The following is a 114,483-nucleotide window of genomic DNA, read 5'->3' as shown; positions in this document are numbered from 1 at the left end:
AGCCCGGCGGGCAGCGACTCGTCGAGGAGCTCGCGCAGCTTGTCCGGGTCACGCGTCTCGGTGAGCGCGATCTCCAGGTACTCCGCCTCACTGCCCGTGCCGGTGGGTGCGGCATTGGCGTACGACACCTTCGGATGCGGCGTGAACCCCGCCGAGTACGCCATCGGCACCTCGGCACGGCGCAGCGCACGCTCGAAGGCGCGCTGGAAGTCACGGTGGCTGGTGAACCGGAGGCGGCCGCGCTTGGTGTAGCGCAGTCGGATGCGCTGCACCGCGGGTGCGGGCGGCGGGCCTTCGGGCTGTCGCTTGCCCAGTGTCGTTCAGTCCTTCGTGAGAGCTGTCGTACTGCTACCTAGAGTACGTGTCTCACCGGCTCCTGGTTCCCGCCGGGCCACGGGCTGCGGCTCGGGGGACGTCCCGAAGAGCATCCGCCGGAAGTCGGCGCGGGCCTGCCGGGCGGACTCCCGTGCGGCGGCCAGGGCCTGCCGCGTCGCCCGGCCCACACCGCGCGCGACCTCTGCCACGGGCCGCAGGATCGCGTCGCGGACGACGTGCCCGACGGGCGTCAGCACGGTCCGGTACACCCACCGCACCGGCTCCACGAAGATCCACCGGAAGAGTCGTCCGAGGAAACGCCCGACCGCGAGCGAGATGTGTCCGGCGACCCGCCAGGCATGACCCAGCGCCTCACCGATCTCCCTGCCGATGACGGCGAGCACGCGTCCGACCGGCACGAGCACCCATCGCCACAGGGCGAGCGCGGGCAGCACCAGCAGCACACGCGCCGTCCAGTAGGCCGCGGTACCGATCCCGGTGAAGATCATCCGTACGAGCCACCCGAGACCCCGCGCAGTCCAGGCGATCCCCCTCCCGACAGGTGCGAGGATCCACTGGTACAGCCACCCGGCCGGCACGACGACCAGGTACCGCACCAGCCAGGCCACAGCGGTGTACACCCCGAGCCCGACGGCCGCGAGCACCAGTCCCACGCCCTTGATCAGCCAGGCGATCGCATGGCCGACGGGCGTGAGGAGTCGTGCGTACACCCAGGCGAGCGCGATCCCGATCCCGCCGAACACCCAGGCCACCCCGGCCCCGACACCGCGCGCCACCCACGCGATCGCGTGCCCGAGGGGCGTCAGCACCGTGCGGTACAGCCACACCGCGGGGACCACGAGCAGCACATGCCCGAGCCACCCCAGCGCCTTGCCGACCGGCACGACGACATACCGCCACACCGCCACCCACGGCCAGACGAACACCGCCCACGCCACCCACGCCAGCGCCCGTCCCAGCGGCCGCAGCACGGTGTCCCTCAGGAACCGCCCGCCGACGACCAGCGCGTCCCACACCATCCGCACCGGCACGACCAGCACGAGCACCACGATCCGCACCGGGATGCGGATCGCGACGGTGAGACACCCCTCGGCACCCCGGGCATCTTCCGCGGGCTGCCGGTCCGACGGCTTTTCGAGCTCCATGCCTGCGTAGACGCGTCAGCCGCCGCCTTGGATGCGCCCGGTGGGCACCCAGTAACGCAACTTCCCGCCCCGCTCGTCCTCGAACTCCCCGCCGTTCGCCTCGATCACCTTGCGGGAGCCGGTGTTGGTGGTGTCGCAGGTGACCAGCACGCGCTCGAGCCCGAGGGCACGGGCGTACGGCAGCACCTCCCGGAGCATCGCCGTGGCGTGCCCCTTGCGACGGGCGCTCGGCCGGACGCCGTACCCGATGTGGCCCCCGAGTTCGCGCAGGGTGGGCGTCAGCCGGTGCCGTATCTGGATACGTCCGAGATACGTGTCCCCGTCCACGTACCAGTACCAGGTGGCGGGCACGAATCCCGCCGGGCGGCGGCCCTCCTCCAGTTCCTCCTCGCGGATCGCCGCGACATACCGCGCGAAGCCCTCCGGGTCGTGCCAGCTGTCCCCGTGGACCTCCAGCTCCCTGGTGAGGGAGTTGCCGAAGAACTCGCCCTCGGCGACGTTCTCCCGTACGGCCTCCAGGAAGGAGACCCGGTAACGGACATGAGGCGGAGTCAGCTGCGGCATCGTCTCAGTGTGCCGGGACGCGGAAGGGCCGGGCCACCGGAGCGGGCCACATCAGCGCCGGCCCAGCCACCCTGATCTACGACGAGGCGTGGACCCGGCTTCAGGACACGCCAACCCCATAGGTGCGCGCCGAACAAGTCGGGCCCTGTGTGCACGGCCCACTGCACACAGGCCCCGACCAGCTACCGCCGACTGCCTACGGCGCTGTTTGCTTGGACCGCTTTGCGGCATGAGAGGCATGCCGGGGGCCATTTTCGGGCGAGATCTGGCCGACGAGTTCCCGGAAGCAGACCAGGGCGGTGATCGGTGGAATTCCGACGACGACCATCGCGAGCAGAGAACGCGGTGAATGACCGACGCACAGAGCCACCGCCGTGGCGGAGGCGATCAGCAGCACAGCCCAGGACCGCCGAGCAGTTCGCTGCTGAACGGATGCCCGCAAGATGGACAGACCTGCCACAAGCCACGGCCCGTACACCATCAACGGCCACCATTTCGCCAGCCTCGCGGACACTACCAGCAGCGAAATGACACGCAGTTGATTGTACGAATAAGAGATGGACCAGCTCAGCATCATCACTGCACATACGGTGATCATTGCAACCAAGATCACAACAGTGATGATCTTTTGTCTTCCGGCAATGACATGAAGGAGTGGCCGGGGCCGCCGTCGATCGACCGAGCGGCGGGTCCGCCTACCGCCGTCCCCGGGGGTCGGATTGGAAGCCGCACTGGACGACGTGTACAGCATCTCGGCCAACTCTTCAGCCGGATCCCACCATGCGTCCGTCACGATCGCCGGATCGGGGTCGTGCCAGCCGTGATCCGTCCCGAGCCGATCCATGTTATTGAGGTGCTGGTTTACCGAATCATAGTCAGTTCTCAGATTGAACTGAATGTCACGGAGAGTTGATTCATCCTGATACCTGTCCATTTTTGCCCCCTCCACACTCTTCCAGCGCAGCGCACAGGTATTCACGTTCCATCCGACTGATGGATTTAAGGAAGTCCTCAAATAGGTCCGACGAGTGCTTGAGATGCACTCTCCCGTCGGCCATCTCAAGCCAGACGCTGCCACTTCCGGCAGTGTCCCGATCCGCTGAGGAGAAAATCCGCTGTTCCGGTTCGCTCACGACCACCTAACGAGCGTCACGGGGCGCAGGTTTGGGGCATTCGGGCGAATGCGCGCCAACAGGGATTATCTTGGTTATGGGATTACAGTGCATGGTTGATTAAATTCTGAACATGCGCTGCATAGGGTTATCGGAATGGTCATAAAAAAGTGGGCCTGAGGGCTCGTCGTCCCTCAGACCCACTCCGACCTCCGGCTTGCCCCTCGCGCGGCCGCCAAGGCATCAGCGATGCGTCACAGCGCATCGCTCACGATCAGTGGCTGTGCCCACTGCCCGCAGGCTGCTTCACCGTCAGCGGCAGCAGCTTCTTGCCCGTCGGGCCGATTTGGATGTGCGTGTCCATCTGCGGGCAGACGCCGCAGTCGAAGCACGGGGTCCAGCGGCAGTCCTCGACCTCGGTCTCGTCGAGGGAGTCCTGCCAGTCCTCCCAGAGCCATTCCTTGTCGAGGCCCGAGTCGAGGTGGTCCCAGGGGAGGACTTCCTCGTAGGTGCGCTCGCGGGTGGTGTACCAGTCGACGTCCACGCCGAAGGCGGGCAGCGTCTTCTCGGCGCAGGCCATCCAGCGGTCGTACGAGAAGTGCTCGCGCCAGCCGTCGAAGCGGCCGCCGTCCTCGTAGACGGCGCGGATGACCGAACCGATACGGCGGTCACCGCGGGAGAGCAGGCCCTCGACGATGCCGGGCTTGCCGTCGTGGTAGCGGAAGCCGATGGAGCGGCCGTACTTCTTGTCGCCGCGGATCTTGTCACGCAGCTTCGTGAGGCGCGCGTCCGTCTCCTCGGCGGAGAGCTGCGGGGCCCACTGGAACGGCGTGTGCGGCTTGGGGACGAAGCCGCCGATCGACACCGTGCAGCGGATGTCGTTCTGGCCGGAGACCTTGCGGCCCTCGGCGATCACGTTCATCGCCATGTCGGCGATCTGGAGGACGTCCTCGTCCGTCTCGGTCGGCAGGCCGCACATGAAGTACAGCTTCACCTGGCGCCAGCCGTTGCCGTACGCCGTCGAGACCGTGCGGATCAGGTCCTCTTCCGAGACCATCTTGTTGATGACCTTGCGCATGCGCTCGGAGCCGCCCTCGGGGGCGAAGGTCAGGCCCGAGCGGCGGCCGTTGCGGGTCAGCTCGTTCGCCAGGTCCACGTTGAAGGCGTCGACACGGGTGGAGGGGAGGGAGAGGCCGATCTTGTCTTCCTCGTACCGGTCCGCCAGGCCCTTGGCGATGTCGCCGATCTCCGAGTGGTCCGCGGAGGAGAGGGAGAGGAGGCCGACCTCCTCGAAGCCCGTCGCCTTCAGGCCCTTCTCGACCATGTCGCCGATGCCCGTGATGGAGCGCTCGCGCACCGGGCGGGTGATCATGCCCGCCTGGCAGAAGCGGCAGCCGCGCGTGCAGCCGCGGAAGATCTCCACCGACATGCGCTCGTGGACCGTCTCCGCGAGGGGGACGAGGGGCTGCTTCGGGTACGGCCACTCGTCGAGGTCCATGACGGTGTGCTTGCTGACCCGCCACGGGACGCCCGACTTGTTCGGTACGACACGGGCGATACGGCCGTCGGGGAGGTACTCGACGTCGTAGAACGCCGGGATGTACACCGATCCCGTCTTCGCGAGGCGGAAGAGGACCTCCTCGCGGCCGCCGGGGCGGCCCTCCGCCTTCCAGGCGCGGATGATCTCGGTCATGTCGAGCACGGCCTGCTCGCCGTCGCCGATGATCGCCGCGTCGATGAAGTCGGCGATCGGCTCCGGGTTGAAGGCGGCATGGCCGCCGGCCAGGACGATCGGGTCGTCGAGCGTGCGGTCCTTGGACTCGAGGGGGATCCCGGCCAGGTCAAGGGCCGTCAGCATGTTCGTGTAGCCCAGCTCCGTGGAGAAGGACAGGCCGAAGACGTCGAAGGCCTTGACCGGGCGGTGGCTGTCCACCGTGAACTGGGGGACCTGGTGCTCGCGCATCAGTTCCTCCAGGTCCGGCCACACGCTGTAGGTGCGCTCCGCGAGCACGCCCTCGCGCTCGTTCAGTACCTCGTAGAGGATCATGACGCCCTGGTTGGGCAACCCGACCTCGTACGCGTCGGGGTACATCAGCGCCCAGCGGACGTCACAGGCGTCCCAGGGCTTGACCGTGGAGTTGAGCTCGCCGCCGACGTACTGGATCGGCTTCTGCACATGCGGGAGCAGAGCTTCGAGCTGCGGGAACACCGATACAGCGGCTTCGGCAGGCATCTCGCGAACTTTCGTGAGGTGACAAGGGTGACCATCTAGCCTAACGCGGCCGAAGAGACCCACCGCACCGTCGGACCGCGACCCGGCCCTCGATACCGTCAGACCGCGACCCGGCCCACGATCGTCTCCCAGGCCTCCGGAAGCGCCGCCTCGGCCGCCGCCGCCCGCTGCTCCTCCCGCCCGTACAGCACCCCGTACGTGAACGAGCTCTCCCCCGCCGCATACGCCTGACCTGCGAGTTCACGCAGAGCCTCGCGGGTCATCACGCTGTCCTGGTGGTCGCCGAGCAGGCTCTGCAACGCCTTCATGTCCTTGACCAGGTCGGCGGCGGGCCTGCCCAGCGCCGGGGTGGCGGCCTCGGCCGCGTACCGGGTGCGCTTGGCCTTCTTGCGGGCCTCGTGCATCGCGAGGTCGCGGTCGGCGCCGGGCGGCCGGTCGAGGGCCTGCCCGATCAGGTCGGAGACCTTCTTGAAGTCCTTGCGCACGGCGTTCGCGATCACCTTCTCCGGATCCCGGGAGGCCGCCTTGAGCAGCGGCGGGTCGGCGACGACCGCGTCGAGCGCGGCCAGCAGGTCCAGGTAGCGCCTGCCGTCCAGTACGGCGATCAGATGGCGTCGGGAGCCGCCGCGGCGGGCGTGCGACCAGGTGCGCAGGCGGGTGCGTACGGGGCCGGAGAGCAGGGTGCGCGGCAGGTTGTCGAGCGCCACCGTCAGCCGCTCGGTGAGTACCTCCTGGTCGCGGTCGATGCCCAGCTCACCGGCCAGCCACTTCAGTTCGTCGCCGATCGGGTCGGTGACGGCGCGGTCCAGGACCTTGCCGTACGAGCGGAACACGCTGCGCATCCGGCGGGTGGCGACGCGCATGCTGTGCACGGCGTCGTACACATCGCGGCGGACGGCCGGGTCCAGCTCGACGATCGCGTCGCGCTGGACCCGGAGGTAGGCGAGGACGTGGTCGCCCGCGGTCACCGGGTCCTTCTCGACAGCGGCGCCGGCGGTCGCGGCGGTCTTCTTGCGCTTGCCGGTCTCCCCCAGTGCCTTCGCCAGCTTGGAGGCCGAGGACGAGCGGCTCAGGCCCGCCTTGCGGAGCTTCTTCTCGACCTTGTCGAGGAAGGCCGGGTCGCCGTCGTCGGCCAGTTCCACCTCGATCTCGGTCCACTCCGCGGTGCCCGCACCGCCGCTGAGGCGCTCCGCGCGGACGCGGTCGAGGCTGACCTCGGCGAGCAGGGCGCCGTCGGCGTCGACGAGGTGGCGGATGTCGCGGGCCGACAACAGGCGTACAAGGGGGACGAGTTCGGCGTCGCGCACCCGGGAGCGTACGAGGCCGGACAGGGACCGGGGGACGGTGTCGGAGAGCGGGGCGCGGATCTCGTCGCGTACGCCCTCGGAGACGGGGAGTTTGAGGTGCCAGCCCGCGTCGTCGCCGCCAGTGCGGCGGCGGAGGGTGAGGGAGGCTGCGGCGAGCCGCTGGTCGGCCGTGTCGTAGTACGTGGCGTCGAGTTCGGCGACGCCCTTGTCGATGACGCCCGAGACTCCGGAGACGCCGGTCAGGTCCGGTAGTCCCGCGTCTTCGCCGGTTGCGGGACCCTCGTACTTCCGCTCGATCTCGCGCTTGGTGTCCGCCATGACCTGAATCTAGTGCCAGCGCGGCCGTGGCGGGAGTGGGTGAGCTCTCCGGGTGGGAGAGGGGCGGTTTTTCGCCCCCGCCGCCCCTACCCTTCCCGTACCTGGGGGCCGCGCCCCCAGACTCCCGCTGTCGGCCTGACGGCCTCGTCCTCAAACGCCGGACGGGCCGAAACGACCGTGCCTACGCCGACATGGGGCGCTGCACCCGGATCGACTGCAACAGCCCCACCGCCACCCACACCGCGAACATCGACGAGCCGCCGTACGACACGAAGGGCAGTGGCAGGCCGGCGACCGGCATGATGCCGAGGGTCATGCCGATGTTCTCGAAGGCCTGGAAGGCGAACCAGGCGATGATGCCGGCGGCGACGATCGTGCCGTACAGCTCGGTCGTCTCGCGGGCGATGCGGCAGGCCCGCCACAGGACGATGCCCAGCAGGAGCAGTATCAGCCCGGCGCCCACGAAGCCCAGTTCCTCGCCCGCGACGGTGAAGACGAAGTCCGTCTGCTGCTCGGGGACGAACTGGCCGGTGGTCTGCGAGCCGTGTCCGAGGCCGGTGCCGAAGAGGCCGCCCGAACCGATGGCGATGCGCGCCTGGTTGGTGTTGTAGCCGACGCCGGCCGGGTCGAGGTCGGGGTTGGCGAAGGCCGCGAAGCGGTTGATCTGGTACGTGTCGAGGATGTGCAGCTGCCAGACGGCGACCGCGCCCAGCGCGCCCGCGCCGAGCAGCCCGAACACCCAGCGGTTGGAGGCGCCGGAGGCGAGCAGCACACCAAGGATGATGATCACCATGACCATGACCGAGCCGAGGTCGGGCATCAGCATGACGATCATGATCGGGACGGCGGAGAGGCCGAGGGCCTGCAGGACCGTGCGGTGGTCGGGGTAGGGCGTGTCGCCCGCGTCGACACGGGCCGCCAGCAGCATCGCCATGCCCAGGATGATCGTGATCTTCACGAACTCGGAGGGCTGGAGGGAGAAGCCGCCGCCGATCACGATCCAGGCGTGTGCGCCATTGACCGTCGCGCCGAGCGGGGTCAGCACCGCGAGGATCAGGAAGACCGAGAGGCCGTACAGGATCGGCACGGCCGTGCGCAGGGTGCGGTGGCCGAGCCAGATCGTGCCGATCATCAGGCCGAAGCCGATGCCGGTGTTCATGAGGTGGCGGATCAGGAAGTAGTACGGGTCGCCCTGGTTGATCTCGGTGCGGTTGCGGGTCGCCGAGTAGACGAGGGCCGAGCCGATCAGCGAGAGCGCGATGGCCGAGAACAGTATCGGCCAGTCGAGACGGCGGGCCAGCGAGTCGCGGGCGAAGAGCCGCGCCAGACCGCCGCGCTCGGGGCCGTACCCGGAGACGGAGAAGTTGTTCGCTCCGGTCATGTCAGGTTCCTCCGCCGCTTCTTCGGCGTGCCGGTCATGTGAGCAGCCTCCGCCGCTTCTTCGGGCGGGTCGCGCGCCTGCGTGTGTTGCGGTTGCTCGCGGTGGGCGAGGGCGTGGTGCCCGCGATCTGCTGCTGGTCGGTGGTCCCGGACGTGTCGGTCTCGCTGGCCTGCAGGTCCTTGACCGGATCCTTGGAGATCGCCGGGGCGTCGATCGAGCCGTCGGACTGGATCTTCGGCAGGCTCTTCACCGGGGTGGGCAGGAAGGCCTTCGACTTGTCGATGGAGCCGTCGGCCTGGACGCCGTACATCGCGTTGTAGATGTTGCGCACGGCCTCACCGGAGGCGCCGGAGCCCGTACCGGCCTGGGCGATCGTCATGACGACCGTGTAGTCCTTGGTGTACGTGGCGAACCACGACGTGGTCTGCTTGCCGTAGACCTCGGCGGTACCGGTCTTGGCGTGCAGCGGAATCTCGTCCTGCGGCCAGCCGCCGAACTTCCAGGCGGCGGTACCACGGGTGACGACGCCCGCGAGGGCCGAGTCCATGCCCTTGAGCGTGGCCTGGCTGATCGGCAGCTTGCCGCTGACCTGGGGCTTGATCTCCTTGACGGTCTTGCCGTCGGCGCTGACGATCGCCTTGCCGATGGTCGGCGTGTGGATGGTGCCGCCGTTGGCGATCGCCCCGTAGATCATGGCCTCCTGGATCGGGGTGACGAGGGTGTCGCCCTGTCCGATGGAGTAGTTGATCTCGTCGCCCTCGCGCATCTTGTTGCCTTCGAGGCAGTTCTCGTAGGCGATCTTCTCGACGTATGTGCCGTTCTTCTTGCCGGTCTTGCACCAGGCGTCCTTGTTGGCCTTCCAGTAGCTCTCCTTCCACTGGCGGTCCGGGACGCGGCCGGTGACCTCGTTGGGCAGGTCGACGCCGGTGGCCTTGCCGAGGCCGAACTGGTGGGCGGCCTTGAAGAAGTAGTCCTTGGGCTGGCCCTTCTTCGGGTTGATGCCGCCGTCCTTCTTCCACTCGTTGTCGGCGAGGCCGTAGAAGACGGTGTCGCAGGAGACCTCAAGGGCCCGGCCGAGCGAGATGGGGCCGAAGTTCTCCCCCTCGAAGTTCTTGAAGACCTGGCCGCCGACGGAGTACGAACTCGTGCACGGGTAGTTGCCGTTGAAGTCGTTGCCGGCCTCGACAGCAGCGGCCGTGGAGACCACCTTGAAGGTCGAACCGGGCGCGGACTGACCCTGTATGGCCCGGTTGAGCAGCGGGTAGTCGGAGTTCTTGCCGGTCAGCGCGGCGTAGTCCTTGGCGGAGATGCCGCCGACCCAGGCGTTCGGGTCGTACGTCGGGGCGGACGCCATGGCGACGACCCGGCCGGTCTTGGCCTCCATCACGACGACGGCGCCCGAGTCGGCCTTGTAGTTCTCGCCGGTGATCTTGTCGTACTGCTGGCGGGCGGCCTTCATCGCCTCGTCCAGCTCGTACTCGGCGACGCGCTGGACGCGGGAGTCGATGCTGGTGACGAGGTTGGATCCGGGCTCGGCGGCGTCGGACTTGGCCTTGCCGATGACGCGGCCGAGGTTGTCGACCTCGTAGCGGGTGACGCCCGCCTTACCGCGCAGCTCCTTGTCGTACTCGCGCTCCAGGCCGCTGCGTCCGACCTGGTCGGAGCGGAGGTAGGGCGAATCGGTGTCCTTGGCCTTGGTGATCTCGTCGTCGGTGACGGGCGAGAGATAACCGAGCACCTGCGCGGTGTTGGCCTTGCCGGGGCTGGCGTAGCGGCGCACGGCCTCGGGCTCGGCGGTGATGCCGGGGAAGTCCTCGGAGCGCTCGCGGATCTGCAGGGCCTGCCGGGCGGTGGCCTCGTCGGTGATCGGGATCGGCTGGTAGGGCGAGCCGTTCCAGCACGGCTGCGGCGTCTTGGCGTCGCACAGCCGGACCTTCTGGATGACGTCCTCGGGCTTCATGCCCAGCACGCCGGCGAGCTTGGTCAGCACCGCCTTGCCGTCGTCCTTCATCTTCAGCAGGTCGGTGCGGGAGGCGGAGACGACGAGCCGGGTCTCGTTGTCGGCGATCGGCACGCCGCGCGCGTCCAGGATCGAGCCGCGCACGGCGGGCTGCACGACCTGCTGGACGTGGTTCCCGGAGGCTTCCTTGGCGTACTCGTCGCCGTTGCGGATCTGGAGATACCAGAGGCGTCCGCCAAGGGTGCCGAGGAGGGAGAGTACGAGAATCTGGATGACGACGAGTCGGATCTGGACCCGTGGGGTCCGACCGGTCTCGGGGATGTTGGTCACTGCTGCTGCCTCCCCCACTCAGTACATGTACGAGTCATACGAGTACACGGCCAACCTGTGTGCGCCTGCCCCCAACTGCCTGGACTTCACAGCCGCTTGACCCCCTTGATGCGCCCCGCCCGTGCGACGCGCGCCTTGGCCGCCTTCACGCGGAGTCCGCCGCGCTGGCTGCCGATGCGCAGACCGGTGCCGGAGGACAGCCAGCCCGAGGAGACGTCGGCCGTCTTGCCGGACGGACTGCTCTCGGCGAGCGGGTTGTTCTCGGAGCGCCGGGCCAGTGCCATCAGCCCCGGGACGACGAACGGCGCGAGCAGCAGGTCGTACAGGGCGGCCGTGAACAGCAGGCTACTGAGGCCCACATGGCGGGCGGCGGTGTCGCCGACGAGGGCGCCGACGAGGGCGTACAGCAGGGTCGAGCCGACCGCGGCGACGACGACCACGGCCATCGGTCCGGTCGCGGACTTGAGCTGGCCGTTCTCCGGTTTCACCAGTCCGGCGAGGTAGCCGATGACACACAGCACCAGGGCGTAGCGCCCGGCGGCATGGTCGGCGGGCGGGACGAGGTCGGCGAGCAGGCCCGCGCCGAAGCCGATGAGGGCGCCGCTGACATGGCCGTAGACCATGGCGAGGGCGAGCACGGTGAGGAGCACCAGGTCCGGGACGGCGCCCGGGAGATGGAGCCGGGCGAGGACGCTCACCTGGATCACCAGGGCGACGACCACCAGGGTGGCGGAGAGCAGCATCCGGTTGAAACGCATGGGATTCAGCTCCTCCTACTGCTGCTGGCCGTCGACGGGCACGGACTCCGAGGGGGTGACGGTCACGGTCACCGTCGGCGTGGGCGTCGGCTCGGGTTTCGGCGGCAGCACGGTGTCGCGGGGGTCCTTGTCTGGGGCTTCGATGACGACGCCGACGATGTCGAGTTTCGTGAACGAGACGTACGGCTTGACGTAGATCGTGCGGGTCAGGTCGCCGCCGGACGGGTCGACGCGGGAGACCACACCGACCGGGACGCCGGGCACGAACGGCTTGTCGGCCTGCGAGCCGAAGGTGACGAGCCGGTCACCCTTGTTGATCTTGGCCTTGCCGTTGAGCAGCTCGACGCGCAGCGGGCGGTCACCCTGGCCGGAGGCGAAGCCGAGCTCGTCGGTCGACTCCATCCGCGTACCGACCGTGAAGTCGGGGTCGTTGGCGAGCAGCACGGTGGCGGTGTTGGGCCCGACGGTCGTGACGCGCCCGACCAGCCCGTCCCCGTTCAGCACGGTCATGTCGCGCTTGATGCCGTCACTGGCGCCGACGTCGATGGTGACGGTCCAGGAGAACCCCTGGGCCGCGCCTATGGCGATGACCTCGGCGCCCTTGATGCCGTACTGGCCCTCAGCGGCCACGTTGATCATCTTGTCGAGCTGTTTGAGGCGGCTGCGGTTGCGGTCGTTGCTGCCGAGTTTCGCCTTGAGCGCCGCGTTGTCGTGCTCGAGTTGGGCGATGCGGTCGTGCCGGCCGCCCGAGTCGCGTACCGCCGCGATCGCGTTGCCGACGGGGTTGACCGCGGAGGACACCCCGTTCTCGATCGGGCCGAAGACCGTGGCGGCGGCCTGGCGGGCACCGTCGACCGGTGAGTCCTGTCCACCGCGGATGTCCACCGTGATCAACGCGAACGCGATGGCGATCAGCAGCACCAGGAGCAGCCGGCTCTCTCGTGTGTCCCTCACGTGCGGCGGCCGTGCCTTCCTCGTCGAAATGAGTCAACAGGAGTGCACCCCGGGCACGGAATGCCCGCGGGTGTTATGGGGGAGCTTATGCCTCAATATCAACGATCCGCCGTACGAGGAGGGGTCATCCCGTACGGCGGAATCGAAGAGTTACCTCATCTGCGGGGCTGGGCGTCCAGCACCTGCTGGAGCGCCTCGAACTCCTCGACGCACTTGCCGGAGCCGAGCGCCACGCTGTCCAGCGGGTCCTCGGCGATATGGATCGGCATGCCGGTCTCGCGGCGCAGCCGCTCGTCGAGGCCGCGCAACAGGGCGCCGCCGCCGGTCAGTACGATTCCGCGGTCCATCACGTCACCGGACAGCTCCGGCGGGCACTTGTCGAGGGTCGTCTTCACGGCATCAATGATCGCGTTGACCGGCTCTTCGATGGCCTTGCGCACTTCGGCCGCGGAGATGACGACGGTCTTGGGCAGACCGGAAACCAGGTCCCGGCCGCGGATTTCGGTGTGCTCGTCAGCATCGAGGTCGTACGCCGAACCGATCGTGATCTTGATCTGCTCGGCCGTCCGCTCACCAAGAAGCAGCGAGTACTCCTTCTTGATGTGCTGGATGATCGCGTTGTCCAGCTCGTCGCCCGCGACGCGGATGGACTGGGCGGTGACGATGCCGCCGAGCGAGATGACCGCGACCTCCGTGGTGCCGCCGCCGATGTCCACCACCATGTTGCCCGTGGCCTCGTGGACCGGCAGGCCGGAACCGATGGCCGCGGCCATGGGCTCCTCGATGATGTGCACCTGGCGGGCGCCGGCCTGGGACGACGCCTCGATCACGGCACGGCGCTCGACGCCCGTGATGCCGGAGGGCACACAGACGACGACACGGGGACGGGCGAGGTAACGCCGCTTGTGAACCTTCAGAATGAAGTAGCGGAGCATACGCTCGGTGATCTCGAAGTCGGCGATGACACCGTCCCGCAGCGGACGCACGGCAACGATGTTGCCCGGCGTTCGCCCGATCATCTTCTTCGCTTCCGCGCCGACCGCGAGGATCCCACCGGTGTTGGTGTTGATCGCGACGACGGACGGCTCGTTGAGTACGATCCCGCGACCCCTGACGTACACCAGCGTGTTGGCGGTCCCGAGGTCGACAGCCATGTCACGGCCGATGAACGACATTGAGTTCCCCATCAGGATTCGTCTGGCCTTCCCAAGTGGAGCTTTGATGGCTTGTTAGGTAGGCGAGGTGGGTGCGGTGGCGTGAAGGCTTCCATCGTAGACGCGCCTGCACGAACACTGCGCGAGGGTCTTCGCCATTGTCAGCAGATGAGGCGCCGCCTCGCTTGTGGAGACGGGCCATCGGAGGCACTCGTTCCCCCAATCGGCACGCATATGCCACGGGACGGCCGGAAATCCACGGCCGTCCCAGGTCAGGTGTCCGAGTGGAGCTGACGCCCCCTCAGAAAAAATTGCAGAAAATTCTCGAAGACCGATGTCGGTCCGTCTGCCGCAGGCGCTCAGACGCGGCCGGGAAAGAAGATCTTCAGCTCGCGCTCGGCGGACTCCTCGGAGTCGGAGGCGTGGATCAGGTTCTCCCGGACGATCACACCGAAGTCGCCGCGGATGGAGCCCGGGGCGGCGGCGATCGGGTCGGTCGGACCGGCCAGCGCGCGCAGGCCCTCGATGACCCGCTCACCCTCGACGACGAGAACCACGACGGGACCGGACGCCATGAACTCGACCAGCGGCTCGTAGAACGGCTTGCCCTTGTGCTCACCGTAGTGCTGCTCCAGCGTGTCCTGGTCCAGCGTCCGCAGCTCCAGCGCGGTGATCTGCCAGCCGGCCTTGCGCTCGATACGGCTGATGATCTCGCCGGTCAGGCCGCGACGGACGGCGTCGGGCTTGAGAAGGACGAGGGTGCGCTGGCTCACGGTGGTGGCTCCTTCAGGTCACAAGTGTGCGGGTCACCGAGGCTACAGGGCGTGTCTGGGTGGTTGTTACGCAGAGTCAGATGGTGCGGATCTTCGGGCCCGGGCCCTACGCCGCGCCACCTCGGGTCTGGGCCCCTACGCCGCGCAGCCCCCGGCAGGGACCCCTACGCCGCGCGGCCCCGGCCCGGGCGCTACGCCGCGCCGCCCCCGGCCGCCTCGGCCTGCGCGGCGAACCGGGCCTTGGCCTCGTCGATCTTCCGTCCGTAGTGGACCGACGCCCACCACAGCGCGGCGAAGATCGCACCCAGGAAGAACATGGACGTCACCACGAACCCACTGGCGATCAGCGCGATCTGGAGGGCCCAGCCGAGCTGGATCCCACCGGGCCGGGTGATCATGCCGCAGAGCAGGATACTCAGCGCCATGACGATCCCACTGACCGTCCAGACCGTGGCCGTGGACAGATCGGGATCCTTCATGGCGACGAGCCCGGCGAAGCCGATGACGAAGAACTCGCCGATCAGAGTCGAAGCACAGAGCGTACGCACAGCGGTCAGCCCCTCCCCAGGAGCAGTCGGGCCTCGCCGACGGTGATGACGGAGCCGGTGACGAGGACGCCGCCGCCCGTGTACTCGCCCTCCTCCTCGGCCAGCGTGATCGCGGCCTCGATCGCGTCGTCGAGCCGCGGTTCGACCTGCACCCGGTCCTCACCGAAGATCTCGACGGCGATCCCGGCCAGCTCGTCGGCGTCCATCGCGCGATGACTGGAGTTCTGCGTGACGACGACCTCGGCGAAGATCGGCTCGAAGGCTTCCAGCAGCCCCCGTACGTTCTTGTCACCGCTCGCGCCGACGACCCCGATCAGCCGGCTGAAGTCGAAGGCCTCGCTGACGGCCTCGGCGGTCGCGCGGGCGCCCGCCGGGTTGTGCGCGGCGTCCAGGACGACGGTCGGCGAGCGGCGTACGATCTCCAGGCGGCCCGGCGAGGTCACCGAGGCGAAGGCCTTGCGGACGCCGTCGATGTCGAGCCGCTGGGCGTGCGCGGATCCGACGCCGAAGAACGCCTCGACCGCGGCGAGCGCCACCGCGGCGTTGTGCGCCTGGTACGCGCCGTGCAGCGGGAGGAAGATCTCCTCGTACTCCCCGCCGAGCCCGCGCAGCGTCAGCAGCTGCCCGTCGACGGCGACCTGCCGGGCGACGACACCGAACTCCAGCCCTTCCCTGGCCACCGTGGCGTCGACCTCGACGGCCTTCTTCAGCAGCACCTGGGCCGCGTCCACCGGCTGCTGCGCCAGGATGACGGTCGCGTCCTGCTTGACGATCCCGGCCTTCTCCGTGGCGATCTCGCCGGGCGTCTCGCCGAGCCGGTCGGTGTGGTCGAGATCGATGGGCGTGACGACGGCGATATCCCCGTCGATCACATTGGTGGCGTCCCAGCTGCCGCCCATGCCGACCTCGACGACGGCCACGTCGACCGGCGCGTCCGCGAAAGCGGCGTACGCCATGCCGGTCAGCACCTCGAAGAAGGAGAGCCGGTACTCCTGCTGGGCGTCGACCATCTCGATGTACGGCTTGATGTCGTTGTACGTCTCGATGAACCGCTCGGCGGAGATCGGAGCGCCGTCGAGGCTGATCCGCTCGGTGATCGACTGCACGTGGGGGCTGGTGTACCGCCCGGTGCGCAGGTCGAAGGCTCCCAGCAGGGCCTCGATCATGCGGGCCGTGGAGGTCTTGCCGTTCGTCCCTGTGATGTGGATCGAGGGGTACGAGCGCTGGGGCTCGCCCAGCACGTCCATCAGCGCGGCGATGCGGCTGACGGACGGCTCCAGCTTCGTCTCGCCCCAGCGGGTGGCGAGCTCGGCCTCCACCTCGCGCAGCGCCTTGTCGATCTCGGGGTCGGCCGGGCGTGCGGGCACGTCGGCCTGCCGGCCGCCGCCGCCCTGCGTGCGCAGGGTGCGGCTGCCGGCCTCGATCACCGCGAGGTCGGGGTCGCGGTCGGTCTCGGCCGCGACGATCTCGTCGAAGAGACCGTGTGGATCACGCGGTTCCGGCTCGTCTGACTCGCTGCTGTCGTGCGGGGGGAGGTCACTCACGAGGCCAGTCTACGGAGGGGGCGGGGGTTGTGTTCGTGTGGGGTTTTCGCCCCCTCCGCCCGTGCGTGAGGTGATGTGTGCCACCACGACGGGTGGGCGCAGACGAAGGCCCCCGGGACCTCGACGGTCCCGGGGGCCTTTCGTCTGCGTACAGCCGTCGGCTACGCCTCGGGCAGACGGTCCAGCTGCGCCTGGATGCGGGCGATGTCCTCGTCCGCCTTGGCGAGCCGCGTGCGGATCTTCTCCACCACGTGGTCCGGGGCCTTGGCGAGGAACGCCTCGTTGCCCAGCTTGGCGTTCGCCTGGGCCTTCTCCTTCTCGGCGGCGGCGAGGTCCTTGGCGAGGCGCTTGCGCTCGGCCGCGACGTCGATCGTGCCGGAGAGGTCGAGCGCGACCGTGGCGCCCGCGACCGGCAGGGTCGCCGTGGCCGAGAAGCCCTCGCCCTCCGGCTGGAGGCGCAGCAGCTGGCGGATGGCCGCCTCGTGCGGGGCGAGCGCCGTGCCGTCGAGGGTGAGGTGGGCCGGCACGCGCTGGCCGGGCTGGAGGCCCTGGTCGGCACGGAAGCGGCGGACCTCCGTGATGACCTGCTGGAGCGTCTCGATCTCGCGCTCGGCGGCGTCGTCGCGGAAGCCGCTGTCCTTGGGCCAGTCGGCGATGACGACCGACTCGCCACCGGTGAGGGTGGTCCAGAGGGTCTCCGTGACGAACGGGACGATCGGGTGGAGCAGGCGCAGCGTCACGTCCAGGACCTCACCGAGGACCCGGCCCGAGACCTTCGCGGGCTCGCCGCCCGCCATGAACGTCGTCTTGGACAGCTCGAGATACCAGTCGAAGACCTCGTCCCACGCGAAGTGGTAGAGCGCGTCGGAGAGCTTCGCGAACTGGAAGTCCTCGTAGAACGCGTCGACTTCGGCGACGGTCTTGTTGAGGCGGGAGAGGATCCACCGGTCGGTCGCCGACAGCTTCTCCGGCTCCGGCAGCGGGCCCTCGATGGTCGCGTCGCTCATCAGCGCGAAGCGCGTGGCGTTCCAGATCTTGTTGGCGAAGTTCCGGGAGGCCTGGACCCAGTCCTCGCCGATCGGCACGTCCGTACCGGGGTTGGCGCCGCGGACGAGGGTGAAGCGGACGGCGTCGGAGCCGTACTTGTCCATCCAGTCGAGCGGGTCGACGACGTTGCCGAAGGACTTCGACATCTTCTTGCCGCGCTCGTCGCGGACCAGACCGGTGAGGGCGATGGTCTTGAAGGGGACCTCGCCATCCATCGCGTACAGGCCGAACATCATCATTCGGGCGACCCAGAAGAAGATGATGTCGTGGCCGGTGAGCAGGACGTCGGTCGGATAGAACTTCTGCAGGTCGGGGGTGTTCTCCGGCCAGCCGAGCGTGGAGAACGGCCACAGGCCGGACGAGAACCAGGTGTCGAGGACGTCGGTGTCCTGTGTCCACCCCTCACCGGTCGGCGGCTCCTCGTCGGGACCGACGCAGATGATCTGCCCCTCCGGCCCGTACCAGACCGGGATCCGGTGGCCCCACCACAACTGCCGCGAGATGCACCAGTCGTGCATGTTGTCGACCCAGTCGAAGTAGCGCTTCGACATGTCGGCGGGGTGGATCGCGACCCGGCCGTCCCGGACGGCGTCGCCGGCGGCCTGGGCCAGCGGGCCGACCTTGACCCACCACTGCATGGAGAGGCGCGGCTCGACGGTCGTCTTGCAGCGCGAGCAGTGGCCCACGGAGTGGACGTACGGGCGCTTCTCGGCGACGATCCGGCCCTGCGAGCGCAGCGCGCCGACGATGGCGGAGCGGGCCTCGAAGCGGTCGAGTCCCTCGAACGGGCCGTGGACCGTGATGACCGCCCGCTCGTCCATGACCGTGATCGACTCCAGGCCGTGGCGCTGGCCGATGGCGAAGTCGTTCGGGTCGTGGGCGGGGGTGACCTTGACGGCACCGGTGCCGAACTCGGGGTCGACGTGCGTGTCCGCGACGACGGGAATGGTCCGGTTGGTGAGAGGCAGCTTGATCCTCTTCCCGACCAGGTGCTTGTACCGCTCGTCGTCGGGGTGAACGGCGACGGCCGTGTCACCGAGCATCGTCTCGGCACGGGTGGTCGCGACGACGAGGGTCTCGTCGCCCTCCCCGTACTTGATCGACACCAGCTCGCCGTCGTCCTCCTGGTACTCCACCTCGATGTCCGAGATGGCCGTGAGGCAGCGCGGACACCAGTTGATGATGCGCTCGGCGCGGTAGATCAGCTCGTCGTCGTACAGCTTCTTGAAGATGGTCTGGACGGCCTTGGACAGCCCCTCGTCCATGGTGAACCGCTCGCGGTCCCAGTCGACGCCGTCCCCGAGCCGACGCATCTGCCCGAGGATCTTCCCGCCGTACTCCTCCTTCCACTGCCACACACGCTCGACGAACTCCTCGCGCCCGAGGTCGTGCCGCGACTTGCCCTCCTCGGCAAGCTGCTGCTCGACCTTGTTCTGCGTGGCGATGCCGGCGTGGTCCATGCCGGGCAGCCAGAGCGCCTCGTACCCCTGCATGCGCTTACGGCGCGTCAGGGCGTCCATGAGCGTGTGCTGGAAGGCGTGCCCGAGGTGCAGGCTTCCCGTGACGTTCGGCGGCGGAATGACGATGGTGTACGGCGGCTTCTCGCTCTTCGCGTCAGCGGCGAAGTACCCCTTGTCCACCCAGCGCTCGTACAGCTTCCCCTCTACCTCGGCCGGCGCGTACTGGGTCGGCAGTTCGGGAGTGGATGCTGGCGGCTGCTGCTGAGCGTTGTCGGTCACGGGGTCAGTTTAGAGGCGTCACGCCCGTGTCCCGAACCCCATTCTTTCGTAACGGTGCAGCCCCCGGGGACCTGCACCCGTGACCTGTGCGCCAGGATGTTCGGAACACATAAGTATCTGGAGGGGAACCCAGTAATGAGCTACAACCAGCCGGGCCCGTACGGCGGGCAGCCCCAGCAGCCCGGACCGTACGGCCAGCCGGGCCCGTACGGCCAGCAGCCGCCGCAGGCCCCCCAGCCCGGTTATGGCTACCCGCAGCAGGCTCCGCCCGCGCAGCCCGGCTACGGCTACCCCCAGCAGGCTCCCCAGGGTGTCCCGCCGCAGACTCCTCCTTACGGCCAGCAGCCCGCATACGGCCAGCAGCCGCCGTACGGCCAGCAGCCCTACGGCGCCGTCCCGCCGCCGCCCGCGCCGGGCGGCGGCAAGAAGAAGACGGGCCTGATCATCGGCGCGGTGGCGGTCGTGGCCGCGATCGCGGTGGGCGCGTACTTCGTCATCGGCGGTGGCGGGGGCGGCAGCTCGGTCGCCGACGACGGCCCGCACAAGCTGACGACACCGGCGACGGTGCTCAGCGGTGAGTACACGAAGGGCGACAGCGACAGCAACACGATGTCCAAGAGCGACATCGAGGACGCCAAGAAGTGGGGTGTGCAGAACCCCAAGGACGTCAGCGCCCAGTACACGTCCGGCGACAAGAGCAACCCGCTGGCGCAGAAGCTTCTGCAGTTCAGTGGCGTCTACGGCACCATCGACGACCCGGAGAAGGTCGTCGACGCCATGTACGCCCACATGAAGTCCGAGGCCTCCAAGGACGACAGCGAGGGTACGCCCGTCGGCAGCCCCCAGAAGTTCGACCTGGACGGCGCCGTCCTGAAGTGCCAGGCCATCAAGATCAAGAACGACGACACGTCGTCGAGCAGCAGCGCGGCCGGACCCAAGGAATTCACCGTGCCGACCTGTATCTGGGCCGACCACAGCACCCTCGGCCTGGTGATCGCCACGGACGTGGCCAGCATGATGGCCGGCAAGAGCGGCTCCCTGTCCGACACCGCGGACATGACGGGCAAGCTCCGCAGCGACGTGCGCGTCAAGGCCTGACGTCAGGTCAAAGAAACACGGCGAGAAGGTAGTCAGCCGTGAACGGGCGCCCGGCAAACCCTGCCGGGCGCCCCGCCTTCGTCAAGCGCGGCGACAAGCGCTAACCGCGTGAGACTCTGTGACGCCTATGTTTTCCAGATGTGCGGTGCAGGTGGGGTTGGGAATCTTGCCGCCGAAAGGCTGCGGAATAGCCGCATGCCCGCACGCCTCCTTCACCTTCGGCCCGACGTCGTACCCAGCCCAGGCCAGATATGCCCTGCAGTCGGAAGCCGTGGCGGACGCAGGCGCAGCCACCATGAGCGGCATGGCTCCAGCTGCTACAACCACACCTGCCACCAGTAGCGCCCGCTTCGCCATCTGTGACTTCACGTGAAGATCCTCCCGTACTCATTTCGCCAATCACCCAAACAGATGATCGACAGGGTCGAGTGGGAGTGGATCACAGACAAGGGCCCACTCGCAGGCTCTGATGTGAACCTGGCGCAATCCTTCCATCTGGCGTGGAACCTTGGAGCGTCACTCTCAGCCATGACACTGGTCTCCGACGCAACTCCAGGCGCAGACAGTTACGTTCACTTGCCAGAAGGAAGCGCACGGTGAGGGCCGGACGTGCCCCACAATTCGTGCCCACACCACGAGCCACCACCGCAAGATGGGGTGCCCGGCGCAACGACGCCCGACACCCCATCGACGAACAAGAACCGCCTAAGCCGTCTTCTGCTCCCCCGGCCCCCGCCCGCGGGCGTCCCGCGGAATCAGCGTCGGGTTCACGTTCGAGTGGACGACGTCCGCCGTGATGACGACGCGGGCCACGTCCTTGCGGGAGGGGACCTCGTACATCACGGACATGAGGACTTCCTCCATGATGGCGCGGAGCCCTCGGGCGCCGGTCTGCCTCAGGATGGCCTGGTCGGCGATCGCCTCAAGCGCCTCGCGCTCGAAGTCCAGCTCCACGCCGTCGAGTTCGAAGAGGCGCTGGTACTGCTTCACCAGCGCGTTGCGGGGCTCGACGAGGATCTGGAGCAGGGCCTCGCGGTCCAGGTTGTGGACCGAGGTGATGACGGGCAGACGGCCGATGAACTCGGGGATCATGCCGAACTTGACCAGGTCCTCGGGCATGACGTCCTCGAACTGGTCCTTGGACTCCAGCTCCCGCTTCGAGCGGATCGTCGCGCCGAAGCCGATGCCCTTCGCGCCCGCCCTCGACTCGATGAGCTTCTCCAGGCCCGAGAAGGCGCCGCCCACGATGAACAGGACGTTCGTCGTGTCGATCTGGATGAACTCCTGGTGGGGGTGCTTGCGGCCGCCCTGCGGCGGGACGGAGGCCGTGGTGCCTTCGAGGATCTTCAGCAGGGCCTGCTGGACGCCCTCGCCGGACACATCGCGCGTGATCGAGGGGTTTTCGCTCTTCCGAGCCACCTTGTCGATCTCGTCGATGTAGATGATGCCCGTCTCGGCCTTCTTGACGTCGTAGTCGGCCGCCTGGATGAGCTTCAGGAGGATGTTCTCTACGTCCTCGCCGACGTAACCCGCCTCCGTCAGCGCCGTCGCGTCTGCGATGGCGAACGGAACGTTCAGCATCCGGGCCAGGGTCTGGGCCAGGAGGGTCTTGCCCGAGCCCGTGGGGCCGAGCAGCAGGATGTTGGACTTCGCCAACTCGATGGCGTCGTCGCGGTTCTGGCCCGTGCTGTTCTCGCCGGCCTGGACCCGCTTGTAGTGGTTGTACACCGCGACCGAGAGGGCCTTCTTGGCCGACTCCTGGCCGACGACGTACCCCTCGAGGAACTCGTAGATCTCGCGGGGTTTCGGGAGCTCCTCCCAGCGGACCTCGCTCGTCTCCGCGAGTTCTTCCTCGATGATCTCGTTGCAGAGATCGATGCACTCGTCGCAGATGTACACACCAGGGCCTGCGATGAGCTTCTTGACCTGCTTCTGGCTCTTGCCACAGAACGAGCACTTGAGCAGATCGCCGCCGTCACCGATGCGTGCCACGGTGTGCTTCCCCTTCGCCTGGGAGACGCCTAGGTCCAGCGGCTCCTGGTGCTGCCTTATGTCCGACGGTACCTTGCCGAGCCCCCCGTTCGGGCCCCCCTTGGCGCGGTTCACTTTGTCGTGAACCGCGCCAAGGGGCGACGGACGAGCGGCAGACGATACAGCGATACGTCAGACGACCGCCGAGTTGTTCATCTTCCGGGTGGAGATGATCTGGTCGATCAGGCCGTACGCCAGTGCGTCCTCAGCCGTGAGGATCTTGTCGCGCTCGATGTCCTCGCGGATCTTCTCGATCGGCGTGGTCGAGTGCTTGGCCAGCATCTCTTCCAGCTGCGAACGCATCCGGAGGATTTCGTTCGCCGCGATTTCGAGGTCGGAGACCTGGCCGCGGCCGGTCTCGCTGTAGGGCTGGTGGATCAGCACACGGGCGTTCGGAAGCGCCATGCGCTTGCCCGGCGTACCGGCGGCCAGCAGGATGGCGGCGGCCGAGGCGGCCTGGCCCATGCAGACCGTCTGGATGTCCGGCTTCACGAACTGCATCGTGTCGTAGATGGCCGTGAGAGCCGTGAAGGAGCCGCCGGGGCTGTTGATGTAGACCGAGATGTCACGGTCGGGGTCCATCGACTCCAGGCACAGCAGCTGCGCCATGACGTCGTTGGCGGAGGCGTCGTCGATCTGCACGCCGAGGAAGATCACGCGCTCCTCGAAGAGCTTCGCGTACGGGTCGTACTCACGCACGCCCTGCGAGGTGCGCTCGACGAAGCGCGGGATGACGTAGCGGGACTCCGCACGAGGACCGGTGTACTCGGCCTGCGTGCGGGCGTAGAGGCCGCTGCCGGGGAAGTCGTTCACTGTGTCTCCTGAGAAGCCTGAAAAGGGCTGAGGCGGTGGCTGGGGGCGCTGGAAGGGCCTGCGGCCGCCCGGGGGCGGTGCGGCCTCCCCTGAGGGGCTTACGCCGCCCCTGTGCCGCCGCCGCCCGGCATACCGGCAGCGGTGGGCATGATGTCGTCGATGAGGCCGTACTCCTTGGCCTCGATCGGGTCGAACCAGCGGTCGCGGTCCGAGTCCTTGGTGACCTGCTCCACGGTCTGGCCCGTGTGGAAGGAGGTCAGCTCCGCCATCCGCTTCTTGGTGTGCAGCAGCCGCTCGGCGTGGATCTTGATGTCCGACGCGGAGCCCGCGAGGCCCGCGGAGGGCTGGTGGATCAGGATCTCGGCGTTCGGCAGGGCGAAGCGCTTGCCGGGGGTACCGGCGCTGAGCAGGAACTGACCCATCGAGGCCGCCATGCCCATGGCGATCGTCACCACGTCGTTCTTGATGTACTGCATGGTGTCGTAGATCGCCATGCCGGCCGTGATCGATCCGCCGGGGCTGTTGATGTAGAGGTAGATGTCCTTGTCCGGGTCGGAGGCAAGGAGCAGCAGCTGCGCGGTGATCTTGTTGGCGATGTCGTCGTCCACCGGCTGGCCGAGGAAGATGATCCGCTCGTTGAGCAGCCGGTTGTAGACCTGGTCGCCGAGGCCACCACCGAAGTTGGGCTCACCGGCGGCGGAGGGCATCAGATTCGTCACGTATCCACCTGCTCGTCTTACGACGGCGCCGGGCCGTCTCACGTCTTCTGCAGGGGCCTGGTACCCCGGGTTCCGTGCCGCCTCCCGGCGGCGTCCGGGGCTCCCCTGCCCTCGTATTCATGGACCCTAACGCGCGGGTCCCTCCGGGGAATCCCGGAGAAGGAACTGTTCGCTGTGAGCGCATGCGCTCCGCCGGGTTTGACCGGGGGTTTGGCCTGGCCCCGTAAGGGGCGCGGGGAACCGCGCGAGCAACCCCCACAAAGCCGCAGGCGCGTCTGCCACGCCTGGTGCATCGGCGGGTGCGGCTTGCAGGGGGCTGAGCGCTGGGGCTGAGCGCGCGGTTCCCCGCCCCCCTGAAGACGACGGGCCCCCGGGGGCAAGAAGTCCCCGGGGGCCCGTCGTACAGCTGCTGAAGCGCCGCAGGCTTACGCCTCCGTGGTCTCCTCGGCCTCGGCGGGCTCGCCGTCGGTGGCCTCGGCGGCGACCTCGGTGGCGGTCTCCGTCTCGTCCTCGTCGTCCAGGTCGACGATCTCGCCGTTGGTGTCCTTGACCGTGGCGGCCTCGACGACGACCGCGAGGGCCTTACCGCGGGCGACCTCGCCGACGAGCATCGGAACCTGGCCGCCCTCGACGACGGCCTGGGCGAACTGGTCGGGGGACATGCCGGAGGAGGCAGCGCGCCGCATGAGGTGCTCGGTGAGCTCCTCCTGGTTGACGTTCAGCTTCTCCTTGTTGACGAGCTCGTCAAGGACGAACTGCGTCTTGATGCCCTTGACCGCGGCTTCCTTGGTCTCGGCGTCGAACTCTTCCTCGGTCTTGCCCTGGATCTCCAGGTACTTCGCGAGGTCGAGGCCCATCTGGCCGAGCTGGTGGTGCTCGAGGTTGTGCTTGCGGGTGTTGATCTCATCCTCGAGCAGCTTCTCGGGGACGGGCACCTCGACCAGCTCGAGCAGCTTCTCCAGGACGCGCTCCTGGGCCTGCGTGGCCTGGTCGTACTGCTTCATGTTCTCGAGGCGCTTGCGGCTGTCCGCCTTGAGCTCGTCGAGGGTGTCGAACTCCGAGGCGAGCTGCGCGAAGTCGTCGTCCAGCTCGGGCAGTTCGCGCGCGGCGACCTGGGTGACCTTGACGGTGACCTCGGCCTCCTTGCCGGCCGCGGAGCCGCCCTTGAGCTCGGAGGCGAAGGTGGCCTCGCCACCGGCCTCCAGGCCCTTCACGGCCTCGTCGATGCCGTCCAGCAGCTCACCGGAGCCGATGGTGTAGGAGACGTCGCTCGCGACGCCGTCCTCCAGCACCTCGCCGTCGACCTTGGCCTCCAGGTCGAGGGTGACGACGTCGCCGTCCTGGGCGGCGCGCTCGACCGGGGAGGTCGAAGCGAAGCGCTCGCGCAGCTCGGAGACGGCCTTCTCGACGTCCTCGTCGCTGACCTCGACGGCGTCGACCTCGACCTCGATGCCGGAGTAGTCCGGGATCTCGATGGTCGGGCGGACGTCGACCTCGGCGGTGAAGTTCAGCGTCTCGCCGTCCTTCAGCTCGGTGATGTCGACCTCGGGCTGGCCGAGGACGTTCAGCTCAGCCTCGTTGACCGCTTCGGTGTAGAACTTCGGGAGCGCGTCGTTGACGGCCTCTTCGAGCACGGCGCCGCGACCGAACCGCTGGTCGATGACGCGCGCCGGGATCTTGCCCTTCCGGAAGCCCTTCACCGTGACCTGCTGGTTGATCTTCTTGTACGCCGCGTCGAGGCTGTCCTTGAGCTCCTCGAAGGGCACCTCAATGCTGAGCCGAACCCGGGTCGGGTTCAGGGTCTCCACGGCGCTCTTCACGGTTCGGTCTCCTTGGGGGCTGACTTCTTGGGGTTCTGCCAAGGTGCTCTGTCCGGCCGGACAGAGCTTCGGCGGATTCGCGGCCCTTGAGAGACGTCGTAACAGTGCAGACACACGGGCGCGCAGCTTGCATAGTAACCGCAGGCGGTACGCGCCCCAAAAGGCGATCTTGACCGGTGGTCCTGGACTGATGGTCGGGGTGGCGGGATTTGAACCCACGGCCTTCCGCTCCCAAAGCGGACGCGCTACCAAGCTGCGCCACACCCCGTCGGTGCGACACGTAGGGTACATGCCCGCAGGCAGCGCGGCTGCCGCATTTTTCCGAGCGCCTGCGCGGCGGGGAAACGGGGTGTGCGGTGAAGGGGTGCGACCCGCTACGATGCCTCTTGTGCCGCGGCCACTGAGCTGCGGCGCGTCCTGTGCGGGCGTAGCTCAATGGTAGAGCACTAGTCTTCCAAACTAGCTACGCGGGTTCGATTCCCGTCGCCCGCTCCAAATGACGTAGAGCCAGGTCAGAGGTTCATTCCTCTGCCTGGCCCTTGTCGTTTCCGGGGGCTCCGATCAGTCCGCCGTGTCCCCCGCGTGCCCCTCGGGCTTTCGATCTTGCTTCTTCGGCTTCTTGGCGCCCTTCCGGCCCTTCTTCACCAGACCGCTCACCGCGTCAGCGATCAGGCGGTCACGGTCGGCGCTGGCGTGCTGGTAGATCAGTGCCGCGCGAGTCGCTGTGGCCCATACGGGACATCAGCTCCCGCGTGCTGGCCCGGTCGATGCGGCAAGGGTGTTGCCCGTGTGCCGAAGATCGTGGAAGTGCAGGCCCTTGATCCTGGCGTCCTCGCAGGCCTTGCGCCACAGCCGGTTGAAGTGGTTGCGGCGCGGGGTCGCTCCCTTGGCCCCGACGAAAACACGGCCGTCGGCGCCCGGCTCGGCATACCGCTCCAGGCGATCGCGGACGTCCGGGAGGATCGCGCCCGGGATCGCAACGGTGCGCTTGCCCGCAGCGCTCTTGGGCGCCTTGATCTCACGCTGCCCGTTGTTCAGCTCGGCGACGGCACGGCGGACGCGGAGGGCGCCCCCGTCAAGGTCGATGTCCCGGCGGTGCAGGCCACCCAGCTCACCAAAGCGCAGGCCGAGGAACCCGGCCAGGAGCACGAGCGCCCGGTAGCGGGGCTGGATCGCGTCGGCGAGGTCGTACACCTCCTGCACCGTGGCGGTCGGCCGCTCCGGGGTGTGCACGGTGCTCGCGCCCTTGATCGTGCACGGGTTGCGCCTGATCATCTGGTCGGCCACGGCGGTACCCATGATCGCGCGCAGCAGGGCGTACGGATTGGCGACGGTCGTCGGACCGGTGCCGGATGCGAGCTTGTCGGCGCGCCAGCCCCCGAACGAGCGGCGGCGAGATCTCTGCGACGTTGACGGCGCCGAAGGCGGGCTCCAGGTGATGCCGCAGGAGCGAGCCGTAGAGCTGACGCGTGGTCGCCGTCAGCTCGCGTTCCCTGATCCAGGCAGCGGCGTACGAGCCGAACGGCACCTTCCCAGCGTCCGGATCGTGCCAGTCGCCACGACGCATCTCGGTCTGCTTGTCAGCCAGCCAGTCGTCCGCGTCCTTCTTCGTGCGGAAGGTTTCCGGGACGGGACGGAGCTGCCCGTCAGGACCCACTCGACCGCGACGCGGGGGACATTGTTTCTCGCCAGCAGGGAGCGACTTCGTCGCCCGCCCCTGAGGGTGCCGGTTGCGGGCGTTAGTAGCCGGTGCCGCGCTTGATCTGGGCCCGCTCGGCCTCGGTGGTCGCACCCTTGTGGTCCAAGGTGTCGCACGCGTCGGCGATGTCCTGGGTCAGACGCTCGATCTGCTCGCGGCTCAGGGTCTCCTTGACCAGGGCACGCAGGATCTTCAGCCGCTCCGCGTTGGGCGGGAGCGTGTACGCCGGCACCATCCAGCCGCGCTCGGCCGAGAGCTGCCACGCGATGTCGGACTCGTCGTAGGAGTGCTTGCCGGCGAGGCGGAAAGCGACCAGCGGCAGCTGCTCGAGGTCGCTGCCGATGACTTCGAAGCGGCCGCTGCTACGCAGGTTGTCCGCCAACGCGTGGGCGTTCTTCTGCATCGTCACCATGACGTAGGTGTAGCCCTGACGACCCAGCCGCACGAAGTTGTAGTACTGGGCGAGCACCATCGACGCGCCGGTCGAGAAGTTCAGCGTGAACGTCGCGTCGGTCTTGCCCAGGTAGTTCTCGTAGAACACGAGGTCCTTGGCCAGGTCGGACTCCTCGCGAAAGACCAGCCAGCCGATGCCTGGGTAGACCAGGCCGTACTTGTGTCCCGATACGTTGATCGAGCGGACCTGCTCGAGCCGGAAGTCCCATTTCGAGTCCGGATAGAGGAAGGGCCACACGAAGCCGCCGCTGGCGCCGTCGACGTGGATTGGGACTTACAGATTTCTCTACCTCATCAAGGCACCCGGCTGCGCCGACGCCCGCTCACACATGGATAGGGCCGAAGGCCATAAGGCGAGCACCCGACCATCATGGCCACGGTCAAGGACGATGCCTCCGGCGGGGGATCGGCCGACACCGGGATGGAGGGGGCGCCGTTCCCGGCTGCGGGCACATCGTGGCGTGCGTTGGGGGGAAGGTGGTGGGTAACTCAGGCTCCAGAGGCCGCTGACGGCCTGGTGGATGCACCCACGACACCGTAGGCACGATCGCCAATGGTGAACTCTCCCAGAGTGGTCATACCGAAGCCGTCGACGTGGACTCTCCAAGACGCCTGGTTGGCCAGTTCGATGAAAGCGACCACCACATCGGCCCGTCCTGAGGCTGCTTGGAGAGCCGCCGTGAACAACCCGCGAGCCACTCCCTTCCCACGGTATGCGGCGGCGACCACCACAGGCCCATAGAACAGCCAAGGCGTTGCACGGAGCGGCTGCCCTTGCCACCGCAGCGAATCCTGCGCATCCAGCAGCGCCTTAGCCGGTGGCGGTGGACTGGGCATATTTTCCGGGGAGGCCAACCCGAGCAGGCCAGCCAAGCGCCCGTCATCGTCCGCGACGAGAAGACTCCCATGCTCGACCATCGAACGCAGTGTGTCGGCATCGAGGCCGCCCTGCACAAAGCCCTGTTCGGCCCGCTCCTGCTCCGTGAGCGCGTCATAGTGATTGGCCGCGAAAAGTTCAGCCATAGCCGGGGCATCAGCCGCAGCGGCATATCGGTAGTCCATGGCACCGATCCTGTCATGATCTAGCACCAAGCGGACTATTAATCATAAATATGGCCATTCAGTGAATAGCCCCCCAAGCTGAACAACGCTCGAAACTAGCGCCCAGAGGCCGTGCCCCTAGTGTGCCCGAACGACCGAGGACCCACGGTGAACAACGGTCGCTCACAGGCACCGGGCAAGACGAGGGCCCCCGACCAATGTTGCTGGTCAGGGGCCGTCAACGTGCGCGGTGGGTGTGGGATTTGAACCCACGGTGACTCGCGCCACGACGGTTTTCAAGACCGTGTGCGGCTTGACTCACCCATGGAGACTCCGCCGACCTTGCTTCCGCTGAGAACTTACGGCTCAGCGCCGCTCGACGAGCGCTGGAGGCGTAGGCACGCGGTCATGCGTGCCCAGGGGCCCGGTTATCGGTCGGCTTTCGCGATCGCGTCGCGGAAGTGGCTCATGACCAGCGACCCCCTGCGGCCTGGATGAACGAGTCCAAGGGATGGCCTGCGGACATGAGACGAGGGCGTCCAATGTCAGTGTGTGAAGACAGACCTGGACACCCTCGCAACGGCACTCTATGCCCGGATCGACGACGAGTTGAAGGCTTCGCCGTGACTGGCCCCGTGCCGGCCCGCCGTCGGGATCGCACCCACGCTCAGTGACGCCGAACTGGTCACCCTCGCAGTCACGTCAGCGCTGCTCGGTTACACCTCCGAGCGGCGCTGGCTGCGCCGCGTCGGGCGGGACTTCGGCCACCTATTCCCCTACGTGCCCCAACAGTCCGGCTACAACAAGCGGCTGCGCGCCGCGTCCTCGCTGCTCACCAGCATGATCCGGATCCTGGCCCGGGACACCTCGCTGTGGAGCGACGATGTGTGGCTGGTCGACTCCACCCCGGTCGGCTGCGGATGCTCCCGCGAGACGGCCAAACGCTCGGACCTGGCGGGCTGGGCCCAGTACGGCTACTGCGCTTCGCACTCACGGTACTTCTGGGGCCTGCGGCTGCACCTGGTGTGCACGCTCGGCGGGCTGCCGATCCTGTTCGCCCTCACCGGTGCGAAGGCCGACGAACGCGAGACACTGCGCGACATGCTCGATGCCGCGCCCGATGTCGAAGCAGCCCGCCCCGGGCAGACGATCATCGGGGACAAGAACTACTACGGCCGCGAGTTCGAGTGCGACCTTGCCGAGCGTCACCTGGAGTTGCTGCGGCCGGCTCGCAAGGGGGAGGCTGAGCGGGCCGGGGCACATCTGTTCAAGCCGCTGCGGCAGATCATCGAGTCGATCAACCAGACCTTCAAGGGGCAGCTCGACCTGGAACGACACGGCGCCAAGAGCCCGGCAGGGGTGGCGGCCCGCGTCCTGTGCCGGATCCTCGCGCTCACAGCGGCGATCTGGCACAACGACAAGACCGGACAGCCGATCAAGCGGTCACTGACCGCCCCTACCGCCCCCAAACCAACGGGAAAGTGGAACGCTTCAACCGCACCATTCTCGATGAATGGGCGTATGCCCGGCCCTATCGCACCGAGCAGGAACGACGCGACGCCTTCGGCATATGGCTACACCATTACAACCACCATCGCGGCCACGCCGCGTTGAAAGGCCAGCCACCCGCCAGCCGCGTCCCCAACCTCACGGGGCAATACACCTAGGCACAGCGCCGAGGACTGGGCCGTCTGCAGAGTGGGCAACCCGTTCGGCCGGGCCTGCCTACTAGGTCATCGAAGCTGGCTCAAGGACGCTGCTACTAGCTGATCAATCGCAGCCGAGCACAGCTCAGCAGCCGTATCCGATCTCAGGCCTCTTGAATCACGAGACGCAGCAGCCAGGAGATACCGATGCACACCACCCCGGACGAGTGCGCCACCCACGCCCCGGAAAGACGCACGAACACGAAAGCGAAGCGGACCCGTCACGGGCGACGCGTATGGCTGGTTGGGGCCCTGGCCGCACTGTGCACCGCACTGCTGCCCGGCGTCACCCCGCACGCCTCGGCAGACGGGCACCCAGACGGGCAGCGCTCCAACACCGCCTATGTGACCAACGCCGGCGACGACACCGTGTCGGTGATCGACTCCACCACCAACACGGTCACGGCCACCATTCCCGTCGGCAACGACCCGTTCGGGGTGGCGGTGGACCCGCCCCGTACCCGCGCCTACGTGACCAACACCAGCGACGGCACCGTGTCGGTGATCAACACCAGAAACAACCGGGTGATCGGACAGCCCATTACCGTCGGTGGCGGACCGTTCGGGGTGGCGGTGGACTCGACCCGTGCCCGCGCCTACGTGGCCAACTTCAACGTCGGCACCGTGTCGGTGATTAACACCAGAAACAACCGGGTGATCGCCACCATTACCGTCGGCACCAACCCCGAGCAGGTGGCGGTGGACCCGTCCCGTGCCCGCGCCTACGTGACCCACCCGAACGGCAACACCGTGTCGGTGATCGACACCAGCAACAACACGCAGCTCACCACCATTACCGTCGGCACCGGGCCGGTCGGGGTGGCGGTGGACCCGTCCAGTGGCCGCGCCTACGTGACCAACTTCGTCGACAACAACGTGTCGGTGATCGACATCAACAACGATGCCAACACGGTCATCGCCACCATCCCCGTCGGCACCGGGCCGGTCGGGGTGGCGGTGGACCCGTCCACTGACCGCGCCTACGTGACCAACAACGGCGACGACACCGTGTCGGTGATCGACACCAGCAACAACACGGAGATCCTGCCCCGCATCACCGTCGGCAGCGGCCCGCAGGGGGTGGCGGTGGATCCGCCCCGCGACCGCGCCTACGTGACCAACTTCAACGTCAACACCGTGTCGCTGATCGACACCACCAACAACGCAGTCACCCCCATCACCGTCGGCAACAACCCGCTTGGGGTCGCTGCCTTCTGACACCGCAGCAAATTCCAGTACGAATTACGCCCAGCAGAGCTGTAACGGGTAGCCGACGGGCGCGTGAGCGCCGACTAGGCTGTGTTCGCCCCGGGAGGGCACTGACGACCTACGAGGGCGAGAGAAGGCCATCTGTGCCCCCTGTGTGCCCGATCGGGCAGCGAACGACGGGGAACCTCGGCACGTGCCCCGGAAACACACAGGTGAGCGTCTCGTCAGGTCAGGCCACACCCGGTTACGCGATCTTCCAAACCATCTACGCGGGTTCGATTCCCGTCGCCCGCTCTGTTCGGCCGTTCGGGGCCCGGTTCCACGGAACCGGGCCTCGAGTGCGTTCACCGGGCCCGGGTGTGTTCAGAGGTGGCGGACGTCCACGGAGTAGACGGAGCGCATGCCGTACGGGACGTAGAGGGCGTCGCCGACCAGGAGGAGACGGGCTCCGGAGATGGTCATGTTCGTGGGGCCGGCGTCGTTGCGGCCGGGGCGGGTGGCGATGACCCTGCCGGTGTGGCTGTCCAGGGCGGCGAGGCGGCCGCTGGGGGACGCGACGTAGACGTGGTCGGCGGAGGCCATGGGCGGGCCCGGGGACTCCACGGTCGAGTTGCTTTCCCAGGACTGGTGTCCGGTGCGGGGCGAGACGGCGCGGACGCTGCCGTTGCCGAGCGTGAAGTAGAGGGTGCCTCCGGCGAGGTGGGGGGACGCGCCGGCGGGCTGGGAGCGCGCGAGCGGGACGCGTATCAGCCGGTGCGTGGTGGTGTCGACGGTCGTGAAGGCGCGGTAGGCCGTGCCGGTGTCCAGCTCGGCCAGGATCAGGCGGCCGTGGTCCTGGCCGAGGAGGGCGAGCGTCCCCTTGGTGGTGACGGTCCAGCTCGGCTTTCCGGTGGCCGGGTCGAGGGCGGACACACTCGTCGTGTTCAGGTCGTCGGGCTGGCAGACCAGGTAGGCGCGGTGCGCGGCGGAGCCGAGGGAGCAGGTCGTGCGGGAGGGGATCGGCCGCTTCCAGCGGACCTTGCCGTTGTCCGCGTCGAGCAGGGCGTACGAGCGCGCGTTGTCGCCGAAGGCGGTGACGATGCCCTGCGGGATCACCGTGGCGCCGTCGTCCTCCAGGTCGGGGGCGATCGCGTTCTCGCCGTCGCCGGTGCGGGTCTTCCAGAACACGTGCCCGGTGGTGGCGCTCACGAACTGGACCGAGTAGTGGGCCTGGGACATGCCCGTGTCCTTGAGCGGCTCCGCCTCGTCGTTGGCGTAGACGTAGACGCGGCCGCCCCGGGTGCCGAGGACCGAGCCCTCGTCGCTGCCGTAGTCGTCCGGCGTGGAGTCGACGGGCAGGGTCCAGGTGGGCTTGCCCGTGGCGAGGGAGAATCGGGCCGCCTTGACGTCGTCTCCGGCACACACCAGTGCCGTACCGGCGGCACCACAGCTGGTGAGCGGGCCGCTGGGGTCGGCGACGTCCTTCTTCGCCGTCGCGTGCCACTCGCGCCAGCGGGTCGGCAGATCGCTGCGGACGGAGTCGCCGCCGGCGAACCGTACGACCGCGGCCGAGGCCGTGACGGCGAGCAGCACGGCGCCCACGCAGGAGGCGATCAGGACCCGTCGTTGGCGCCGGGAGCGGGGGCGCCGGGAGCGGGGGCGCTCGACCGGGGCGGTCGGGATCTCGGCGGCGTCGGGGCGCGGGTCCGGGCGGGTGCCGTCGCGCAGGAGTCTGAGGAGTTCGTCCGGGGTCGGCCGGGACTTGGGGTGCTTCTCCAGGCACAGTTCGACGAAGGGGCGCAACTCGTCGGGTATGCCGTCGAGTTCGGGGACGGCCTCGATGGCCCTGGTGGCCGTCTCGTAGGGGCTGGGGCTGTCGAAGGGGCCGCGTCCGGTGGCGGCGTACACGACGACCGCGCCGAGGGAGAAGACGTCCGCGGCCGGGCCCACCTCGTGCGGGGACGAGAACTGCTCGGGGGACATGAAGGGCGGGGTGCCCTCCCCCAGCTCTCGGCTGCGCTCGAGCCGGGGGGACCCCCATCGCGCCCGGTCTGGGTGAGGGCGTCGGCGGCGGCGAACTCGGCGGCGCGCGAGATGCCGAAGTCGATGACGCGGAGGCCGTCGTCGGCGAGCATCACATTGGCCGGTTTCAGATCGCGGTGGACCACTCCGGCGGAGGGGGTACCTCCCGCTCGAGCGAAGCCGAGAGTGGGGGCGGATGTCGCGCAGCGCCTCGGCGAGGCCCGCGGCGAGGTCGCGCAGCCGGTCCGGCGGCAGCGGACCCTGGCCGCGGACACGGGTGCCGAGGTTCTCGCCCGGTATGTAGAGCGTGGCCATCCAGGGGCGCGGCGCGTCGGCGTCCGCGTCCACGACGGGTGCGGTGAAGGCGCCGCTCACCTGGCGGGCGGCGGCGACCTCGCGGCTGAAGCGGGTACGGAACTCTTCGTCGTCGGCGTACTGGCCGTGCACCACCTTGATCGCCAGGCGGCGGCCGGAGGCGGAGCGGGCGAGATAGACGACGCCCATTCCGCCGGAGCCGAGGCGGTCCTCTATGCGGTAACCGCCCACCTCCGTCGGGTCCGATTCGCGCAGCCCCATCCCCGTACGCTCCCCCGTTCCGAATCCCCCGACGCGCCGCCCGGCGCGTAACCTCCCCCAGCTCTCAGAAGCCGATCGCGTCAGAAACTGATCGAGTTGATCGTCTCCGCTATCGAGTCGAGGAACCGTTGGATGGACGGAGCCATGCCGGTCGACGCGAGGAAGAAACCGAAGAGCACCGCGACAACGGCGGGCCCTGCCTTGATCGATCCTCCTCGGATCAACACCACAAGGATGATCGCCAACAGCAGCACCACTGACAGCGAAATGGCCACAACTGATCACACCCTACGGTCGGTCCGCTCTCCCGGCCCGGAGGTGCAACCCCACACCCCCGCCAGAACCATCGTGCCACCAACCCGGCTCCTGTATGCGGCGGGTGACGCATCGTCGGCCACGGACATGCGGGCCCGACCCACCCGTACCCCCTCGGGACGGACCAACGACAGTGCCCCGCACTGCAATTCGAGAGTGCACTCCCACGGTAAATTCAGAGGGACCGTTGCCATGTCCACACATCCTGTTCGCAGGTAATTCGAATTGTTGCCACAGGCACATCCAAAGACGCTGCAGACGGGTCACTAAAGGCTAATGAACCGGACATTTCACCAGAGTCGCCCGCGAGCCTTATGCACCATTTAGTCAGGATGAATGAGGACAGAACGTCCCCAGACAGTAAGCTAATCGGTATACGGATCCCCTTGCGAACCGGCGGGCCGACTTCGCTGAATCCCGGATACTCGCAGGCGATAAGCAGGAATGACGTCGAGAGTTTTACGAAGACGCATAGACAACGCTAGGGTGCCTCAGATGTTCCACGCCGCCACGTCCCCCGTATGCGCAGCGAGGTCCCGGATCGTCTCCCCGAGTTCCTGGTGGGAGGGCCTGTGACCAACTCGCTCCGACCCCACGGCCACCGAGCGCCACTCCCCCCGGCACAGCAGCCGACGGACGGAGTGCCGAGTCCGCGCTCACCCCAGAAACAACAGGCGGCCACCGGTGCCGCCGCCCCGGGCGCCAAGCCCGCCAAGCAACGCGACGCGTTCTTCGACAACGCCAAGTACCTGGCAATCGTGCTGGTGGCCATGGCTCACGCCTGGGAGCCACTGAAGGGCCAGAGTCGCATCCTCGAAGCGGTGTACACGGTCGTGTACACCTTCCACATGCCGGCCTTCATCATCATCTCCGGCTACTTCTCGCGCAGTTTCGACATGCGCCCCGACCGGCTCAAGCGGCTGGTGACCGGCGTCGCCGTCCCGTACGTCGTCTTCGAAGTGGCGTACGTGCTCTTCAAGCGCTGGGCCGACGACGATCCGTCGATGCCGATCAGCCTGCTCGACCCCTGGTATCTCACCTGGTTCCTGTGCGCGCTCTTCGTCTGGCGGCTGACCACGCCGCTGTGGAAGCTGGTGCGCTGGCCGCTCCCCGTCGCCCTCGGCATCGCGATGCTGGCGTCCGTCTCGCCGGACATCGGCGACGACCTGGACCTCCAGCGCGTCCTGCAGTTCCTGCCGTTCTTCGTCCTGGGCCTTGTCATGAAGCCCGAGCACTTCCAGCTGGTCCGCCGCCGTGAGGTCCGGATCCTGTCGGTGCCGGTCGTCGCCGCGGCGCTGGTCGTGGGCTGGTGGGCGGTGCCGCGGATGAACACGGCCTGGTTCTACCACCGCGACAGCGCTCAGGAACTGGGTGTGCAGTGGTGGGTCGGCCCCGTGATGGTGTTCGCGCTCTTCGGCTGTTCGCTGCTGCTGACCGCGTGCTTCTTCGCCTGGGTGCCGCGCCGCAAGATGTGGTTCACCGCGCTCGGCGCGGGCACGCTGTACGGCTATCTGCTGCACGGCTTCCTGGTCAAGGGCGGGGACTACTGGGGCTGGTTCGAGCCCCAGTGGCTGCACAAGCCGCTCGGTGAGATCTTCGTGACGCTCGCCGCGGCCGCGGCCGTCACCGTGCTGTGCACGGCACCCGTCCGGCGGATCTTCCGCTTCGCGATGGAGCCCGAGATGACGTGGGCCTTCAAGCGCGACGCGACGGAGCTCGCCCGGGAACGGGAGAAGGTCAGGGCGTAACGCCTCCCCATGAAGTGGTGAAGTGCGGGTCCGGGACATCCCTGGCCCGCACTTCACTGTTCAGGGGGTCAGGGGGCTCAGGGAGCCAGCCCCAACAGCGCGCGCATCGTCGCGTACTTCTTCGTCAGCCGGGCCCGGGTGTGCTCGTCGAGAACCGCGAGCCGGGCCGGATCGGCGTTGTGCGCCAGGTCCGACACCTTCACCAGGAGGGCGCCCGGGGTGGTGCGGATGCGCTGCGCGTACGCCTGAGGGGGCTCGCCCTCGCGTTTGGTGAGCGCGAGCACGATGTCCTTCGTGCGCCGCGTCAGGGCGGCCTCGCTCAGCCACTCCGGCGACAGCGCGTCGTCCTCGATCGCGTCGTGCAGCCAGGCCGCCGCTATCTGCTCGTCGTCGCCGCCACGCTCGCGGACGCCCTCCGCCACGGCCTGGAGGTGCTCGGCGTACGGCCGCCCCGCCTTGTCGGTCTGGGCGGCGTGCGCCTCGCGGGCGAGGGCCTCGACTTCGGCCAGTGTCAGGAGAGTCTGCGTCACTCCTCCAGTGTCTCCCCGCGCAGCGCCGCGCGGGCCGGGACGGTGGCGGCGGTCACCCCGAGGACGACGATCGCCCCGGCGAAAGAGCCGTACAGCAGCGGCGGTATGTACGGCGCCTGCCCGGTCAGCCCTTCATCATCGGCACGAGCGTGGCGAGCGCGATGGCCGTGCCGTACGTCCAGGTCCTGAACGGCGGCGAGGTCTTCCGCGGACCCCGTGACGCCCTGTGTGGTGGCCGACTCCGGCGAGCCGCTCACCGGGACCAGCACCGCCGTCTTCAACAGGCCCACGGCGGAGGTGACTCCGGGCGTGTCCGGGCCATGAGGACCACCGCCGAGTCGGGGTGGGGAGAACCCCACCGTGGGCGCGGGGGCTGGGGAAGGTTTTCGCCCCCGCTGCCCCTGCCCTTCCCGTACCTGGGGGCTCCGCCCCCCAGACCCCCGTGTCGGCCTGAACGGCCTAGTCCTCAAACGCCGGACGGGCTAGAACCTTCCCACGTCAGCGGGCCGTCACCAGGGCGCCCTCGCGGCAGATCAGCAGGAGCGCCCTGTCGTCGTTGACGTCCTTCGCGACCGCCTCGATGAGGTGCCAGGCGGCGCCGTGGAAGCCGCCGGCGACATAGCGGTCGGCTTCGCCGGTGAGGCGGTCGATGCCCTCGACGATGTCGCGGTCGGAGGTTTCGACCAGGCCGTCCGTGAAGAGCATCAGGACGTCACCGGGCCGCAGGGATCCCTTGACGGGGTCGAACTGGGCCCCGTCGTACACCCCGAGGAGGGGACCTTCCGCGGCCTTCTCCTCCCAGCGCCCGCTGCCCGCGCTGAGCTGGAGACCCGGTGGATGTCCGGCGGAGAAGAGTTCGTAGTCGCCCGAATCAAGGTCGAGGACGAGGTGGATCGACGTCGCGAAGCCCTCGTCCCAGTCCTGGCGGAGGAGGTAGCCGTTCGCGGCGGTAAGGAAGGCGTGCGGGGGAAGCGAGCCCAGGAGTCCTCCGAACGCTCCCGAGAGGAGCAGCGCACGCGACCCCGCGTCCATGCCCTTGCCCGACACGTCCGTCAGCACGACCTCCAGGGTGCGGCCCCCGTTCGTACGGGCCGCCACCACGAAGTCGCCCGAGAAGGACTGACCGCCGGCCGGCCGCAGCGCCATCTCGCGATGCCAGCCCAGCGGCAGCTGCGGCAGCTTGCTCTGCACCCGGATGCGTTCGCGCAGGTCGAACAGCATGGTGCCGCCGCGCCGCCAGGGCACCCCGACCCGGCTGCGGAACTGCGCGATCAGCAGACCGAAGAAGCCACAGGCGGCGACGACGAGGACCACGCCCGGCGTCACCCGGGACGGGCCCTCCGTGTACGGGCCGAGCTTCACGGACTCCACTATCAGCGCGGTGGCGGCGGCCGCGTACAGACCGAGCAGGCTGGAGGGGCGGAGAAGGAGACCTCCGGCCACGATCGGGAGGACCAGGGCGGCGGGTGAACACCACACCGAATTCACGAGTGTCGTGGCGGCGATCAGCGGGATCGTGAGCAGCAGACCGGCCAGCGCGATCCAGTCGGAGCCGTCCCCGCGGAAGTAGTCGACGGCGGATCTGCGCAGCCCTGTGCGGGCCCGGTGCCACTGCTTCTTCAACCGGGCCGTGAACGTCTCGGCTTCCGCGCGCCGCTCTCGTCCTGCTGCCATTAGTTCGGGACCCTATCCATCGGACCAGGTGCTTGGCACGGGAGGTCCCACTTGTCCCCCGTCCGAGCGCTCAACTTCACAGAGAACTTCACAGCGAGCCGCACGGCAGGCATCCGCGACGACGGGGGAAATTCCCTCGCTCGTACCGCATTGCCCTGGTAGGCATGGGCTATGACGACTGACGTTCGGGTACTGCGGCAGGCCGACTGGGGCGAGTGGTACGACAACCTGATCCGCGCGTTCGGCGGGGTGCCAGAGTCGTCCGAGGAACGCGAGCTGTTCAACGCGCTCACAGAGTACGACCGTTCCCTGGGTGTCTGGGACGGCGACCAGGTGGTGGGCACCGCGGGCGCCTTCGGCTTCCACCTCACCGTGCCGGGCGGCGCCTTGGTACCGGCCGCGGGCATCACGATGGTGAGCGTCGCGGCCACGCACCGGCGCCGCGGGGTGCTGAGGTCGATGATGCGACGCCAGCTGGACGACGTTCATGGGTGGGGCGAGCCGCTCGCGGTCCTGACCGCGTCCGAACCGGCGATCTACGGCCGGTTCGGGTACGGCATCGGGACACACCAGCTCAACGCCGAGATCGACACCAGCCGGGTACAGCTGTCCGTGCCGCCCGGCACCGACGACGTACATCTGTGCTACGCCGCGCCGGCCGACGTACTCGACGCGTGCGAGGCCGTGTACGCGCGGCGGGTTCCGGAGCGGCCGGGCATGCTGGCGCGGCGGCCCGGCTGGGAGCGGCTGTGGATCATCGACCCGGAGAGCGAGCGGGACGGGGCGTCGCCGTTGCAGTGCGTGGTCGCCGAGCGGGACGGCGAGGTCGTCGGCTACGCGCGGTTCCGGGTCAAGCCGGACTGGGGCCCGTCCGGGCACAACGGCGCGGTGCTGCTGGACGACCTGGAGGGGCTCGACCCGGCGGCGCGGGCCGCGCTGTGGCGGTTCCTGTTCGACATCGACCTCACGACGACGCTGCGCACCCGCGGCCGCCCGGTCGACGAGGACTGGCAGCACCTGGTGTCCGACATCCGCCGCTGCGGTCTGCGCGTGAAGGACGCGCTGCATGTGCGGCTCGTCGAGGTCGGCGCCGCGCTGGAGGCGCGGACGTATCAGGCGCCGGTGGACGTGGTGTTCGAGGTCGAGGACGCGTTCTGCCCCTGGAACGAGGGGCGTTGGCGGCTCACGGGCGACGCGAAGGGCGCGTCGTGCGTGCGTACCGAAGATACGGCCGATCTCGCCCTGTCCGTACGGGAGTTGGGGGCGGCATATCTCGGTGGGGTGTCCCTTGTCTCGCTCGGGGCAGCGGGGCGGGTGCGGGAGCTGCGGCACGGCGCGCTGACGGAGGCGTCCGTGGCCTTCTCGTCAGCGGTCGCGCCCTGGCTGCCGCACGGGTTCTGACGGCCGTTGGCTGTGCCGGCTGTCGGCTGTGACGGCTAGCGCTGCTGGCAGGCCGGGCACCAGAAGAGATTGCGGGCGGCGAGATCGGCGGTGCGGATCTCGCCGCCACAGATGTGGCAGGGCAGGGTGGCCCTGCGGTACACGTAGACCTCGCCGCCGTGGTCGTCCACGCGTGGCGGGCGGCCCATCGCCTCGGGGGTGTGTTCCGGGCGGACCGTGTCGATGCGGTTGTGGTGGACGCCCTCGCGCATCAGCTCCACGAGGTCGGCCCAGATCGCGGCCCACTCCGTGGGGGTGATGTCCTTGCCCGCCCGATACGGGTCGATGCCGTGCCGGAAGAGGACCTCCGCGCGGTAGACGTTGCCGACGCCCGCGATGATCTTCTGGTCCATGAGGAGGGCGGCGATCGTCGTGCGGCTGCGGGAGATGCGGGCGTACGCGGTGGACGGGTCGGCGTCGGGGCGGAGGGGGTCCGGGCCGAGGCGGTCGTGTATCGCCTGCTTCTCGTCGTCCGTGATCAGGGCGCAGGTGGTGGGGCCGCGCAGGTCGACGTATGCGGTGGGGTTGGCGAGGCGGAGGCGGACGGTGTCCGTGGGCGGGGGTGCGGGGGCGTCGCCGAAGGTGACCTTGCCGAAGAGGCCGAGGTGGATGTGGATCCAGTCGGCGCCGCGGAAGCCCAGGAAGAGGTGCTTGCCGTGGGCGTCGGCGTCCTCGAGGACAGCGCCGTCGAGGAGGGCCGCCGCGTCGGCGAACTTGCCCTGCGGGCTGGTCACGCGGGCGGTCCCGCCCCCGAAACCGGCGGTGTAGTCCTCGGCCAGCCGGTGAATCGTGTGCCCCTCGGGCACGGGGTCCTCCTGCGGGTGAGTGATGTGCGGGGCCGGGGGGATTTCGCCCCCTCCGCCCCTACCCTCCCCCACTCTCGGCTTCGCTCGAGCGGGGGGACCCCCATCGTCCCTGGGGGCTGCCGCCCCCAGACCCCCGTTATCGGCCTTACGGCCTCGTCCTCAAACACCGGACGGGCTGAAAACCGGGGACGGCATTGATAGAGCGGCGGGGGCGAAAAGCTCGCCCCCGCCCCCGGCGCTACGCCTGCGGATGGTGTGCCGGGATCGGCGGCAGGTCGCCCGTCGTCTCGTATGCGGAGAGCATGTCGATGCGGCGGACGTGGCGCTCGTCACCGGAGAAGGGGGTGGCGAGGAAGGTCTCGACGAACTTCGTCGCCTCCTCCTCGGAGTGCATGCGGGCGCCGACGGCGACGACGTTGGCGTTGTTGTGCTGGCGCCCGAGGGAGGCGGTCTCCTCGCTCCAGGCGAGGGCGGCCCGCACACCGGTCACCTTGTTCGCGGCGATCTGCTCACCGTTGCCGGATCCGCCGATCACGATGCCGAGCGAGTCGGGATCGGCAGCGGTTCGCTCCGCGGCGCGGAGGCAGAAGGGCGGGTAGTCGTCCTGGGCGTCGTAGATGAGGGGCCCGCAGTCGACGGGCTCGTGCCCGGCGGCCTTGAGCCACTCGACGAGGTGGTTCTTGAGTTCGAGACCGGCATGATCGGAGCCGAGATACACGCGCATGGTCCGAGTGTGACACGGCTGTTTCGGAACGGCCTCGCCGGGTGTCGCCTGCGAAAAGTGTGAGCAACACTACAGAACCTCAAGGAAACCTCAAGTAACAATCCGGATTCAAAGGTTCAAGAATTCCAATGCCTCGGATTCACTGGACCGGCTCGTACACCGCTCCCATCAGAGCACCGCGCGAGTCCGTACACCGCTCGTACGGGATCTGCTCATCCGGCGCAAAGGAATCCCCCCTTCATGACCTCGCAGCCGAACCCCACGAAGGCCGCAAGCGGCCCGGGAGGCCCCGGAGAACCCGGTGGCGGCCTCCAGGCCGGACTCAAGAACCGTCATCTTTCGATGATCGCCATCGGCGGTGTCATCGGAGCCGGGCTCTTTGTCGGCTCCAGCTCCGGTATCGCCACCGCCGGTCCCGGCATCCTCCTGTCGTACGCCCTCGTCGGCACGCTCGTCGTCCTCGTGATGCGGATGCTCGGCGAGATGTCCGCCGCCAACCCGACGTCGGGTTCGTTCTCGGCCCACGCCGACCGCGCGCTCGGGCGCTGGGCCGGATTCTCCATCGGCTGGCTGTACTGGTTCTTCTGGGTCGTGGTGCTGGCGGTGGAGGCCACCGCCGGTGCCAAGATCCTCGAAGGGTGGATGCCGGGCGTGCCCCAGTGGGGGTGGGCGCTCATCGTGATGGTCGTCCTCACCGCCACCAACCTGGTGTCCGTGGGGTCGTACGGCGAGTTCGAGTTCTGGTTCGCCGGGATCAAGGTCGTGGCGATCGGCGCGTTCATCATCGTCGGCGGACTGGCCATCTTCGGTGTGCTGCCGGGCGTCGACGCCGAGAAGGCCGGGCTCGGGAATCTCTCCGGCCACGGCGGCTTCCTGCCCCACGGGCCCGGCGCGATCCTCACCGGCGTCCTGCTGGTCGTCTTCTCCTTCATGGGCAGTGAGATCGCGACCCTCGCCGCGGGTGAGTCCGAGGACCCGCAGCGGGCCGTGACCAAGTCCACCAACAGCATCATCTGGCGTATCGGGGTCTTCTACCTCGGCTCGATCTTCGTGGTCGTCGCCCTGCTGCCGTGGAACGACCCGTCCATCAAGGAGCAGGGCTCGTACGTCGCCGCCCTCGACTCCCTCGGCATCGCGCACGCCGGTCAGATCATGAACTTCATCGTGCTGACGTCGGTGCTGTCCTGCCTCAACTCCGGGCTCTACACGGCCTCCCGGATGGCCTTCTCGCTCGGCCGGCGCGGGGACGCGCCGAAGGCCTTCGCGAAGACCACCTCGCGCGGTGTGCCGATGGCCGCGATCGTCGTCTCGGTCGTCTTCGGCTTCGTCGCCGTCTTCTTCAACTACAAGTTCCCGGACTCGGTCTTCCTCTTCCTGGTCAACTCCTCCGGTGCGGTCGCCCTGTTCGTCTGGCTCGTCATCTGTTTCTCGCAGCTGCGGATGCGGAAGATCATCCAGCGCGAGGCGCCGGAGAAGCTGGTCGTGAAGATGTGGCTGTACCCGTATCTGACCTGGGCGACGGCCGCGCTGATCGTCTTCGTGCTCGGCTACATGCTGACCGACACCGAGGGCGAGAGCAGCGGGCGAACGACCGTACTGCTGTCCCTGCTGGTCGCGGCGGTGGTGATCGTCATCGCGCTGGTGCGCCAGAAGCTGGGAGCGGGCACGCCCGCGCCCGCGGGACGGGTCGCGGACGAGCCCCGGGACGAGGTTCCGGTGGAAGTCGGCTGAGCCGGTTGCCCTGACTGCTGACGGAGGGCCCCGCGGCGTTTGCCGCGGGGCCCTCCGTCCGTCGTGTGCGGGTCCCCCCGCTCCGCTCACAGCACGGTGAAGCTGTTCTTGACCCGCTGGTAGACCTGGAGCGCCTGGTTCTCGATGTCCGGCTGGTACCAGGTGTTGATCTGGTACGACTTGCCGTCGGCGTCGAAGCCCAGCAGCAGGGCGTGCCAGTGCACCCCTTTGAGGGTGAAGGTGTACTCCCAGACGACCGCTGGCCGGCCCTGGAAGGTCGTCTTCTCCAGCCGGATCTTCTGGTAGTCCCGCCCCTGACGGGCGTTCTGCTCCGAGGTCTGCCACGTCTTCATCAGGTCTCCCTTGGCGAGTGAGGACTTGGCCGCGAGTTCCTGTTTGCCGTCGGGCGAGGTGTAGTGCACCTCCGAGCCCGTCTTCAGGTCCCGGCGCCAGCCCTTGGGCGTCACCCACGCGTACCCGCCGGCCTCCCGGTGCGCTCCCGGGGGCAGGCTGGGCGCACGCGAGGTGCCCTCGACGGTGGGCGAGGGGGACGGGGAGCTGCCGGTGGTGCCAGTGGTGCCGGTGGTGTCCGACGAGGCGGTCGGTACGGACGAGGAGGAGGAAGCCCCGTTCGTGTCGTCGTGCGATCCTCCCGTCGCCGCCATGATGAGCCCGGCGACGGCTCCCGCGACGACCACACCGCCGGCGGCCGCCAGACCCATACGGCGCCGGCTCCCTCGTGGGCCGGACGGCACTGCGGGGCCGGGGAGTTCACCCGGGGGCATGGGGACGGGTGCGGGGCCTGGTGTGCGGGTGGGGTGGGCGGAGGGGATCTCCGAACCGGCCTCCGCGCGCAGTTCGGAGGGGGCGGAGGCGGGGGCAGGGGTGGGGGTGGGGGTGGGGGTGGGGGTAGAGGGGAGGGGGGTGGTTTGGGAGGCGGCGGCCCCGGCTTCGGGGACTGCTGCTTCGGGAGCCGCGGCGGGCGGCTGCTCCGGCGAGGTCTTCTCGGGGTCCGAGGCGCTCCTGCGCGTCGGGGTTCGCTGCGATGGGATGGCATCGTGCACGGGCTCGGGCTCCAGCTCCGGCTCGAACCGGTGCTCCAGGCGCCCGGGGTCGCTCACGCCGAGATGTTCTTCGTCCGGAGGCGGGATGGATTCAGGGGAATCCGACGGGGGCTGCCGTACCGCACGTATGAGTTGAGCGTCCAGGAGTGCGGGCGTGGGTGACTCCTGCTGGACCGGCGGAAGGGGCGGCATGGCTTCGGGCGCTTCCCGCACCGGCTCGGACTCCGACTCGGGTCCCGTGTACGGCAGTTCGGCGGATTCCGCTCCCGTGCCGGTGGCGCTGTCACTGCCCAGCTCAGTACCACCCCCTGCCGCCACCCCTGCCGCCGCCTCGGGCTCCGGCTCCGGCTCCGGCTCCGGCTCCGGAAAAGCAAGCGCCACGAGCGCCGCCTCAAGTTCCTCCAGGCTGGGCCGGGTCGACGGCTCCTTCTCCAGGAGGGCGGCCAGGATGTCCCGCAAGTCACCTGCGGAGGCAGGGAGTTCAGGCTCCTCGTAGAGGACGGCGTGCAGGGTCGCCAGGGTGGTGGAGCGGGAGAACGGGGAGCGGCCACCGAGGGCGGCGCAGAGGGTCGCGCCCAGGGACCACACGTCGGAGGGCGGGCCCTGCGGGCGGCCCGAGACGCGTTCGGGCGCCATGTAGTCGGGGGAGCCGACCAGCATCCCGACCATGGTGAGCGCCTCCGCGTCCTGCAGCGCGGCGATGCCGAAGTCGGTGAGGACGACCCGGTGTCCGCGGCGCTCGACCAGGACGTTGCCCGGCTTGATGTCCCGGTGCAGCACTCCCCCGGCGTGCACCTGGCGCAGCGCCGGCACCAGTTCGAGCCCGATCCGGGCCGCCTCGCGCGGGCCGAGCGGTCCGTCCTCCACCACGATCTGTTCGAGGGAGCGGCCCGCGACCAGTTCCATGACGATCCACAACCGCTCGCCCTCGTCCACGACATCGTAGATACGGACGACGTTGGGGTGGTCGATCCGGGCCGTGGCCCTGGCCTCGCGCAATGTGCGTTCGCGGCGCGTGCGTGTGTCTTCGGGATCGAGTCCGTCGATCCGCATTTCCTTGACGGCCACCTGCCGGTCGAGCACTTCGTCGGCGGCTCGCCACACCCGCCCCATTCCCCCCTGTCCAATACTCTCGACCAGCCGATAGCGCGCCGTCACCAATAATCCCGGAACACCGCCCTGTACATTCCCCGACAATCCCTGCACCCCCTCAACACCCGCCACAATCGCCCGCCACAACAGAAACACAATGGTCACACTTCAGGCCGTACCAGCATAGTGCGGAGAAATCTTGTGGTACCTCTTCAAGTACTGCGAATTCAGGCGCAGCCAAGGGGGACGAACATGAGTTCTCGTCACACGACGACCATCGCAGGATCGCTGCTCACGGCATCTTTCTCGGCCGTGATGATCCTTTCTTTCACTGCCGTCGCGGACGACCAGGGACCGGGGAGCAGCAAGGGGGGAAAGGTCATTGACGAGGCGCCGGCGGGTGTAAAGCTGACCACGCTGCTGCCCGAGAAAATCTCGGTCGACAACAGTTCACAGAAGACGTCGATCACCGCCACGGTAAAGAACGAAGGGACCAAGGAAAGCGGCGACCTCAGGCTTTTGGTGGTCGGTTTCGACGGCCTGCAGGTCAAGGACGTCAAGGGCTGCTCCGCCCTCGCAGCAAAGGATCTGCCCAAGGGATCGAACAGTGGTTTCAGCTGCGCCGTCGGCAATCTCGCGGCCGGCAAGTCGAAGTCGTACGCCGTCGACGCCACCTTCGATCTGAGCAAGACCGGAAAGATCTGTCTGCCGGTGCAGACGAGTGACGGGAAGAAGACGTTCTGGCAGCAGGGCCCGGTGCCGTTCGGTACGACGAACCCGTCGCCGAACGCCCCGGCCACCCCGCTGCTGCTCGGCACCGACAACAAGCCGGTGGCACCCGGCGGCGACAAGCTGCCCAGCACCGGTCTCGGGAGCGAGGTCCTGCCGCTCGGCGCGGCGGGCGCGGCGCTCATCTCCGCGGGAGCGGCGGGCCTGTGGTGGACCCATCGGCGCCCGCGGTCGCAGCAGTCCTGAGCAGCACCTGATGAAGGCGGGCAGCACTCGGTAAGGGCGGCAGCACCCCGTAAGGCGGGCAGCAGCCGTAAAGGCGGGCCGGGATGCCGAGCGCGGCATCCCGGCCGACCTTTGACCGGCCGACCTTTGACCGGCCGACCTTTGACCGGCCGACCTTTGACCGGCCGACTCCCGGAAAATATGACGGGACCTGTCAGGTAATGCCGCCACGATGAGCCGCATGAACACCGTGGACAACACCGCAGACCAGCTCGTCCTGCGCCCCGGCGACGCCGGGTACGACGCGGAACTCGCCGGTTTCCAGACCGGTTTCGCCCAGCGGCCCGCCGTGATCTTCGCCGCGCCCTCGGCCGACGACGTGGTCGCCGCGGTGACGTACGCGGCCTCCGAGGGCCTGCCGGTCGGCGTCCAGGCCACCGGGCACGGGCTGCCGGGCGCGGCGGAGGGCGGCGTACTGATCACGTACCCGCGTTCGCGGTGCTGGCGCCGCGGACGGTCGGGCGCGCGCTCAACTTCGCGTTCGGGGCGGGCGATCGTACGGAGGGGCTGTACGACGGCGAAACGCGGAAGAGGCTCGCCGGTCTGAAGTCGGAGTACGACCCGGCGAACCTCTTCCGCAGGAACTACAACATCACTTCTTGACGAACTTCCAGGCGGTGGGCAGCGCGCCCATCGCCAGGGCGGCCTTCAGCGCGTCGCCGATCAGGAACGGGGTGAGGCCCGCCGCGATGGCGGCGCTCGCCGACATGCCGGTGGCGAGGGCCAGGTACGGGACGCCGACCGCGTAGATGATCGCCTCGCCCAGCAGCATCGTGCCCGCCGTGCGCAGTACGGAGCGGTCGGCGCCGCGGCGGGCGAGGGCGCCCACGACGGTGGAGGCCAGCAGCATGCCGAGGATGTAGCCGAAGGAGGGGGCGGTGGTGCCGGAGCCGCCGCCGGCGAACCACGGGACGCCGGCCATGCCGACCAGCGCGTACACGGCGAGCGACAGGAAGCCGCGGCCCGCGCCGAGTGCCGTGCCGACGAGGAGCGCCGCGAAGGTCTGGCCGGTCACCGGCACCGGGGAGCCCGGCACGGGCAGGGAGATCTGGGCGGCGAGGCCGGTGAGCGCGGCGCCGCCGAGCACGAGTGCGGTGTCCCTGACGCGGGAGGCGGGAAGCAGGTCGGCGAGGACCTCGCCGGGGCGGGTGCCCGTGCGGGTCGTGGCGGCAGCGGTGCTCATGGGGTCTCCGGCGGGTGCGGGCAGTTGGGGACGTTGCGACGCTATCCCAGGGCTGCCGAGCCGATCACCGTCAGCGCCTGACAAAGGGGGGATCCGGTGCTTGGTGGGCTCTCCACAAAGAGTGCCGGGTACTCCCGTAGAGGGGTGATGCTGGTCACTGAGGTGGGATCGATTTGTCCGCGGGAGTGGGGTGGGGCGGGACTGTGGGGTTCCGCCAAAGGGTTTTCGCCCCCGCCGCCCCTGCCCTTCCCGTACCCGGGGGGCTGCCGCCCCCAGACCCCCGCTTCGGCCTCAACGGCCTTGTCCTCGAACTCCCCCACGACGGGCTGGAAACTCACGCCCGGGGTGAAAAACCCACCTCTGGCACGATCCGCCGCCTACCCCCTACCCTTCGACGCATGGTCCCGCAGGCTGAGAACTTCGCGTCGCGTCGCTATGTCGACCTGCGACGCCAGGGCACGGCCACCTGTCGCCGCGGCTGAGGCGGGCGGAGTGGATCCGGCTCGCCGAGACGTGACGGCGCAGTGTCGGACCAGCTCCCGAGGAAGTACCCCATGCCCCGATCCCTGGCACCCTCCCTACCCTCCGCACCCTCCCCACCCTCCCGACCCGCCGCGCGCCACCGCGTGGCCGACAGCGCCCGCCGCCGGACCAGCGCGAGCGTCGTCCTGCGGTCCGTGCTGGAGCACGGGCCGGTCGCCCGCAGCACCATCGCCCGGCTGACCGGGCTGTCCCCGGCGTCGGTGACCGACTACTGCGCCCGGTTCGCCGCGCTCGGCCTGATCCGGGAGGCGCCCGCGCCCCGCCAGTCGAACGGCGTCGGGCGCCCGCACGTACCGCTCGACCTGGACGACACCCGGTTCCTGGTCGGCGGGGTGCACGTGGCGGTGCCGTACACGACCGTCGCGCTGCTCGACCTGCGCGGCCGGGTGGTCGCCGAGCGGCGGCTGAGCCACGACGGCGGCACCGAGCCGGGCCGGGTGCTCGCGCGGGCGGCCGACGGGCTCGGCGCGCTGCTGGCGGACGCCTCCGGCCGTACGCCGCTGAGCGTGGGCGTGGCCATGGGGGGCTGGGTCGACCGGGACTCGGGGACTCTCGTGGAGCACCCGCTGCTGGGCTGGCGTGACGTGGCCGTGCGGGAGGAGATCGGGGCGCGCACCGGCCTGCCGGTCCATGTGGACGGGCACGCGCGGGCGTTGGTCAACGGGGAGCGGCTGTTCGGGCGGGCGCGGGGCAGCCGGAGCGTGCTGCACCTCTTCGTCGGCAACGTCGTGGACGCCGCCTTCGCCACCCACGACGAGGTGCACCACGGCCCCCGTTCGCAGGCCGGGGCGATCGCCCATCTGCCGCTGGAGGGCGGTACGGAGCGGTGCGGCTGCGGCCGGACGGGGTGCCTGCAGGTCGAGCTGAGCGAGCGGACGCTGTGCCGGCGGGCGCGGGAGAAAGGTGTCATCGACGGTGTGAACCCGATGCACGTCGTCGCCGCCGCGGCCGACGGGGACCCCGTCGCCGTACGGCTGCTGGTGGAGCGGGCCCGGATGGTCGGGCGGGCGGCGCGGCTGCTGCTCGACGTGCTCAACCCGGACACGGTCGTCGTCACCGAGGTGGGTGCCGTGCACCGGGAGGACTGCCTCGGCGCGCTGCGCGAGGCAGTGGGACCGGAGCGGGCGGCGGCGGTCGTGCCGACCAGTTTCCCGGACTCGGTGCTGGCCGTGGCGGGCGGATCGGTGGCTCTCGATGTGTTTTACCGGGATCCGCTGACGCTGTCAGCGGCTCCGATTTAATTCAGAAACTCCGAATGTTGACAGGTGTTGTGCACGGCCAGGAGCATTCTGTGCATGAGCAGCGCGCAGGACTTTTCGCCGGTGATCCGGTCGCGGCAGGGCCGCGACCGGACCGCCGGTGCCGCGCTGTCGCCGTCGCGGCAGGTTCCGCTGACCAAGTGCCGTGTGATCGACCTGATGCGGGTCGGACGCACGCTTTGTTGCTGACGTGTTGACGTGTTGACGTGTTGACGTGTTGACGCACTGACGATCACTCAGCCTCTTGCATTGCGATCGCTCAGCGCCTCGTGTTGACGATCACTCGGCGTCTTGCCCTGTCGATCGCTCAGCGTCTTTCCCTGTCGCTCACTCGGCTTCCCCTTAATGCCGCGCCTTCGGCGTGTGCGCCCCCTCCTGCGCGCAATTTTCCTTTCCGAATTCGCCCTGCCCGGAATTCCGCGCGTTTTTCTGCCACTTGAACTCACGGAGTCCTCCCATGCCACCAGTGCCCCCGTCCGCGTCCGGTGTCGACCGTCGGCTGTTCCTGTCCTCCCTGCTCGGCGTCGCAGCCGCTGCCGGGCTCAGCGGCTGCGCGGGTGCCAGCGCCGCCGACACCCAGTCCAAGGGGGCCGCGTCCGCCCCGCTGGCCGACAAGGTCCCGTCCGGTACGAAGCTCAAGATCGCCTCGTACCTGGGCCAGCAGGAGCTCCAGCTCAAGCTGGCGGGCCTGAGCGAACTGCCGTTCACCGTCTCCAGCTGGGTGAACATCGGCGCCGGTCCCGATGTCATCAACGCCTTCCGGGCCAAGTCCCTGGATGTCGGCAACAACGCGGGCATCCCGCCGATCCAGGCGCACTACCAGGGCTTCGACGCGAAGATCGTCGCGATCAACATCACCCGCAAGCCCAACTACGTCTTCGCCACCAAGCCCGGCAGCGACATCAAGGACGTCCAGGGCTTCAAGGGCAAGAAGCTGGCCTTCTCGCAGGGCCAGGCGCAGGGTGTCGTCCTGCTGCGCGCCCTGAAGCAGGCCGGGCTGAAGTACGACGAGGTGGACCTGGTCCCGCTGACCAGCAACCAGTTCCTCACCGCGCTCCAGGCGGGCCAGGTGGACATCGCCCCGCTCGCCAACAACCAGTCCCCGGCGTACCTCAAGCAGTACGGGTCCAAGGGCGCGCACACCATCACCACCGACGTCGTGGACCTCCTCAACCTGCTGTGGGCGCCCACCTCCGTGCTCGCCGACTCCGCGAAGGCCGCCGCGGTCGCCGCGTACATCCCGCGCTGGGCGAAGGGCCAGGTGTGGGCGTACGAGCACCCCGACGCCTGGAACAAGGAGTTCTACGTCAAGACACAGAACCTGACCCTCGCGCAGGCCCAGTCGATCACCGAGCTCGCCAACAAGCCTCTCTTCCCGCCGAGTTGGGACGAGGCGGTGAAGTGGGAGCAGGAGACCGCCGACCTGCTCGCCGAGGGCGGCTTCGTGAAGGCGTTCAAGGTCGGCTCGCTCTTCGACCGGCGCTTCGAGGGCATCGCGGCGAAGGCCGTCCCGGCGGAATACCGGAGGTGACGGCCATGACGACCACCACCACCGCCACCGCCGCGGTCCCCGCCACGGCCGCCGAAGGGACCCCTCGCCCACGACGCACCAGGCGCCGAGGCCTCGCCCCCGGAAAGCGGCTGCCCGCCTCCCGCCTCATCGGCCCAGCGCTCTTCTTCGCCCTGTGGGCGATCGCGTCCGCGGCCGGGCAATTGGACCCCAACGCGATTCCCGCGCCCTGGACGGTCCTGAAGACCGCCGGTCATCTGTGGACCGCCGGCACGCTGTCCAAGGATGTGCTGACGTCCCTGGAGCGTGCGGGATACGGGTTCGCCCTCGGTCTGACCGCCGGTGTGACCCTGGCGCTGGCCGCCGGGCTCAGCCGCGTCGGCGAGGCGCTGATCGACGGGACGGTGAACCTCAACCGGGCGATCCCGACCCTCGGTCTGATCCCACTGTTCATCCTCTGGCTGGGAATCGGCGAGACCTTCAAGATCGCGATCATCGCCATCGTCGTCTACATCCCGATCTATCTGAACCTGCACGCCGCGCTGTCCGGCATCGACCACCGCTACGTCGAACTCGCCGAGGTCCAGGGCCTGTCGAGGTTCCGGTTCATCCGGGAGATCGTCATTCCCGGCGCGCTGCCCGGCTTCTTCGTCGGGCTGCGGCTCGGGGTGACCGGCTCGTGGCTGTCCCTGGTCGTGCTGGAGCAGATCAACGCGACCAGCGGACTCGGCTACATGATGTTCCAGGCCCAGAACTACGGCCAGAGCGACGTCATCCTCGTCGGACTGCTGATCTACGGCGTCTTCGGACTCGTCTCCGACAGCGCGGTCCGCCTCATCGAACGGAGGGTGCTGTCGTGGCGACGAACACTCAGCAGCTGACCCGGCCGGCGGTCCAACTCCGCGGCCTCACTCGCTCCTTCGAGGGCCGTACGGTCCTCGACGGCATCGATCTCGACCTCCCCGCGGGCCAGTTCACGGCCCTGCTGGGGCACAGCGGCTCCGGCAAGAGCACCCTGCTGCGCGCCATCGCCGGACTCGACCACACCGTCACCGGAAGCGGCCAACTCACCGCCCCGGAACGGGTATCGGTCGTCTTCCAGGACTCCCGGCTGCTCCCCTGGCGTCGCGTCCTCGACAACGTGCTGCTCGGTACGGACGGCAAGGAGGCCGCGCAGAAGGGCCGTTCGGCTCTCGCCGAGGTGGGCCTCGCGGGGCGCGAACGGGCCTGGCCCAACGAGCTGTCCGGCGGTGAGGCCCAGCGCGCCGCGCTCGCCCGTTCCCTCGTACGGGAGCCCGAACTGCTCCTCGCCGACGAGCCGTTCGGCGCGCTGGACGCGCTCACCCGGATCCGGATGCATGTACTGCTGCGCGAGCTGTGGGAGCGCCACCGGCCCTCCGTGCTGCTCGTCACGCACGACGTGGACGAGGCGATCGTGCTCGCCGACCGCGTGCTCGTGCTCGACCAGGGCCGGATCGGCCTCGACCTGGCCATCGAGCCACCCCATCCGCGCTCGTACCGGGACCCGCTGCTCGGCGAGTACCGGGAGCGCCTGCTCGCCGCCCTGGGCGTCACGGAGGACCACGCATGACCCGCCAGCTCCACCTCAACGCCTTCCTGATGAACACCGGCCACCACGAAGCCTCCTGGCGGCTGCCGGAGAGCGACCCGTACGCGCACGTCGAACTGGCCCACTACGTCAACCTCGCGCGTATCGCCGAGCGCGGGACGTTCGACTCGCTCTTCCTCGCCGACGGCCCGGTCCTCTTCAACAGCGTGGGCCAGCGCCCGTCCGGTGCCCTCGAACCCATCACCCTGCTCACGGCGATCGCCACCGCCACCCGGCACATCGGCCTGATCGCCACCGCCTCCACCTCCTACAACTCGCCCTACAACCTGGCCCGCAGGTTCGCCTCCCTGGACCATCTCAGCGGTGGCCGGGCGGGCTGGAACATCGTCACCACCGCCGGCGCGGAGGCCGCCCGCAACTTCGGGCTCGACGACGAGCCCGCCCACGCCACCCGCTACGAGCGCGCCGCCGAGTTCCTCGACGTGGCGCTCAAGCTCTGGGACAGCTGGGAGGACGACCTGGTCGTCGCCGACAAGGCGGCCGGAGTCTGGGGCGACGAGCGGAAGATCCATCCGGCGCGCCACAAGGGGACGTACTTCAGCGTCGACGGCGCCCTCAACGTGCCCCGCACACCGCAGGGTTACCCGCTCCTCGTGCAGGCGGGCTCCTCGGAGGACGGCAAGCGGTTCGCGGCGCGCTACGCCGAGGCCGTCTTCACCGCCCAGCAGACGCTCAAGGACGCGCAGGACTTCTACGCCGACCTCAAGTCCCGTACGGCACAAGCGGGTCGGGACCCCGATCACATCAAGATCCTGCCCGGCATCGTCCCGGTCATCGGCTCGACCGAGGCCGAGGCGCGCGCCCACGAGCGTGTTCTCGAGGACCACATCGTGTACGAGCACGGGCTCTACCGCCTCGAACACCTCCTCCACCTGGAGCCGGGCACCCTCGACCTCGACGCGCAGCTGCCCGCCGGCCTTCCGCCGGAGAGCGCGATCGAGGGGGCCAAGAGCCGGTACACGCTCGTCGTGGAGCTCGCCCGGCGCGAGCGGCTCACCGTCCGCGAGCTGATCGGCCGACTCGGCGGCGGACGCGGCCACCTGACCTTCGCCGGTACGCCCGAGCAGGTCGCCGACGCGATCGAGGAGTGGTTCCGGCAGGGCGCGGCCGACGGCTTCAACATCATGCCCGCCGTGCTGCCGTCCGGCCTCGAACTCTTCGTCGACCAGGTCGTCCCGATCCTGCGCGCCCGGGGCCTGCTCCGTACCGAATACGGGCACCGCCGGACCCTGCGGGAGAGATACGGACTCCCCCGCCCCGCCAACCAGTACGCCGGCACCCTCGTCTGAAAGGACCCACCGCACATGGCTGACATCGAAATCCACAAGGTCACCGGCAACATCGGCGCCCGGATATCCGGCGTCGACATCGCCAAGCCTCTCGACGACGAAACCGTCGCCGCCCTCCGCGCCGCACTCAACGAGCACAAGGCGCTGGTCTTCGACGACGTCGATCTGGACGACGAGGGCCAGCAGGCCTTCGCCCGCCACTTCGGCGACCTCACCACCGCCCACCCGACCGTGCCCGCCGTGGCCGGCGCCCCGAACGTGCTGCCCGTCGACAGCGAGCGGGGCCGCGCCAACCACTGGCACACCGACGTCACGTTCGTCCTCAATCCGCCGCAGGCCAGCACCCTGCGCAGCCTCACCGTCCCGCCGTACGGCGGCGAGACCCTGATCGCCAGCTCGGCGGGGGCCTACCGCGACCTGCCCGAGCCGCTCCGGCTGCTCGCCGACACCCTGTGGGCCGAGCACACCAACGACTACGACTACGCCGTACCGGAGGAGGAGATCGACGAGGACAAGGCCGCGCAGCGCGCCCAGTTCACCTCGATCAAGTACCGCACCGCCCACCCGGTCGTCCGGGTCCACCCGCTGACCGGTGAGCGCGGGCTGTTCATCGGCGGGTTCGCGCAGCGGATCGTCGGCCTGTCGGTGGGCGAGTCACGCAAGATCCTCGATCTCCTCCAGGCGTACGTCACCCGGCCGGAGAACATCCTGCGCTGGCGCTGGTCCCCCAACCAGCTCGTCCTCTTCGACAACCGGATCACCCAGCACTACGCCGTCGACAACTACGACGGCCTGCCGCGCCGCCTGCACCGCGTGACCGTCGCCGGTGACGTGCCGGTCGGCATCGAGGGCAAGGAGAGCTACTCGATCGCGGGCGACGCCTCGCACTACACCTCGGTCCATACCCCGGCCGCGTAACCGGGCCTGCACGCTCCGCACCCTGCGTGTCCGCATACTGGGCAGCCCCTCCCTCTGAGCGGAGAGGCTGCCCAGACTGTGGGGGTTTTTTGCCCACCCGCACGTACTCGCACGCAAGGGACCACCTGCTCTCATGTCCCGCACCACCCTCGACTCCCCGCCCGGCACCCCCGGCACGGACGTCTCGCTCTCCCACGGGCTCAAGCAGCGCCACCTCTCGATGATCGCCCTCGGCGGTGTGATCGGCGCGGGCCTGTTCGTCGGCTCCGGCGCGGGCATCGCCGCCGCCGGACCCTCCATCGTCATCGCGTACGCCGTCTCCGGCCTGCTCGTCATGCTGGTGATGCGGATGCTCGGCGAGATGTCGGCCGCGTATCCGTCGTCCGGCTCCTTCTCCGCGCACGCGGAGCGGGCGATCGGGCCCTGGGCGGGCTTCACCGCCGGCTGGTCCTTCTGGGTGCTGCTCTGCACCGCCGTGGGCCTGGAGGGCATCGGCGCCGCGAAGATCGTCACCGGCTGGCTGCCGGGCACGCCCGAGTGGGCGTGGGTGGCGCTGTTCATGGTCGTCTTCTGCGTCACCAACCTCGCCGCCGTGAAGAACTTCGGCGAGTTCGAGTTCTGGTTCGCCGCGCTGAAGGTCGGCGCGATCAGCCTGTTCCTCGTCCTCGGCGTACTCGCGATCGCCGGGGTGCTGCCCGGCACGGACTCTCCGGGGAGCTCGAACCTGAGCGACTTCCTGCCGAACGGCAGCGAGGGGCTCGTCATCGGCCTGCTCGCGTCGGTCTTCGCGTACGGCGGTCTGGAGACCGTGACGATCGCGGCGGCCGAGTCGGAGAACCCGGTCCAGGGCGTCGCGAGCGCCGTCCGTACGGCGATGTGGCGCATCGCGCTCTTCTACATCGGCTCGATGGCGGTCATCGTCACGCTCGTCCCGTGGGACTCCAAGGAAGTCGTCGAGAAGGGCCCGTACGTCGCCGCCCTCGACCACCTGGGCATCCCGGGCGCCGGTCAGCTGATGAACGTGGTCGTGCTGGTGGCCCTGCTCTCGGCGATGAACGCCAACATCTACGGCTCCTCGCGCATCGCGTACTCCCTGGTCGAGCGCGGCCACGGCCCGCAGGCCCTGGGCAAGGTGTCGGCCGGTGTGCCGCGCGTCGCCGTCCTCGTCTCCTGCGTCTTCGGCTTCGTCTGCGTGGTGCTCAGCTACTGGCGGCCCGACGACGTCTTCCCCTGGCTGCTGAACATGATCGGCGCGGTGATCCTGGTCGTCTGGATCTTCATCGCGGTCTCGCAGCTGCGGCTGCGGCGCACGGTGGAGCGTGAGGCGCCGGAGAAGCTGGTCGTGCGGATGTGGCTGTTCCCGGCGCTGACCTGGGTGGCGCTGGCCGGGATGGTCGCGATCTTCGTCCTGATGGCACGCGAGCCGGACACGCGGGTGCAGCTCTACTCGACGGGCGGGATGACGCTGTTCCTGGCGGCGGTCGGCTACGCCTGGCAGCGGGCGCGCGCCAGGAGCTGACGTCTCTCAACTGCCGAAAGGCCCTCGCGTGGCACACGCGGGGGCCTTTTTGTTGCTAGCGTGTAATTGCAAGCTAGTTGCAATAAGCTCGGAGGGCTGGAGAAGAACCTGGCTTTTCATCTCTCCGGGCACATCCTGCACAGCATCTACTGGACGAACATGACCGGGGACGGCGGCGGCGAACCCCTCGCCGCGGACGGAGTGGGCGGCCTCGCGGACGCCATCACCGAGTCGTTCGGCTCCTTCGCCGGGTTCAAGGCCCAGCTGACGAAGGCGTCCGCGACCACGCAGGGGTCGGGGTGGGGCGTCCTGGCGTACGAGCCGCTGAGCGGCCGCCTCATTGTCGAGCAGATCTACGACCATCAGGGCAACGTGGGCCAGGGCTCGGTGCCGCTCCTCGTCTTCGACGCCTGGGAGCACGCCTTCTACCTCCAGTACGAGAACCAGAAGGTCGACTTCATCGAGGCGATGTGGCAGGTCGTCAACTGGCAGGACGTGGCCCGGCGTTACGAAGCGGCCAAGTCCCGGGCGGACGTGTTGCCGCTGACCCCCTGAGGCATGTATGAAACGTCCTGCTCGTGATCGTCTTCTCACCCTTCACGTGGCAGGCGGATGGAAGGAAAGCCCCCGCGAGGACCTGACTCGCGGGGGCTTTCCCCCGCTCCGGGGTCCACCGATCGGTGGACGGCACGTTCAACCGAGTACCTCTGTCTCCCAACTGCCCAGCTCAAGCAGGCTTTTGGGCATGAACTCGGGCTGCTGCGACGGCCGTAGCCGCATGCGCACGGCACGTGGCGGCCGTAGCCGCTAGGCACACGGCACGTTGAAGGACAGCAGCGCGACAGCCCCGTCCTGCACCCGCAGTTCCGTCACCGCCGCGTTGCGCAGTCGCGGGAAGACGCGGCGGTACTCGCCCAGCGGGATGGACAGCAGAGAGCAGAGGACCAGACGGAGCAGGGTGTTGTGGGCGACGACCAGGACGCGTTCGCCGGGGTGTGCGGCGGCGATGCGGCGCAGGGCGTGCACGCCGCGCGCCGCGGCGGTGCGGGGGTCCTCCGCCTCCGGGAAGGGGTACGACACCGGATCCGCCCGGAACGCCTTCGCCCGCTGCGGGTTCTCGGCCTCGAACTCGGCGAGTGTGCGGCCCTCCACGACCCCGAAGTCGCACTCCCGAAGGGCGGGTTCGCGGTGCGGGGTGAGGCCGAGGGCGCGGCAGGCGGGGTCGGCCGTGGCGACGGCGCGGGAGACGGTGGACGTCCAGACGGCGTCCACCGGGTGCGCGGCGGCCCAGCGGCCGAGGGCCTCCGCCTGGGCTCGGCCCTCGTCGGTGAGGGGGACGTCGCTGACGCCGGCGTAGCGGTTCTCGGCGTGCCAGATGGTCTGCCCGTGCCGGGCCAGCAACAGGGTCGTGGTCGTCGTACTCATGACCCCGCAGTATCCCGGTCGAGGCGTGCCCGCGCGTGCCCGGCGACGGACGCGGGCAACCAGCCTCTCCGCTCCAGCTCGTCGACCAGTCGCGCGTACGGATCCGCGAAGAGCGCCGTGCGTGCCGGGCGGGGTGCGAGGACCGTGCGGACACGGACCATGCGGTCGGCGGCGTCCGCGAGCGTGGCGGCCGCGCCCGCGCCGTATGCCGCCAACGCGGCCATGCCCAGGGCGGGTTCGGTCTGTTCGGGGACGCGGGCGGGGCGGCCGAGGATGTCGGCGCGCAGCTGGTTCCAGTACGCGCTGCGGGCGGCGCCGCCCGTGAAGGTGAGCGGGCCGTCCAGCGGGGCACCCAGGTGGTGCAGGTAGTCCAGGCAGAGCCGTTCCACGAGGCCGACGCCCTGGAGGAGCGCGGCCCACAGGTCGGCGTCGCAGGCGGGCTCGCCGAGGACGAAGCGGGTGGCGTCCGGGGCGAGGAAGGGGAAGCGTTCGCCGGGTGAGGCGAGGGGGTACGCGAGGACGGACGCGGGTTCGAAGGCCGCTGCGGCCCGGTCCATGGCGGCGGGCGAGGCGCCCGGGAGGTACGCCGCGAGGGCGCCCGCGCCGACGCTGGACGCTCCACCGGGCAGCCAACTCCCGTCCGGTGCATGGTGGTTGTACACGACGCCCGTCGCGTCCCGTACCGGTCGCGACGCGGCGCCCTTGAGCACGAGGGTCGTCCCGAGCACCGAGTTCCAGGAGCCCTCGCGCAGGGCGCCCGAGGCGATCTGGGCCGCGCAGCCGTCGGTCATCCCGGCGATCACGGGGGTGCCCGCGGGGATGCCGGTGCGCTCGGCGGCGGCCGGGCCGACCACGCCGAGGCGGGTTCCGGGAGGTACCACATCGGGCAACAGGCCGTCGGGGATGCCGAGTTCGGCGAGCTCGGCGGACGGCCAGGCGGCACGCTCCAGGTCGTAGCCGGTCTTGAGGGCGTGGCTGGAGTCGGTGGGTGTCGGGTGCCCGGTGAGGCGGGTGACGATGACGTCGGGCTGGTGGGCGAGGCGGACGTCCCGCGAACGGTCGTATCCGCGAGCCCGCCCGGCGCCGTCGTACGCGCGGGCCCGCCCGGCGCCGTCGTACGCGCGCAACAGCCACATCGCCTTCGGCAGCCCCCAGCCGTTCTGTACCAGCAGCCCCGCCTCGCGGGCCCGCGCCGCCTCCTCCGCCGCGCGTCCGTCGTCGTACATCAGGGCGGGGCCGAGCGGTCGGCCCGAGCCGTCCGTGAGCAGCACGGTTCCTGAGGTGCCGCACACCGCGAGCCCGGCGATCCGCCCGCTCGCACCTTTGGAGAGGGCCGCCCGGGATGCCGTACCGACGGCGTCCCACCACTCCCCCGGGTCCTGTTCGTGGCGCGTACCCGACCGCCGCCCGGTGAGCGGCGCCGAACCACTGCCGAGGACCTGTCCGGCGCCGTCGACGACGAGGGCGCGGACGCTCTGCGTGCCCAGGTCGATCCCCAGCCAGGCATCACCCTCGTACGCCATCCGGACCTCCCAGACATCGCGATGCAGACTGTGAACTTCTCACTCTGCCCTGAGATTTTCACTTGCGCGAGGGATTGACGGTCAACCCCGGCCGTTACACCCTCTGTTAACGAGTCGACTCAACGTGTTAACCAGCCGACCGCGCTGTGTCATCGCCGGGCGGCCCCGCCGACCCGTCTTTCCGGCTGGGGGCCCGGGGGTTATCCCCCGGATGAATGCAGCACCGAACCGGACCCGACGTGGAGGTCACGGATGGACACGCACGTGCACGACCGCCGACGCTTCCTCGCGCTGGCCGCCGCCGCGGCCTCCGCACCGCTGCTGAGTGCCTGCGGTGCCGGGTTCGGCGGGGACGACAAGAAGAACGACGGGTCGGCCGCAGCCGACGTGACCGGCTCCTTCGACTGGAAGCGGGAGAAGGGCACGACGGTCAAGGCGCTGCTGAACAAGCACCCGTACACGGACGCGCTGATCGCCGACCTGAAGGCGTTCACCGCGAAGACCGGCATCAAGGTCGAGTACGACGTCTTCCCCGAGGACAACTACTTCGACAAGCTCACCGTCGACCTCTCCAGCGGCCGCGCCTCGTACGACGTCTTCATGCTCGGCGCCTACATGGTCTGGCAGTACGGGCCGCCCGGCTGGCTGGAGGATCTCGGACCGTGGATGAGCAACTCCTCGGCCACCGGCGATGAATGGGACCAGGCCGACTTCTTCCCGAACCTCCTTCAGGCCGACCAGTGGTCCCTCAAGGCGGGCGCACCGCTCGGACAGGGCGGGCAGTACGCGCTGCCGTGGGGCTGGGAGACGAACGTCGTCGCGTACAACACGGAGGTCTTCAAGAAGCTCGGCCTCAGGCCCGCCGAGAGCTTCGACGAGCTCCGGGAGCTCGCCGGGGTCATCAAGCGCAAGGCGCCGGGGGCCGGCTTCGACGGCATGTACGGCATCGCGGTGCGCGGGTCGAGGAGCTGGGCGACCATCCACCCCGGCTTCATGACGATGTACGCGCGCAACGGACTGCACGACTTCACGGTCACCGACGGCAAGCTCAAGCCCGCCATGAACACCCCGGAGGCCATCGCCTTCACCCAGGACTGGGCGGGCATGGTCAAGCAGGGCGGCCCGCCGTCGTGGACGTCGTACACCTGGTACCAGTGCTCCAGCGACCTCGGCGCGAAGAAGGCGGGGATGCTCTTCGACGCGGACACGGCCGCGTACTTCCAGGCGGTGCGGGGGGCGAGTCCCGCCTCCGGGAAGATCGCCTTCCACCCGGGGCCGAAGGGGCCGGACGGCTCGCTCGCGACCAACATGTGGATCTGGTCGCTCGGCATGAACGCCAAGAGCAAGAGGAAGAGCGCCGCCTGGCTGTTCCTCCAATGGGCCACCGGCAAGGAGCATCTGCGCAAGGGCGCGATCACGTACAACCACATCGACCCGGTCAGGAAGTCGATCAGCCAGGACGGCGCGTACAAGGACAAGATGAAGCACCTTGAGGGCTTCATCGACACCTTCGAGACGGTCGTCGACCAGACGAAGATCCAGTTCACCCCGCAGGAGCAGTTCTTCGACGCGACGACGAGCTGGGCGGCCTCGCTCCAGGAGATCTACGGCGGCAAGAACGCGAAGTCCGTGCTCAACGGCCTGGCAAGTGACCTGGCTGCCAAGGTGAGTTGACGCGGATGACCTCGTTGACGGAGACCGACCACGGGGCGGCCTCACGCAAGGAGGGCGCGCGGCGGGTACGGGCTGTCCCGCGCTGGCGGCGCGGGCTGCGCCCGTACCTGCTGATCGTGCCCGCGCTGCTGCTCACCGGCGGAATCCTCTATCCCTTCGGACTCGGCCTCTACTACACGCTGTTCGACTTCTCGGCGAGCAAGCCGCAGCCGGACATGGTGGGCTTCGAGAACTACCGCACCGTCTTCACCCAGTCGGCCTTCTGGGACTCGGCCCGGGTGACGGTGATGTACGCGGTGGGGGCTGCCGCGGTCGAGACCGTCCTCGGAGTCGCCGTGGCCCTGCTGCTGCACCGGTCGTCGATCGTCGGACGGGTGCTGGAGAAGATCCTTATCCTGCCGCTGATGATCGCGCCCGTCATCGCGGCGATCATCTGGAAGCTGATGCTGCAGCCGTCCGTGGGCGTGATCAACCACCTGCTGAAACCCTTCGGCCTCGGGGGAGTTCAGTGGACGGACACCCCGACGGGTGCGTTGCTCTCGTCGATCGCCGTCGACGTGTGGGTCTACACCCCGTTCGTCGCGATCCTGGCCCTTGCCGGGCTGCGCTCACTGCCGACCTCCCCCTTCGAGGCGGCGGCGGTGGACGGCGCGGGCTGGTGGTACACCTTCCGGCGGCTCACGCTGCCGATGCTGTGGCCGTACGTCCTGGTCGCGGTGATCTTCCGGTTCATGGACTCGCTGAAGGTGTTCGACATCATCTACGCCCTCACCGAGGGCGGGCCCGGCGACTCCACGATGGTGCTCCAGATCCGCGCCTATCTGGAGGCGATCCGCTTCCAGCGCTACTCGTTCGGGATCAGCTACACGATCGTGCTCTGGGCCGTGGTGTATCTGGCGGCGATGGTGCTGGTCCGCCACCTGGGCAGGATCCAGCGCCGGGCAGCGGAGGTGACCAAGTGAGCTGGAAAACACGCCTGTTGGGCTGGCTGGCCGACGCCGCGCTCATCCTCTACTTCGTCTTCGCGCTCTTCCCGATCGCCTGGATGGTGATCCTTTCGCTGAAGCCCGCCGACCAGCTCTTCAGTACGTATTTCTCCTTCACCCCGACCCTCGACTCCTATCGGACGGTGCTCGGCGACAGCGAGGGCATCCCCTTCGTCCGCTTCTTCGTCAACAGCCTGGTCGTGTCGGTGGGCGCGGTGGCGCTCTCGCTCGTGGTCGGGCTTCCGGCGGCGTACGCGTCGGCGCGCTGGCGGTTCAGGGGCTCCGAGAACCTGATGTTCACGCTGCTGTCGTTCCGTTTCGCGCCCGAACTCACCGTGATCATCCCGCTGTTCGTGCTCTACCAGAAGCTCGGCCTCTTCGACACGTACGTCGGCATGGTGTGGGTGCTGCAACTCGTCACCCTGCCGCTGATCGTGTGGATCATGCGGTCGTACTTCGCCGATCTGACACCGGAGTTGGAGCAGGCCGCACTCATGGACGGCTACACGCGCAAGCAGGCGTTCTTCAAGGTCGCGCTGCCGCTGGTCAAGCCGGGGATCGCGGCCGTGTCGCTGCTCGCCTTCATCTTCGCCTGGAACAACTTCGTCTTCCCGCTCATCCTCACCTCCTCGCAGGCGCAGACCGTGACGGTGGGCGCGCTGTCCTTCCTCGGCGGGGACCGGCCCAAGTACAACCTCACGGCCGCCGCCGCGCTGGTCTCCGTCGTACCGCCGCTGCTGCTCGCGCTGACGATCCAGCGGTATCTGGTGCGGGGGCTGTCGTTCGGGGCGGTGAAGTCGTGACGGCCGCCATCGCGCTCCGGGGTGTCCGCAAGACGTACGGGCGGAACACCGCGCTCGACGGGCTGGAACTCGACGTCCGCGAGGGCGAGTTCTTCTGCCTGCTCGGACCGTCGGGGGCCGGCAAGACGACGACGCTGAAGACCGTGGCCGGGCTGGAACAGCCCGACTCCGGCACGGTCGAGCTGGACGGCGCGGACATGACCGGCGTGGAGCCGTACGACCGGGGCGTGGCCATGTGCTTCGAGAGTTACGCCCTCTATCCGCACCGGTCGGCGTACGACAACCTCGCCTCGCCGCTGCGCTCGCCCCGCTACCGGCTGCCCGCCGCCGAGGCCCGTGACCGGATCGACGCGATCGCCGAACTGCTGGGAATCGGCGGCCTGTTGGACCGCCCGGTCGGTCAGCTGTCCAACGGCCAGCGGCAGCGCGTCGCCCTCGGCCGGGTGCTGGTCCGGCCCGCGCGCGCCTTCCTCCTCGACGAACCCCTCTCCCACCTCGACGCCAAGCTGCGCCAGCAGATGCGGGCCGAGCTGAAGGCGATCGGCGCCGTGCGGCACACCACCACCCTCTACGTCACCCACGACTCCGTGGAGGCACTGGCGCTCGGCGACCGGATCGGGGTCATCCGGGACGGGCGGATCGTGCAGACCGGGACGCGGGAGGACATCTGGTACCGGCCCTACGACACGGAGGTCGCGCGGGCCTTCGGCCGGCCGCGGATCAATCTGCTGCCGGGGACGGTCACCGAGGACCACGGCTTCCGCTCGGCGGACGGGAAGGTCGAACTGCCGGTCGGCGCCCAGGCATCCCCGGGTACGGAGGTGCTGGTGGGCGTGCGTCCCCGGGATCTCGCGCTCGGAGCGGGCCCCGGCCACGAGCTCACCGGCACCGTGTACGTCACCGAGGTGCTCGGCCGGGCCGTCGAGGTCACCGTCCGCCTCGGCGAGCAGCACGTCGCGCTCGTCGCCCCGCGCTCGGCGGCGGCGGGGCTGCGTCCGGACGATCCGGTACGGCTGACGGTCAGGCCTGAGAACCTGCTGCTGTTCGAGGCCGACCGGCCGGAGCGCCCAGGACGACGGATCGAGAAGCGATGAGCGGCAGCAACAGCAGCGGGGGCGGCAACAGCAGTGGTGGCAACGGCAGCACCGGTGGTGCACAGCAAGGACAGCAGGGACCCGCGGCGCGGCAGGCCGCCATGGCCGAGCAGGTGCTCGCCGACGGCTCGGCGACCGCGGCCGAGCTCGCCGAGCGCTTCGGGGTGAGCCTGATGACCATCCACCGGGACCTCGACGAGCTCGAACGACAGGGCATCGTAAGGAAGTTCAGGGGCGGGGTGACCGCGCAGCCGTCCGGGGTCTTCGAGTCGAACGTGCAGTACCGGCTGAAGACCATGCGGCCACAGAAGGCCGCCGTCGCCGCGCACGCGCTGAAGCTGATAGAGCCGGGCATGGCGATACTCCTCGACGACTCGACGTCGACGCTGGAGATCGCCCGCAGACTCCGCCTCGGCGAGACCACCCCGCTCACGGTCGTCACCAACTTCCTGGAGGCGATCAACCTGCTCTCCGACCAGCGCGGCATCCACCTGATGGCCCTCGGCGGCGACTACGACCCGCTGCACTCCTCCTTCCTCGGGGTGTCCTGCGTGGAGGCGGTGCAGTCGCTGCGGGTGGACCTCTGTTTCGCGTCGACGTCGGCGGCGCTCGGCGGCCACGCGTACCACCAGGAGCAGCACATCGTGTCGGTGAAGCGGGCGATGCTCGACTCCGCCGCCCGCAACGTCCTGCTGCTCGACCACACCAAGCTCGGCCGGGTCGCATTGCACCGGGTCGCCCCGCTGTCCCGCTTCGACCTGGTCCTGGTCGACGACGGGGCGTCGGCGGAGGCGCTGCGCGACCTGGACGAGCACAAGGTCCGCTACGAGGTGTGTGCCACCGGTACCTGAGAGGGAGGCGGCCTCATGGCCGAACTGGAGCTGCGTGAGCTGCGCAAGACCTACGCATCGCGCGGGCGTCCGGCGGTGGACGCGGTGCGCGGCATCGACCTGGAGCTGCGGTCCGGGGAGTTGCTCGGGCTGCTCGGCCCCTCCGGGTGCGGCAAGTCGACGACGCTGCGGATGATCGCGGGCCTGGAGACCGTGACCGGCGGGGACATCCTGGTGGGCGGCGCGTCGGTGGTCGGGCGGCCGGCGCAGCAGCGCAACATCGGGGTCGCGTTCGAGAACTACGCGCTGTATCCGCCGCTGACGGTGGCCGAGAACCTGGCGTTCGGGCTGCGGGCGAGGGGGCGAAGGGGCCGTAAGGACATCGCCCGCAAGGTCGCCGAGATCGCCGGGCGGGTCGCCCTCGCCGACATCCTCGACGCCCGCCCCGCGGGTCTCTCCAGCGGCCAGAAACAGCGGGTGTCCCTGGCCCGCGCGCTCATCCGCGAACCGGACGTCCTGCTCCTCGACGAGCCGCTGTCCCACCTGGACGCGGCCCAGCGCGACACCACCCGGCGTGAACTCAAGCGCATCCAACGGGACTTGGGGCATACGACGATCCTGGTCACGCACGACCAGGAGGAGGCCCTGTCCCTCGCCGACCGGATCGCCGTGATGCGGGACGGCGTCATCCAGCAGCTCGGCACGCCCTACGAGATCTACGACAGCCCGGCGAACGTCTTCGTCGCGGACTTCGTCGGCGAGCCCGCGATCAACCTGCTGCCCGGACTCGCGACCGGCGACGGCCACGCCCGTCTCTCGGACCCGGTGCGGATCGCGCTGCCGGTGCCGGTGCCGGCGGGCCGCGAGGTGGTGGTCGGCATCCGCCCGGAGGACCTTCGGCTCACCTCCGACGGCGGCCTGCCGGCCCGGGTCGTGGCCCACGAGCCCCTGCTCGAGTCCGGCATCGCGACCCTGGCCCTCGAAGGAGTCGTACGACCGCTCGTCGTCCTCACCGACCCCGAGGTGCGGCTCGTCCACGACGAGCGGGTCCGGGTGGCCGCCGATCCCGGCCTCACCCATGTCTTCGACGCCGAGACGGGAGACTCCCTGCGATGACCGTGCCCGTGAGTGTGGTGGCCGCCGGCGACCACTTCGTCCTGCCCTCGCTGATCGCCCAGGCGGTCCGCGACGAGCTGGGTGAACACCCTTTCTCCGTACGGGAATTGACACTCGGCTGGCCACTGGAACCCTTCGGGCCTGTCGGCGAGGTCGAGGAGGCCAGCGACGCCGAGGACGAGCTGATCGAGGCGCTCACCGACGCGGACGTCCTGGTCACCCAGATGGGACCGGTGACCGAGCGGGTACTGGCCGCCTCGCCCCGGCTGCGCCTGGTGGTCGTCTGCCGCGGCGGACCCGTGAACGTGAACCAGGAGGCGGCCCACGCGCACGGCGTACGCGTCTGCTTCGCGCCGGGCCGCAACGCGGCGGCCACCGCCGAGTTCACCGTCGGGCTGCTGCTGGCGGCACTGCGCCGCATCCCGCAGTCCCACGACCTTCTTGCTCGGCAAGGAAGTTGGGGAGCGGGCGCCACGTACTACACGTACGAGCACAGCGGCCTCGAACTCGAGGACCTGCCGGTCGGGCTCATCGGGTACGGGGCCGTCGGCAGCCGGGTCGCGCGGGTACTCGGCGCGTTCGGGGCCCGTGTGCTGGTGTACGACCCCTACGTGCGCGGCGAGGTGCACGGGCTGCGCGTCGGCTCGCTGGACGAACTCCTGCGCCCGTCCCGGGTGATCAGCCTGCACGCACGGCTCACGCCCGAGACCCGCGGCCTGATCGGCGCCCGCGAACTGGCGCTGCTGCCGCCCGGCGCCGTGTTGGTGAACGTGGCCCGCGGCCCACTCGTCGACGAGGACGCCCTGTGCGACGCGCTGAAGAGCGGGCAGCTGTCGGCGGCGGCGCTCGACACCTACGAACGGGAGCCGGTGCCGCCGGACTCCCGTCTCTTCGATCTCGCCGGGACCGAACGCCTGGTCATGACACCGCACTTGGGCGGCGCCAGCCGCGCCGTGGCCGAGAAGGCCGCCCGGATCGCGGCGGCGGAGGTGGGCCGCTGGACACGCGGGGAACCGCTGGCACACTGCCTCGACTGAGGATCCGTACCAGCCGCCTCGACCGAGGATTCGCACCAACTGCCTCGACTGAGCCGCCGAGATGAGATGAGCCGATCCGAGGGAGTCCGGCATGTACGTCGGTATCGATGTGGGCACGTCCATGGTGAAGGCCGCGGCCTTCGACGACACGGGCCATGAACTGGCCGTGCAGGCACGACCGGTGGACCTCGCCATCCGTGGCGGCTTCGTCGAGCAGGACATGGACGAGGTGTACGCGGCGGTGGTCGCCGTCCTCTCCGCGCTGACCGCCGCCGTGCCGGGCCCCGTCGAGCTGGCCGGGCTCACCGGGCAGGGCGACGGGGTGTGGCTCGTCGACGGCGAGGGCCGGCCGGTGCGGGCCGCCGCGTCCTGGATGGACGGCCGGGCCCACGAGCTGGTCGACCATTGGCTGGCGGACGGCACCTTCGAGACGGTCTTCCGGCGCACCGGCAGCGCGATGTTCCCCGGCTGCCCGGGACCGCTGCTCGCCTGGCTCGACCGCTACGAGCCCGCCGCCCTCGACGCCGCGACCACCGCCCTGTACTGCAAGGACATGGTCTTCCAGCGGCTGACGGGGGTGCGGGCGACGGACGTGTCGGACGCGTCGATGCCGTTCCTCGACCCGCGCACCCGCACCTATGACAACCGGGTCGTCGAGCTGCTCGGCCTGACCCACCGACGCGGACTCCTGGCGCCGGTGAGCGACCCCGTGGCCACCGGGCGGACCCACGGCGAGGGACTGCCGCCCGGCACCCCTCTCGCCAACGGCCCCTACGATCTCCCCGCCTGCGCGCTCGGCGCGGGCGTCACGGCCCCCGGCGACGGCCTGCTGATCGTCGGCACCTGCCTGGCCAGCCTGGTCGGGACGACGGACCTCGACCTGACCGGCGAACCGGCGGGTCTCCACATCTCGACCGACCGGGCCGGGTACTGGCTGCGCGCCATGCCCGCGATGGTCGGCACGGCGGCCCTGGACTGGGTCCTGTCCACGACCGGCGTCCACCACGACGAGGTGGACGAGCTGCTGGCCGCGACCCCGCCCGGCGCGAACGGCGTCCGCGTGCTGCCGCACTTCGCCCCCTCCGGGGAGCGCGCCCCGTTCGTCGAGCCCCGCCTGCGCGCCGAGCTGACCGGCGTCTCCTTGGAGTCGACCCGCGGCGACCTCATCCGCGCCACCTGCGAGGGCATCGGCTATGCGGCCCGTCACTGCCTGGCGGCCGCAGGCCTGACGGGGTCCCTGGCGGTCTGCGGCGGCGGCACCCGCAGCCCCGCCTGGATGCGGCTGCTCGCCGATGTGCTGGGGCGGCCCCTGCGGGTCGTCGAGGGCGAGGTGGGTGCGCGGGGCGCGGTGCTAGCGGCGGCCGAACGGCACGGGCTCGCGCTGGACGCGGCGGCCTGGACCGAGCCGACGGTGGTCGTGCAGCCGGACGCCGGGCGGGCCGCGCACTACACCAAGGGGTACGAGGAGTACCTGGCGCGACTGGCGGAGGCGCGGGGCCGGGCGCGGCGCTGAGCACGTAGGTCACGACCTGCCCGTGAACACGTATGCCAACGACCTACCCATGAACACATATGCCAACGACCCGACCAGGAAAGGGAGTTACATGCACCTGAGACGTCGATCCCTGCTGCTCGCGGCCGCCGCCACCCCGGCGGCCGCTGCCGTCCCGGCCGGCGCGGCCGCCGCCGTCCCTGCCCCGGCTGCCGAGGCGTCCCGTCCGCACGGCCCGCTGGTCATCGGCCATCGCGGCGCGGCCGGCTGGCGCCCCGAGCACACGGCGGCGGCGTACACGTACGGCGTCCAGACGGGCGCCGACTGGATCGAACCGGATCTGGTGCCGACCAAGGACCAGGTGCTGGTGGTCCGCCACGAGAACGAGATCTCGCAGACGACGGACATCGCCTCGCACCCGGAGTTCGCCGACCGCCGCACGACGAAGACGGTGGACGGCCGGAGCGTGACGGGCTGGTTCACGGAGGACTTCACGCTGGCGGAGCTGAAGACGTTACGGGCCGTGGAGCGCCTCCCGCTGGTCCGCAACCGCAACACCGTCTTCGACGGCCGCCACGAGGTGCTCACCTTCCAGGAGGTGGTGGACCTGGCCCGCCGTCTGTCACGGACGTACGGCCGTACGGTCGCGGTCTTCCCGGAGACCAAGCACCCCACGTACTTCCGCTCGATCGGCCTGGAACTGGAGCCGAAGCTGGCGGAGCTCATCCGCCGCAACCGGCTCGGCCCACGCGAATGCGTCGTCCAGTCGTTCGAGCCGACGAGCCTGCGGCGCATCGCGGCGGAGCGGCTGGGGGTGCCGCTGTGGCAGGCCCTGGGCACCACGGGCGGGCCGTACGACCTGGTCCTGGCCGGTGACCCGACGACGTACAAGGACATGATGACGCCGGCGGGCCTCGCGAAGATCGCCGCGTACGCGGACTGGATCGGCCCCGACAAGACGTCGATCGTCCCCGTGGGCCCGGACGGCGGTCTGGGCACCCCGACCGCGCTGCTCTCCGACGCCCACGCGGCGGGCCTGAAGGTCGGCCCGTACACCTTCCGGGCGGAGAACCAGTTCCTGCCGGCCGACTTCCGCCAGGGAACGGGCGCGAACGACTTCGGGGACGCGTTCGCGGAGTACGCGCTGTATTACGGGCTCGGGGTGGACGCGGTGGTCACGGACTTCCCGGACCTGGCGACGATCGCGAGGGGCTGATGGTTGTGGGCCCCCGCGAGAAAGTGGCTCGCGGGGGCCTTCCGGTACGCGAGGCTCCGGGGGACCGTTGCCGGATGGCGAACCTGAACTGCCACACGTGCGATCTGGACGACCAACAACACGACGCGCTGACCCGACGCCAGCAGGAGTGGCTCAAGAGTCGCCTGGTGACAAAGAACGTCGACGGTTACGTCATGTGCGCACGAGCGAGCTGTCGCCACGTCCGCAACACGTGGACCCAGTGTGCCGGTACGGGTGACCGGCACATACGGATCCCGTTCGATGTGAACTGAGCCTCACAGGTTGCTGAAGTCCGGGCCCGCCGTGCGCGAGCGCTTGATCTCGTAGAAGCCCGGTACCGAGGCGACGAGGAGCGTGCCGTCCCAGAGCTTGGCGGCCTCCTCGCCCTTGGGGGCCGGGGTGACGACCGGGCCGAAGAAGGCGAGCTGCTCGCCGTCGGTGCCGGGGACGGCGATGACGGGGGTGCCGACGTCCTGGCCGACCTTGTCTATGCCCTCCTTGTGGGAGGCGCGCAGCTCGGCGTCGAACTCGAAGTCCTCCTGGTCGGCGTAGTCGATCAGGTCGGCGGGGAGGCCGACCTCGTCGAGCGCGGCGGCTATCGCCTCGCGGGTCGGGCCCTCGCCCTGGTTGTGGAAGCGGGTGCCGAGCGCGGTGTAGAGCGGGCCGAGGACGTCGTCGCCGTGCTTCTGCCAGGCGGCGGTGACCACGCGGACCGGGGCCCAGGCCTTGGTGGACAGCAGCTCCCGGTACTCCTCGGGCAGCTCGTCCAGCTTCGGCTCGTTGAGCACGGCGAGGCTCATGATGTGCCAGCGGACCTCGATGTCCCGGACCTTCTCCACTTCGAGGACCCACCGCGAGGTCATCCAGGCCCAGGGGCACAGCGGGTCGAACCAGAAGTCGACGGGGGTCTTGCCGGAACTGGTCTGAGCGGTCTGCTCGGGCATGGCTCTCCTCGGAATGCGGTCTTTCCCGAGCCAACGCCGTCGGCCACCCGCCCCATTCCCGGGTGCCCGGCGTCAGGGGCACATGGGAGGATCGGTCCTGTTCGCCCCATGCCACGCCACCACGAGGGAGTGCCGACCGTGCCCGGTGAGAATCTGTCCCGCGACGAGGCCCAGGAGCGGGCCGCACTGCTGTCCGTCGACGGGTACGAGGTGTCCCTCGACCTGCGGTCGGCCGTGGACGACGCAGAGACCGGGCCGCGCACCTTCCGCTCGGTGACCACCGTCCGCTTCCGCTGCGCCGAACCGGGCGCCGCCACCTTCGCCGACCTGATCGCGCCGAGCGTCACCGCCGTGTCCCTGAACGGCAAGGACCTCGACCCCTCCGCCGTCTTCGACGGCTCGCGGATCCTCCTCGAAGACCTCGCCGCCGACAACGAACTCGTCGTCGACGCCCAGTGCGCCTACTCCCGCACCGGCGAGGGCATGCACCGCTTCGTCGACCCCGAGGACGGCGAGGTCTACCTCTACACCCAGTACGAGCCCGCCGACTCCCGGCGCGTCTTCGCGAACTTCGAGCAGCCGGACCTCAAGGCGCCCTTCCGGGCGGAGGTGCGGGCTCCCGAGGGCTGGGTCGTATGGAGCAACGGCGTCGGCGACCTCACCGACGGCGTCTGGAAGTTCGCGGAGACGAAGCCGATCTCGACGTACATCACGGCGTTCGCCGCGGGCCCGTACCACTATGTGACCGACCGCTACTCCCGCACCCTCGACGACGGTACGACGCTGGAGATCCCGCTCGGCGCGATGTGCCGCAAGGGCCTGGCCCCCTACTTCGACTCCGACGACATCTTCCTCGTCACCAAGCAGGGCCTGGACTTCTTCCACGACCACTTCGACTACCCGTACCCGTTCGGGAAGTACGACCAGGCGTTCGTGCCCGAGTACAACCTCGGCGCGATGGAGAACCCGGGCCTGGTGACCTTCCGCGAGGAGTTCATCTTCCGCGGCAAGGTGACACAGGCGTCGTACGAGCGGCGGGCCAACGTCATCCTGCACGAGATGGCGCACATGTGGTTCGGCGACCTGGTGACCATGGTGTGGTGGGACGACCTGTGGCTGAAGGAGTCCTTCGCGGACTTCATGGGCACCTTCTCGTTGGTCGAGGCGACCCGCTTCACCAACGGCTGGATCACCTTCGCCAACAACCGCAAGGCGTGGGCGTACCGCGCCGACCAGCTCCCCTCCACGCACCCCATCACGGCCGACATCCGTGACCTGGAGGACGCCAAGCTGAACTTCGACGGCATCACCTACGCCAAGGGCGCTTCCGTACTGAAGCAGTTGGTGGCGTACGTGGGCAGGGACGCCTTCCTGGAGGGTGCCCGCCGCTACTTCAAGCGGAACGCATACGGCAACACGCGCCTCGGTGATCTGCTGTCCGTGCTGGAGGAGACGAGCGGGCGCGACCTGGCGACCTGGTCGCGGGCGTGGCTCCAGACGGCCGGGGTCAACTCCCTCACCCCGCAGGTGATTCTGAGCTCGGAGGGCCGGATCACCGAGCTGGCGATCGTCCAGGAGGCCCCCGAGTCGCACCCCGAACTGCGGCCGCACCGGGTGGCGGTGGGCCTGTACCGGCGCTCGCCCGACGGCGCCATGGAGCGGTACGCACGCGCCGAGGTGGATGTCGACGGCCCGCGCACGGTCGTCGGAGACCTGGTGGGCGCCGACGCCCCCGAACTCGTCCTCGTCAACGACGACGACCTCACCTATTGCAAGATCCGTTTCGACGAGAACTCGCTGGCCACGCTGCGGGACCGACTCGGCGACATCACCGACCCGTTGGCACGCGCCCTGTGCTGGTCGGCGCTGTGGAATCTCACGCGCGACGCGCTGATGCCCGCGCGGGACTTCATCGACCTGGTCCTGCGCTTCGCGGGACGCGAGTCCGACATCGGTGTGCTCCAGATGCTGCACGCCTGGGCGAACTCGGCGCTCAGGTACTACGCGGCACCCTCCTGGCGCGAGGAGGGCGGGCGGCTGCTCGCCGAGGGCGCGCTGAGGGAACTGCGGCTCGCCGAGCCCGGCAGCCAGCACCAGCTCACCTGGGCCCGCTTCTTCGCGACGGTCGCGTCGAGCGAGGCCGATCTCCAGCTGCTGCGGGGCCTGTTGGAGGGCACCGCGAAGATCGACGGTCTTGAGGTCGACCAGGAGCTGCGCTGGGACTTCCTGGAGCCGCTGGCCGCGCACGGAGCCGCGGACGAGTCCGTACTGGCGGCCGAACTGGCCCGCGACGACACGGCGTCCGGCAAGCGCCACCAGGTCCGCTGCCTCGCCGCCCGCCCGTCGGCGGCGGTCAAGGCGCAGGCCTGGGCGGCCGTGGTGGAGTCCGACTCCCTCTCCAACGCCCTTGTCGAGGCGACGATCGAGGGCTTCGACCAGTCGTCCCAGCGGGAGCTGCTCGCACCGTACGCCGCGAAGTACTTCGACGCCATCGAGCGCGTCTGGGCGGAACGCTCCATCCAGATCGGCATGGACGTGGTGAAGGGGCTGTTCCCGTCCCTCCAGGACTCTCCGGAGACCCTGGACGCGACGGACGCGTGGCTGGCGCGGCACGAGGACGCGCCGCCCGCGCTGCGGCGGCTGGTGCTGGAGGCGCGGGACGACCTGGCGCGGACGCTGCGGGGGCAGGCGTGCGACTGGGCGGCGGCGGCTTAGCGCCACGGCTTGACTCGGCTTGGCCCGAGAGGCATCCGGCCTGAGACACCTTGAGGGCACTGGTTCCGGCCGGTGCCCTCAGTGGTGACGACATCCGATGACCTCGACGATGACGAGATTCAGTGGTTACCAAATACAGGTATTCAGAGCCGTAACCCCTATTAATCCCCATCCGGACCAGCGCCTTTCGGCAGTCGAACGCCCGTACTTTAGGGCGATCTTGTCCGGATTTGTCGACGGGCGTGTAACAACGGTTAGAGCGCGGACCGGGCGCGGAAAACCCCCGGTCATGAACCACAACACCCCGCTCTCCCACACCCCCCACTCCCCCCGCCCCCTCCACCACCTGTCCGACGTGCAGCGGCGGGTACTGACCACCGCCCAGCTGCGCGCCCACGGCGTGACCGGCGCCGAAACGAACGAGCAGTGCCGGCCGGGCGGCCCCTGGCAGCAGATCCTCCCGGGCGTCTATCTCCTCCACCCGGGCCCGCCCACCTCCGAGGAACGCCTGCACGCCGTCCTGCTGTACGCCTCCCGCTCCCCCATGCCCGGCCCGGCAGCCGGCATCCCCGCCCAGCCGGGCGCCGAGGAGTCGCGCGCCCCGCAGCCCTACTCGGACGCGCTGATCACGGGCCTGGCGGCGCTGACCCTGCACGGCTTCACTTCAGCCCCGCCCCTCCTCTCCCTCGACCGGATCGACGTCCTGGTCCCCCGCCTGCGCCGCCTGCGCTCGCACGGCTGCGCCCGCATCGTCCGCACCTCCTCCCTCCCGGCCCCCACGTACGCCACCGGCGTCCCCGTAGCCCCCGTCCCGCGCGCCCTCGCCGACGCGGTCGCCGAGCTCTCGGACGCGGGCGCGGTACGCCGCCTGCTGACGGAGGCGGTACGCGGCGGCCACTGCGAACCGTCCGCGGTCGTCCGCGAGTTGACCCAGGCCCGCCTGCTGAGCCGCCCGCACGTGGTGAACGCGGTGGACTCCCTGCTCGCCGAAGGCCGCGCCATCGCCGAGGACCGCCTCTACCGCATGGTCCGCGAACACGGCCTCCCCGACCCGGTCTGGAACGTGGACCTGCGCCTGCCGGGCGGCCCCCACCTCGGCGGCCTCGACGCCTACTGGCCGGAGCAGGCGGTAGCGGTGGAACTGGACACCCGGGCTCCCCGCCAGGACGAGGACGCCTTGTGGTCCGAGTACGCCCGCAAGCGCGAACACCTGGAGCGGCTGGGCATCACGGTCGTCTACATCACGCCCAAGAAGCTCCGCGAAGCGAGGGACCAGCAGGCGACGGTGGTACGCACCGCGCTCATGGCGTCGAACGACCGGGATCCGGCGGCGTATGTCGTGGTGCTTCCCCGGTAGTGACGGACCGGGGCGGTATCAGGAGGAGAGAGGAGGGGCCCGCGAGATGGACATCGCGGGCCCCTCCTCATGTACGTCATGTACGTCATGTACGTCCCTTGAGCCGGGCGCGCACTGTCTTCCCGACGTCCGACCGCAGGAACCACCGCAGTTCGTCAGCGAGTTGAGCCACGACGAGGAGCCCGCGCCCGCCCTCGCCATCGGGGGCAATGGCGACCTCGGGAAACACCCGCACCGGGTCCGAGACCTCGACGACGAGCCCGCCGTCCTCCAACTCGGCCAGCCGCAACCACAGTTCGTGCCCGATCACTCGCGCATGCCGTACGGCATTGGCGACCAGCTCGGAGACGACGAGCACGGCGTCATCGACATCCCCCGCCCACTGCCACATGGTCAGCCGTCGGCGGGCTTGGAGCCGGGCGAGGCGGACGCTGCGGAGGGTCATGGGGTAGCCCATGGACCAGTCGTGGGCGAGGAGGGCGGGGGCTTCGGGGTTGGGCATGGGGGGTCCTTTCGCACTGGGGCTGCCCAACTACGGTGGCGAGACTCCACGTTCGCCTGCAATCGAAACTCCTCTGAAATTTCAGAGAAGTCAGAAATGGACTATGCCCGTATCTGCACAAGCGGCTGCGCGGGCCACGCACGGAGTGCCACACTCGGCACGCAGTGGCAAGCAACACGCACTACGGCACACAGGCGGTGCACATGGCGGCCAAGCGTGGGCGGACGGGCCAGCGCCTCGAACTCGGACTTCAACTACGTCAGTTACGAGACGACTGCGGCCTCGGCGACCGTGGTGGTGGACTGACCCGCAAGCAGGCGGTGCAAGGGCTGCGTATCTCCGAAGCCTCGCTGTTGCGGATCGAGACCGGCGCACTGAACTTCCGCAACGTGGGCGACCTGCGGAAACTGCTGGAGAAGTACGGCGTCACCGACGAGGACGTCATCGAGTCGCTGATCAACCTCAACCGGGAGTCCGCCCATCAGGACTGGCTGACCCAGTTCCGCGGCCTCATGCCAGCTGGGATGCCTGGCTTCGTAGGACTCGAACCCGAGGCGCGCGGCATGCGGGCGTACCACCCGACGCTGGTGTACGGCCTCCTCCAGACGGAGCGTTACGCAAGAGCACTGCTCGAACTCCACAAGCCGGTCGAGGAGACCACTTCAGAATTCGTACGCAGTAGCGTGGAACTGCGGATGAAGCGACAGGAGGTGCTCACCCGGGACGACCCGGTCAAGCTCCGCGTCATCCTCGGCGAGGCCGCCCTGCGATACCCGGTCGGAGGCTCCGACGTGATGCGCGAACAGTACGAGAAGCTGGTGAAGTTGAACTCCTGGGATCACATCACCATCCAGGTGCTGCCGTTCCGATCGGGCTACCGCTCGGCCAACGACTTCGCGATTCTCGACCTCGGCGACGAACTTCCGCCGAGAGTCCAGATCGACAGCGCCTGGGGAGCGACCCACACGTCGGACAAGCGCCGTGAAGTCGACCGCTTCATCCGCCGGTTCGACACCATGACGGCCTCGGCGCTGCCTCCCGAGGACACCGCACACTTCCTGCACCGACTAGAACGAGAGCTGTAGGTCATGCCCACCCACCCCAACGCCCGCGAACTCGCCCCCGAAACGGCCTGGTTCAAGTCCTCCTACAGCGACGGCACGGGGCAGAACTGCCTCGAAACAGCCCCCCTCCCCACCACCATCGCCGTACGAGACTCCAAGACCCCCACCGGCCCGGCGCTCCTCCTACCCCCCACAGCCTGGACGGCCTTCGTCACCCACATCCGCACCCCGACCCCCTGACCCTCCCCCGCGTCCGGAGGAATCAATTGGCAGATTTGTGCCACGCCACCCGCCAGAACCACAGCTCCAGGGTCCTCCAAGTGGCACAAATCTGCCAATCCCTTGGTCTACTGAACGTCGACCGAGTCACCCGCGGACTTGGCGGACCCCGTCGTGGACGTGCCCGCGAAACTCCACCGCCAGGCACCGCTTTCCGAGGCCTTGGCCGTCGCCTTCAGACCGCCGGTGCTGCTGGAAGTTACGGTCTTCAGCGTGGTCCAGGTGCTGCTGCCCTCCGGGCGGAACTGGAGCTTGACCGTCTGGCCACTGAAACCCGCGTACTTGTGGGTGTTCCAGTTGGCGCGCGTGAGCTTGCCCGTCAAGGTGACGGTGCCGCCGGCGGCGACGGGCTCCGGGGCGGCGTTCACGGTCAGCTTCGCGTAGCGCTTGAGCTTGGCGGTGACGCCGATGCCGTCGGTGTCGTAACCGCCGCTGGCCTTGATGGCGTTACCGCCCGCCTTCCAGGTGGCCGCGTCCGAGTTGGTCAGGTCGTCCTTCGGCTCGATCAGGACCCGCTCGGTGCACGTCTGCTTGGTGCTGCTCACTGTGGTGCAGTCGGGGCCGAACATCGTGGCAAGCACGTTGGCCTCGTCGGCGAGCGTGCCCCGGTAGAGGAACACCCACTGGTCGTCGAGCTTGACCTTGTGGGTGAGGGTGTAGGTGATGGGGACCTCGACCTCTGCGGACGTACCGACGAACACAGACTTACCACCGTTGATCACGACGTCCGAGAAGGTGACGTCGCTGTCCGCGGCCTGCGCCGTTGTGGCGGGCAGAGCCGCGAGCGGGAGGGCGAGAGCACCCGAGAGAGCAGCGATGAGGACGGATCTGCGCATGGGAGTTCCTTGGGTGTGTTGAGTACGGAGCGGGGTGGGCTCTGGTCGCCCGCCGTCCCCGAAGCGGCAGCTGGGGAGGTATCGCGCCTCCCGCACTTCAGCTCGCGGCCGTCTTCTCCAGCTTGGTGACCTGCGCCGTGACGACCTCGTCCGGGACCGTGACGGTCTTCGGGTCGGTCAGGTCGACGGCGAAGAAGAGGGCGAGGGTGGAGCCGGAGCGGACGACGGTGTACGCGGTCGGGGTGTCCTCGCCGAGGATTCCGCCGCTGAGGCGGAAGGCCACGGCCTCGTCTCCGACGTCCGGGGCGTCCAGCGGTTTCACCGCGGAGACCTTGAGGTCGTCGCTCACCTCGAATCCGTCCGGGCACCCTTCCACGGACGGCTTGAGATCGGCCATGCCCTGCTTGGCGTCATCTTCCTGGTAAGAGGTGAGCAGCACGCTCGTACCCGTGCCCACGGTGTCGCCGGACGTGGCGGATACGGACCGGCCGACGCGGGCCTCGGGACTGACGCTCAGCGAGAAGAGCGTCATCATGGACACAGCCGCGCATATGTCGTCGTCGGCGTCCATGGGGACTGCCCCGGTGTCCTGGCCCGACAGCGCCTGGACCTGATACCCCTTCAAGTCTCCTTGCTTCAACAGAGCTTTGGTGAGCTGCGCCTTGGTCAAGGGCCAGACAATCGAGTCGGCGTCCGCAGTCGCCACCGCCGAATCCTCAGGCGAAGCCGAAGCCGAGGCGGACTCCGACTCCGTCACCGAGGAACTCGCCGCGTCGGCCCGCCCCTCCACTCCCCCACTCGCACCGCACCCCGCGACCAACGCCAGCACCACCGATGCCGCTGCCGCACTCGCCCACACGTTCCGGGCCACGCGCCCCTCCCTTGCTCTCTTGCCTACTCACTCAGCCGAGCGCCCCCAACGGACGCCCAGCACAATCACCTTGACCGCTTCGGGGCCCTACCCGATCCGCCCCGCGAACGCGGTCGCGTCCCCGTGCCACTTCTTGTGCATCCACAGCCGCTCCCCGGCCAACTCCGTCCGCGCCCAAGTACCGGACATGGCCCCGATCCCCGCGCCCTGCGGTAGCCGCGCAAGCACCCGGGTCGGCTTCACGCCCTCGAACCGCCCGTACTCGAGAACCACGACACCGCGGTCGGTCACGAGCACCGCCCGCCGCGCGGTCAATGCCGCGGCAACCAACGCCCCTAGCCCAGTCGGCGCCCCGGCCTCTACAGCAACGAGCCGAACGCCGATCAGTCCTGCTATGAATACGCGACCTGCGCCCAGGGATTGATCCCGTCTTGCGCCAACAAAACCCGCTGTACCCGCTCACCAGGCTCCAACAGACCCTGCGATCTTTCGACAACCTTGCTTGACAGATTCGAGGCCATGAATCGAACTCCGTTCAACGGGAGGGCAAACGAAAGAATACCTGGATTCGAGCCCAGGGAGCCCTATGAAGGCGGATCACATGCCACCCGAACGGCGTTTCTCTTCTGCCAATTTTCGCCCAAACTCGACGCGCGAATTCAAAAGTTCCACCCACATATTGCCCACGCTTACCGGGTAGTGCGCCGCCTGGGCACCGGGGGCCGTTTCAATGAGATGCAGCAAGGTCCAGGAAAGCCCAAAGCAATCATCAGGACCAAAGATCGTGGCAAGCGCCTGAGCTTCTTCATCCGAAACCGGCCTAGTTACTCGTTCTAGCAAGCGCTGCGTCTCCATGATCTCCTCTTCGACTGCATCCTCCGACGGGAACGGACCCGCGTTGACCAGATCCTCAACTTCACTACGAATTGACATATAAACTCCTACATCCTGCCGATTCGTCGATAGTAGGCCAGCATTTCAAGAATCCCCTTGTTGTAGTAGCTGGGATCGTTGTACTGAAGCTGACCTATCCGTCGCATGTCCCAGATGTCCATGGCAAGCACGGTCCGGAAGGGGAGACCTGCATCACGCCTCTTGGTCCCTCCACCTCGACCACCGTAGGTGCGGGTGAGCTCGTGATCCGCCTGTTTCATCACTACCGCACCCCCGTCCTTTCTCGGCAAATGACCGAGGGCATTCTGAGGCATGTGATGGGCTGTAAGGTCATCACCCGGCGGGCCGGGGTCCAGATCGCCGAACCGCCCTCCCTGGTTTTCCTGGACCGCCTTGCATGTGTTATGAACGAGGACCGGTATGGCCCCCGCCAGCACATAGTAGGTGTGCTGTTCAGCGACGGTGAAGTTGTACGTCCGGACGTGGTCCGTGTAAGCCCGGTTGGCCTTGATCTTGGCAGTGGTTCCGTCGGCCGTAAGCAAGATCATGCCCGACTTCAGCTCACCGGCATTGACCCACTCTCCGGTCGAGGGGACCCAGAAAGGGTGCTCGGCAGTGGCCGTGATCTTGTGCGTGCCGGACGGGCCCTCAATGGAAAGCTCGTTGAGGTACTTCTCCGCCTCGGTGTGGATCAGCGCCGTAACGGGCTCGGAGTTGGTCTCGCCGGTCTCCGGATCCGTGGACAGGACCTCGTCGCCGAGTTCGATGTCCTCGATGTTCTTCGCCGTGCCGTCGGCAAGCAGAACCTGCGTGCCTGCCAGGAAGCAATTGATCGTGCCCGCGGCGGCCTTGTTGCCGAGAAGTTTACCGGCAACAGCGTTCGCGCCCTTCTGCATCACACGCCCGAGGCCCTCGCCTACCACACCGCCCGCCGCGCCCCAGACGGCGCCCTCGGCCATGTCCCCCAGCTGTCCGCCGACGCTGTGGTCGGCGTTGTCGTCCATCGCGTTGCCGACCGCGGCACCCGCCGCGCCCGCGATGGCTCCGCAGCCGGCCGCGAGGCCGTAGCCCACGCCACCGGTCGCGGTTCCGACCGTGGCTGCTGTGCCGTAACACGTCGCGCCCACCACGATTTCGGTGGTAAAGCTGACGATCGCAACCTTGTTCTCGTCCCACCAGTTGCCGAGCGTGCACTTCCAGTCGCAGTCGCTCGGCGGCTTGGTGGTCGTGACGGTCTTCTTGACGGTGACCGTGATGTCCGCGTCGGGATAGAGCAGGTCGACGAGAGCCTGAGTTTCCTCCGTGGTGCCCCAGTCCAGGTCGGGGCAGGTGACCGGGTCGCAGCCTCCCCCACCGTTCGCCGGCACAGTCGTGAGTCCGCTCGGATCCGAATGGCTCACCGGACTGTTGTTGCTGTACGCGTACCCGTTCATCGACAGCGGGTCCGCGATGTCGAGGACGGGGTCGGCGGAGAGGAAGCGGCCCGTTTCCGGGTCTGGGCGAGGGCGAGCCCGACAGCGAACTCTTCCAGCCCAAGAGCGACTTCGAGTTCCGCTTGTCGACGGTGACGAGGAGCCAAGGTCCTCGGCAGTGGGACCGCGGTCGTCAGCTCCGCCAGCGGGTGGGGGGTCAAGCTTGCGTTCGGGTAGGGCTACCCGCCGCAGAACTCCGCCTCGATCACCGCATCGCTGTCCCCCGACCAGTCCCCGTTGAAGTTGAAGGCCAGGGAGTGGCGCCCGTCCGCCGTGGTGACGGCCGAGGACGTCGAGCCGTGGATGCCGCCGTCGTGGCCCCAGACATGGACCCCGCAGCTCAGTTTGCGGTCGATGAGGCCCAGGCCGTAGCCGGCGTCAGGGATGGCGTCGACCTTGATCGTGGTCTTCATTTCGGTGAGTTGGTGATGCGGGAGGAGCTTGCCTCGCAGGAGGGCTGTGTAGAAGCGGTTCAGGTCGGAGGAATCGGAGATCATCTCGCCCGCGGAGGAGGCGAGGGAGGGGTTCAGGGTCGTGACGTCGTAGGTCTTGCCCGTCGTGGACTCGGCGAGCTTGGAGTACGCGCGGCTGCTCGGCTGGGGGACATGCGGGTTCGTGCCGGGGAGCGATGTCGCGTGCAGGCCCAGGGGTTTGATGATGCGGGAGCGGATCTCCGACGCGTACGAGTGGCCCGTGACCCGCTCGATCACCATGCCCGCGAGGACGTAGTTGGTGTTCGAGTAGTTCCAGGACGTGCCCGGGGGGAAGTCCGGTGCGTGGGTCATCGCGATGGCGACGAGCTGCTCGGGCGTCTTCGTGTCGTAGCGGTGCTCGAAGAAGCCGTCCTTGAGGAAGTACGTACGGCCGAAGTCCTCGTCCGCCGTGTAGTTGTAGATACCGCTGGTGTGGTTGAGGAGCTGGCGCAGAGTGATGCGACGGCCGTCGTGGCCGTTGCCCCGGACCACGCCCGGGAGCCACTTGTCCACCGTGTCGTCCAGGGAGAGCCTGCCCTCCGCCTCCAGCTGGAGCAGCACCGTCGACACGAAGGTCTTGGTGATGCTGCCCACGCGGTAGTGGTCCGCGGTGGTGCGGGGTGTGTTCGTCCGCAGATTGCCCACGCCCGATGTGGCCGACCAGGTGCCGTGGCGGTCCGCGGCCGTCGCCGTCACGCCGGGCACGCCGTCCTTCACGGCGGCGTCCATCGCTGTGCGGGTGGCGCTGTGGTCGCTGCCGGTGGGCGCCGCCACGGCGGGGCCCGCCAACGTCGCCGCCAACGCAGCCGCGGTGGCCGCCACCAGTCCCGTACGCACTGACATGTGTTTCCCCCTGTCGCTGAACGAGCTAGGTCAGGGGGAGGGACCCGACGGGCAGGCGTGAAGGTTGCTGCCCTCGCGTCAGTTGGGCCGGTTCCAGCCCTTCTTGAGGACCAGCTCCGTGTTGCGGTCGCGCGAGGCGCCCGACAGGTCCGAGTGGGTGCCGGGGGCGTTGAAGGACAGCTCGCGGTACAGCGCCGCGAGGCCCGTCTGGGTGAGGTCGGAGAAGTCCGTGCCGTGCGGGGCGGCGGATTCGATGAGGGTGGTGAAGAGGGAGAGCGTGCCGTCCTTGTTGTCCACCAGCTCGATCACGCGGGCGAGTTGGGGGAAGTCGACGTGGGAGGCGGTGTTGATCTCCCAGAAGGAGCCGCCTCCCGGCGCGGAGTGCGGGATGATCTCGTTCCGGTGGGTGTGGCCGTTCACCCAGGCCAGGACGTTGCGGTGGCTGGAGAGAAGGGCGACGACCTCGCCGCCGCCGTGCCGCTTCTCGGCCGGGTGGGCCGGGTCGTGGTGGGTGTTGTCCATCGACTTGCTGGTGTGGTGGCTGAAGACGATGGCGTACGAGTCCTTGTTGTCGCGCAGCGTCTTGTCCAGCCACTTCAGCTGGGCGGTGCCGATGGAGCCCGCGTAGTGGCCGCCCGGGTCGGTGGTGTCGATGCTGATGCCGATGACGTCCTCGGCGATGCGGAAGACGTAGTACTGGGTGCCCGCGGAGAGGTTCGCCTGCGAGTAGCCGTGGCCGATCGGACCGGGGCCGGTGTACGCCGGGTCGAGGTGCGCCCGGAGGTATTCGGCGGGCGTGAACGGGGCGCGGGACTCGTCCGGGGTGACCGAGCGCATCTGCCGTGTCTGCGTCTTGAGCAGGTCCCGGAAGTGGGCGCCCTTCGGGTCGCTGCCGTCCTTGATGGCCTTGCGCAGCGCGACGCTCTGCGCGGCGGGCAGCGTCATCAGCTTCTTGCCGCCGACGGCGAAGTCGGTGAGGAAGGAGTCGTTGTGCGAGGCGTAGCAGCCGAGCGGCAGGGCGTCGTGGTTGCCCACCGTGGAGTACCAGGGCAGGCTCAGGCCGGGGCTGCGCAGCTCGCGGATCGCCGCCTCCAGGAAGCCGTCGATGTGCGGGAAGCCGAGCTGCTTGTCGGCGTCGCGCAGGGCCGCGTCGGGCTGCCAGTACAGCTTGAGGCCGCTGTTCTGGACGCCCTCGTAGTGGCGCGGGTCGCCGCTGTTGGGGCTGATCCGGCCGCCGCTCATGACCTTCAGGAACCAGTCCAGCTCCGTCTTGGAGTTGTTGTCCGTGTTGTCCCCGGTGGTCATGACGAAGTGCAGCGGGGAGCCGGTGACGGGGGCTCCGCGCAGCGAGTTGACCCGCTCGACGAGGGAGACGGCGCCGGCGACGGTCAGGCTCTCCTGCGGGCGCCAGGCGTTCGCCGCCCCCGAGCGCAGGTACTCCAGGCGCAGCGGGTGCTGGGCGTCGATCAGGTGCAGGTCGGTGAGCTGCACGAACGCGGCGAGCGCGGTGCGCCGCTCGGCCCGGCCCGACTTGGCCGCGGCCAGCTCGCCGCGCACCACCCGCTTCCAGCCGGGGCCGTCGCCGAGCCGCCGGTATCCGGCGGAGCCGGAGCGCGGGGCGGAGACGGTGCGCAGGGTGGTGCCGCGCGTGTACGGGACCAGCTCGGCGGGGGCCAGCGGGCTCACCCCGCTCGACCGGGCGCCGGTGTGTGCGAGGGAGTCGGCGACGGGCGTCTGGCTCGTCGCGGCGTGCGCGTCCGAGCCGGGCCGCAGGGCGAAGCCGATCCCCGCGGAGAGGGACACCGCCCCGGTGGCGGCGAGAAGCGTACGGCGGTTCATGGCAGCGGAAGTGGCGACAGAGCGTATGCGCGACATGGCGCGGTCTCCCCGAGTGCGAACGCGTCGGCAGTGGTCGCGGGGCGCTCGACTCGCGAACGTCCCGCTCACACTGGATCGTTGGCACCGGGGATGACCTGGACGTTAACTGAGCAGCAACGGCCAACGCCGATCACCGTACGTGGATCTTGGACTACCCTGCGCGTCCATGGAGCCCTCCCCGAACGGCCGGGAGGCGGTCACTCCGCGTTCATTTTCCGGGGTACTGAACCTATTTCCCGGGTGTTCCGCCCGCCTGGGCGGTCACACGGTCACGTCCCGGGGCGGGGCACACGTCCGACGGCCGGACGCTCTCGCCACAGGGCGAGGCCGATGTCGACGAGTCCGACCCGGCGCAGGCCCGGCACGTCGTCGAGCGGGTGCCAGGCCGCCATGTCGGTGGACCCGTTGGTCTCGTGGCGCAGCGCGCCGCCGGTGATCCGGCCCTCGTAGACGAGCCGCAGGGCGTGGTAGTCGGTGGTGGTCCCGAGGCGGCGCGGAAGCTCGCGCCGGATCGAGTCCACGCCGAGCAGCCCGGTGGCCTCGAACACGTACCCCGTCTCCTCCCCGACCTCCCGGACGACGGTGTCGTACGGGTCCTCGCCGTGGTCCATGCCACCGCCCGGCAGCACCCACTCGTGGACGCCGTCGTCGTCCTGGCTGCGGGCGAGCAGCAGCTGCCCGTCCCTGACACATATGGCGTAGGCCGCCACCCTCAACCGCCTCTGCACGCAGCGACGTTAGCGCGCCGGAGCCGGATTGGCCGGTGAGTATGCGGGCCTCCGGATTGCCGAGCGTCAGGACAGTCCCCTCTGTCGATGGCAGCCCCATGAAGGAACCAACCTAACCTAACCTCTCCAATCGAGATTAAAGGTTAGAATTCATGAACGCAACCGGTCACATACTCTTGACCGGTTAGCAGCGAAGGGAGCCCCACCGTGTCCGCCACCTCCGACCCCCGCCCGCTCACCGGGGAGCCGCTCTCGCTCGACCTGCTCAACACTCGCTGGAACCGCGAGGGAGTGGTGCAGGACCTGCTGACGGACACCGAGGGCCTGGCGGTGTGGCTGGCCGCGAACGGGCTCGACTTCCCGGCCGACGAGACAGTCCTGCGGCACACACTCCAGGCCCGCGACGCCCTGCGCGCCGTCGTCGACGGCTCTCCGGAGGAAGGGGCCGACCGCGTCGACGCCGTCCTCGCGCACGGGCGGGTCCGCCTGACACTGGCCGCCCAAGGGCCGGGCGAGAGCGCCGAGTTCAGGGACCCGTCCTGGGGGCCCGCGTGGCTCGCCGCGCGCGACTACCTGGAGCTGCTCGGCACCGCCCCCGACCGCATCCGCCGCTGCGCCCACGACTCGTGCATCCTGCACTTCTTCGACACCTCGCGGAACGGCACCCGCCGCTGGTGCTCGATGGCGACGTGCGGTAACCGGGCGAAGGCGTCCCGGCACTACGCGCGCACGAAGGAGAGTTGACCGGCACCACGCACGCACGAAAGAGAGTCAAGTCGACAAAGAGGGATAACCCTATCGCCCGACATGTCGCCCCATAGCGCGCTATCACCGGTGTGACGTATGGCGGAAGTACGCCATGGCTCTATCCCGCCTCGGTCAACTCTCCCCAAACAACTGCCCCTTAGGTAAAGCTGAGCGGTCATCCGGGTTCACATACCGGACTGATGCGATCAGGTCCCGATAGACCGTCGGAACCCGTTCGTTCCACGCTCGTTCCTTTACCTACAAGGGATGCTGATGACCCCCGACCCTCAGCGCGCTCCGATCTCGGGCGCGAGACGCGTGGCCCGCATAGCCGTGGCCGCGGGCCTGGTGGCCGCGCTCTCCGCGGCCGGGCCGATACCCATGGCCTTCTCCGCGGACAGCGGCGCCCCGGCAGCGGACCCCGGCACCAAGTCCGCGGCCGCCAAGCTCGGTTCGGCCGACGCCGACCTCCTCGCCGAGGCCAAGGCCAACGGCGACAAGAACGTCACGATGATGATCGCCACCGCTCCCGGTCAGACCGAGCAGGTCGCCAAGGAGCTGGACGCGGTCAAGGGCGGCTCCGTGGGCCGCACGTACGACAAGCTCGGTTACGTCCGGGCCACCGTACCCACCGGCAGGGCCGACTCGGCCATCGCCGCCGCCGCGAAGCTGACGTCCGTGCACGGCATCGACCTGCGCCAGGAGATCGCCGAGGACGACCCGACGCCGAGCGCCGACACGGCCAAGGGCGCCAAGGAGCAGGCCACTACGACGGCCACGTACTCCGGCCCGTCCAAGAGCACGCCCGCCGAGAACCCGTACAACCCGTCCTTCGAGACGGGCGCCGTCGACTTCGTGAAGGAGCACCCGAAGTCGGACGGCCGGGGCATCACCATCGGCATCCTCGACTCCGGTGTCGACCTGGGCCACCCCGCGCTGCAGAAGACGACCACCGGCGAGCGCAAGATCGTCGACTGGGTCACCTCGACCGACCCGATCGTGGACGGCGACGCGACCTGGCGCCCGATGGTCTCGTCCGTCTCCGGGCCGACCTTCACCTACGGCGGCAAGACCTGGACGGCGCCGGCGGGCTCGTACCAGATCAGCACGTTCAAGGAGTCCGCGACCGCGGGCGGTGACGCCAAGGGCGACGCGAACCGCGACGGCGACACCACCGACTCGTGGGGCGTCCTGTACGACGCGGCGGCCGGGACGGTCACCGTCGACCTGAACAACAACAGCGACTTCACCGACGACACGCCGATGAAGCCGTACAAGGACGGCTACCAGATCGGCTACTTCGGCACCGACGACCCGTCGACCGACGTCGTCGAGCGCCAGCCGTTCGTCGTGGAGATCCGCAAGGACGTCCCGATGGACCCGTACGGCGGCGACTGGGTCGGCAAGAAGGCCGACTTCGTCAACATCGGCGTCATCGAGTCCGAGCACGGCACGCACGTCGCGGGCATCACCTCCGCGAACGGCCTGTTCGGCGGCAAGATGAACGGCGCGGCCCCGGGCGCGAAGATCGTCTCGTCCCGTGCCTGCACCTGGACCGGCGGCTGCACCAACGTCGCGCTCACCGAGGGCATGATCGACCTCGTCGCCAACCGTGGCGTCGACATCGTCAACATGTCCATCGGCGGTCTGCCCGCGCTCAACGACGGCAACAACGCGCGCGCCGAGCTCTACACGCGCCTCATCGACACCTACGGCGTCCAGCTGGTGATCTCCGCGGGCAACTCCGGCCCCGGCGCCAACACGATCGGCGACCCCGGCCTGGCCGACAAGGTCATCTCGGTCGGCGCGTCCATCTCCAAGGAGACCTGGGCCGCCAACTACGGCTCGCAGGTGACGAAGCCGTACCAGCTGCTGCCCTTCTCCTCGCGCGGCCCGCGTGAGGACGGCGGCTTCACGCCGACGCTGACCGCGCCCGGTGCGTCGATCAACTCGACGCAGACCTGGCTCCCGGGCACCCCGGTCGCCGAGGCGGGCTACACGCTGCCAGCCGGCTACTCGATGCTCCAGGGCACGTCGATGGCGTCGCCGCAGGCCGCGGGCGCGTCCGCGCTGCTCCTGTCGGCCGCCAAGCAGAAGGGCATCGCCCTCACCCCGGCCACCCTGCGCACGGCGCTGACCTCGACCGCCGACCACATCAGGGGTGTCCAGGCGTACGAGGAGGGCGCCGGCCTCATCAACATCGTGGACGCGTGGGACTCCATCAAGGACAACGCGACCGCCCACGACTACACCGTCAAGGCGCCGGTCGACACCGCGATCGACTACGCGCTGAAGACGCCGGGCTACGGCACGGGTCTGTACGACCGCGAGGGCGGGCTCAAGGCCGGTGACAAGAAGACGTACGACATCACCATCACGCGTACGTCCGGCGCCGACAAGGCGATCCGCCACGAGCTGCACCTCGAGAACAACGCCGCCGGCACGTTCAAGATCGTCGGCTCCGACGAGGTCAAGCTCCCGCTGAACCAGCCGGTGACCGTGAAGGTCCAGGCCGCCCCGACGTCCGCGGGCATCAAGAGCGCGATCCTGGAGGTCGACGACCCGAGCACCGAGGGCATCGACAAGCAGATCCTGTCGACCGTCGTGGTCTCCACGCCGGTCAAGTACACCTACTCCGCGTCGAGTTCGGTGCAGCGCAACAGCAGCCAATCGTACTTCGTGACCGTCCCCGAGGGCGCCAAGTCCCTCGAGGTCGCGATCAGCGGGCTGAAGGACAAGAGCCAGACGCGGTTCATCGCGATCCACCCGTACGGCGTTCCGGTCGACAACACCGGCACCCCGTACTGCTACCCGAACTACCTCGACGGCAACGGCTGCAAGCCCGACGTGCGTTCGTACGCGGACCCGCAGGCCGGCGTCTGGGAGATCGAGGTCGAGTCGCGCCGTACGTCGCCACTGCTCGACAACCCGTACAAGCTCGACGTCTCCGTGCTCGGCGCGGCCTTCGACCCGGCCGTCGTGACCGTCCCCGAGGCCAAGGTCGGCACCCCGGCCGCCGCCTCCTGGAAGGTGACGAACAACTACGCCGCGCTCGACGGCACCCTGAAGGGCGGCCCGCTCGGCTCCTCGCTGACCACGCGGCCGACCATCGCCGACGGGGCGACGCAGACCACCACGGTCGACGTGCCCGCGGGCGCCACGTCCCTCGACGTCGCCATCGGCAACGTCTCCGACGCGGCCGCCGACCTCGACCTGACGGTGTACAACGCCGCCGGGACCGTCGTCGGCACCTCCGCGGACGGCGACTCCGAGGAGGCCGTCTCCATCGCCTCCCCCGCCGCCGGGACCTACACCATCGAGGTCGCGGGCTACTCGGTCCCGTCGGGCTCGACCGCGTACGACTACCAGGACGTGTTCTTCTCGTCCTCGCTCGGCACCGTCACGGTCGACGAGTCCACCCCGGTGAAGCTCGCCACGGGTGCCTCGGCGTCCGTGTCCGCCTCGGTCACCGCCGCGGCCGCGGCGCCCGAGGGACGCGAGTTCTTCGGCCAGGTCCAGCTGGTGAACGCGCGCGGCACGGTCGCGGGCCTCGGCAGCGTGAAGATCGAGAAGGTCACGCCGTAGTACTCGGCTGATCTGTAGGGGCGGGCGTCCGGGAAACGGGCGCCCGCCCTTTCTCATGCACACGTGAGGCCGTGTCTCATGCACACGTGAGGCCGTGGAACTCACTCACACGTGAGGCCGCGGGACTGGGGCAGCGCCTTGAGGATCCACTCCCTTTCACGGGCGATGGCCTTCTCGCCCGTGGTCCAGATGTCGGGAGACGCCGCGTGGCCCGGGATGCCGATCAGGACGTGGTCGCCCTTGTGCAGCCGCGGGTAGACGTCCTCGTCCATCACGAAGGTGATCTGGTCCTTCCCCTTGTCCGGCTTGTAGTAGCGGTCCACGTCGAAGGTGATCCGGTCCTGCGCCGCACCGGGGAACGGCTCGACCTCCGCGACGGTGCCCTCGACGATGAGCCGGGAGCAGGCGACGTAGCCGGGTGCGCTGAGCGAGGCGTCCCCGCCCCTGCTGTCCCCGCTGTCCGCCTTGGACGACTTGGCGGAGTCGCTCGACGCGCCGACCCCGTTCTGTGCGATGAGCCAGCCCATGCCGACGACCATCGTGGCCACGACGGCCGCGACGAGCGTCCCGAGAATGACGGAGCGGGCGCCGGGATGCCGGGAGCGCTTCTTCGGGGCGCCTGCCGGACGCCGGTTCCTGGGCTTCCTGGCCCCCCTGGACTTCCTTGCCTTCCGGTTCCGGCGCGCCGGAACCGACTCGGTCACCTCCGCACCGTCGGCCACCGCGCCCCCGATGATCGCCAGCTGTTCCCGCAGCAGCGCCAGGTCCGCCACCGCGGCACGGTGCTCCGCCAGGAACTCGGCGTCGTCGCGGGCCTCCTCGGACAGCGGCTCGTCCGTGATCGCGGCCATGAGCGCGTCGGCGACTGGATTGCCCTCGTACTCGGTCACGTCACACCACCTCGTCCTCGTGCAGGCGGGCGCGCAGGGCGCGGACCGCCGAGTGCAGCCTGCTCTTGACCGTGCCCTCGGGAATGCCGAGCTCCTCGGCGATCCCGCGCACGGGCAGATCGGCGTAGAAACGCAGGACGAGGACCTGGCGCTGGGCGTCCGGAAGTTCGTCCAGGCCCTGGGCGACGGCGAGCGAGAGCACGCTGGAGTCCTCGTCCGAGGGGTGCTCCAACTGCCGCAGCCCGGCGAGGCGTTCACCGAGCCGCTCCTGGCGTCGCTTGGCACGGTGCCAGTCCATCGCCAGGTTCGAGGCGACGACCGCCGCCCACGCGGACACGTCGCGCGGCGCCTCGTCCCCCTTCGCCGCGCGCTCCAGCAACCGCAGGCGGACCTGCTGCACCCCGTCCGGCAGGTCCGCCTGCGGTACGCCGCCGAGCGCGAGCACCGCCCGCACCCGGCGTTCCTGAGCCGCGTCCAGGGGGTCGTCCACCCCCTGGGCACGGCGTGCCTTTCTGCGCAGCACAGCCACCCCTCCCCTCCCCGCGTTTCCTCTACGACGCAGGGGGCGCCGGAAACGTTCGGCCGAGTTTCCGCGCGCCGGCCCGAGGCGTACGTCACACCCTGACGCGAACGGGTGCGGCGCGGTACACGGGAGCGGGTGCAACGGATCAGTACGGCTTCCCGTCCACGGTGTCCGCGGGGCGCATTTCTCCAGATCAGCAGGGGTGACGACCGGATGATCGGAACCGGAGGCCGGTCCCGGCCCGTCCCACTCCTCGGGCCACGCGGGGAAAGGATTGGACACGCGGGCACGGGTGAGACGCATCATGGAAACGCTCGACCACGCAATACGTAAGCAAAGAGGGAGTCGCCGTGAAGGTCGGAATCGTCGGAGCCACCGGTCAGGTCGGCACAGTCATGCGCAGGATCCTGGTCGAGCGGGACTTCCCGGTCACCGAGCTGCGCCTGTTCGCCTCGGCCCGCTCGGCCGGGTCGGTGGTCGACGGTGTGACGGTGGAGGACGCTTCCACGGCCGACTACTCGGGCCTGGACATCGTGCTGTTCTCGGCGGGCGGCGCGACCTCGAAGGCGCTGGCCGAGAAGGTCGCCTCGCAGGGCGCGGTAGTGATCGACAACTCGTCGGCCTGGCGCAAGGACCCGGACGTACCCCTCGTGGTCTCCGAGGTGAACCCGCACGCGATCGCGGACCGCCCCAAGGGCATCATCGCGAACCCGAACTGCACGACGATGGCCGCGATGCCGGTGCTGAAGCCGCTGCACGAGGAGGCGGGCCTGGAGGCGCTGGTCGTCGCCACCTACCAGGCGGTGTCCGGTTCGGGTGTCGCGGGCGTGGCCGAGCTGTACGGGCAGGCCCAGAAGGTCGTCGCCGACGCCGACAAGCTGACCCATGACGGCGAGGCGGTCGAGTTCCCCGAGCCGCAGGTCTACAAGCGCCCCATCGCCTTCAACGTGATCCCGCTCGCGGGCTCGATCGTCGACGACGGACTGCACGAGACGGACGAGGAGCAGAAGCTCCGCAACGAATCCCGCAAGATCCTGGAGATCCCCGCCCTCAAGGTCTCCGGCACCTGCGTCCGCGTCCCGGTCTTCTCCGGCCACTCCCTCCAGGTGAACGCCCGCTTCGCCCGCCCCCTCACGGTGGAGCGCGCCACGGAGCTCCTCGCGGGTGCCCCCGGTGTCGTCCTCTCGGACATCCCGACCCCCCTCGAGGCCGCCGGCAAGGACGCCTCGTACGTCGGCCGCATCCGCACCGACGAGACCGTCGAGCACGGCCTGGCCCTCTTCGTCTCCAACGACAACCTCCGCAAGGGCGCCGCGCTGAACGCGGTGCAGATCGCGGAGCTGGTCGCCGCGGAGCTGAAGAGCTGACGCCTTCCGTACCCGACAGGGGGCGGTCACCGGACACCGGTGGCCGCCCCCTGTGGCGTTCAACCCCGGCGCACCTCGTACAGGAAACAGCCGTACTCCACGGCCCGGACATGGACGAGGGCCACCTCGGGGTCGGCGAAGGCTTCCGCGAAGGACTCCTCGAAGGTGTCCTCCACGAGTCGGCCCCCGAGGATGTGGCCGCCGGCCGAGTAACGGCGGACCGTGCGGTGGGCGTTGGCGAACGGGTAGCCCTCCCCATCCGGCCCCGCGCACTCCTCGGCGTGGACGAAGACCGGTCCCTGCTCGTCGTACGCCCCCGGGTCAGCGCCCGTCCCGGCAGCCCAGCGGCGCAGCGGGGCGTACGAGACGAGGGCGATGTGCTCGCCGGGCTCGCTGCGGCGCAGGCAGCAGCGGAGCGGGGCGCCGCCCTCCTCGTCCGTCTCGGTGGTCATCGGGCGGCCCGCGTCGTCGACCGCGCGCAGCTCCTTCAGGACGGTCGCTTCGATGGGTCGTGCGGTGTACGTCGTCATGCGTCCAGGCTCGCGTCCGCGCGGGCCTGGCACCGGCGGGAAACGGACATCGCGTTCCGTGCACGTCCCGTGGAAGGATGGCGCAACCCACACATAACGAGGAGATGACCGCGTGCCTGGCACAAACCTGACCCGCGAAGAGGCGCAGCAGCGGGCATCGCTGCTCACCGTTGACTCGTACGAGATCGATCTCGACCTCTCCGGCGCGCAGGAGGGCGGCACCTACAGGTCCGTGACCACGGTGCGCTTCGACTCGGCCGAGACGGGCGCGGAGTCCTTCGTCGACCTGGTGGCCCCGGCCGTCCACGAGGTCACCCTGAACGGGGACGCGCTCGACCCCGCCGACGTCTTCAAGGACTCGCGGATCGCCCTGCCCGGGCTACTGGAGGGCCGCAACGTCCTCCGTGTCGTGGCCGACTGCGCGTACACCAACACCGGCGAGGGCCTCCACCGCTTCGTCGACCCGGTCGACCAGCAGGCCTACCTCTACACCCAGTTCGAGGTCCCGGACGCTCGCCGCGTCTTCGCGAGCTTCGAGCAGCCGGACCTGAAGGCCACCTTCCAGTTCACCGTGAAGGCGCCCACGGGCTGGACCGTCATCTCCAACTCGCCGACGCCGGAGCCCAAGGACGACACCTGGGTCTTCGAGCCGACGCCGCGGATCTCCACGTACATCACCGCGCTGATCGTCGGGCCGTACCACAGCGTCCACAGCGTGTACGAGAAGGACGGGCAGACCGTCCCGCTCGGCATCTACTGCCGGCCCTCGCTCGCCGAGTTCCTCGACTCGGACGCGATCTTCGAGGTCACGCGGCAGGGCTTCGACTGGTTCCAGGAGAAGTTCGACTACGCGTACCCGTTCAAGAAGTACGACCAGCTCTTCGTGCCGGAGTTCAACGCGGGCGCGATGGAGAACGCGGGCGCGGTGACGATCCGGGACCAGTACGTGTTCCGGTCGAAGGTCACGGACGCCGCGTACGAGGTGCGCGCCGAGACGATCCTGCACGAGCTGGCGCACATGTGGTTCGGCGACCTCGTCACCATGGAGTGGTGGAACGACCTCTGGCTGAACGAGTCGTTCGCGACGTACACCTCCATCGCCTGTCAGGCGTACGCCCCGGGCAGCCGCTGGCCGCACTCCTGGACCACCTTCGCCAACTCCATGAAGACGTGGGCGTACCGGCAGGACCAGCTCCCGTCGACGCACCCGATCATGGCGGAGATCCGCGATCTGGACGACGTGCTCGTCAACTTCGACGGGATCACCTACGCCAAGGGTGCCAGCGTCCTCAAGCAGCTTGTCGCGTATGTCGGGATGGACGAGTTCTTCAGCGGCGTACAGGCTTATTTCAAGGCGCACGCCTACGGCAACACGCGGCTGTCCGATCTGCTGGGCGCGCTGGAGGAGACCTCCGGTCGTGACCTGAAGAACTGGTCGGAGAAATGGCTGCAGACGGCGGGCATCAACATCCTCCGCCCGGAGATCGAGACGGACGCGAACGGCGTCATCACCTCGTTCGCCATCCGCCAGGAGGCCCCGGCGCTGCCCACCGGCGCCAAGGGCGAGCCCACCCTCCGCCCGCACCGCATCGCGATCGGCCTGTACGACCTCGACGACGACAGCGGCAAGCTGCTGCGCGACGAGCGCGTGGAGCTGGACGTCGACGGCGAGCTGACCCCCGTACCGCAGCTGGTCGGCAAGCGCCGCCCGGCCGTGATCCTGCTCAACGACGACGACCTGACGTACACGAAGGTCCGCCTCGACGAGCAGTCGCTGGCCTTCGTCACCGAGCACCTCGGCGACTTCGAGTCCTCCCTCCCCCGCGCCCTGTGCTGGGCCTCGGCCTGGGACATGACGCGCGACGCGGAGCTCGCGACCCGCGACTACCTGTCGCTCGTGCTGTCCGGCATCGGCAAGGAGTCCGACATCGGTGTCGTGCAGTCGCTGCAGCGCCAGGTGAAGATGGCGATCGAGCTGTACGCCGACCCGGCCTCCCGCGAGGCCCTGCTGACCCGCTGGACGGAGGCGACGCTGGCGCATCTGCAGGCGGCCGAGCCCGGCAGCGACCACCAGCTGGCCTGGGCGCGCGCGTTCGCGGCGACCGCCCGTACGCCGGAACAGCTGGACCTCCTGGAGGCGCTGCTCGAAGGCCGGGAGACCATCGAGGGCCTCGCCGTCGACACCGAGCTCCGCTGGGCCTTCGTGGAGCGGCTCGCGGCGGTCGGACGCTACGACGAGGCGGAGATCGCCGGCGAGTACGAGCGCGACAAGACGGCGGCCGGTGAGCGCCACGCCGCGACCGCCCGCGCCGCCCGTCCCACCGAGGAGGCGAAGACGGAGGCCTGGGCCCAGGTCGTCGAGTCCGACAAGCTCCCGAACGCCGTGCAGGAGGCGGTGATCGGCGGTTTCGTGCAGACCGACCAGCGCGAGCTGCTCGCCCCCTACACGGACAAGTACTTCGCCGTGGTCAAGGACATCTGGGACTCCCGCTCGCACGAGATCGCCCAGCAGATCGTGATCGGTCTCTACCCGTCCTTCCAGGTCTCCGAGGAGACCCTCGCCAAGTCGGACGCGTGGCTGGCCTCCGCCGAGCCCAGCCCGGCCCTGCGGCGCCTGGTCTCGGAGTCCCGCTCGGGCATCGAGCGGGCCCTGAAGGCACAGGCGGCGGACGCGGCGGCGGCTGCCGCGTAGGCACTGGTTGTCCGTGGGTGGGGGCGCTCGGCGTTGGCCGGGCGCCCCCTTTCACGCTCCGGTGCACAGGGCGCGCAACAGATGGTTCAGCGGGGGATCATCCCGCCGGTGACGTTGACGAACGTGCCGGTGATCCCGCCGGCGTGGTCGGAGGCGAGGAAGGCGGCGGTGGCCGCGACCTCGGGGAGTGTCGGGTTGCGGCGGGTCATGCGCATGCCCGCCAGGTTGGCCAGCAGGCCCTGGAGCGCGTTCTCGTCGAGGTCCATGGCGCTGTCGACGGCGGCGAGCTTCTCGCGGGTCAGCGTCTCGGGTACCCCGGCCGCCCACAGGCCCACGGCCCGGACCCCGCGCGGGCCCAGCTCCATCGCCAGGTTCCGCACCAGTGTGTCGGTCGCCGCGTCCGCGGGCCCCGTACCGCCCATCATCGGGCTGCCGTGCGCCGAGCCGCTGTTGAGGGCGAGCACCACTCCGGAGCCGCGCTCGGCCATGCGCCGGGCGGCGGCGCGGGCGGTGATGAAGTTGGCGTGGATGCCGGTCACCACGGGCCGCACGAAGTCGTCGACGGGCATGTCGAGCAGCGGGAGACCCTGGACGTCGCCGCGGGTGACGAGGTTGAACGAGATGTCGACGGCGTCCAGCGACGCGACGTGCGCCTCGACCGCCGCTTCGTCCAGGGCGTCGACGACGGCCGTCTCGGCGTGGCCGCCCGCCGCCGTGATGTCCTTGGCCACCACGTCGAGCGTCTCCGGTGTACGTCCCACGAGGTGCACGCGGGCGCCCTCGCGGGCGAAGGTACGGGCGACGGCACCGCCGATGCTTCCGCCTGCGCCGTAGACGACCGCGGTCTTGTCGGTGAGCAGCATGGTGATCCTCCGTGGTGGCGGGGTTCGTACGAGTCGGTCATGAAGACGTACGCACGCTCCCCAACTCATCGGTACCGGTCCTCACCACTTGTCATCGCTCGTCATCGGTCCTCATCGGTCAGAGCCGCAGCGGCAGCCCGAACGCCGGGAAGAGGTGCGGCTCGAAGGAGGTGATCTCCACGATCCGGTCGACCTCGATACGCAGTACGTCGAGGACCTGGGCGCGATAGACGGTCGTACCCGGGCGTCGTACGTACCCCCCGGCCGCCAGCTGCCCGTTCGCGCGGGCGGGGAGGTGACGCCAGTGGCCGAAGAACATCGGGGACGCGGGGTCGAGACTGGTCCGCAGGAAGTCGGTGACCGCCTCGCGGCCGACGAACCAGAAGGGATTCGGCGGCATCGTGAGCGTGATGTCCTCGCTGAGCAGGGTGGCGACCTCGGTGAGATCGAGGCGTTCGGCGGCGGCCATGTAGCGCTTGAGGATGTCGCGCGCGCGAGCGTCGGACTGGGCGGTCCAGTCGGCGCGGTGGCGGGGCAGCCGGTCGCGCAGGGTGGGCCTGGCCCGCTGGAGCGCGCTGTTGACCGAGGCCACGGTCATCTCCAGCGCCTCGGCGGTCTCCGCGGCGGTGAGCCCGAGCACATCGCGCAGGACGAGGACGGCGCGCTGGCGGGGCGGCAGATGCTGGACGGCGGCAAGGAAGACGAGCTCCATGGTCTCCCGGGAGACGGCGACGGCGTCCGGCTGCTCCTCGGCGGAGGGCAGGTCGTCGTCGGGATACGGCTGCAGCCAGGTGATACGGGCCGGGGGCTCGGCACCGCTGCCGTGGTTCATGCCGGGCAGCGGCTCGTACCGCTGGGGGCGGCGTGCCGTGCGCCGCTGGAAGTCCAGGCAGGTGTTGGTGGCGATCCGGTACAGCCAGGTCCGTACGCTCGCCCGCCCCGCGAACCCGTCCCTCGCCCGCCACGCCCTCAGGAACGTCTCCTGTACGAGATCCTCCGCGTCGTCGTACGAACCGGTCATCCGGTAACAGTGCACGCGGAGTTCACGTCGGTACGACTCCACGAGCGCGGCGAAGTCCCCTTCTCCGAGGGCGACTTCCGTAACGCCTTCGCCCGTGACGGAATCGTCCCGCGGCTCCCCTCCCTCTCCCTCTCCCCTTCTCCTTCTCGCTCCCCCTCCCCCTCCCCCTTCCTTCGCGGTGTCCCGCGCCATCCGGGCGATACGCCGCAGCCGTCCGACGGAGGACGCCAACTCGCCGACCCCGGAGTAGAAGACGGACGGCGGCTGCGGCACGAGCGCCCCGACCTGCCGCCCGACTTCCTCGATGAGCCCCTGCACGGTGTCCGCGGGCTCCGCCCGCCGCTCCCGGTACGCCTTCTGCCGACAGGCGGCGGAGCAGTACACCGAGCTCCGCCCCTTCCGCCCCGCCCGCGCGGGCAACGCCTTCCCACAACTGCGGCACATGACATCGACCACGGGGACCTCCGGGGAGTTACGTAACGCTAGTTTCCAGCCCGTCCGGCGTTTGAGGACGAGCGCGTCAGCGCGATACGGGGGTCTGGGGGCGGAGCCCGCAGGGACGGGAAGGGTAGGGACGGCAGGGGCGAAAAACCCCTACCGCCCCAACCCACCCGCCACCTCCCGAAGCACCCCCAGCACCCACCCCACCGCAGCCCCCTCCTCCGCCCCCCGCCGCACCGCGGCGACCACATGCCGACGCGGGCGATCCTCGACAAGCTCCCGCATGACGACCCCCTCCCGTCCCACACAAGCCATCCGCGGCACCAGCGCCACCCCCATCCCCGCCTCCACCATGGACAGAATCGCCGTCCACCCAGCCGCCGAGTGCCCCTGATGGGGACTGAACCCGGCCGCCTCACACGCCCTCCGAGTGATGTCCGACCACGGCCCACTCCCCCCGAAGATCCATGACTCGGCGGCGAAGTCGGCCAACCGCACACCCGGCACGGCGGCGAGCGCATGGTCGCGAGGCAGCGCGAGATCAAGCGGATCGGCGAGCAACGGCACCCGGGTGAACCGCGGATCCGCCGCGGACGGCGCCTGCGCGGCGAGCGACAGCGCGAGATCCACCGCCCCGGCGCCGAGCAACTCGTACGCCTCCCCCGCCTCGGCCTCCCGCACCTGCACCACGACCCCGGGCCGGGTCACACGCAGCGCCCGCACGGCGGGCACGACGAGCGCGGGCACGGCGGTCGAGAAGGCCCCCACCCGCACCTCCCCGACCTCTCCGTGGGCATAAGCGGTCAACTCGGCGTCCGCGCGCTCCAGTTGCTCGAACACGGCCTCCGCGTGCCGCAGCACCAGCTCCGCCGCATCCGTGAGCCGCACCCGCCGCCCCTGCGCCTCCAGCAGGGTCACCCCGAGCTGCTTGGCGAGGTTGGTCAGCTGCTGCGACACGGCCGAGGGGGTCAGCAGCAGCGCCTCGGCGGTCGCGGTGACGGTCCCGCGTTCCCGCAGGGTCCGCAGAATCTGCAGCTTCTTGATGTCCCACTTGTCGTACTCGGCCATGGCGGCAACCTATCCCGCACCCGTTCAGCGGCCCCTGGGAGCGGCGCCGAGGACGACTCCGCCCAGGATCAGGGCCATGCAGACGAGCTGCGTCCCGGTCGTCGGCTCACCCAGGACCGCGTACGACAGGGCCGCCACGCACACCGGCTGGAGGTAGTAGACCGCTCCGGCGCGGGCCGCGCCGATCAGGGAGATCGCCTTGTTCCAGGCGAAGAAGGCGACGGCGGACGAGGCGACTCCGACGTAGAGGAGGGGTCCGACGGTGGCGGGCGTGGGCGCGAACCCGCCCTGGAGGGTCACGCTCAGCGCGTACGCCGGGAGCAGCATCGCCGTGCCCAGGGCGAAAGTGGTGAACAGGAAGGTGAGTCCGGTGAGTTCGGCGGGCCTGCGGCGCAGGAGCGCGCTGTACGAGGCGAAGCACGTCGCCGCCGCGATCATCCAGAGGTCGCCCGGGGCCAGGTCCAGGGAGAGCGAGCCCCCGCCGACCAGAAGCAGGACCCCGGCGCAGGCGATCAGCATCCCGGTGACCCGGCGCGCTCCCAGACGTACGCCGCCGCCCCGCTCGTACACCGCCATCAGGACCGGTGACGCGGCCATGATCATGCCCATGTTTCCGGCGGAGGTGGAGACGCCCGCCTGGTTGACCAGGGTGTTGTACACGGTGACGCCCAGGAGGGCGGCGAGGAGGACATGGCCCAGGCGGCGACGTACCAGCGCGCGCTGCCGCCAGGCCTGGCGCGCCGCGAACGGGGCGACCGCCACCAGCGCGACCGCCCAGCGCCAGAACGCCTGCTGCACGGGCGGCACGCTGTCGTGCAGGGCGCGCGCGGCGACGAAGCTGCCGGACCAGACGACCGTGGCGACGGCCGCGAGGGCGATACCGAGACCGGCGGCTCCCGTTCCCTTGGTCGCCGCTCCCTTGGTCGTCACGGTCGGCGTGCGGTGCGTACGGGTCCGGTCCAGGACTGCCACGAAAGTCTCGTACCTCTCCAGTGCTCGGTGATCGGTGATCGGTGATCGGTACCGAACTACCGTCGCAAGGCAGGACCTGTCATGTCCATCGAATCTTTTCGAGCATTCCTTTCAGAAGAACTGAAAGGTCCCTCCACGGCCACGCGGGTACGCGGCTTGAGCTGCCCGAAGACCGTCGCCCCGAACGCCAGCGTCATGCCGGCCAGTTGCACCGGCGTCAGCGCCTGCCCCAGCGCCGCCCAGCCGATGACGGCGGCGGTCAGCGGCGAGAGCGGGCCGAGGAGGGTGACCTGGGTGGCGGTGAGCCGGCCGATGCCGCGGAACCAGAGCCAGTACCCGACCGCCGTGTTCGCCAGCGCGAGGTACAGGTATCCGCCGACCGCCCGGCCGTCCAGCGCGGGCGGCGCACCCTCGACGAGGAGGGCAACGGGTGCGATCAGCAGCCCGCCGGCCGTCAGCTGCCAGGCGGTCAGCGCCAGCGGGCCGACCCCGTCCGGCCGCCCCCACCTCTTGGTGAGCACGGTGCCGGTGGACATCGACGCGGTCGAGGCGAGCGCCGCGAGCACGCCCACCGCGTCGAGCGCGCCCGCCGCCTTCAGGACGACGAGGCTGACACCGAGGGCCGCGGCGATGCCGGTGAGGAGCGTACGGAGGGTCGGGCGGTCGCTGAGCAGCAGCGCCGAGAGGCCCGCGACGAACAGCGGCCCGATCGAGCCGACGACCGCCGCCATGCCGCCGGGCAGCCGGTACGCGGAGAGGAACAGGAGCGGGAAGAAGGCGCCGATGTTCAGCGCGCCCAGCACCGCTGCCTTCCCCCACCAGACACCGCGCGGCAGTACCCGCGCCAGCGCGAGGAGCAGCAGCCCCGCGGGCAGGGCGCGCATCAGCCCCGTGAACAGGGGCCGGTCGGCGGGCAGGAACTCGGTGGTGACGGCGTAGGTGCTGCCCCAGGACATGGGGGCGAGCGCGGTGAGAGCTATGAGGGCGGGGCGGTTCGCGGCCATGAGGGCACCCGGTTTCAAGGCAGGTCGGAGCGAGTCAGAGTAGGTCAGCGGAAAGTAGCTTAGTCGTAAGCTACTTTCCGTCAAGCCACTTTCTTGCGAACGACCGACCTGCGACGGATACTCCCCCCATGAACGCGAGCCCGCAGGACACGGCCCCCAAGGCAGCCCCCAAGGCCTCCTCGGCTTCCAAGACCACCAAGACCTCCAAGGTCCGCAACGACCCCGTCGACGCGATCATCGAGCAGTGGGCCACCGTCCGGCCGGACCTCGACACCGCGGCGATGGAGGTCTTCGGGCGGATCTTCCGGCTCTCGCGGGCGATGAGCGACCGGATGGAGAAGGCGTACGTGCGCTTCGGGATCTCGCGCGGGGAGTTCGACGTACTGGCGACCCTGCGCCGCTCGGACGCCCCGTACACGCTCTCGCCCCGGCAGCTCTCGGCGACGCTCATGATGACCACGGGCGGGATGACCGGACGCCTCGACAAGCTGGAGCGGGCCGGGCTGCTGCGGCGCTCGCCCGATCCGCACGACCGGCGCGGGCTCCGGGTGACCCTCACGGACGAGGGCCTGCGCCTGATCGACGGGGCCGTCGAGGCGGGCCTGGCCGCCCAGACGGAGGCCCTCTCCGCCCTCGACGAGGATCAGGCCGGCCAACTGGCGGGCCTGTTGCGCCAGTTGCTGGCGGCCACCGAGTAGAGGCCACCACTAGAGTGAAAGGGTGACCACCACGCCGGAGAACCAGCCGCCACGGATCACCGAGGACGACCGCGACACGGCCGTGCGGCGTCTGCAGGACGCGTACGCCGTAGGGCACCTCTCGCACGAGGAGATGGACGAACGCCTCCACCAGGCGCTCACCGCCGAGACGCACGGCGAGCTGGTACCGGCGCTGGCCTCGCTCCCGGACGTGGACGCGGGCCCCACGTCCACGATCGCCGCCAACGGCGGACGGATCGAGCGGCGCGGCGCATGGCGGGTGCCGCGGTTCCTCAAGGTCGAGTCCGCATACGGAAGGGTGCACCTCGACCTGTCCCGGGCGGTCATCGAACACCCGGTGGTCGACATCGAGTTGCAGCTCGGCTCCGGCAAGGCGAAGATCACGGTGCCTCACGACGCGGTTGTCGACTTCGAGGATCTGCACACCGTGTGGAAGACACCGCTCTACAGAATCCCGCGACGCTCCCGCCCCGGCGGGCCGAGGATCCGGATCACCGGGACCATGCATTTCGGCCGGCTGAAGATCCGCCACGCACGACGCTGATCACGCACGACGCCGAGGTCCCGGCCGACGCCGGGACCAGCGGCACTTCTTGTTCGTCCTCTCCTCTAGGCGGCGCCCACCGCCGCGGCCAGCGCCGCCTCGGTCTCCGTCGCGTCCGGGGACTCCGACGCCCAGGCCACGTATCCGTCGGGCCGCACCAGCATCGTCGTACGCCGGTCGCTCGCCCAACTCTCCACGGTGAGACGGTCCTTGCGGTCCCCGGCCTCGTACGACTGCGCAGCCGACCCCGGAGCCGTCCCCGGAGCCGACTTCGGCGTGACGAGGACGAACCGGCCGCCGCGCAGGGCCTCGTAGAGACGGCCGCTTTCCAGGGCGACGTCCGGGACGCGCGTGCCGACGAGGGAGTGGGAGCCGCGCGGCGCCCCGTACGCGTACCCGATGCCCGTGATCCGGCCCGCCGCCTTGCGACGGGCGGGGCCGACGTGGTTGAGGAACGTGGTGAGCGTGGCGCGCAGCGCCAGCGTCCAGGGGTACTTGGCCATCGCGAGCCGTACGATGCCGCCGCTGCTGCGCAGGACCGACTTGCCCACGGGGTGGCGCTCGGCCTGATAGGTGTCCAACAGGGCGGCGTCCACATGCCCGTTGAGGACGGCCGCGAGCTTCCAGCCGAGGTTCGCCGCGTCCTGGAGTCCGGTGTTCATGCCCTGGCCGCCGGCCGGGGTGTGCACGTGCGCGGCGTCCCCGGCGAGGAAGACCCGCCCCACCCGGTACGCGGGCGCCTGGCGCTCATCGCTGTGGAAGCGGGACATCCAGCGGGCGTCGCGCATGCCGTAGTCGCGGCCGAGGGCGAGCCGGGCGATCTCCTTGACCTCGTCGAGCTCGAGCGGCTCACTGTCAGGGACGTTGCGGCCGCGGTGCCAGCCGATCACCCGGTAGTAGCCGTCGCCGAAGGGCGCGATGAAGGCGAAGGCGTCGCCGACGGCGTTGGCGGTCAGCACCGACTCCGGCTTCTCGTCGAGCAGGACGTCCGCGAGGACGACGGACCGGATGACCGACTTGCCGGGGAACGGCAGCCCGACCGCCTCCCGCACCGCGCTGCGCATCCCGTCCGTACCGACGACGTACGCGGCCGTGAGCTGCTCCGACTCGCCGTCCCGGCTACCGTTCGGGCCCCGGACTTCGAGCGTCACACCATCCGCGTCCTGGCTCAGTCCGGTCACCTCGGTCTCGTACACGAACCGCACCCCGGCCTCCTCCGCCCGCCGCTGCAACACCTTCTCCACCTCGTACTGCGGAATGACGAGGAGGTGGTTGAAGCGGGAGGGGAGGGTGTCGAGGGCGACGGTGAGACGACCGAAAAGGCGGATGCGGTCGAGGCGCTGACCTTGGGGCTCCAGGCCGTCGGCGAGGCCGCGGGCGTCGAGCTGCTCCAGAGTGCGGGCGTGCAGGACGAAGGCGCGGGAGAGGTTGCTGATCTTGTGCGGGCGCTTCTCGACGAGGGTGACGGGGACGCCGGCGGTGGCGAGGTCGCCGGCCAGCAGCAGCCCGGTGGGGCCGGAGCCGACGATGATGACGTTGCGGGAAGCGATGGGGCGGGTCTTGCCGTTCATGGCGGCCTCCTGATGCCAACGCTTGTTGGTCAACGCCTGTTGGCCAACGCTTGTTTGCAAACATACGGCGACTCACGTCGGAATGTCAACACTCGTTGGCCAACAACTGTTTGCCAACGCACGTCGACCTCCCACCCCGCGGGCCGTCAACACCCGTTGGCCAACACAAGGTGACCCACCCTGGACCGTCAACACATGTTGGCCTACGTTTGTTGGCATGGCTGTCAAGGAACCCCCCACACCCACACCCGCGCCCTCGGCGTCCGCCGAACCGGCCACACCGGCCGCATCAGCCGCATCAGCCGCATCAGCCGCATCAGCGCAACCACCCCGCCGCTCCGACGCCACCCGCTCGGCCATCCTCACGGCCGCCCGCGAGCGCTTCGCCGCCGACGGCTACGAACGCGCCACGATCCGCGCCATCGCCAAGGACGCGCGGATCGATCCGTCCATGGTGATGCGCTACTACGGCTCGAAGGAAGGGCTGTTCGCCGCCGTTCTCGACGTCGATCTGCGGCTGCCCGACCCGGCGGGGCTCGATCCGGACGACGTGGGCCGCGTTCTGGTGAGCCACTTCCTCGACCTCTGGGAGGAGAACGAGGTGCTCACGGCGATGCTCCGGGTCGGCGTCACCAACCCGGCCGGTGCCGAGCGCATGCAGGGCATCGTCAGGGACCAGCTCACGCCGGTCGCCGTGCACGCCTGCCCCGACCCCGAGCAGGCCCCGGCACGGGCCGCGCTCTGCGCCTCCCAGCTGCTCGGCCTCGCGCTCGCCCGCTACGTCCTGCGATTCCCACCGGCCGTCGCGCTGGTCCGCGAGGAGATCGTGGCGTGGCTGGGGCCGACGGTGCAGCGGTATCTCACGGCGCCGAATCCGTAGCCGAAGGCGCCCCCGCGACCGGGGCCCTTGAGGAAAAACGCGTCGAGGGAGTCCGCGCACCCGGCGGGTGCGCGGACTCCCTCGACGGAAAGAGCCGGTGAGAAGGGCTGGGAATCAGCTCTGCTTCTGCTGCTTGTGGGACTTGTCGAGGACCATCACGAGGCCCGCGATGATCGCGAACAGCGCGAGCGGCGCCACGACGTAGAGGCCCAGCGTGTCGATCACGCTCAGGCCATTGCCGGGGTCGTCACCGTCGTCGCGGGTGAGGGCGAGCGCGGGGGACGACATGAGCAGCATCATCAGCGTCGTACCGGCAGCCAGGGCGCCGGCGCGCAGGGCGTTCTTCTTGTCCACGGTGCAAACGTAGCGAACACCCGAATGAGCCGCGCGCCCGGGGGTGCCGTACGGAGGTCTCCGGGTTCCCTACGGAGGCCTCAGGGTCCCGCGTGCCCGCCCGTTCCACCGCTCCCTCCAGCACCCGAACGCCCCCGCAACACCTCCATCAGCGCATGCAGGCGGGGCGACGCGGCCAGCTCCTCCAGTGTCACCGGGCGGCCCTCGGCGTCGGCGATGGGCAGGCGCCAGTTGGGGTACTGGTCCCAGGTGCCGGGCAGGTTCTGCGGGCGGCGGTCGCCGACCGTGTCCGGGAGCCAGACGCCGATCATGCGGGCCGGGGTGCGCAGCAGGAACCGGTGCACGGCCTGGATCTCGGCCTCCTCCGACACCGCGGAGCACCCGCCGCTCGCGCCGCTCAGCAGCCCGAGCCGGGTCAGCAGCGCCAGCCACTCCCCCGCCTCCGCTGCCGCCGCGGCCCGCTCCTCCTCCAGGGAGCCGGTCAACAGGCCCAGTCGGTCCCGGAGTTCGACGTGGTCGCCGGTGAGCCGGGACGCGGTGGGCGGCAGGTCGTGCGTGGTGGCGGTGGCCAGGCAGTCGGCGCGCCAGCGCTCGGGGGGAAGGGGCTGTCCGTCGCCGTCCCAGTCGCGCTCGAACCACAGCACCGATGTGCCGAGCACCCCGCGCTCGTGCAGTGTCTCGCGCACCCCGGGTTCCACGGTGCCGAGGTCCTCGCCGATCACCAGCGCCCCGGCGCGCGAGGCCTCCAGGGTCAGGATCGCGAGCATCGCCTCGGCGTCGTAGCGGACGTATGTGCCCTCCGTGGGCGGCTGTCCCTGCGGGATCCACCAGAGCCGGAACAGGCCCATGACGTGGTCGATGCGCAGGGCGCCCGCGTACCGGAAGAGGGCGCGCAGGAGGCGGCGGTAGGGGGCGTAGCCCGAGGCGGCCAGCCGGTCCGGGCGCCAGGGCGGCAGGCTCCAGTCCTGGCCGCGCGCGTTGAAGGCGTCCGGGGGCGCGCCCACCGACATGCCCGCGGCGAAGTACTCCTGCTGCGCCCACGCGTCGGCCCCTTCCGGGTGTACGCCGACCGCGAGGTCGTGCACGAGCCCGACGGCCATCCCCGCGTCGCGGGCCGACCGCTGGGCGGTGGCGAGTTGGGCGTCGGTGAGCCAGGCGAGACGGCTGTGGAAGTCGACGCGGTCCATCAACTCGCCCCGGGCTCGGGCGGTTTCGGGCGAGCGGGGGTCGCGCAGCCCGGCGGGCCACGTCCGCCAGTCGGAGCCGTACACCTCGGCGAGCGCGCACCAGGTGACGTGGTCCTCCAGCGCCTCGCCCTGCTCGGCGAGGAAGTCGACGTACGCGGCCCGCCGCCCCGGCCCGAGCGGCACGGCGCGTACGAGCTCCAATGCCTCGCGCTTGAGCTCCCACACGGCGTCGCGGTCGATCAACGCGCCCTTGTGCAGCACGGATTCACGCAGCCGCTCGGCGCGCTCCAGCAGCGCCCGTACCCGGTCGCGGTCGTCGACGTACGCGAATTCGGGGATGTCCTCGACCCGCAGGTGCACCGGGTCGGGGAAGCGACGGGAGGAGGGGCGGTACGGGGAGGGGTCGGTGGGGGCGCCGGGTACGGCCGCGTGCAGCGGGTTGACCTGCACGAATCCGGCGCCGAGCGCCCGGCCCGCCCAGGCGGTCAGCTCGGCGAGGTCACCGAGGTCGCCCATGCCCCAGGAGCGGCGGGAGAGGAGGGAGTAGAGCTGGACGAGGAGTCCGTATGTGCGTCCGGGCGGGCTGGGCAGCCGGGCGGGGGCCACGACGAGGTGGACGTCGGCGGTACGGCCGTCGGGGGCGGTGGCGTACAACGCGTGGACGCCGGGCGGGAGTTGCTCGGCCGAGGCGCGGGTCTCGCCCTGTTCGGTCTCGATACGGAGGCGGGTGCCGTCCGGCAGTTCGGCCAGCAGGGTGGGGGCGCGGCCTCCCCAGCACACCACCGTCGGCGGCAGCAGCCGCTTCCGCGTCTCGGCCTCCCGGGAGGCGAGGGCCGCGCGTACGGCATCCGCGGTGCTCGCGTCGACGCCGAGCGCCGCCAGGGCCGCGACGAGCGCGGCGTCCGAGGCCGCGACCGTACGGTCCGGGGACGGGCGGTAGGAGGTGGCGACGCCGTGCAGTTCGGCGAGCCGGGACAGGGGCGTCGTCTGCGGGGGCGTCGTCTGCGGAGGGTCGGCGGGCCGACGAGGTGCCATCTAGACCCCCGAGGCGGCGCCGGTGGAGGTGGGCTCGCTCGTCAGGTGCGCGGCGTCGGCCAGCGGCGGCTCACTGGTGAGCGGTTCGGCGTCGGGGAGTGGGGGTTCGCTGGTCAGCGGCGGCTCGGCGCCGGCGCCCTCCGCGCTGAAGACGCGCAGCTGAGGGTCCCCGTGCGGACGCGGGTTCACGAGGTGGACGGACGGCTCCGCCTCGCGTTTGGACAGGGCCGAGAGCAGAAGGTGTGCCGATGCGGCCACAGGGGCCTCCTTGTCGAGACGACAGCTGGCGGGTCACCGCAGCCCTACCCAGCGGGCGCGACGGCAGACGTACACGGACGAACAACGTGCTTCTGGTCACATTCTGTTCCACCCCATGACGCGCGTGGGTGAGGAGACGCCGTACGGGGGCGCACGCCCTCGGTGCACGCGTGGTGAGCCGCTGTGGCGGCAGGGGGTTGCCGCGGCGTGAACCGATGGCCCCGAGGGGGTCGATAGACGGGGTGTGAGACTGTTCCGCCCCATGAGGGGCCACCGGGAGGACGCTACGGACGCGGCGCTGCTGCGGGCCGTCGCGGACGGGGACTCGGCGGCGATGGCCGCGCTGTACGACCGGCATGCCGGGTGGTTGCACACGCGGCTGACCCGGCGGTGCGCCGACCCCGAGGTCGTACGGGAGGTGCTGCAGGACACCTTCGTGACCGTGTGGCGGTCGGCGGCCGCACACCGGGGTGCGGAGGCGGGCGGCTGGCTGTGGACGATCGCGGCGCGGCGGCTCGTCGACGCGCGGCGGGTGCAGGAGCGGGCCGCGCGGGTCGAGTACGCGGCGCCCGGGCCCGCGCCCTCCGCCGAGGAGCGCGTGCTGGCGGGCCTGGAGTACGGGGACGTGGGTACGGCCCTTGACCGCATCTCGCCCGAACTCCGCGACGTGCTGCGCGCCACGGTCATCGACGGGCTGACCACCCGCGAGACGGCCCGTCTGCTCGGGATCCCCGAAGGCACGGTGAAGACCCGCGCGATGCGCGCCCGCGCCGAACTCCGCGCGGCCCTCGCCCACCTGAACCCGTCCTTGAACCCGTCTCTGGCCCCAACCCCGCTGGGAGGCCCGGCATGACCGGCTGGCACGCCCCCGACGATCTCGTCGCCCGTTACGCGGACGGCTCCCTCCCGGAGACCGACGCCTGGTCCCTGGAGAAACACCTGGAGAGCTGCGGGACGTGCGCCGCACGTGTCTCGCGCGCGGCCCGTGCGGGGGCGGCGGGAGTGGTGCTGGCGGAGGTACGGGACGCGGTCCTTGCCGCGGTGCGCGAACCGGCGTCGGCCGCTGCACGGGGCTCGGCGTCCGCACAGGCCTCCGCGTCCGCACAGGCCTCCGCGTCCGCACGGGCCTCGGTATCCGCACCCGCGCCAGGGCACGCGCCGGCCGTCAGGGGGCGGCTCGGGCTACGGCCGGTCGCGGGCGGCACCGCCCGGCGTGGCCGGTTGCCCTGGGCCGCCCCGCATGCCGTTCCCGCCGTCGGGGGACGGCTCGGACGGATCGGACGGATCGGACGGATCGTGTGGGCCGCCGGGCCCGCCCTGCGTGGGGCCTGGGCCGGGGCCGTCGTGCTGGTCGCCGTGGGGGCGCTCGCGCTCGCGTACGGGGGCGGGTTCGACGGCGCGCGGCCGCTGCTGCTGGCCGTGGCGCCGGTCGTACCCGTGGCGGGGGTCGCCCTCTCGTACGGGCGGCACGCCGATCCGCTGCACGAGATCGTCGCGACGTCGCCCTCCGGCGGGCTGCGGCTGGTGCTGATGCGGACGGCCGGCGTGCTGGCGGTGAGCGTGCCGCTGCTGACGGTGGCGGGACTGCTGCTCCCGCCCGCCGGCCCGCGCGTGCCGCAGGCACCAGCGGCGGCCGCCTGGCTGCTGCCCGGACTCACCCTGACGCTGGCCACGCTGGCGCTTGCCGGGTACGTGGGCTGCCGTACCGCCTCCGCGGTGGTCGGCGGCGGCTGGCTGCTCGCGCTTGCGGCGCCCGTCCTCACGGCCGCCGGCCCCGTCATGACGACCCGCCTCACGCACCAGCTCTCCCTCTACTTCACCGGCGCCTCACCGCAGGCGGGCTGGGCGGCGGCGTCCGCGCTCTGCGCCCTCCTCCTCGCCGCGCGCCGTTCCGCGTACGACCGTCTGGAGACGATGTGAACACCCTTGGTTTGCCCGGCACTTCGATGACGGACGACGGTATGGGCACCGGAACCGCCTCCATCCGGGTCTCCGGACTGACCGTCCGGCACCGCAAAACCACCGCCCTGGACGCCGTCGACCTGGACTTCGGCCCCGGCGTCCACGGTCTGCTCGGCCCCAACGGCGCCGGCAAGACCTCCCTCATCCGCGTCCTCGCGACGGTCGCGGAGCCCACCGCGGGCCGGGTGGAGATGCTCGGCAGCGACCTCCGCCACCACCGGGAACGCAGTGCGGTCCGCCGGGAACTGGGCTATCTGCCGCAGGACTTCGGGTACTACCCGGGGTTCACGGTGCGGGAGTTCGTGGCGTACGTGGCCTGGCTGAAGGAGGTGCCGGGATCGGCCGCCCCGGCCGCGGTCGAGCGGGCCGTGGCCCGGGTCGGGCTCGCCGACCGTATCGACGCGAAGGTCAAGACGCTGTCCGGCGGCATGATCCGGCGCGTCGGCATCGCCCAGGCCATCGTGAACGACCCTCGCGTCCTGCTCCTCGACGAGCCCACCGCGGGCCTGGACCCGGAGCAGCGTGTCGAGTTCCGCGCACTGCTGCGGGACCTGGGCCGGACCGCCATCGTGCTCGTCTCCACCCACCTGGTGGAGGACGTGGCCGCGGCCTGCACGGACGTCATCCTGATCGAGGCCGGCCAGGTCGCCTACCGCGGCACGCCCCACTCCCTCGCCGCCCTCGGCGCCGACGGCCACGAGTCCGACGGCAACGCCATCGAGCGCGGCTACACCACGGTCCTGCGCGGCCACCGCGCTTCGACGGGGGCCGCCCGATGAACGTACGCATCCAGCCCGACGGGGACCACCCGGCAACCACGCACACCCAGACCGACGAAGACCGCCGAACAAACCCGCGGCCCGAACCCGACGGCAGCCGCCCGACAGACCCACAGACCCAGCCCCGCGGCAACCGCCCGGCAGTCCCTCAGCCCCAACCCCACGGAAGCCCCCGGATGAGCGCGCCCACCCGGGAGGCGCCCGCCCGGAGTGCGGGCTCCGCCCCGCACCCCCTCCGCGTCGAGTCCCTTCGCGGGTTCGCCCCCTGGGCAGCCGCGGCGCTGCTGCTCGCTCTCGCCTGGATGCTCGCCGCCACGGCGGCGCAGTGGCAGGGCAGTTGGGGTGAGACGACAGGCAAGCTGGGCATCGCGAGCGGCATGATCATCGTTCCGTTCGCGCTCGCCGCGGGGGCCTGGCAGGGTGGCCGGGAGCGTCGGCTGCGGATGGTGGAACTGCGAGCCTCGACCGCTCGTACACCACTCGCCCAGCTCCTGACGGCCGCCCTGCCGCTCGCCTGCTGGCTCGCGGCGGCGTACCTGGTGGCGGTGGCCGGCGTGCTGCTCGCCTGCGCGCGGTACGCGTCGGCGGGCGGCCCGGTCCCGACCGTCTTCGCGGGGACCGCACTCTCGATCGCCGCGTGCACACTGCTCGGTCATGTGGCCGGGCGGGTGATGCCCTGGCGGCTGACCGCTCCCGTGCTCGCGATCTGCGGATACGTCCTGTTGGGCACCGTCGGCCACTCGCAGTCGGGCCTCCGTCACCTCGCCCCCGCGTACCTGCGCTTGTTCGGCGACGAGGACGTCCCGGTCTGGTGGTATCCGCTCGTATCGGCCCTGTGGGCGGCCGGGCTCGCCGCCGCCGCGGCCCTGGCCCATGCCGCGTACCGCCGCGCCACCGCGCTGCTGCCGCTCGCGGCCGCGCTCTGCGCCGCCGTCCTCCTGGTCCACACGGGCGACGGCGTGCTGCGCGACAACCCGCTCGCCCACCGCCAGGTGTGCGACGACTCCACCACCCCGCGCGTCTGCGTCAACGCCACCTACCCCGGCATGCTCCCGGAGGTGACCCACGCGCTGTCCGGTCTCACCGGCCGGCTGAAGGGCGTGCAGAACCTCCCGGTCCGCTTCGAGGACCTGCCGCGCCGCCCGCACAACGACGAGGCAGAACTGCCGATGCTCACCCCGTTCGGCTGGTCGTCCGTCCGCGGCAAGGTGACCGATCCGGAGCAGTACGCCTGGGAGGGCGCCGTGACGTTGGTCCGCCCGGAGTGCGAGGAGCCGCCGTCCGCGCAGCGCATCCAGGTCACCGACGAGGCCGTACTGCGCTGGCTGGCCCCGAACTCCGTACAGAAGGACATACGCGAGCGCTCCGTGGCATCGGCCCGGCAGCGGGGTGACACAAAGGACCTCGCGAAGTACCGCGCCGAGGACAAGGCGTACGCGCACCTCACCGCCATGACCGACAACGAGCGCCGCTCCGTGCTCAGCCGCTACTTCGCCACGGCCCAGGACTGCGACCCGAACCCGAGCGAGGTCCCGTCCCTGTGAACGCCCTGCGCAGAGTCACCCCGCTGACCCCTCTCGTCCTCTACGCCCGCTCCCGTGCCCTCCCGACCACCCTGGCCGCCCTCGCCTGCGCCGCCCTCCTCACCCTCTGGGTGGCGAGCCGCACGGACATCTACCTCGACCCGTACCGCAGGGTCCCGCTGCTCTCCCTCGCCCCGCTGCTGGCCTCGGCGGCGATCGGTGTGAGCTTCCACTCGTACGCGCGGGACCTGGACGACACCGCCGTACGCCCCTGGTGGCCGAGGCGCCTGGCCCATCTGCTGGCCCTCACCGCGCTCGCGGCGGCGGTGCTCGCGCTCGCCGTGCCGGGGCACACACAGGTGTTCGGTGCGGCGGGGATGGTCCGCAACACGCTGGGCGCCGTCGGCATCACGGCGGCCGGGGCGGTGCTGTTCGGCGCCCGGGCGAGCTGGATGCCGACGACGCTGTACTTCAGCGCCGTATACCTGTCGACCGCCTCGCCGCGTGTGAGTAAGGAGACAGTCCTGGCCTGGCCCACGCAGACAGGCCCCCAGCACGGCGCCTGGGCCGCCGCCCTCGCACTCTTCGTGCTGGGCACGGCACTCTACGCGGTGCGCGGTTCCCGCCCCGAAGGGCCCCGCGTCTGACGCGGGGCCGCACGGGGCCAGGCCTCGGGTATGCAAAAGCCCGGATCGTCAGGCAGAGATGCCGTCGATCCGGGCCATCGCGTCCTCCGCGCCGTACGGCTGCAGGTAGGGCAGCCAGCGCGGGTCCCTATGCCCGGTTCCGATGATGCGCCACGCGAGCCCCGACGGCGGGGCGGGTTTATGGCGCAGGCGCCAGCCGATCTCGACCAGGTGACGGTCGGCCTTGGTGTGGTTGCAGCGGCGGCATGACGCCACCACGTTTTCCCAGGCGTGCTGACCTCCGCGGGAGCGCGGGATGACGTGGTCGACGCTGGTTGCGACGCCACCGCAGTACATGCACCGGCCGCCGTCGCGAGCGAACAGAGCTCGCCTGGTCAGCGGAACGGGCCCCCGGTAAGGGACCCGCACGAACCTCTTCAGCCGGACCACGCTGGGTGCGGGGACAGTAACGGTTGCACTATGCATAAAGGCGCCGGATTCCTCGAGGCAGATGGCCTTGTTCTCGAGGACGAGGACGAGCGCGCGGCGGAGCGGTACGACGCCGAGCGGCTCGTACGACGCATTGAGGACCAGGACATGCGGCACGGATGCCTCCTTGTACGCCGGCGGCGCGTGGCTCGCGCCGGGACGATCTGTGGCCAGTGTCCCCGAATGCCTGGTGGAAGCGCCACCATGTCCCGGTAACGGGCTGGGAGTGTTTTCGACCACACCTTCTTCATCCCCAGGTGAGCACAGTCTCTCCCTCGAACATGGCAACGATCCACACACAATGCCCCGTTAGTGTGGTGGTTCTGCCCGACCGGTGCCCCTCACGTGTCCCAGCCGCGGGCAGACCGCTACGCCTGGAGGTACCTGCCGTGTCCCTGCCCGTCCTATTGGCCGCCGGTTCGACCCCGTCGCCGTCCCCCTCGACGTCGACGCACCCGACGGTCGCCACGCTTCAGGACGCCCAGGAAAGTGCGACCAACGCCGCCAGCTGGGTCGAGCAGAACTGGTCCACCTGGCTCAGCATCGGCCTGCGGGTCCTGCTGATCCTGGTGATCGCGGCGGTACTGAGAGTGGCGGTCCGGCGCGCCATCACCAAGCTGATAGAGCGCATGAACCGCACGGCGCAGGCCGTCGACGGCACCGCGCTCGGCGGCCTGCTGGTCAACGTCGAGCGCCGCCGCCAGCGCTCCCAGGCCATCGGCTCGGTGCTGCGCTCGGTCGCGTCCTTCCTGATCATGGGCACGGCCGCGCTGATGATCCTCGGCACGTTCGAGATCAATCTGGCCCCGCTGCTCGCCTCCGCGGGGGTGGCCGGTGTCGCCATCGGTTTCGGTGCGCGCAACCTGGTCACCGACTTCCTCTCCGGCGTCTTCATGATCCTCGAGGACCAGTACGGCGTCGGCGACTCGATCGACGCGGGCGTCGCCTCCGGCGAGGTCATCGAGGTGGGCCTGCGCGTGACCAAGTTGCGCGGCGACAACGGCGAGATCTGGTACGTCCGCAACGGCGAGGTCAAGCGCATCGGCAACCTCTCCCAGGGCTGGGCCACCGCCGGCGTCGACGTCACCGTCCGTGCCTCGGAGGACCTGGACCACGTCCAGTCCGTCCTGAGCGAGGTCGCCGAGGCGATGAGCAAGGAAGAGCCCTGGAACGAGCGCCTGTGGGGCCCGATCGAGATCCTCGGCCTGGACAGCGTCCTCCTGGACTCGATGGTCGTCCGCGTCTCCGCCAAGACCATGCCCGGCAAGGCGCTGAGCGTCGAACGCGAGCTGCGCTGGCGCATCAAGCGCGCCTTCGACGCCGCCGACATCCGCATCGTGGGCGGCGCCGCGGCGGCGGAGCCGGAGGAGGAGCCCGCTGACCCGACGGCGGCCGTGGCGGCCCCGTCGGCCCTCGCGAACCCGACATCGCCGCAGTCCGTGGCGGCTGCGCCGATCGTGCCCGCACCGTCGGCCGCTCCGAAGTAGCGGACACAGCCGGTACGAAGGAGGCGGCGCCCGGGTGTTCCGGGCGCCGCCTCCTTCGTATGTACGGCCCGCCGACCGCCGGAGCGGTTCAGCACGCTCGTTCGAGTGAACGGGCGCGGAATCCCAGGTCGTGAGGCGACCGGTTGACCCATCGTTCGGCCGGGGCACCCAGCGCGGGCTTAGCCTGACACCAGCTCGACGAGGAGGACCAGCGATGAGCGCCGAACCCGTTATGGAGGCGGTCATGAATCCGAAGCAGGACCCCATCGATCTGCTGATCGCGATCGAGGAGGCGTCAGAGACGCCGATTCGACCCGAGTACATCGAGGGGATGGCCATCGTGCCACCGGCACCGAACGACAACCACAACGACGGCGCCTTCGAGCTGTCCTTCCAGTTCCGCTCCGCCGGGATGCGCCTCGTGGGCATGGGCAACGGCTACCGAGCGGCTCATAAGGACGGCAGCACCATGTCGCTGCTCATCCCGGACTTCTACGTCCGCCGCCGCAGGCCCTCCGAACTGGACGAGTTGTACTGCAAGGCCCACAAGGGCTGGTACCCCATCGACATGATCGCCCTGGTCGGCGAAGTCACCTCCACCAACCACGAGACGGACACCGGCCCCAAGCTACGCACCTACGCCGCCGCCGGAGTCCCTGTCTACGTCCTGATCAACCGCAACACGAAGACGGCCCACTGCTACTCCGAGCCGATTCTCCCCGGCGAGGACCCCGCCGAGGCGCACTACGCCACCGAGGTCAAGGTCGACCTGGGCCACCCACTCCCGCTCCCCGCCCCGTACCCCGCACTCGACACAGCTCCCTTCCTGGACAGCTGATGGGGAGTGCCGTCAGCCGAACCAGTTCACGTCACTGAGCTGACTGCCGGGACGCGACGTACTGCATCAGGACCCCGCCGGCCATGGATTCGTACGC

99 protein-coding genes, 2 tRNA genes and 5 pseudogenes (1 of these 106 cut by a window edge) are annotated in these 114,483 nt (G+C 69.7%); 48 read left to right on the top strand and 58 right to left on the bottom strand.

What is annotated here, in order from left to right; translation table 11 throughout:
• From ACZ4WS_RS11925 to ACZ4WS_RS11855, 15 genes are all read right to left on the bottom strand, one after another.
• Nucleotides 1-272: the 5' end (the start) of a TIGR03936 family radical SAM-associated protein gene (locus tag ACZ4WS_RS11925; RefSeq protein ID WP_467979536.1), read on the bottom strand. Its footprint begins 544 nt before the window's first position; the window shows 272 of its 816 coding nt (coding positions 1-272); its start codon is at nt 270-272; its stop codon lies beyond the left edge, outside the window.
• Between the two features lie 48 nt (nt 273-320).
• Entirely contained in the window at nt 321-1,481 is a 1,161-nt protein-coding gene (locus tag ACZ4WS_RS11920) for a hypothetical protein (RefSeq protein WP_467979534.1), read from the bottom strand.
• Between the two features lie 15 nt (nt 1,482-1,496).
• Entirely contained in the window at nt 1,497-2,045 is a 549-nt protein-coding gene (locus tag ACZ4WS_RS11915; RefSeq protein WP_467979533.1) for a GNAT family N-acetyltransferase, read from the bottom strand.
• 196 nt (nt 2,046-2,241) lie between these two features.
• Nucleotides 2,242-2,979: a DUF2637 domain-containing protein gene (locus ACZ4WS_RS11910; RefSeq protein ID WP_467979530.1), complete on the bottom strand. Its 738-nt coding sequence runs from the start codon at nt 2,977-2,979 to the stop codon at nt 2,242-2,244.
• Between the two features lie 452 nt (nt 2,980-3,431).
• Complete coding sequence (locus ACZ4WS_RS11905) at nt 3,432-5,390, bottom strand: TIGR03960 family B12-binding radical SAM protein (protein WP_467979528.1); 1,959 nt, start codon at nt 5,388-5,390, stop codon at nt 3,432-3,434.
• Between the two features lie 98 nt (nt 5,391-5,488).
• On the bottom strand, nt 5,489-7,015 hold the full coding sequence (locus tag ACZ4WS_RS11900) for a CYTH and CHAD domain-containing protein (protein WP_467979526.1): 1,527 nt from the start codon (nt 7,013-7,015) through the stop codon (nt 5,489-5,491).
• A 181-nt stretch (nt 7,016-7,196) separates the two neighbouring features.
• Nucleotides 7,197-8,396: a rod shape-determining protein RodA gene (gene rodA / locus ACZ4WS_RS11895; protein ID WP_467979524.1), complete on the bottom strand. Its 1,200-nt coding sequence runs from the start codon at nt 8,394-8,396 to the stop codon at nt 7,197-7,199.
• 34 nt (nt 8,397-8,430) lie between these two features.
• The gene (gene mrdA, locus ACZ4WS_RS11890) at nt 8,431-10,686 is read right to left on the bottom strand and encodes a penicillin-binding protein 2 (RefSeq protein WP_467979522.1); all 2,256 of its coding nucleotides are present in this window, start codon (nt 10,684-10,686) and stop codon (nt 8,431-8,433) included.
• Between the two features lie 86 nt (nt 10,687-10,772).
• On the bottom strand, nt 10,773-11,444 hold the full coding sequence (gene mreD / locus ACZ4WS_RS11885) for a rod shape-determining protein MreD (protein WP_467979521.1): 672 nt from the start codon (nt 11,442-11,444) through the stop codon (nt 10,773-10,775).
• Between the two features lie 15 nt (nt 11,445-11,459).
• Nucleotides 11,460-12,398, bottom strand: coding sequence for a rod shape-determining protein MreC (gene mreC / locus ACZ4WS_RS11880; RefSeq protein WP_467979519.1), 939 nt, complete (start codon nt 12,396-12,398; stop codon nt 11,460-11,462).
• A gap of 155 nt (nt 12,399-12,553) precedes the next feature.
• A complete protein-coding gene (locus ACZ4WS_RS11875) occupies nt 12,554-13,573 on the bottom strand; it encodes a rod shape-determining protein (protein ID WP_467979517.1) in 1,020 nt (339 codons plus the stop codon).
• Nucleotides 13,574-13,911: 338 nt separating this feature from the next.
• A complete protein-coding gene (gene ndk, locus ACZ4WS_RS11870) occupies nt 13,912-14,325 on the bottom strand; it encodes a nucleoside-diphosphate kinase (RefSeq protein ID WP_467979515.1) in 414 nt (137 codons plus the stop codon).
• 191 nt (nt 14,326-14,516) lie between these two features.
• The gene (locus ACZ4WS_RS11865; protein WP_467979513.1) at nt 14,517-14,873 is read right to left on the bottom strand and encodes a DUF4233 domain-containing protein; all 357 of its coding nucleotides are present in this window, start codon (nt 14,871-14,873) and stop codon (nt 14,517-14,519) included.
• Between the two features lie 5 nt (nt 14,874-14,878).
• Nucleotides 14,879-16,417: a bifunctional tetrahydrofolate synthase/dihydrofolate synthase gene (gene folC / locus ACZ4WS_RS11860; RefSeq protein WP_467979511.1), complete on the bottom strand. Its 1,539-nt coding sequence runs from the start codon at nt 16,415-16,417 to the stop codon at nt 14,879-14,881.
• A gap of 161 nt (nt 16,418-16,578) precedes the next feature.
• Complete coding sequence (locus tag ACZ4WS_RS11855; protein WP_467979509.1) at nt 16,579-19,203, bottom strand: valine--tRNA ligase; 2,625 nt, start codon at nt 19,201-19,203, stop codon at nt 16,579-16,581.
• Between the two features lie 135 nt (nt 19,204-19,338).
• On the opposite strand from ACZ4WS_RS11855, the gene ACZ4WS_RS11850 reads away from it, so the two are divergent.
• Nucleotides 19,339-20,301: a hypothetical protein gene (locus ACZ4WS_RS11850; RefSeq protein WP_467979507.1), complete on the top strand. Its 963-nt coding sequence runs from the start codon at nt 19,339-19,341 to the stop codon at nt 20,299-20,301.
• Nucleotides 20,302-21,006: 705 nt separating this feature from the next.
• On the opposite strand, the gene clpX is transcribed toward ACZ4WS_RS11850, so the two are convergent.
• The 5 genes from clpX to ACZ4WS_RS11825 form a co-directional block, all read right to left on the bottom strand.
• Nucleotides 21,007-22,293, bottom strand: a complete 1,287-nt coding sequence (gene clpX / locus ACZ4WS_RS11845) for an ATP-dependent Clp protease ATP-binding subunit ClpX (protein ID WP_467979505.1) — start codon at nt 22,291-22,293, stop codon at nt 21,007-21,009.
• Between the two features lie 171 nt (nt 22,294-22,464).
• Entirely contained in the window at nt 22,465-23,145 is a 681-nt protein-coding gene (locus ACZ4WS_RS11840; RefSeq protein WP_095934325.1) for an ATP-dependent Clp protease proteolytic subunit, read from the bottom strand.
• Nucleotides 23,146-23,243: 98 nt separating this feature from the next.
• The gene (locus ACZ4WS_RS11835) at nt 23,244-23,852 is read right to left on the bottom strand and encodes an ATP-dependent Clp protease proteolytic subunit (RefSeq protein ID WP_467979971.1); all 609 of its coding nucleotides are present in this window, start codon (nt 23,850-23,852) and stop codon (nt 23,244-23,246) included.
• Between the two features lie 437 nt (nt 23,853-24,289).
• Nucleotides 24,290-25,684, bottom strand: a complete 1,395-nt coding sequence (gene tig, locus ACZ4WS_RS11830) for a trigger factor (RefSeq protein WP_467979503.1) — start codon at nt 25,682-25,684, stop codon at nt 24,290-24,292.
• 191 nt (nt 25,685-25,875) lie between these two features.
• Nucleotides 25,876-25,952: transfer RNA gene (locus ACZ4WS_RS11825), tRNA-Pro, on the bottom strand.
• A gap of 153 nt (nt 25,953-26,105) precedes the next feature.
• Between ACZ4WS_RS11825 and ACZ4WS_RS11820 the strand changes: the two genes are divergently transcribed.
• Nucleotides 26,106-26,179, top strand: a tRNA-Gly gene (locus ACZ4WS_RS11820).
• A gap of 246 nt (nt 26,180-26,425) precedes the next feature.
• Here the strand turns inward: ACZ4WS_RS11820 and ACZ4WS_RS11815 are convergent.
• The 4 genes and pseudogenes from ACZ4WS_RS11815 to ACZ4WS_RS11800 all read right to left on the bottom strand — a co-directional run bounded on the left by ACZ4WS_RS11815 (nt 26,426) and on the right by ACZ4WS_RS11800 (nt 28,898).
• The gene (locus ACZ4WS_RS11815) at nt 26,426-26,983 is read right to left on the bottom strand and encodes a site-specific integrase (RefSeq protein ID WP_467979501.1); all 558 of its coding nucleotides are present in this window, start codon (nt 26,981-26,983) and stop codon (nt 26,426-26,428) included.
• 304 nt (nt 26,984-27,287) lie between these two features.
• Nucleotides 27,288-27,341 (bottom strand): annotated as a pseudogene (locus ACZ4WS_RS11810) (hypothetical protein); the annotation flags it as partial.
• Between the two features lie 82 nt (nt 27,342-27,423).
• On the bottom strand, nt 27,424-28,104 hold the full coding sequence (locus ACZ4WS_RS11805; RefSeq protein ID WP_467979969.1) for a pyridoxal-dependent decarboxylase: 681 nt from the start codon (nt 28,102-28,104) through the stop codon (nt 27,424-27,426).
• A gap of 221 nt (nt 28,105-28,325) precedes the next feature.
• Nucleotides 28,326-28,898 (bottom strand): GNAT family N-acetyltransferase, encoded by a 573-nt coding sequence (locus ACZ4WS_RS11800; protein ID WP_467979499.1) that lies wholly within the window; start codon nt 28,896-28,898, stop codon nt 28,326-28,328.
• A gap of 531 nt (nt 28,899-29,429) precedes the next feature.
• Between ACZ4WS_RS11800 and ACZ4WS_RS11795 the strand changes: the two are divergent.
• From ACZ4WS_RS11795 to ACZ4WS_RS11785, 3 genes and pseudogenes are all read left to right on the top strand, one after another.
• Nucleotides 29,430-30,332 (top strand): annotated as a pseudogene (locus ACZ4WS_RS11795) (IS982 family transposase); the annotation flags it as partial.
• Nucleotides 30,329-30,544, top strand: a pseudogene (locus ACZ4WS_RS11790) (integrase core domain-containing protein); the annotation flags it as partial. The pseudogenes ACZ4WS_RS11795 and ACZ4WS_RS11790, both read left to right, overlap by 4 nt.
• 186 nt (nt 30,545-30,730) lie before the next feature.
• A complete protein-coding gene (locus ACZ4WS_RS11785; protein WP_467979498.1) occupies nt 30,731-31,801 on the top strand; it encodes a beta-propeller fold lactonase family protein in 1,071 nt (356 codons plus the stop codon).
• A 354-nt stretch (nt 31,802-32,155) separates the two neighbouring features.
• Here ACZ4WS_RS11785 and ACZ4WS_RS11780 read toward each other — a convergent pair whose 3' ends face one another.
• Nucleotides 32,156-34,369 carry an outer membrane protein assembly factor BamB family protein gene (locus tag ACZ4WS_RS11780; RefSeq protein WP_467979496.1) on the bottom strand — a complete coding sequence of 738 codons (2,214 nt, stop codon included), beginning with the start codon at nt 34,367-34,369 and terminating at the stop codon, nt 32,156-32,158.
• An 80-nt stretch (nt 34,370-34,449) separates the two neighbouring features.
• Nucleotides 34,450-34,644, bottom strand: coding sequence for a hypothetical protein (locus ACZ4WS_RS11775; RefSeq protein ID WP_327428706.1), 195 nt, complete (start codon nt 34,642-34,644; stop codon nt 34,450-34,452).
• 612 nt (nt 34,645-35,256) lie between these two features.
• On the opposite strand from ACZ4WS_RS11775, the gene ACZ4WS_RS11770 reads away from it, so the two are divergent.
• Nucleotides 35,257-36,432 (top strand): acyltransferase family protein, encoded by a 1,176-nt coding sequence (locus ACZ4WS_RS11770; protein WP_467979494.1) that lies wholly within the window; start codon nt 35,257-35,259, stop codon nt 36,430-36,432.
• Between the two features lie 77 nt (nt 36,433-36,509).
• On the opposite strand, the gene ACZ4WS_RS11765 is transcribed toward ACZ4WS_RS11770, so the two are convergent.
• The 3 genes and pseudogenes from ACZ4WS_RS11765 to ACZ4WS_RS11755 all read right to left on the bottom strand — a co-directional run bounded on the left by ACZ4WS_RS11765 (nt 36,510) and on the right by ACZ4WS_RS11755 (nt 38,636).
• The gene (locus ACZ4WS_RS11765) at nt 36,510-36,962 is read right to left on the bottom strand and encodes an HD domain-containing protein (RefSeq protein WP_467979492.1); all 453 of its coding nucleotides are present in this window, start codon (nt 36,960-36,962) and stop codon (nt 36,510-36,512) included.
• Nucleotides 36,959-37,134 (bottom strand): annotated as a pseudogene (locus ACZ4WS_RS11760) (FtsX-like permease family protein); the annotation flags it as partial. The gene ACZ4WS_RS11765 and the pseudogene ACZ4WS_RS11760, both read right to left, overlap by 4 nt.
• 326 nt (nt 37,135-37,460) lie before the next feature.
• The gene (locus ACZ4WS_RS11755) at nt 37,461-38,636 is read right to left on the bottom strand and encodes a PP2C family protein-serine/threonine phosphatase (protein WP_467979491.1); all 1,176 of its coding nucleotides are present in this window, start codon (nt 38,634-38,636) and stop codon (nt 37,461-37,463) included.
• Nucleotides 38,637-38,807: 171 nt separating this feature from the next.
• On the opposite strand from ACZ4WS_RS11755, the gene ACZ4WS_RS11750 reads away from it, so the two are divergent.
• Entirely contained in the window at nt 38,808-40,037 is a 1,230-nt protein-coding gene (locus ACZ4WS_RS11750) for a GNAT family N-acetyltransferase (protein ID WP_467979489.1), read from the top strand.
• A 35-nt stretch (nt 40,038-40,072) separates the two neighbouring features.
• Here ACZ4WS_RS11750 and ACZ4WS_RS11745 read toward each other — a convergent pair whose 3' ends face one another.
• Together ACZ4WS_RS11745 and ACZ4WS_RS11740 are read right to left on the bottom strand one after the other, a co-directional pair.
• Nucleotides 40,073-40,882: an Fpg/Nei family DNA glycosylase gene (locus tag ACZ4WS_RS11745; RefSeq protein WP_467979487.1), complete on the bottom strand. Its 810-nt coding sequence runs from the start codon at nt 40,880-40,882 to the stop codon at nt 40,073-40,075.
• Nucleotides 40,883-41,120: 238 nt separating this feature from the next.
• Entirely contained in the window at nt 41,121-41,606 is a 486-nt protein-coding gene (locus tag ACZ4WS_RS11740) for a ribose-5-phosphate isomerase (RefSeq protein ID WP_467979485.1), read from the bottom strand.
• Between the two features lie 240 nt (nt 41,607-41,846).
• Here ACZ4WS_RS11740 and ACZ4WS_RS11735 point away from each other — a divergent pair, with 240 nt between their 5' ends.
• Nucleotides 41,847-43,337, top strand: coding sequence for an amino acid permease (locus tag ACZ4WS_RS11735; RefSeq protein ID WP_467979483.1), 1,491 nt, complete (start codon nt 41,847-41,849; stop codon nt 43,335-43,337).
• Between the two features lie 86 nt (nt 43,338-43,423).
• On the opposite strand, the gene ACZ4WS_RS11730 is transcribed toward ACZ4WS_RS11735, so the two are convergent.
• Nucleotides 43,424-45,514 (bottom strand): protein kinase domain-containing protein, encoded by a 2,091-nt coding sequence (locus tag ACZ4WS_RS11730; RefSeq protein WP_467979968.1) that lies wholly within the window; start codon nt 45,512-45,514, stop codon nt 43,424-43,426.
• Between the two features lie 231 nt (nt 45,515-45,745).
• On the opposite strand from ACZ4WS_RS11730, the gene ACZ4WS_RS11725 reads away from it, so the two are divergent.
• The 3 genes from ACZ4WS_RS11725 (at nt 45,746) to ACZ4WS_RS11715 (ending at nt 47,110) form a co-directional block, all read left to right on the top strand.
• Nucleotides 45,746-46,468 (top strand): LPXTG cell wall anchor domain-containing protein, encoded by a 723-nt coding sequence (locus tag ACZ4WS_RS11725; RefSeq protein WP_467979481.1) that lies wholly within the window; start codon nt 45,746-45,748, stop codon nt 46,466-46,468.
• 220 nt (nt 46,469-46,688) lie between these two features.
• Nucleotides 46,689-47,054, top strand: a complete 366-nt coding sequence (locus ACZ4WS_RS11720; RefSeq protein WP_467980006.1) for a hypothetical protein — start codon at nt 46,689-46,691, stop codon at nt 47,052-47,054.
• Nucleotides 47,015-47,110, top strand: a complete 96-nt coding sequence (locus tag ACZ4WS_RS11715) for a BBE domain-containing protein (protein WP_467979967.1) — start codon at nt 47,015-47,017, stop codon at nt 47,108-47,110. Before ACZ4WS_RS11720 ends, ACZ4WS_RS11715 begins: the two co-directional genes overlap by 40 nt.
• Here ACZ4WS_RS11715 and ACZ4WS_RS11710 read toward each other — a convergent pair.
• Nucleotides 47,100-47,690, bottom strand: coding sequence for a biotin transporter BioY (locus tag ACZ4WS_RS11710; RefSeq protein WP_467979479.1), 591 nt, complete (start codon nt 47,688-47,690; stop codon nt 47,100-47,102). The two genes, ACZ4WS_RS11715 and ACZ4WS_RS11710, sit on opposite strands and share 11 nt — an antisense overlap.
• A 554-nt stretch (nt 47,691-48,244) precedes the next feature.
• Here ACZ4WS_RS11710 and ACZ4WS_RS11705 point away from each other — a divergent pair.
• From ACZ4WS_RS11705 to ACZ4WS_RS11665, 9 genes and pseudogenes are all read left to right on the top strand, one after another.
• A complete protein-coding gene (locus ACZ4WS_RS11705) occupies nt 48,245-49,474 on the top strand; it encodes an ROK family protein (RefSeq protein WP_467979478.1) in 1,230 nt (409 codons plus the stop codon).
• A gap of 54 nt (nt 49,475-49,528) precedes the next feature.
• Nucleotides 49,529-49,681 (top strand): hypothetical protein, encoded by a 153-nt coding sequence (locus tag ACZ4WS_RS11700; protein WP_467979476.1) that lies wholly within the window; start codon nt 49,529-49,531, stop codon nt 49,679-49,681.
• A gap of 268 nt (nt 49,682-49,949) precedes the next feature.
• Nucleotides 49,950-51,023 (top strand): ABC transporter substrate-binding protein, encoded by a 1,074-nt coding sequence (locus ACZ4WS_RS11695; protein WP_467979474.1) that lies wholly within the window; start codon nt 49,950-49,952, stop codon nt 51,021-51,023.
• 5 nt (nt 51,024-51,028) lie between these two features.
• Entirely contained in the window at nt 51,029-51,883 is an 855-nt protein-coding gene (locus ACZ4WS_RS11690) for an ABC transporter permease (RefSeq protein ID WP_467979472.1), read from the top strand.
• A complete protein-coding gene (locus ACZ4WS_RS11685) occupies nt 51,859-52,593 on the top strand; it encodes an ABC transporter ATP-binding protein (protein WP_467979470.1) in 735 nt (244 codons plus the stop codon). Before ACZ4WS_RS11690 ends, ACZ4WS_RS11685 begins: the two co-directional genes overlap by 25 nt.
• Nucleotides 52,590-53,921 (top strand): LLM class flavin-dependent oxidoreductase, encoded by a 1,332-nt coding sequence (locus tag ACZ4WS_RS11680; RefSeq protein WP_467979468.1) that lies wholly within the window; start codon nt 52,590-52,592, stop codon nt 53,919-53,921. The genes ACZ4WS_RS11685 and ACZ4WS_RS11680 overlap by 4 nt, the downstream gene beginning before the upstream one ends.
• Before the next feature lie 15 nt (nt 53,922-53,936).
• On the top strand, nt 53,937-54,839 hold the full coding sequence (locus ACZ4WS_RS11675; protein ID WP_467979466.1) for a TauD/TfdA dioxygenase family protein: 903 nt from the start codon (nt 53,937-53,939) through the stop codon (nt 54,837-54,839).
• Between the two features lie 133 nt (nt 54,840-54,972).
• Nucleotides 54,973-56,358, top strand: coding sequence for an amino acid permease (locus ACZ4WS_RS11670; protein ID WP_467979464.1), 1,386 nt, complete (start codon nt 54,973-54,975; stop codon nt 56,356-56,358).
• An 87-nt stretch (nt 56,359-56,445) separates the two neighbouring features.
• Nucleotides 56,446-56,913 (top strand): annotated as a pseudogene (locus ACZ4WS_RS11665) (superoxide dismutase); the annotation flags it as partial.
• Between the two features lie 252 nt (nt 56,914-57,165).
• Here the strand turns inward: ACZ4WS_RS11665 and ACZ4WS_RS11660 are convergent.
• A complete protein-coding gene (locus ACZ4WS_RS11660; protein ID WP_467979463.1) occupies nt 57,166-57,783 on the bottom strand; it encodes a histidine phosphatase family protein in 618 nt (205 codons plus the stop codon).
• Nucleotides 57,780-59,306, bottom strand: coding sequence for an FGGY-family carbohydrate kinase (locus ACZ4WS_RS11655; RefSeq protein WP_467979461.1), 1,527 nt, complete (start codon nt 59,304-59,306; stop codon nt 57,780-57,782). Before ACZ4WS_RS11655 ends, ACZ4WS_RS11660 begins: the two co-directional genes overlap by 4 nt.
• A 252-nt stretch (nt 59,307-59,558) precedes the next feature.
• On the opposite strand from ACZ4WS_RS11655, the gene ACZ4WS_RS11650 reads away from it, so the two are divergent.
• From ACZ4WS_RS11650 to ACZ4WS_RS11605, 10 genes are all read left to right on the top strand, one after another.
• The gene (locus ACZ4WS_RS11650) at nt 59,559-60,980 is read left to right on the top strand and encodes an ABC transporter substrate-binding protein (protein ID WP_467979459.1); all 1,422 of its coding nucleotides are present in this window, start codon (nt 59,559-59,561) and stop codon (nt 60,978-60,980) included.
• A 5-nt stretch (nt 60,981-60,985) separates the two neighbouring features.
• Nucleotides 60,986-61,942: a carbohydrate ABC transporter permease gene (locus tag ACZ4WS_RS11645; protein ID WP_467979457.1), complete on the top strand. Its 957-nt coding sequence runs from the start codon at nt 60,986-60,988 to the stop codon at nt 61,940-61,942.
• The gene (locus ACZ4WS_RS11640; RefSeq protein WP_467979455.1) at nt 61,939-62,769 is read left to right on the top strand and encodes a carbohydrate ABC transporter permease; all 831 of its coding nucleotides are present in this window, start codon (nt 61,939-61,941) and stop codon (nt 62,767-62,769) included. The genes ACZ4WS_RS11645 and ACZ4WS_RS11640 overlap by 4 nt, the downstream gene beginning before the upstream one ends.
• Nucleotides 62,766-63,863, top strand: a complete 1,098-nt coding sequence (locus tag ACZ4WS_RS11635; protein ID WP_467979453.1) for an ABC transporter ATP-binding protein — start codon at nt 62,766-62,768, stop codon at nt 63,861-63,863. Before ACZ4WS_RS11640 ends, ACZ4WS_RS11635 begins: the two co-directional genes overlap by 4 nt.
• 101 nt (nt 63,864-63,964) lie before the next feature.
• Nucleotides 63,965-64,714, top strand: a complete 750-nt coding sequence (locus ACZ4WS_RS11630) for a DeoR/GlpR family DNA-binding transcription regulator (RefSeq protein WP_467979966.1) — start codon at nt 63,965-63,967, stop codon at nt 64,712-64,714.
• Between the two features lie 15 nt (nt 64,715-64,729).
• Nucleotides 64,730-65,809 carry an ABC transporter ATP-binding protein gene (locus ACZ4WS_RS11625; RefSeq protein ID WP_467979452.1) on the top strand — a complete coding sequence of 360 codons (1,080 nt, stop codon included), beginning with the start codon at nt 64,730-64,732 and terminating at the stop codon, nt 65,807-65,809.
• Entirely contained in the window at nt 65,806-66,846 is a 1,041-nt protein-coding gene (locus ACZ4WS_RS11620) for a 2-hydroxyacid dehydrogenase (RefSeq protein WP_467979450.1), read from the top strand. The genes ACZ4WS_RS11625 and ACZ4WS_RS11620 overlap by 4 nt, the downstream gene beginning before the upstream one ends.
• 91 nt (nt 66,847-66,937) lie before the next feature.
• Nucleotides 66,938-68,359, top strand: coding sequence for an FGGY family carbohydrate kinase (locus ACZ4WS_RS11615; RefSeq protein ID WP_467979449.1), 1,422 nt, complete (start codon nt 66,938-66,940; stop codon nt 68,357-68,359).
• A 91-nt stretch (nt 68,360-68,450) separates the two neighbouring features.
• The gene (locus ACZ4WS_RS11610; RefSeq protein WP_467979446.1) at nt 68,451-69,554 is read left to right on the top strand and encodes a glycerophosphodiester phosphodiesterase; all 1,104 of its coding nucleotides are present in this window, start codon (nt 68,451-68,453) and stop codon (nt 69,552-69,554) included.
• Between the two features lie 74 nt (nt 69,555-69,628).
• Nucleotides 69,629-69,847, top strand: coding sequence for a hypothetical protein (locus ACZ4WS_RS11605; RefSeq protein ID WP_467979444.1), 219 nt, complete (start codon nt 69,629-69,631; stop codon nt 69,845-69,847).
• A 3-nt stretch (nt 69,848-69,850) separates the two neighbouring features.
• Here ACZ4WS_RS11605 and ACZ4WS_RS11600 read toward each other — a convergent pair whose 3' ends face one another.
• Complete coding sequence (locus ACZ4WS_RS11600; RefSeq protein WP_467979442.1) at nt 69,851-70,519, bottom strand: mycothiol-dependent nitroreductase Rv2466c family protein; 669 nt, start codon at nt 70,517-70,519, stop codon at nt 69,851-69,853.
• Between the two features lie 138 nt (nt 70,520-70,657).
• On the opposite strand from ACZ4WS_RS11600, the gene pepN (ACZ4WS_RS11595) reads away from it, so the two are divergent.
• Together pepN (ACZ4WS_RS11595) and ACZ4WS_RS11590 are read left to right on the top strand one after the other, a co-directional pair.
• Nucleotides 70,658-73,234, top strand: a complete 2,577-nt coding sequence (pepN, locus tag ACZ4WS_RS11595; protein WP_467979440.1) for an aminopeptidase N — start codon at nt 70,658-70,660, stop codon at nt 73,232-73,234.
• A gap of 289 nt (nt 73,235-73,523) precedes the next feature.
• Nucleotides 73,524-74,591: a hypothetical protein gene (locus ACZ4WS_RS11590; RefSeq protein ID WP_467979438.1), complete on the top strand. Its 1,068-nt coding sequence runs from the start codon at nt 73,524-73,526 to the stop codon at nt 74,589-74,591.
• Between the two features lie 85 nt (nt 74,592-74,676).
• Here the strand turns inward: ACZ4WS_RS11590 and ACZ4WS_RS11585 are convergent, their stop codons facing one another.
• On the bottom strand, nt 74,677-75,093 hold the full coding sequence (locus tag ACZ4WS_RS11585) for an ATP-binding protein (RefSeq protein ID WP_467979437.1): 417 nt from the start codon (nt 75,091-75,093) through the stop codon (nt 74,677-74,679).
• Nucleotides 75,094-75,296: 203 nt separating this feature from the next.
• Here ACZ4WS_RS11585 and ACZ4WS_RS11580 point away from each other — a divergent pair, with 203 nt between their 5' ends.
• Nucleotides 75,297-76,178, top strand: coding sequence for a helix-turn-helix domain-containing protein (locus ACZ4WS_RS11580; protein ID WP_467979965.1), 882 nt, complete (start codon nt 75,297-75,299; stop codon nt 76,176-76,178).
• A gap of 3 nt (nt 76,179-76,181) precedes the next feature.
• Nucleotides 76,182-76,397 carry a DUF397 domain-containing protein gene (locus ACZ4WS_RS11575; RefSeq protein ID WP_467979435.1) on the top strand — a complete coding sequence of 72 codons (216 nt, stop codon included), beginning with the start codon at nt 76,182-76,184 and terminating at the stop codon, nt 76,395-76,397.
• Nucleotides 76,398-76,504: 107 nt separating this feature from the next.
• Here ACZ4WS_RS11575 and ACZ4WS_RS11570 read toward each other — a convergent pair whose 3' ends face one another.
• From ACZ4WS_RS11570 to ACZ4WS_RS11535, 8 genes are all read right to left on the bottom strand, one after another.
• Nucleotides 76,505-77,272, bottom strand: coding sequence for a hypothetical protein (locus ACZ4WS_RS11570; protein WP_467979434.1), 768 nt, complete (start codon nt 77,270-77,272; stop codon nt 76,505-76,507).
• 97 nt (nt 77,273-77,369) lie between these two features.
• On the bottom strand, nt 77,370-78,143 hold the full coding sequence (locus ACZ4WS_RS11565; RefSeq protein ID WP_467979433.1) for a hypothetical protein: 774 nt from the start codon (nt 78,141-78,143) through the stop codon (nt 77,370-77,372).
• A gap of 87 nt (nt 78,144-78,230) precedes the next feature.
• Nucleotides 78,231-78,434: a hypothetical protein gene (locus ACZ4WS_RS11560; RefSeq protein WP_467979431.1), complete on the bottom strand. Its 204-nt coding sequence runs from the start codon at nt 78,432-78,434 to the stop codon at nt 78,231-78,233.
• Between the two features lie 306 nt (nt 78,435-78,740).
• Nucleotides 78,741-79,076, bottom strand: a complete 336-nt coding sequence (locus ACZ4WS_RS11555) for a hypothetical protein (protein WP_467979430.1) — start codon at nt 79,074-79,076, stop codon at nt 78,741-78,743.
• 8 nt (nt 79,077-79,084) lie between these two features.
• Complete coding sequence (locus ACZ4WS_RS11550) at nt 79,085-80,701, bottom strand: polymorphic toxin-type HINT domain-containing protein (protein WP_467979964.1); 1,617 nt, start codon at nt 80,699-80,701, stop codon at nt 79,085-79,087.
• Nucleotides 80,689-81,825, bottom strand: a complete 1,137-nt coding sequence (locus ACZ4WS_RS11545; RefSeq protein WP_467979428.1) for a serine hydrolase domain-containing protein — start codon at nt 81,823-81,825, stop codon at nt 80,689-80,691. The genes ACZ4WS_RS11550 and ACZ4WS_RS11545 overlap by 13 nt, the downstream gene beginning before the upstream one ends.
• 78 nt (nt 81,826-81,903) lie before the next feature.
• A complete protein-coding gene (locus ACZ4WS_RS11540; RefSeq protein WP_467979426.1) occupies nt 81,904-83,700 on the bottom strand; it encodes a TIGR03767 family metallophosphoesterase in 1,797 nt (598 codons plus the stop codon).
• A gap of 272 nt (nt 83,701-83,972) precedes the next feature.
• Nucleotides 83,973-84,431, bottom strand: a complete 459-nt coding sequence (locus tag ACZ4WS_RS11535; RefSeq protein ID WP_467979425.1) for an NUDIX domain-containing protein — start codon at nt 84,429-84,431, stop codon at nt 83,973-83,975.
• 207 nt (nt 84,432-84,638) lie between these two features.
• Here ACZ4WS_RS11535 and ACZ4WS_RS11530 point away from each other — a divergent pair, with 207 nt between their 5' ends.
• Entirely contained in the window at nt 84,639-85,175 is a 537-nt protein-coding gene (locus ACZ4WS_RS11530) for a CGNR zinc finger domain-containing protein (protein ID WP_467979423.1), read from the top strand.
• A gap of 276 nt (nt 85,176-85,451) precedes the next feature.
• Nucleotides 85,452-88,763: a S8 family serine peptidase gene (locus tag ACZ4WS_RS11525; RefSeq protein WP_467979421.1), complete on the top strand. Its 3,312-nt coding sequence runs from the start codon at nt 85,452-85,454 to the stop codon at nt 88,761-88,763.
• Nucleotides 88,764-88,864: 101 nt separating this feature from the next.
• Here the strand turns inward: ACZ4WS_RS11525 and ACZ4WS_RS11520 are convergent, their stop codons facing one another.
• Together ACZ4WS_RS11520 and ACZ4WS_RS11515 are read right to left on the bottom strand one after the other, a co-directional pair.
• On the bottom strand, nt 88,865-89,653 hold the full coding sequence (locus ACZ4WS_RS11520) for a hypothetical protein (protein ID WP_467979419.1): 789 nt from the start codon (nt 89,651-89,653) through the stop codon (nt 88,865-88,867).
• A 1-nt stretch (nt 89,654) separates the two neighbouring features.
• Entirely contained in the window at nt 89,655-90,182 is a 528-nt protein-coding gene (locus tag ACZ4WS_RS11515) for a sigma-70 family RNA polymerase sigma factor (protein WP_467979417.1), read from the bottom strand.
• Nucleotides 90,183-90,526: 344 nt separating this feature from the next.
• Between ACZ4WS_RS11515 and ACZ4WS_RS11510 the strand changes: the two genes are divergently transcribed.
• Entirely contained in the window at nt 90,527-91,543 is a 1,017-nt protein-coding gene (locus ACZ4WS_RS11510; protein WP_467979415.1) for an aspartate-semialdehyde dehydrogenase, read from the top strand.
• 59 nt (nt 91,544-91,602) lie between these two features.
• On the opposite strand, the gene ACZ4WS_RS11505 is transcribed toward ACZ4WS_RS11510, so the two are convergent.
• On the bottom strand, nt 91,603-92,073 hold the full coding sequence (locus tag ACZ4WS_RS11505) for a DUF1203 domain-containing protein (RefSeq protein WP_467979413.1): 471 nt from the start codon (nt 92,071-92,073) through the stop codon (nt 91,603-91,605).
• A 112-nt stretch (nt 92,074-92,185) separates the two neighbouring features.
• On the opposite strand from ACZ4WS_RS11505, the gene pepN (ACZ4WS_RS11500) reads away from it, so the two are divergent.
• Nucleotides 92,186-94,765, top strand: coding sequence for an aminopeptidase N (gene pepN / locus ACZ4WS_RS11500; protein ID WP_467979411.1), 2,580 nt, complete (start codon nt 92,186-92,188; stop codon nt 94,763-94,765).
• Nucleotides 94,766-94,851: 86 nt separating this feature from the next.
• Here the strand turns inward: pepN (ACZ4WS_RS11500) and ACZ4WS_RS11495 are convergent, their stop codons facing one another.
• The 5 genes from ACZ4WS_RS11495 to ACZ4WS_RS11475 all read right to left on the bottom strand — a co-directional run bounded on the left by ACZ4WS_RS11495 (nt 94,852) and on the right by ACZ4WS_RS11475 (nt 100,134).
• Nucleotides 94,852-95,628, bottom strand: a complete 777-nt coding sequence (locus tag ACZ4WS_RS11495) for an SDR family NAD(P)-dependent oxidoreductase (RefSeq protein ID WP_467979409.1) — start codon at nt 95,626-95,628, stop codon at nt 94,852-94,854.
• 118 nt (nt 95,629-95,746) lie between these two features.
• On the bottom strand, nt 95,747-97,093 hold the full coding sequence (locus tag ACZ4WS_RS11490) for a sigma-70 family RNA polymerase sigma factor (protein WP_467979962.1): 1,347 nt from the start codon (nt 97,091-97,093) through the stop codon (nt 95,747-95,749).
• A gap of 150 nt (nt 97,094-97,243) precedes the next feature.
• On the bottom strand, nt 97,244-98,158 hold the full coding sequence (locus tag ACZ4WS_RS11485) for a LysR substrate-binding domain-containing protein (protein ID WP_467979408.1): 915 nt from the start codon (nt 98,156-98,158) through the stop codon (nt 97,244-97,246).
• Between the two features lie 24 nt (nt 98,159-98,182).
• Nucleotides 98,183-99,130: a DMT family transporter gene (locus ACZ4WS_RS11480; RefSeq protein ID WP_467979406.1), complete on the bottom strand. Its 948-nt coding sequence runs from the start codon at nt 99,128-99,130 to the stop codon at nt 98,183-98,185.
• Between the two features lie 56 nt (nt 99,131-99,186).
• On the bottom strand, nt 99,187-100,134 hold the full coding sequence (locus tag ACZ4WS_RS11475) for an EamA family transporter (protein ID WP_467979404.1): 948 nt from the start codon (nt 100,132-100,134) through the stop codon (nt 99,187-99,189).
• A 128-nt stretch (nt 100,135-100,262) separates the two neighbouring features.
• Here ACZ4WS_RS11475 and ACZ4WS_RS11470 point away from each other — a divergent pair, with 128 nt between their 5' ends.
• Together ACZ4WS_RS11470 and ACZ4WS_RS11465 are read left to right on the top strand one after the other, a co-directional pair.
• Entirely contained in the window at nt 100,263-100,832 is a 570-nt protein-coding gene (locus tag ACZ4WS_RS11470) for a MarR family winged helix-turn-helix transcriptional regulator (RefSeq protein ID WP_467979403.1), read from the top strand.
• Between the two features lie 22 nt (nt 100,833-100,854).
• Complete coding sequence (locus tag ACZ4WS_RS11465; protein WP_467979401.1) at nt 100,855-101,397, top strand: DUF1707 SHOCT-like domain-containing protein; 543 nt, start codon at nt 100,855-100,857, stop codon at nt 101,395-101,397.
• Between the two features lie 65 nt (nt 101,398-101,462).
• On the opposite strand, the gene ACZ4WS_RS11460 is transcribed toward ACZ4WS_RS11465, so the two are convergent.
• Complete coding sequence (locus ACZ4WS_RS11460) at nt 101,463-102,968, bottom strand: FAD-dependent monooxygenase (RefSeq protein ID WP_467979399.1); 1,506 nt, start codon at nt 102,966-102,968, stop codon at nt 101,463-101,465.
• 217 nt (nt 102,969-103,185) lie between these two features.
• Here ACZ4WS_RS11460 and ACZ4WS_RS11455 point away from each other — a divergent pair, with 217 nt between their 5' ends.
• Nucleotides 103,186-103,848, top strand: coding sequence for a TetR/AcrR family transcriptional regulator (locus ACZ4WS_RS11455; RefSeq protein WP_467979397.1), 663 nt, complete (start codon nt 103,186-103,188; stop codon nt 103,846-103,848).
• A 114-nt stretch (nt 103,849-103,962) separates the two neighbouring features.
• Here ACZ4WS_RS11455 and ACZ4WS_RS11450 read toward each other — a convergent pair whose 3' ends face one another.
• The 3 genes from ACZ4WS_RS11450 to ACZ4WS_RS11440 all read right to left on the bottom strand — a co-directional run bounded on the left by ACZ4WS_RS11450 (nt 103,963) and on the right by ACZ4WS_RS11440 (nt 106,682).
• Nucleotides 103,963-104,202, bottom strand: a complete 240-nt coding sequence (locus tag ACZ4WS_RS11450; RefSeq protein WP_467979396.1) for a hypothetical protein — start codon at nt 104,200-104,202, stop codon at nt 103,963-103,965.
• Between the two features lie 80 nt (nt 104,203-104,282).
• Complete coding sequence (malQ, locus tag ACZ4WS_RS11445; RefSeq protein ID WP_467979394.1) at nt 104,283-106,424, bottom strand: 4-alpha-glucanotransferase; 2,142 nt, start codon at nt 106,422-106,424, stop codon at nt 104,283-104,285.
• A complete protein-coding gene (locus ACZ4WS_RS11440) occupies nt 106,425-106,682 on the bottom strand; it encodes a hypothetical protein (RefSeq protein WP_467979393.1) in 258 nt (85 codons plus the stop codon). It lies immediately after the preceding gene.
• Between the two features lie 262 nt (nt 106,683-106,944).
• Between ACZ4WS_RS11440 and ACZ4WS_RS11435 the strand changes: the two genes are divergently transcribed.
• From ACZ4WS_RS11435 to ACZ4WS_RS11415, 5 genes are all read left to right on the top strand, one after another.
• Complete coding sequence (locus ACZ4WS_RS11435) at nt 106,945-107,535, top strand: RNA polymerase sigma factor (RefSeq protein ID WP_467979391.1); 591 nt, start codon at nt 106,945-106,947, stop codon at nt 107,533-107,535.
• Nucleotides 107,532-108,602, top strand: a complete 1,071-nt coding sequence (locus ACZ4WS_RS11430) for a zf-HC2 domain-containing protein (RefSeq protein ID WP_467979389.1) — start codon at nt 107,532-107,534, stop codon at nt 108,600-108,602. Before ACZ4WS_RS11435 ends, ACZ4WS_RS11430 begins: the two co-directional genes overlap by 4 nt.
• 41 nt (nt 108,603-108,643) lie before the next feature.
• Nucleotides 108,644-109,423 (top strand): ABC transporter ATP-binding protein, encoded by a 780-nt coding sequence (locus ACZ4WS_RS11425; RefSeq protein WP_467979387.1) that lies wholly within the window; start codon nt 108,644-108,646, stop codon nt 109,421-109,423.
• 176 nt (nt 109,424-109,599) lie between these two features.
• Nucleotides 109,600-110,967: a hypothetical protein gene (locus ACZ4WS_RS11420; protein WP_467979385.1), complete on the top strand. Its 1,368-nt coding sequence runs from the start codon at nt 109,600-109,602 to the stop codon at nt 110,965-110,967.
• Nucleotides 110,964-111,593, top strand: a complete 630-nt coding sequence (locus ACZ4WS_RS11415; protein WP_467979384.1) for a hypothetical protein — start codon at nt 110,964-110,966, stop codon at nt 111,591-111,593. The genes ACZ4WS_RS11420 and ACZ4WS_RS11415 overlap by 4 nt, the downstream gene beginning before the upstream one ends.
• 48 nt (nt 111,594-111,641) lie before the next feature.
• Here the strand turns inward: ACZ4WS_RS11415 and ACZ4WS_RS11410 are convergent, their stop codons facing one another.
• Complete coding sequence (locus ACZ4WS_RS11410) at nt 111,642-112,178, bottom strand: HNH endonuclease (protein ID WP_467979383.1); 537 nt, start codon at nt 112,176-112,178, stop codon at nt 111,642-111,644.
• Nucleotides 112,179-112,450: 272 nt separating this feature from the next.
• On the opposite strand from ACZ4WS_RS11410, the gene ACZ4WS_RS11405 reads away from it, so the two are divergent.
• Nucleotides 112,451-113,548 carry a mechanosensitive ion channel family protein gene (locus ACZ4WS_RS11405; RefSeq protein WP_467979381.1) on the top strand — a complete coding sequence of 366 codons (1,098 nt, stop codon included), beginning with the start codon at nt 112,451-112,453 and terminating at the stop codon, nt 113,546-113,548.
• Nucleotides 113,549-113,792: 244 nt separating this feature from the next.
• Nucleotides 113,793-114,386, top strand: a complete 594-nt coding sequence (locus ACZ4WS_RS11400) for a Uma2 family endonuclease (RefSeq protein WP_467979379.1) — start codon at nt 113,793-113,795, stop codon at nt 114,384-114,386.
• Nucleotides 114,387-114,483 lie beyond the last annotated feature (97 nt).

The organism is Streptomyces sp. NPDC029292 (genome assembly GCF_055569295.1).
The sequence above is the reverse complement of the archived record's forward strand: the minus strand, read 5'-3'. Positions and strand labels throughout refer to the sequence as shown.

Coding starts and splice junctions, on each gene's coding strand:
- ACZ4WS_RS11600 (WP_467979442.1), bottom strand. CDS start 70,519: ATGCCCGAGCAGACCGCTCAGACCAGTTCCGGCAAGACCCCCGTCGAC.
- ACZ4WS_RS11475 (WP_467979404.1), bottom strand. CDS start 100,134: ATGGCCGCGAACCGCCCCGCCCTCATAGCTCTCACCGCGCTCGCCCCC.
- ACZ4WS_RS11430 (WP_467979389.1), top strand. CDS start 107,532: ATGACCGGCTGGCACGCCCCCGACGATCTCGTCGCCCGTTACGCGGAC.
- ACZ4WS_RS11645 (WP_467979457.1), top strand. CDS start 60,986: ATGACCTCGTTGACGGAGACCGACCACGGGGCGGCCTCACGCAAGGAG.
- ACZ4WS_RS11605 (WP_467979444.1), top strand. CDS start 69,629: ATGGCGAACCTGAACTGCCACACGTGCGATCTGGACGACCAACAACAC.
- ACZ4WS_RS11910 (WP_467979530.1), bottom strand. CDS start 2,979: ATGGACAGGTATCAGGATGAATCAACTCTCCGTGACATTCAGTTCAAT.
- ACZ4WS_RS11590 (WP_467979438.1), top strand. CDS start 73,524: ATGAACCACAACACCCCGCTCTCCCACACCCCCCACTCCCCCCGCCCC.
- ACZ4WS_RS11675 (WP_467979466.1), top strand. CDS start 53,937: ATGGCTGACATCGAAATCCACAAGGTCACCGGCAACATCGGCGCCCGG.
- ACZ4WS_RS11610 (WP_467979446.1), top strand. CDS start 68,451: ATGCACCTGAGACGTCGATCCCTGCTGCTCGCGGCCGCCGCCACCCCG.
- ACZ4WS_RS11630 (WP_467979966.1), top strand. CDS start 63,965: ATGGCCGAGCAGGTGCTCGCCGACGGCTCGGCGACCGCGGCCGAGCTC.
- ACZ4WS_RS11485 (WP_467979408.1), bottom strand. CDS start 98,158: ATGGCCGAGTACGACAAGTGGGACATCAAGAAGCTGCAGATTCTGCGG.
- ACZ4WS_RS11850 (WP_467979507.1), top strand. CDS start 19,339: ATGAGCTACAACCAGCCGGGCCCGTACGGCGGGCAGCCCCAGCAGCCC.
- ACZ4WS_RS11655 (WP_467979461.1), bottom strand. CDS start 59,306: ATGGCGTACGAGGGTGATGCCTGGCTGGGGATCGACCTGGGCACGCAG.
- ACZ4WS_RS11900 (WP_467979526.1), bottom strand. CDS start 7,015: ATGGCGGACACCAAGCGCGAGATCGAGCGGAAGTACGAGGGTCCCGCA.
- ACZ4WS_RS11750 (WP_467979489.1), top strand. CDS start 38,808: ATGACGACTGACGTTCGGGTACTGCGGCAGGCCGACTGGGGCGAGTGG.
- ACZ4WS_RS11585 (WP_467979437.1), bottom strand. CDS start 75,093: ATGCCCAACCCCGAAGCCCCCGCCCTCCTCGCCCACGACTGGTCCATG.
- ACZ4WS_RS11710 (WP_467979479.1), bottom strand. CDS start 47,690: ATGAGCACCGCTGCCGCCACGACCCGCACGGGCACCCGCCCCGGCGAG.
- ACZ4WS_RS11575 (WP_467979435.1), top strand. CDS start 76,182: ATGCCCACCCACCCCAACGCCCGCGAACTCGCCCCCGAAACGGCCTGG.
- ACZ4WS_RS11800 (WP_467979499.1), bottom strand. CDS start 28,898: ATGGACTACCGATATGCCGCTGCGGCTGATGCCCCGGCTATGGCTGAA.
- ACZ4WS_RS11660 (WP_467979463.1), bottom strand. CDS start 57,783: ATGAGTACGACGACCACGACCCTGTTGCTGGCCCGGCACGGGCAGACC.
- ACZ4WS_RS11525 (WP_467979421.1), top strand. CDS start 85,452: ATGACCCCCGACCCTCAGCGCGCTCCGATCTCGGGCGCGAGACGCGTG.
- ACZ4WS_RS11470 (WP_467979403.1), top strand. CDS start 100,263: ATGAACGCGAGCCCGCAGGACACGGCCCCCAAGGCAGCCCCCAAGGCC.
- ACZ4WS_RS11580 (WP_467979965.1), top strand. CDS start 75,297: ATGGCGGCCAAGCGTGGGCGGACGGGCCAGCGCCTCGAACTCGGACTT.
- ACZ4WS_RS11905 (WP_467979528.1), bottom strand. CDS start 5,390: ATGCCTGCCGAAGCCGCTGTATCGGTGTTCCCGCAGCTCGAAGCTCTG.
- ACZ4WS_RS11915 (WP_467979533.1), bottom strand. CDS start 2,045: ATGCCGCAGCTGACTCCGCCTCATGTCCGTTACCGGGTCTCCTTCCTG.
- mreD (WP_467979521.1), bottom strand. CDS start 11,444: ATGCGTTTCAACCGGATGCTGCTCTCCGCCACCCTGGTGGTCGTCGCC.
- ACZ4WS_RS11460 (WP_467979399.1), bottom strand. CDS start 102,968: ATGAACGGCAAGACCCGCCCCATCGCTTCCCGCAACGTCATCATCGTC.
- ACZ4WS_RS11875 (WP_467979517.1), bottom strand. CDS start 13,573: ATGTCGTTCATCGGCCGTGACATGGCTGTCGACCTCGGGACCGCCAAC.
- ACZ4WS_RS11400 (WP_467979379.1), top strand. CDS start 113,793: ATGAATCCGAAGCAGGACCCCATCGATCTGCTGATCGCGATCGAGGAG.
- ACZ4WS_RS11700 (WP_467979476.1), top strand. CDS start 49,529: ATGAGCAGCGCGCAGGACTTTTCGCCGGTGATCCGGTCGCGGCAGGGC.
- ACZ4WS_RS11785 (WP_467979498.1), top strand. CDS start 30,731: ATGCACACCACCCCGGACGAGTGCGCCACCCACGCCCCGGAAAGACGC.
- ACZ4WS_RS11695 (WP_467979474.1), top strand. CDS start 49,950: ATGCCACCAGTGCCCCCGTCCGCGTCCGGTGTCGACCGTCGGCTGTTC.
- ACZ4WS_RS11690 (WP_467979472.1), top strand. CDS start 51,029: ATGACGACCACCACCACCGCCACCGCCGCGGTCCCCGCCACGGCCGCC.
- ACZ4WS_RS11755 (WP_467979491.1), bottom strand. CDS start 38,636: ATGGCAGCAGGACGAGAGCGGCGCGCGGAAGCCGAGACGTTCACGGCC.
- ACZ4WS_RS11555 (WP_467979430.1), bottom strand. CDS start 79,076: ATGTCAATTCGTAGTGAAGTTGAGGATCTGGTCAACGCGGGTCCGTTC.
- ACZ4WS_RS11670 (WP_467979464.1), top strand. CDS start 54,973: ATGTCCCGCACCACCCTCGACTCCCCGCCCGGCACCCCCGGCACGGAC.
- ACZ4WS_RS11540 (WP_467979426.1), bottom strand. CDS start 83,700: ATGTCGCGCATACGCTCTGTCGCCACTTCCGCTGCCATGAACCGCCGT.
- malQ (WP_467979394.1), bottom strand. CDS start 106,424: ATGGCACCTCGTCGGCCCGCCGACCCTCCGCAGACGACGCCCCCGCAG.
- ACZ4WS_RS11495 (WP_467979409.1), bottom strand. CDS start 95,628: ATGCTGCTCACCGACAAGACCGCGGTCGTCTACGGCGCAGGCGGAAGC.
- ACZ4WS_RS11490 (WP_467979962.1), bottom strand. CDS start 97,093: ATGTGCCGCAGTTGTGGGAAGGCGTTGCCCGCGCGGGCGGGGCGGAAG.
- ACZ4WS_RS11780 (WP_467979496.1), bottom strand. CDS start 34,369: ATGGGGCTGCGCGAATCGGACCCGACGGAGGTGGGCGGTTACCGCATA.
- ACZ4WS_RS11620 (WP_467979450.1), top strand. CDS start 65,806: ATGACCGTGCCCGTGAGTGTGGTGGCCGCCGGCGACCACTTCGTCCTG.
- ACZ4WS_RS11920 (WP_467979534.1), bottom strand. CDS start 1,481: ATGGAGCTCGAAAAGCCGTCGGACCGGCAGCCCGCGGAAGATGCCCGG.
- ACZ4WS_RS11650 (WP_467979459.1), top strand. CDS start 59,559: ATGGACACGCACGTGCACGACCGCCGACGCTTCCTCGCGCTGGCCGCC.
- ACZ4WS_RS11725 (WP_467979481.1), top strand. CDS start 45,746: ATGAGTTCTCGTCACACGACGACCATCGCAGGATCGCTGCTCACGGCA.
- ACZ4WS_RS11740 (WP_467979485.1), bottom strand. CDS start 41,606: ATGCGCGTGTATCTCGGCTCCGATCATGCCGGTCTCGAACTCAAGAAC.
- ACZ4WS_RS11680 (WP_467979468.1), top strand. CDS start 52,590: ATGACCCGCCAGCTCCACCTCAACGCCTTCCTGATGAACACCGGCCAC.
- ACZ4WS_RS11420 (WP_467979385.1), top strand. CDS start 109,600: ATGAGCGCGCCCACCCGGGAGGCGCCCGCCCGGAGTGCGGGCTCCGCC.
- ACZ4WS_RS11435 (WP_467979391.1), top strand. CDS start 106,945: ATGAGGGGCCACCGGGAGGACGCTACGGACGCGGCGCTGCTGCGGGCC.
- ACZ4WS_RS11615 (WP_467979449.1), top strand. CDS start 66,938: ATGTACGTCGGTATCGATGTGGGCACGTCCATGGTGAAGGCCGCGGCC.
- ACZ4WS_RS11730 (WP_467979968.1), bottom strand. CDS start 45,514: ATGGGGCGGGTGTGGCGAGCCGCCGACGAAGTGCTCGACCGGCAGGTG.
- ACZ4WS_RS11735 (WP_467979483.1), top strand. CDS start 41,847: ATGACCTCGCAGCCGAACCCCACGAAGGCCGCAAGCGGCCCGGGAGGC.
- rodA (WP_467979524.1), bottom strand. CDS start 8,396: ATGACCGGAGCGAACAACTTCTCCGTCTCCGGGTACGGCCCCGAGCGC.
- ACZ4WS_RS11570 (WP_467979434.1), bottom strand. CDS start 77,272: ATGCGCAGATCCGTCCTCATCGCTGCTCTCTCGGGTGCTCTCGCCCTC.
- ACZ4WS_RS11815 (WP_467979501.1), bottom strand. CDS start 26,983: ATGGGTACCGCCGTGGCCGACCAGATGATCAGGCGCAACCCGTGCACG.
- ACZ4WS_RS11505 (WP_467979413.1), bottom strand. CDS start 92,073: ATGACGACGTACACCGCACGACCCATCGAAGCGACCGTCCTGAAGGAG.
- ACZ4WS_RS11425 (WP_467979387.1), top strand. CDS start 108,644: ATGGGCACCGGAACCGCCTCCATCCGGGTCTCCGGACTGACCGTCCGG.
- ACZ4WS_RS11545 (WP_467979428.1), bottom strand. CDS start 81,825: ATGTCAGTGCGTACGGGACTGGTGGCGGCCACCGCGGCTGCGTTGGCG.
- ACZ4WS_RS11720 (WP_467980006.1), top strand. CDS start 46,689: ATGAACACCGTGGACAACACCGCAGACCAGCTCGTCCTGCGCCCCGGC.
- ACZ4WS_RS11705 (WP_467979478.1), top strand. CDS start 48,245: ATGCCCCGATCCCTGGCACCCTCCCTACCCTCCGCACCCTCCCCACCC.
- ACZ4WS_RS11455 (WP_467979397.1), top strand. CDS start 103,186: ATGGCTGTCAAGGAACCCCCCACACCCACACCCGCGCCCTCGGCGTCC.
- ACZ4WS_RS11625 (WP_467979452.1), top strand. CDS start 64,730: ATGGCCGAACTGGAGCTGCGTGAGCTGCGCAAGACCTACGCATCGCGC.
- ACZ4WS_RS11835 (WP_467979971.1), bottom strand. CDS start 23,852: ATGCCCTCCGCCGCCGGTGAGCCCAACTTCGGTGGTGGCCTCGGCGAC.